Source organism: Mesorhizobium amorphae CCNWGS0123 (assembly GCF_001686985.1).
GTDB classification, from domain to species: Bacteria; Pseudomonadota; Alphaproteobacteria; order Rhizobiales; family Rhizobiaceae; genus Mesorhizobium; species Mesorhizobium amorphae.
The window spans coordinates 5,930,592-6,045,934 of record NZ_CP015318.1; the positions used below are offsets into that span (position 1 = coordinate 5,930,592).

General features: G+C 63.2%; 101 protein-coding genes and 1 tRNA gene (2 of these 102 cut by a window edge). 54 read left to right on the top strand and 48 right to left on the bottom strand.

Annotated features, from left to right (window positions below; translation table 11 throughout):
* From A6B35_RS27905 to A6B35_RS27960, 12 genes are all read left to right on the top strand, one after another.
* Nucleotides 1-1,433, top strand: partial view of a M3 family oligoendopeptidase gene (locus tag A6B35_RS27905; protein WP_006199443.1) — the 3' portion only. Its footprint begins 406 nt before the window's first position; the window shows 1,433 of its 1,839 coding nt (coding positions 407-1,839); its start codon lies off the left edge, out of view; it ends in the stop codon at nucleotides 1,431-1,433.
* Nucleotides 1,434-1,805: 372 nt separating this feature from the next.
* Entirely contained in the window at nucleotides 1,806-2,543 is a 738-nt protein-coding gene (locus A6B35_RS27910) for a hypothetical protein (RefSeq protein ID WP_006199445.1), read from the top strand.
* 161 nt (nucleotides 2,544-2,704) lie between these two features.
* Complete coding sequence (locus A6B35_RS27915; protein ID WP_006199446.1) at nucleotides 2,705-3,850, top strand: aminodeoxychorismate synthase component I; 1,146 nt, start codon at nucleotides 2,705-2,707, stop codon at nucleotides 3,848-3,850.
* A complete protein-coding gene (locus A6B35_RS27920) occupies nucleotides 3,799-4,461 on the top strand; it encodes an aminotransferase class IV family protein (RefSeq protein ID WP_040581750.1) in 663 nt (220 codons plus the stop codon). Before A6B35_RS27915 ends, A6B35_RS27920 begins: the two co-directional genes overlap by 52 nt.
* Before the next feature lie 18 nt (nucleotides 4,462-4,479).
* Nucleotides 4,480-4,767 (top strand): YciI family protein, encoded by a 288-nt coding sequence (locus A6B35_RS27925; protein WP_006199448.1) that lies wholly within the window; start codon nucleotides 4,480-4,482, stop codon nucleotides 4,765-4,767.
* The gene (locus A6B35_RS27930; protein ID WP_006199449.1) at nucleotides 4,764-5,696 is read left to right on the top strand and encodes a heme-dependent oxidative N-demethylase family protein; all 933 of its coding nucleotides are present in this window, start codon (nucleotides 4,764-4,766) and stop codon (nucleotides 5,694-5,696) included. The genes A6B35_RS27925 and A6B35_RS27930 overlap by 4 nt, the downstream gene beginning before the upstream one ends.
* 134 nt (nucleotides 5,697-5,830) lie before the next feature.
* Entirely contained in the window at nucleotides 5,831-7,276 is a 1,446-nt protein-coding gene (locus A6B35_RS27935) for a homospermidine synthase (RefSeq protein WP_006199450.1), read from the top strand.
* Between the two features lie 183 nt (nucleotides 7,277-7,459).
* Nucleotides 7,460-7,837 carry an outer membrane lipoprotein Omp10 gene (gene omp10, locus A6B35_RS27940; RefSeq protein ID WP_006199451.1) on the top strand — a complete coding sequence of 126 codons (378 nt, stop codon included), beginning with the start codon at nucleotides 7,460-7,462 and terminating at the stop codon, nucleotides 7,835-7,837.
* Between the two features lie 248 nt (nucleotides 7,838-8,085).
* Entirely contained in the window at nucleotides 8,086-10,140 is a 2,055-nt protein-coding gene (locus A6B35_RS27945; RefSeq protein WP_006199452.1) for a bifunctional metallophosphatase/5'-nucleotidase, read from the top strand.
* Nucleotides 10,141-10,303: 163 nt separating this feature from the next.
* A complete protein-coding gene (gene hemH / locus A6B35_RS27950) occupies nucleotides 10,304-11,368 on the top strand; it encodes a ferrochelatase (protein WP_006199453.1) in 1,065 nt (354 codons plus the stop codon).
* A gap of 144 nt (nucleotides 11,369-11,512) precedes the next feature.
* A complete protein-coding gene (locus A6B35_RS27955; protein ID WP_006199454.1) occupies nucleotides 11,513-12,463 on the top strand; it encodes an SPFH domain-containing protein in 951 nt (316 codons plus the stop codon).
* A 37-nt stretch (nucleotides 12,464-12,500) separates the two neighbouring features.
* Nucleotides 12,501-12,965 (top strand): NfeD family protein, encoded by a 465-nt coding sequence (locus tag A6B35_RS27960; protein ID WP_006199455.1) that lies wholly within the window; start codon nucleotides 12,501-12,503, stop codon nucleotides 12,963-12,965.
* Between the two features lie 86 nt (nucleotides 12,966-13,051).
* On the opposite strand, the gene A6B35_RS27965 is transcribed toward A6B35_RS27960, so the two are convergent.
* Nucleotides 13,052-14,053: a KpsF/GutQ family sugar-phosphate isomerase gene (locus A6B35_RS27965; protein ID WP_006199456.1), complete on the bottom strand. Its 1,002-nt coding sequence runs from the start codon at nucleotides 14,051-14,053 to the stop codon at nucleotides 13,052-13,054.
* Between the two features lie 195 nt (nucleotides 14,054-14,248).
* Between A6B35_RS27965 and A6B35_RS27970 the strand changes: the two genes are divergently transcribed.
* On the top strand, nucleotides 14,249-16,030 hold the full coding sequence (locus A6B35_RS27970; protein ID WP_040581745.1) for an outer membrane beta-barrel protein: 1,782 nt from the start codon (nucleotides 14,249-14,251) through the stop codon (nucleotides 16,028-16,030).
* 61 nt (nucleotides 16,031-16,091) lie between these two features.
* On the opposite strand, the gene galU is transcribed toward A6B35_RS27970, so the two are convergent.
* On the bottom strand, nucleotides 16,092-16,997 hold the full coding sequence (gene galU, locus A6B35_RS27975; protein WP_006199459.1) for a UTP--glucose-1-phosphate uridylyltransferase GalU: 906 nt from the start codon (nucleotides 16,995-16,997) through the stop codon (nucleotides 16,092-16,094).
* A gap of 209 nt (nucleotides 16,998-17,206) precedes the next feature.
* On the opposite strand from galU, the gene A6B35_RS27980 reads away from it, so the two are divergent.
* Together A6B35_RS27980 and A6B35_RS27985 are read left to right on the top strand one after the other, a co-directional pair.
* Nucleotides 17,207-18,430 (top strand): lytic murein transglycosylase, encoded by a 1,224-nt coding sequence (locus A6B35_RS27980; RefSeq protein ID WP_040581751.1) that lies wholly within the window; start codon nucleotides 17,207-17,209, stop codon nucleotides 18,428-18,430.
* A gap of 26 nt (nucleotides 18,431-18,456) precedes the next feature.
* Entirely contained in the window at nucleotides 18,457-19,680 is a 1,224-nt protein-coding gene (locus tag A6B35_RS27985; protein WP_006199461.1) for an SGNH/GDSL hydrolase family protein, read from the top strand.
* On the opposite strand, the gene A6B35_RS27990 is transcribed toward A6B35_RS27985, so the two are convergent.
* The gene (locus tag A6B35_RS27990) at nucleotides 19,677-21,131 is read right to left on the bottom strand and encodes a glutamate synthase subunit beta (RefSeq protein ID WP_006199462.1); all 1,455 of its coding nucleotides are present in this window, start codon (nucleotides 21,129-21,131) and stop codon (nucleotides 19,677-19,679) included. The two genes, A6B35_RS27985 and A6B35_RS27990, sit on opposite strands and share 4 nt — an antisense overlap.
* A 142-nt stretch (nucleotides 21,132-21,273) precedes the next feature.
* Entirely contained in the window at nucleotides 21,274-26,010 is a 4,737-nt protein-coding gene (gltB, locus tag A6B35_RS27995) for a glutamate synthase large subunit (RefSeq protein ID WP_006199463.1), read from the bottom strand.
* A 480-nt stretch (nucleotides 26,011-26,490) separates the two neighbouring features.
* On the opposite strand from gltB, the gene A6B35_RS28000 reads away from it, so the two are divergent.
* Nucleotides 26,491-27,555, top strand: coding sequence for a threonine aldolase family protein (locus A6B35_RS28000; RefSeq protein WP_040581746.1), 1,065 nt, complete (start codon nucleotides 26,491-26,493; stop codon nucleotides 27,553-27,555).
* On the opposite strand, the gene A6B35_RS28005 is transcribed toward A6B35_RS28000, so the two are convergent.
* On the bottom strand, nucleotides 27,552-28,304 hold the full coding sequence (locus A6B35_RS28005) for a sulfite exporter TauE/SafE family protein (protein ID WP_006199465.1): 753 nt from the start codon (nucleotides 28,302-28,304) through the stop codon (nucleotides 27,552-27,554). The genes A6B35_RS28000 and A6B35_RS28005 overlap by 4 nt on opposite strands.
* 169 nt (nucleotides 28,305-28,473) lie before the next feature.
* Nucleotides 28,474-28,941, bottom strand: coding sequence for an Hsp20 family protein (locus A6B35_RS28010; protein WP_006199466.1), 468 nt, complete (start codon nucleotides 28,939-28,941; stop codon nucleotides 28,474-28,476).
* 458 nt (nucleotides 28,942-29,399) lie between these two features.
* Here A6B35_RS28010 and A6B35_RS28015 point away from each other — a divergent pair, with 458 nt between their 5' ends.
* Nucleotides 29,400-30,356: an alpha/beta fold hydrolase gene (locus A6B35_RS28015; protein ID WP_006199468.1), complete on the top strand. Its 957-nt coding sequence runs from the start codon at nucleotides 29,400-29,402 to the stop codon at nucleotides 30,354-30,356.
* A 34-nt stretch (nucleotides 30,357-30,390) separates the two neighbouring features.
* On the opposite strand, the gene A6B35_RS28020 is transcribed toward A6B35_RS28015, so the two are convergent.
* The 3 genes from A6B35_RS28020 to A6B35_RS28030 all read right to left on the bottom strand — a co-directional run bounded on the left by A6B35_RS28020 (nucleotide 30,391) and on the right by A6B35_RS28030 (nucleotide 33,113).
* Nucleotides 30,391-30,903, bottom strand: coding sequence for a DUF1579 domain-containing protein (locus tag A6B35_RS28020; protein ID WP_006199469.1), 513 nt, complete (start codon nucleotides 30,901-30,903; stop codon nucleotides 30,391-30,393).
* A 163-nt stretch (nucleotides 30,904-31,066) separates the two neighbouring features.
* A complete protein-coding gene (gene hisN / locus A6B35_RS28025; RefSeq protein WP_006199470.1) occupies nucleotides 31,067-31,840 on the bottom strand; it encodes a histidinol-phosphatase in 774 nt (257 codons plus the stop codon).
* A 331-nt stretch (nucleotides 31,841-32,171) separates the two neighbouring features.
* Nucleotides 32,172-33,113, bottom strand: coding sequence for an N-formylglutamate amidohydrolase (locus A6B35_RS28030; RefSeq protein WP_006199471.1), 942 nt, complete (start codon nucleotides 33,111-33,113; stop codon nucleotides 32,172-32,174).
* Nucleotides 33,114-33,277: 164 nt separating this feature from the next.
* Between A6B35_RS28030 and cpdR the strand changes: the two genes are divergently transcribed.
* Together cpdR and A6B35_RS28040 are read left to right on the top strand one after the other, a co-directional pair.
* The gene (gene cpdR / locus A6B35_RS28035; protein ID WP_006199474.1) at nucleotides 33,278-33,640 is read left to right on the top strand and encodes a cell cycle two-component system response regulator CpdR; all 363 of its coding nucleotides are present in this window, start codon (nucleotides 33,278-33,280) and stop codon (nucleotides 33,638-33,640) included.
* Nucleotides 33,641-33,755: 115 nt separating this feature from the next.
* Nucleotides 33,756-33,830, top strand: a tRNA-Val gene (locus tag A6B35_RS28040).
* 746 nt (nucleotides 33,831-34,576) lie between these two features.
* Here the strand turns inward: A6B35_RS28040 and A6B35_RS28045 are convergent.
* From A6B35_RS28045 to A6B35_RS28080, 7 genes are all read right to left on the bottom strand, one after another.
* Entirely contained in the window at nucleotides 34,577-35,383 is an 807-nt protein-coding gene (locus A6B35_RS28045) for a hypothetical protein (RefSeq protein ID WP_040581747.1), read from the bottom strand.
* Nucleotides 35,361-36,491, bottom strand: a complete 1,131-nt coding sequence (locus tag A6B35_RS28050; protein WP_139032158.1) for a hypothetical protein — start codon at nucleotides 36,489-36,491, stop codon at nucleotides 35,361-35,363. The genes A6B35_RS28045 and A6B35_RS28050 overlap by 23 nt, the downstream gene beginning before the upstream one ends.
* A gap of 23 nt (nucleotides 36,492-36,514) precedes the next feature.
* Nucleotides 36,515-36,871, bottom strand: coding sequence for a hypothetical protein (locus tag A6B35_RS28055; protein ID WP_006199475.1), 357 nt, complete (start codon nucleotides 36,869-36,871; stop codon nucleotides 36,515-36,517).
* A 655-nt stretch (nucleotides 36,872-37,526) separates the two neighbouring features.
* Entirely contained in the window at nucleotides 37,527-37,952 is a 426-nt protein-coding gene (locus tag A6B35_RS28060) for a hypothetical protein (RefSeq protein ID WP_065518296.1), read from the bottom strand.
* 619 nt (nucleotides 37,953-38,571) lie between these two features.
* A complete protein-coding gene (locus tag A6B35_RS28065) occupies nucleotides 38,572-39,027 on the bottom strand; it encodes a hypothetical protein (protein ID WP_006199477.1) in 456 nt (151 codons plus the stop codon).
* Nucleotides 39,028-39,498: 471 nt separating this feature from the next.
* The gene (locus A6B35_RS28075) at nucleotides 39,499-40,593 is read right to left on the bottom strand and encodes an integrase (protein ID WP_006199479.1); all 1,095 of its coding nucleotides are present in this window, start codon (nucleotides 40,591-40,593) and stop codon (nucleotides 39,499-39,501) included.
* Nucleotides 40,594-40,895: 302 nt separating this feature from the next.
* Nucleotides 40,896-41,102, bottom strand: coding sequence for a hypothetical protein (locus tag A6B35_RS28080; RefSeq protein WP_006199480.1), 207 nt, complete (start codon nucleotides 41,100-41,102; stop codon nucleotides 40,896-40,898).
* A gap of 271 nt (nucleotides 41,103-41,373) precedes the next feature.
* Between A6B35_RS28080 and A6B35_RS28085 the strand changes: the two genes are divergently transcribed.
* Complete coding sequence (locus A6B35_RS28085; RefSeq protein WP_006199481.1) at nucleotides 41,374-43,644, top strand: alginate lyase family protein; 2,271 nt, start codon at nucleotides 41,374-41,376, stop codon at nucleotides 43,642-43,644.
* Between the two features lie 158 nt (nucleotides 43,645-43,802).
* Here A6B35_RS28085 and fcl read toward each other — a convergent pair whose 3' ends face one another.
* The 3 genes from fcl to A6B35_RS28100 form a co-directional block, all read right to left on the bottom strand.
* Complete coding sequence (fcl, locus tag A6B35_RS28090) at nucleotides 43,803-44,765, bottom strand: GDP-L-fucose synthase (RefSeq protein ID WP_006199482.1); 963 nt, start codon at nucleotides 44,763-44,765, stop codon at nucleotides 43,803-43,805.
* A 9-nt stretch (nucleotides 44,766-44,774) separates the two neighbouring features.
* On the bottom strand, nucleotides 44,775-45,845 hold the full coding sequence (gmd, locus tag A6B35_RS28095; RefSeq protein ID WP_006199483.1) for a GDP-mannose 4,6-dehydratase: 1,071 nt from the start codon (nucleotides 45,843-45,845) through the stop codon (nucleotides 44,775-44,777).
* A gap of 97 nt (nucleotides 45,846-45,942) precedes the next feature.
* The gene (locus tag A6B35_RS28100) at nucleotides 45,943-47,097 is read right to left on the bottom strand and encodes a dihydrodipicolinate synthase family protein (protein ID WP_006199484.1); all 1,155 of its coding nucleotides are present in this window, start codon (nucleotides 47,095-47,097) and stop codon (nucleotides 45,943-45,945) included.
* A 242-nt stretch (nucleotides 47,098-47,339) separates the two neighbouring features.
* Between A6B35_RS28100 and A6B35_RS28105 the strand changes: the two genes are divergently transcribed.
* The 14 genes from A6B35_RS28105 (at nucleotide 47,340) to A6B35_RS28170 (ending at nucleotide 63,521) form a co-directional block, all read left to right on the top strand.
* Nucleotides 47,340-48,383, top strand: a complete 1,044-nt coding sequence (locus tag A6B35_RS28105) for a LacI family DNA-binding transcriptional regulator (RefSeq protein ID WP_006199485.1) — start codon at nucleotides 47,340-47,342, stop codon at nucleotides 48,381-48,383.
* Nucleotides 48,380-49,396: a Gfo/Idh/MocA family protein gene (locus A6B35_RS28110; protein ID WP_006199486.1), complete on the top strand. Its 1,017-nt coding sequence runs from the start codon at nucleotides 48,380-48,382 to the stop codon at nucleotides 49,394-49,396. The genes A6B35_RS28105 and A6B35_RS28110 overlap by 4 nt, the downstream gene beginning before the upstream one ends.
* Nucleotides 49,393-50,994, top strand: coding sequence for an acyl CoA:acetate/3-ketoacid CoA transferase (locus A6B35_RS28115; protein ID WP_006199487.1), 1,602 nt, complete (start codon nucleotides 49,393-49,395; stop codon nucleotides 50,992-50,994). Before A6B35_RS28110 ends, A6B35_RS28115 begins: the two co-directional genes overlap by 4 nt.
* Nucleotides 50,987-51,763, top strand: a complete 777-nt coding sequence (locus tag A6B35_RS28120; protein WP_006199488.1) for an enoyl-CoA hydratase/isomerase family protein — start codon at nucleotides 50,987-50,989, stop codon at nucleotides 51,761-51,763. The genes A6B35_RS28115 and A6B35_RS28120 overlap by 8 nt, the downstream gene beginning before the upstream one ends.
* A gap of 17 nt (nucleotides 51,764-51,780) precedes the next feature.
* Entirely contained in the window at nucleotides 51,781-53,292 is a 1,512-nt protein-coding gene (locus A6B35_RS28125; protein WP_006199489.1) for an aldehyde dehydrogenase family protein, read from the top strand.
* 58 nt (nucleotides 53,293-53,350) lie between these two features.
* On the top strand, nucleotides 53,351-54,604 hold the full coding sequence (locus A6B35_RS28130) for an ABC transporter substrate-binding protein (protein WP_006199490.1): 1,254 nt from the start codon (nucleotides 53,351-53,353) through the stop codon (nucleotides 54,602-54,604).
* Between the two features lie 132 nt (nucleotides 54,605-54,736).
* Complete coding sequence (locus A6B35_RS28135) at nucleotides 54,737-55,696, top strand: carbohydrate ABC transporter permease (RefSeq protein ID WP_006199491.1); 960 nt, start codon at nucleotides 54,737-54,739, stop codon at nucleotides 55,694-55,696.
* Nucleotides 55,693-56,637 (top strand): carbohydrate ABC transporter permease, encoded by a 945-nt coding sequence (locus tag A6B35_RS28140; protein ID WP_006199492.1) that lies wholly within the window; start codon nucleotides 55,693-55,695, stop codon nucleotides 56,635-56,637. The genes A6B35_RS28135 and A6B35_RS28140 overlap by 4 nt, the downstream gene beginning before the upstream one ends.
* Nucleotides 56,638-56,641: 4 nt before the next feature.
* Nucleotides 56,642-57,757 carry an ABC transporter ATP-binding protein gene (locus tag A6B35_RS28145; RefSeq protein WP_006199493.1) on the top strand — a complete coding sequence of 372 codons (1,116 nt, stop codon included), beginning with the start codon at nucleotides 56,642-56,644 and terminating at the stop codon, nucleotides 57,755-57,757.
* Between the two features lie 5 nt (nucleotides 57,758-57,762).
* Nucleotides 57,763-59,277, top strand: a complete 1,515-nt coding sequence (locus A6B35_RS28150; RefSeq protein WP_006199494.1) for a GMC oxidoreductase — start codon at nucleotides 57,763-57,765, stop codon at nucleotides 59,275-59,277.
* Between the two features lie 160 nt (nucleotides 59,278-59,437).
* Nucleotides 59,438-60,199, top strand: coding sequence for a 3-ketoacyl-ACP reductase (locus tag A6B35_RS28155; protein ID WP_006206224.1), 762 nt, complete (start codon nucleotides 59,438-59,440; stop codon nucleotides 60,197-60,199).
* A gap of 9 nt (nucleotides 60,200-60,208) precedes the next feature.
* Entirely contained in the window at nucleotides 60,209-61,840 is a 1,632-nt protein-coding gene (locus A6B35_RS28160) for a GMC family oxidoreductase (protein WP_193364580.1), read from the top strand.
* 15 nt (nucleotides 61,841-61,855) lie between these two features.
* A complete protein-coding gene (locus A6B35_RS28165; protein ID WP_006206226.1) occupies nucleotides 61,856-62,164 on the top strand; it encodes a Dabb family protein in 309 nt (102 codons plus the stop codon).
* 139 nt (nucleotides 62,165-62,303) lie between these two features.
* Nucleotides 62,304-63,521, top strand: a complete 1,218-nt coding sequence (locus A6B35_RS28170) for an MFS transporter (protein WP_006206227.1) — start codon at nucleotides 62,304-62,306, stop codon at nucleotides 63,519-63,521.
* Here the strand turns inward: A6B35_RS28170 and A6B35_RS28175 are convergent.
* From A6B35_RS28175 to A6B35_RS28185, 3 genes are all read right to left on the bottom strand, one after another.
* On the bottom strand, nucleotides 63,518-64,363 hold the full coding sequence (locus A6B35_RS28175) for an EamA family transporter (RefSeq protein WP_006206228.1): 846 nt from the start codon (nucleotides 64,361-64,363) through the stop codon (nucleotides 63,518-63,520). The genes A6B35_RS28170 and A6B35_RS28175 overlap by 4 nt on opposite strands.
* Before the next feature lie 7 nt (nucleotides 64,364-64,370).
* A complete protein-coding gene (locus tag A6B35_RS28180; RefSeq protein WP_006206229.1) occupies nucleotides 64,371-65,288 on the bottom strand; it encodes an endonuclease/exonuclease/phosphatase family protein in 918 nt (305 codons plus the stop codon).
* Between the two features lie 118 nt (nucleotides 65,289-65,406).
* Entirely contained in the window at nucleotides 65,407-66,957 is a 1,551-nt protein-coding gene (locus A6B35_RS28185) for a cation:proton antiporter (protein ID WP_006206230.1), read from the bottom strand.
* 125 nt (nucleotides 66,958-67,082) lie between these two features.
* On the opposite strand from A6B35_RS28185, the gene A6B35_RS28190 reads away from it, so the two are divergent.
* A complete protein-coding gene (locus tag A6B35_RS28190; protein ID WP_040584165.1) occupies nucleotides 67,083-67,709 on the top strand; it encodes a glutathione S-transferase family protein in 627 nt (208 codons plus the stop codon).
* A 30-nt stretch (nucleotides 67,710-67,739) separates the two neighbouring features.
* On the opposite strand, the gene A6B35_RS28195 is transcribed toward A6B35_RS28190, so the two are convergent.
* The 9 genes from A6B35_RS28195 to A6B35_RS28235 form a co-directional block, all read right to left on the bottom strand.
* Nucleotides 67,740-68,804, bottom strand: coding sequence for an ABC transporter ATP-binding protein (locus A6B35_RS28195; protein ID WP_006206232.1), 1,065 nt, complete (start codon nucleotides 68,802-68,804; stop codon nucleotides 67,740-67,742).
* Nucleotides 68,805-68,819: 15 nt separating this feature from the next.
* Nucleotides 68,820-69,611: an ABC transporter permease gene (locus A6B35_RS28200; RefSeq protein ID WP_006206233.1), complete on the bottom strand. Its 792-nt coding sequence runs from the start codon at nucleotides 69,609-69,611 to the stop codon at nucleotides 68,820-68,822.
* On the bottom strand, nucleotides 69,608-70,522 hold the full coding sequence (locus tag A6B35_RS28205) for an ABC transporter permease (RefSeq protein WP_006206234.1): 915 nt from the start codon (nucleotides 70,520-70,522) through the stop codon (nucleotides 69,608-69,610). Before A6B35_RS28205 ends, A6B35_RS28200 begins: the two co-directional genes overlap by 4 nt.
* A 64-nt stretch (nucleotides 70,523-70,586) precedes the next feature.
* The gene (locus tag A6B35_RS28210) at nucleotides 70,587-71,693 is read right to left on the bottom strand and encodes an ABC transporter substrate-binding protein (protein ID WP_006206235.1); all 1,107 of its coding nucleotides are present in this window, start codon (nucleotides 71,691-71,693) and stop codon (nucleotides 70,587-70,589) included.
* A gap of 243 nt (nucleotides 71,694-71,936) precedes the next feature.
* Nucleotides 71,937-73,109 carry an iron-containing alcohol dehydrogenase gene (locus A6B35_RS28215; RefSeq protein WP_006206236.1) on the bottom strand — a complete coding sequence of 391 codons (1,173 nt, stop codon included), beginning with the start codon at nucleotides 73,107-73,109 and terminating at the stop codon, nucleotides 71,937-71,939.
* Between the two features lie 17 nt (nucleotides 73,110-73,126).
* Nucleotides 73,127-74,515: an aldehyde dehydrogenase family protein gene (locus A6B35_RS28220; protein ID WP_006206237.1), complete on the bottom strand. Its 1,389-nt coding sequence runs from the start codon at nucleotides 74,513-74,515 to the stop codon at nucleotides 73,127-73,129.
* Nucleotides 74,516-74,692: 177 nt separating this feature from the next.
* Entirely contained in the window at nucleotides 74,693-76,063 is a 1,371-nt protein-coding gene (locus A6B35_RS28225; protein ID WP_006206238.1) for a glutamine synthetase family protein, read from the bottom strand.
* Between the two features lie 84 nt (nucleotides 76,064-76,147).
* On the bottom strand, nucleotides 76,148-77,704 hold the full coding sequence (locus tag A6B35_RS28230) for an amino acid permease (protein ID WP_040584163.1): 1,557 nt from the start codon (nucleotides 77,702-77,704) through the stop codon (nucleotides 76,148-76,150).
* Nucleotides 77,705-77,725: 21 nt separating this feature from the next.
* A complete protein-coding gene (locus A6B35_RS28235; protein WP_006206240.1) occupies nucleotides 77,726-78,544 on the bottom strand; it encodes an N-formylglutamate amidohydrolase in 819 nt (272 codons plus the stop codon).
* A 147-nt stretch (nucleotides 78,545-78,691) separates the two neighbouring features.
* Here A6B35_RS28235 and A6B35_RS28240 point away from each other — a divergent pair, with 147 nt between their 5' ends.
* The 3 genes from A6B35_RS28240 (at nucleotide 78,692) to A6B35_RS28250 (ending at nucleotide 83,979) form a co-directional block, all read left to right on the top strand.
* The gene (locus tag A6B35_RS28240; RefSeq protein WP_040584164.1) at nucleotides 78,692-79,519 is read left to right on the top strand and encodes a MurR/RpiR family transcriptional regulator; all 828 of its coding nucleotides are present in this window, start codon (nucleotides 78,692-78,694) and stop codon (nucleotides 79,517-79,519) included.
* A 168-nt stretch (nucleotides 79,520-79,687) separates the two neighbouring features.
* Nucleotides 79,688-80,851 (top strand): efflux RND transporter periplasmic adaptor subunit, encoded by a 1,164-nt coding sequence (locus A6B35_RS28245; protein ID WP_006206242.1) that lies wholly within the window; start codon nucleotides 79,688-79,690, stop codon nucleotides 80,849-80,851.
* Nucleotides 80,848-83,979 carry an efflux RND transporter permease subunit gene (locus A6B35_RS28250; RefSeq protein WP_006206243.1) on the top strand — a complete coding sequence of 1,044 codons (3,132 nt, stop codon included), beginning with the start codon at nucleotides 80,848-80,850 and terminating at the stop codon, nucleotides 83,977-83,979. The genes A6B35_RS28245 and A6B35_RS28250 overlap by 4 nt, the downstream gene beginning before the upstream one ends.
* A 1-nt stretch (nucleotide 83,980) precedes the next feature.
* Here A6B35_RS28250 and A6B35_RS28255 read toward each other — a convergent pair whose 3' ends face one another.
* Both A6B35_RS28255 and A6B35_RS28260 read right to left on the bottom strand, forming a co-directional pair.
* On the bottom strand, nucleotides 83,981-85,018 hold the full coding sequence (locus A6B35_RS28255) for a zinc-binding dehydrogenase (protein ID WP_006206244.1): 1,038 nt from the start codon (nucleotides 85,016-85,018) through the stop codon (nucleotides 83,981-83,983).
* Between the two features lie 54 nt (nucleotides 85,019-85,072).
* On the bottom strand, nucleotides 85,073-86,314 hold the full coding sequence (locus A6B35_RS28260; RefSeq protein WP_006206246.1) for an acyl-CoA dehydrogenase family protein: 1,242 nt from the start codon (nucleotides 86,312-86,314) through the stop codon (nucleotides 85,073-85,075).
* Nucleotides 86,315-86,442: 128 nt separating this feature from the next.
* Here A6B35_RS28260 and A6B35_RS28265 point away from each other — a divergent pair, with 128 nt between their 5' ends.
* From A6B35_RS28265 to A6B35_RS28290, 6 genes are all read left to right on the top strand, one after another.
* Nucleotides 86,443-87,258 (top strand): SDR family oxidoreductase, encoded by an 816-nt coding sequence (locus tag A6B35_RS28265; RefSeq protein WP_006206247.1) that lies wholly within the window; start codon nucleotides 86,443-86,445, stop codon nucleotides 87,256-87,258.
* 1 nt (nucleotide 87,259) lies between these two features.
* Nucleotides 87,260-87,781, top strand: coding sequence for a MaoC family dehydratase (locus tag A6B35_RS28270; protein ID WP_280110151.1), 522 nt, complete (start codon nucleotides 87,260-87,262; stop codon nucleotides 87,779-87,781).
* Entirely contained in the window at nucleotides 87,778-88,857 is a 1,080-nt protein-coding gene (locus A6B35_RS28275) for a phosphotransferase family protein (protein WP_006206249.1), read from the top strand. Before A6B35_RS28270 ends, A6B35_RS28275 begins: the two co-directional genes overlap by 4 nt.
* 19 nt (nucleotides 88,858-88,876) lie before the next feature.
* A complete protein-coding gene (locus A6B35_RS28280; protein WP_006206250.1) occupies nucleotides 88,877-89,653 on the top strand; it encodes an SDR family NAD(P)-dependent oxidoreductase in 777 nt (258 codons plus the stop codon).
* Between the two features lie 90 nt (nucleotides 89,654-89,743).
* The gene (locus tag A6B35_RS28285) at nucleotides 89,744-90,388 is read left to right on the top strand and encodes a TetR/AcrR family transcriptional regulator (protein ID WP_006206251.1); all 645 of its coding nucleotides are present in this window, start codon (nucleotides 89,744-89,746) and stop codon (nucleotides 90,386-90,388) included.
* Nucleotides 90,389-90,676: 288 nt separating this feature from the next.
* Entirely contained in the window at nucleotides 90,677-90,919 is a 243-nt protein-coding gene (locus A6B35_RS28290; RefSeq protein ID WP_006206252.1) for a DUF680 domain-containing protein, read from the top strand.
* 133 nt (nucleotides 90,920-91,052) lie between these two features.
* Here the strand turns inward: A6B35_RS28290 and A6B35_RS28295 are convergent, their stop codons facing one another.
* The 6 genes from A6B35_RS28295 to A6B35_RS28320 all read right to left on the bottom strand — a co-directional run bounded on the left by A6B35_RS28295 (nucleotide 91,053) and on the right by A6B35_RS28320 (nucleotide 96,910).
* A complete protein-coding gene (locus A6B35_RS28295) occupies nucleotides 91,053-91,280 on the bottom strand; it encodes a hypothetical protein (RefSeq protein ID WP_006206253.1) in 228 nt (75 codons plus the stop codon).
* A gap of 63 nt (nucleotides 91,281-91,343) precedes the next feature.
* Nucleotides 91,344-91,928, bottom strand: a complete 585-nt coding sequence (locus tag A6B35_RS28300; protein ID WP_006206254.1) for a sarcosine oxidase subunit gamma — start codon at nucleotides 91,926-91,928, stop codon at nucleotides 91,344-91,346.
* Nucleotides 91,921-94,914 carry a sarcosine oxidase subunit alpha gene (locus tag A6B35_RS28305; RefSeq protein WP_006206255.1) on the bottom strand — a complete coding sequence of 998 codons (2,994 nt, stop codon included), beginning with the start codon at nucleotides 94,912-94,914 and terminating at the stop codon, nucleotides 91,921-91,923. Before A6B35_RS28305 ends, A6B35_RS28300 begins: the two co-directional genes overlap by 8 nt.
* Entirely contained in the window at nucleotides 94,911-95,222 is a 312-nt protein-coding gene (locus A6B35_RS28310) for a sarcosine oxidase subunit delta (protein ID WP_006206256.1), read from the bottom strand. Before A6B35_RS28310 ends, A6B35_RS28305 begins: the two co-directional genes overlap by 4 nt.
* Before the next feature lie 12 nt (nucleotides 95,223-95,234).
* Complete coding sequence (locus tag A6B35_RS28315) at nucleotides 95,235-95,657, bottom strand: hypothetical protein (protein WP_006206257.1); 423 nt, start codon at nucleotides 95,655-95,657, stop codon at nucleotides 95,235-95,237.
* Nucleotides 95,657-96,910: a sarcosine oxidase subunit beta gene (locus tag A6B35_RS28320; RefSeq protein WP_065518297.1), complete on the bottom strand. Its 1,254-nt coding sequence runs from the start codon at nucleotides 96,908-96,910 to the stop codon at nucleotides 95,657-95,659. The genes A6B35_RS28315 and A6B35_RS28320 overlap by 1 nt, the downstream gene beginning before the upstream one ends.
* Nucleotides 96,911-97,173: 263 nt before the next feature.
* Between A6B35_RS28320 and A6B35_RS28325 the strand changes: the two genes are divergently transcribed.
* From A6B35_RS28325 to A6B35_RS28355, 7 genes are all read left to right on the top strand, one after another.
* On the top strand, nucleotides 97,174-97,932 hold the full coding sequence (locus A6B35_RS28325; RefSeq protein ID WP_006205798.1) for an SDR family oxidoreductase: 759 nt from the start codon (nucleotides 97,174-97,176) through the stop codon (nucleotides 97,930-97,932).
* A 111-nt stretch (nucleotides 97,933-98,043) separates the two neighbouring features.
* Entirely contained in the window at nucleotides 98,044-98,430 is a 387-nt protein-coding gene (locus A6B35_RS28330; protein WP_006205797.1) for an SET domain-containing protein, read from the top strand.
* A 179-nt stretch (nucleotides 98,431-98,609) separates the two neighbouring features.
* A complete protein-coding gene (gene rpsU / locus A6B35_RS28335) occupies nucleotides 98,610-98,873 on the top strand; it encodes a 30S ribosomal protein S21 (protein ID WP_008874389.1) in 264 nt (87 codons plus the stop codon).
* Nucleotides 98,874-99,066: 193 nt separating this feature from the next.
* Nucleotides 99,067-99,921, top strand: coding sequence for a tetratricopeptide repeat protein (locus A6B35_RS28340; protein ID WP_006205795.1), 855 nt, complete (start codon nucleotides 99,067-99,069; stop codon nucleotides 99,919-99,921).
* Between the two features lie 185 nt (nucleotides 99,922-100,106).
* The gene (locus A6B35_RS28345) at nucleotides 100,107-100,580 is read left to right on the top strand and encodes a DUF992 domain-containing protein (protein WP_040583054.1); all 474 of its coding nucleotides are present in this window, start codon (nucleotides 100,107-100,109) and stop codon (nucleotides 100,578-100,580) included.
* A 74-nt stretch (nucleotides 100,581-100,654) separates the two neighbouring features.
* Nucleotides 100,655-101,137 (top strand): DUF992 domain-containing protein, encoded by a 483-nt coding sequence (locus tag A6B35_RS28350; RefSeq protein ID WP_006203153.1) that lies wholly within the window; start codon nucleotides 100,655-100,657, stop codon nucleotides 101,135-101,137.
* Between the two features lie 148 nt (nucleotides 101,138-101,285).
* A complete protein-coding gene (locus tag A6B35_RS28355; protein WP_006203155.1) occupies nucleotides 101,286-102,722 on the top strand; it encodes an MFS transporter in 1,437 nt (478 codons plus the stop codon).
* Between the two features lie 8 nt (nucleotides 102,723-102,730).
* On the opposite strand, the gene coaBC is transcribed toward A6B35_RS28355, so the two are convergent.
* The 3 genes from coaBC to ubiE form a co-directional block, all read right to left on the bottom strand.
* A complete protein-coding gene (gene coaBC, locus A6B35_RS28360; RefSeq protein ID WP_006203156.1) occupies nucleotides 102,731-104,194 on the bottom strand; it encodes a bifunctional phosphopantothenoylcysteine decarboxylase/phosphopantothenate--cysteine ligase CoaBC in 1,464 nt (487 codons plus the stop codon).
* Between the two features lie 65 nt (nucleotides 104,195-104,259).
* Nucleotides 104,260-105,834 (bottom strand): 2-polyprenylphenol 6-hydroxylase, encoded by a 1,575-nt coding sequence (gene ubiB, locus A6B35_RS28365; RefSeq protein ID WP_006203157.1) that lies wholly within the window; start codon nucleotides 105,832-105,834, stop codon nucleotides 104,260-104,262.
* A 13-nt stretch (nucleotides 105,835-105,847) separates the two neighbouring features.
* A complete protein-coding gene (ubiE, locus tag A6B35_RS28370) occupies nucleotides 105,848-106,624 on the bottom strand; it encodes a bifunctional demethylmenaquinone methyltransferase/2-methoxy-6-polyprenyl-1,4-benzoquinol methylase UbiE (protein WP_006203158.1) in 777 nt (258 codons plus the stop codon).
* Between the two features lie 135 nt (nucleotides 106,625-106,759).
* Between ubiE and A6B35_RS28375 the strand changes: the two genes are divergently transcribed.
* From A6B35_RS28375 to A6B35_RS28385, 3 genes are all read left to right on the top strand, one after another.
* Entirely contained in the window at nucleotides 106,760-107,734 is a 975-nt protein-coding gene (locus tag A6B35_RS28375) for an adenosine deaminase (protein WP_006203159.1), read from the top strand.
* Between the two features lie 113 nt (nucleotides 107,735-107,847).
* Complete coding sequence (gene upp, locus A6B35_RS28380) at nucleotides 107,848-108,477, top strand: uracil phosphoribosyltransferase (protein ID WP_006203161.1); 630 nt, start codon at nucleotides 107,848-107,850, stop codon at nucleotides 108,475-108,477.
* A gap of 134 nt (nucleotides 108,478-108,611) precedes the next feature.
* Entirely contained in the window at nucleotides 108,612-109,175 is a 564-nt protein-coding gene (locus A6B35_RS28385) for a TIGR02281 family clan AA aspartic protease (protein WP_006203162.1), read from the top strand.
* 12 nt (nucleotides 109,176-109,187) lie between these two features.
* On the opposite strand, the gene deoA is transcribed toward A6B35_RS28385, so the two are convergent.
* The 6 genes from deoA to A6B35_RS28415 form a co-directional block, all read right to left on the bottom strand.
* Nucleotides 109,188-110,507 carry a thymidine phosphorylase gene (gene deoA, locus A6B35_RS28390; RefSeq protein ID WP_006203164.1) on the bottom strand — a complete coding sequence of 440 codons (1,320 nt, stop codon included), beginning with the start codon at nucleotides 110,505-110,507 and terminating at the stop codon, nucleotides 109,188-109,190.
* A 5-nt stretch (nucleotides 110,508-110,512) separates the two neighbouring features.
* Nucleotides 110,513-111,328, bottom strand: coding sequence for a purine-nucleoside phosphorylase (locus A6B35_RS28395; RefSeq protein ID WP_006203165.1), 816 nt, complete (start codon nucleotides 111,326-111,328; stop codon nucleotides 110,513-110,515).
* Nucleotides 111,329-111,358: 30 nt separating this feature from the next.
* A complete protein-coding gene (cdd, locus tag A6B35_RS28400) occupies nucleotides 111,359-111,751 on the bottom strand; it encodes a cytidine deaminase (protein ID WP_006203166.1) in 393 nt (130 codons plus the stop codon).
* A 68-nt stretch (nucleotides 111,752-111,819) separates the two neighbouring features.
* A complete protein-coding gene (locus A6B35_RS28405) occupies nucleotides 111,820-112,791 on the bottom strand; it encodes an ABC transporter permease (RefSeq protein WP_065518298.1) in 972 nt (323 codons plus the stop codon).
* A 1-nt stretch (nucleotide 112,792) separates the two neighbouring features.
* A complete protein-coding gene (locus tag A6B35_RS28410; RefSeq protein WP_006203170.1) occupies nucleotides 112,793-113,932 on the bottom strand; it encodes an ABC transporter permease in 1,140 nt (379 codons plus the stop codon).
* Nucleotides 113,929-115,343, bottom strand: the 3' portion of a protein-coding gene (locus A6B35_RS28415) for an ABC transporter ATP-binding protein (protein WP_006203171.1). The gene runs 118 nt beyond the window's last position; 1,415 of the gene's 1,533 nt are visible here — the last part of the coding sequence; its start codon lies beyond the right edge, outside the window — the gene reads right to left on this strand; its stop codon occupies nucleotides 113,929-113,931. The genes A6B35_RS28410 and A6B35_RS28415 overlap by 4 nt, the downstream gene beginning before the upstream one ends.

Genomic DNA, 115,343 nt, shown 5'->3' on the forward strand with positions numbered 1-115,343 from the left:
TGATCGACGATGCCGTGATCGAGGGCGCGCTCGCAGCCGACGCTGGCTTCGCTCATTACCGGCCCTGGGTGCTCGACCTGCGCAAGGACAAGCCGTTCCAGCTCGAGGACCGGGTCGAGCAGCTCTTCCATGAAAAGTCGATCACCGGGCGCGGCGCCTGGAACCGGCTGTTCGACGAGACGATGACGGATCTGCGCTTTGACGTCGGCGGCGAGGAGCTGGCGCTGGAGCCGGCTCTGAACCGCCTGCAGGACGCCGACGGCGAGGTGCGACGCCAAGCTTCCGAAGCGCTGGCCGCCACCTTCCGCAAGAATTTGCGCACCTTCACCCTGATCACCAACACGCTGGCCAAGGACAAGGAGATCTCCGACCGCTGGCGTGGCTTCGAGGACATCGCCGATTCACGCCATCTCGCCAACCGCGTCGAGCGCAGCGTGGTCGACGCGCTGGCCTTGGCCGTACGCGAGGCCTATCCACGCCTGTCGCACCGTTACTATGCGATGAAAGCGCGCTGGCTGGGCATGGAGGTGATGAACCACTGGGACCGCAACGCGCCCTTGCCCGAGACCCCACAGGCGGTCATCCGCTGGGACGACGCCAGGGACACGGTGCTGTCGGCCTATCAGCGCTTTTCGCCCGACATGGCCGAAATCGCCCGGACCTTCTTCGACCGCAACTGGATCGACGCACCGGTCAGGCCGGGCAAGTCGCCCGGCGCCTTCGCCCATCCGACCGTGCCGTCGGCGCATCCCTACGTGCTGCTCAACTACATGGGCAAGCCGCGCGATGTCATGACGCTGGCGCACGAACTTGGCCACGGCGTCCACCAGGTGCTGGCCGGCGGCCAGGGCGCATTGATGGCCTCGACGCCGCTGACGCTTGCCGAGACGGCATCCGTCTTCGGCGAGATGCTGACCTTCCGCTCGCTGCTCGACCAGACCACCGACAGGCGCGAGCGCAAGGCCATGCTCGCCCAGAAGGTCGAAGACATGATCAACACGGTCGTGCGCCAGATCGCCTTCTACGAGTTCGAGCGCAAGGTGCATGCCGAGCGCAAGAACGGCGAACTGACCTCCGACCGGCTCGGCCAGTTCTGGCTGGAGGTGCAAGCCGAAAGCCTCGGACCGGCGATCAAGCTGCGCGATGGCTACGAAGTGTTCTGGACCTACATCCCGCACTTCATCCATTCGCCTTTCTACGTCTATGCCTATGCCTTCGGCGATTGCCTGGTGAACTCGCTCTATGCGGTCTACCAGAATGCCGAGCGCGGCTTTCAGGAGAAGTATTTCGAGATGCTGCGCGCCGGCGGCACCAAGCATCATTCCGAGCTTCTGGCGCCCTTCGGCCTCGACGCGAGCGATCCCGCCTTCTGGCAGATCGGACTCAGCGTGATCGGCGGCCTGATCGACGAACTGGAAGCGCTGGACAAATGACACGCTGTCTCGACGCTCGGCTTAATCAAAATAGATTAGCCGAAGCGCATGTTGGGACCGTTCCATTCTTGTCCTAAATATCTGTTCTTGAATAACTCTCCGTGGGATTTTTCCGTTAGCTTTCCGTAGGCCGTATGATAGCGTCCCGCCTCAAGCTCAGCCGGACGCACCGCTCAGGCCAGGGGACAATCTCGGCCGGTCGTGGCGCCTTGGCGAATGCGATGGCGGCCGTTGGCCAGGGTGCGCAAAACCCGATCGCCGACAGCTCGATTGAAGCCGGCAGTTCCGTGCACCGCGGAACCACCTTTGAATGGTCCTTGAGCCAAGGTCATCACTCCGGCCACGGCAGACGGATCGGAGTGGAGAGAGACAATGGGCACTTTTTTCTACATGCTCCTGGCGTTCGTCGTAGGTGTGTTGGTTGGCTGGTTCCTCTGGGGTCGCCTGCGCGGCGAACTCGACAGTTTGCGCGGCGATCTGGACCGCACGCGCAGCGAACGTGACAAGCTTCGTGCCGAGCTCGATGCATGTGGCCGCGCCCGCGCCGATCTCGAGCGCCAGCTGCGCGAAGCGCCCGCCGCATCCAGCGCGGCGAAGGCCGCCGCGCAGGCACCGGCGGCGCTGATCTCGACACCCGCGACGGCAAAGTCTGCTCCGGCCAAACCCGCCGCCGCCAAGCCCGCTGCCGCCAAGCCCGCCGCCGCGGCCAAGAAACCCGCGGCTGCCAAGTCGGCAGCCGCGCCAAAGCCGGCAGCGAAAGCCGCCGCCCCCAAGGCTGCCACACCGAAGCCCGCGGCGTCCAAGCCGGCCGCAGCGAAGAAAGCAGCACCTGCCTCGGCCAAGACGGCAGCCGGCAAGCCCGACAATCTGCGCCGCTTGATCGGCATCGGCCCGGTCAACGAAAAGCTGCTCAAGGGCCTGGGGGTCACCTCCTACGCCCAGATCGCCGCCTGGACGGCTGCTGATGTCAAGCGGATCGAGGACGTGCTGAATTTCGACGGCCGCATCGCGCGAGAGCAGTGGATCGACCAGGCGAAGCTTTTGGCCGCCGGCGACGAAAAGGAATTCGCCCGACGCTTCCCGACCGCGGGAACCGCCAACAACACCTGAGCGTCTTCAGCCTGCGGGCCACAATGGCGGCGCCCCGTGCCGCCATTGTTTTTGTAGCCGTGCAACCTTTGCGTCCTTGGACGCCGCTCTCTCGATTGCACGCGGGCGAGCCCCCATATAGAGCGATCGCTGGCGTCACAGACCGCAGCATCCGAGCCCCAATGTCCCTGCCCTCCGCCATCTTCCGCAATGATGCGAGCACGCGTCAGCTCGTCTTCGACCATCCGGCCGAAATCATCACGGCGCATGAAGCGCGCGATTTCCTGCCGGCGCTGGAAGTCGCGCAGGCGGCGAGTGACGCAGGCAAGTGGCTGGCCGGCTATTTCTCCTACGAGGCGGGTTACCTGCTCGAGCCGAAATTGGTGCCGCTGCTGCCCGAGGGCCGGCGCGCGCCGCTGGTCTGCCTCGGCGTCTTCGATGCCCCGCTCGAGCAGGCCGTGCCGCAAAACACTGCGCCGGCCACCAATGGTCCGATCTTCGACGCCAGAGCCGCCTGGTCCGCCGAAGATTACGCCAGACGCTTCGCACGGCTGCATGACCACATCCGCAAGGGCGACTGCTATCAGGGCAACCTGACCTTTCCGGTCCACGCGCAATGGTCTGGCGATCCGCTCGCCGCCTTCAATGCGCTGACCGAGCGCCAGCCGGTGAAGTACGGCGCGCTGGTTGCGCTCGGCGATCCGATCGTGCTGTCGCGCTCGCCCGAACTGTTCTTCGAGATCGACGCCGACGGCATGATCGAGACGCATCCGATGAAGGGCACGGCGCCGCGCGGCGCGACCAAGGCCGAGGACGCCAAGCTCAAGGCGTTCCTGCGCAACGACGAGAAGAACCAGGCCGAGAACCGGATGATCGTCGACCTCCTGCGCAACGACATTTCGCTGATCAGCGAGGTCGGCACGCTGGAGGTGCCCGAACTGTTCCGCATCGAGACCTATCCGACGGTGCACCAGATGGTGAGCCGTGTGCGGGCGAAGCTCCTGCCGGATGTCAGCATCCGCCAGATCCTGGCGGCGCTGTTTCCCTGCGGCTCGATCACCGGCGCGCCGAAAATACGCGCCATGGAGATACTGCACGAATTGGAAGGCGTGCCGCGCGACGTCTATTGCGGCGCCATCGGCTGGATCGCGCCCGGCGGCACGATGCGCTTTTCCGTGGCGATACGCACCATCTCGCTCTTTTCCAGCGGCGAGGCCGTCTACAATGTCGGCGGTGGCGTCGTCTTCGATTCCACGGCCGAGGAGGAGTATCGGGAGTGTCTGCTGAAAGCACGCTTCGCGACGGGAACGCCGCCGATTTCGAGCTGATCGAAACCATGCGCTGGGAACCCGGCGCGGGCTTCCTGCGCTTCGATCGCCATCTCGAACGGCTTTATGGCTCGGCTGCTGAGCTGGGCTTTGCATGCGATCCGCAACGGGTCGGCGAAGTGCTCATGAATACGGTTGGCCGACAGGAGACGGCATTGCGCACCCGCCTTGTCCTGGCGCGCAATGGCGAGGCGACGGCCTCGGTGCAGCCTTACGAACCGCTGGCGGCCGACAAGGTCTGGAGGCTGCAACTGGCGCGGGTGCGGCTCGATTCCAGCGATACGCTGCTGCGCCACAAAACCAGTCGGCGACAGATCTACACCCATGCCCGCGCCGAATATCTCATCACCCAGGCCGACGAGGTGCTTTTAGCCAACGAGCGCGGTGAACTCTGCGAGGGCACGATCACCAATCTCTTCGCCGACTTCGGCGACGGCGTGCTGATGACGCCCCGCCTCGATTGCGGCCTGCTGCCTGGCGTATTGCGCGGCGAGTTCCTGGACGAAGGCCGCGCCGCCGAAGCGATCTACAGCTTTGACGATCTGAAATCGGCCAAGGCGATCTACGTCGGCAATTCGCTGCGCGGGCTGATCCCGGCCAGATTGGCCTGACGCAGGCGGGAGATAGCGATGTTCGTCGTTTCGCTGAACTACAAGGTGCCGCTCGCCGAGATCGACCGGCTGGCGCCGGCGCATGTCGAATGGCTGAAGGTGTGCTACGTCGAAGGTATCTTTGTCGCGTCTGGACCGAAGAACCCAAGGACTGGCGGCGTCATCATCGCGCGCGGTCCGCGCGATGTGCTGGATGCCAGGCTGGCAGCCGACCCGTTCGCCAAGGCGGGTGCCGCCGACTACGACGTCACTGAATTCACCGCGAGGATGACCGCCGCCGGCTTGGACGCCTTCAACGAAGTATGACCTCTCGCCAGCCCACCCATACGCCCTATGACGGCTCGTCGAAACTCTTCACCATCGGGCTGAAGCCGCTCGATCCTGACCGGTGGATCGAGGTCGACGAGCATCTGCTGCCGCATCTCGCCGAGAAACGCCGGCTCTATGCGGAAATCCCCGAAAGGGTCTTTGTCGAGGAAGACGGTACTCGCGACGCGCAGCGCGAAGTGTTCGACCTGCTCGGCGAGCATCTGCTGACGAAGCATCCTGACATCTATCGGCGCTCCGGCGACGGGATCGAGGTGGTTGGTGCCGGGAAATTTGACGGGCCTGATGCAGGCTTTCGACACGCGCCGCTCATCGCGGCGTCCCTGCTCGTCCAGGAAGACCTGATCCTGATGCGGCGGGGCGAAAGCGGCTGGCGCCTCGTCGCCGGCTCGCTCTGCTTTCCCTCGTCATGGTCGCTCTGCGAAAAATTCGGCAAGCCGCTGCAGCAGATCCACGCGCCGGTGCCGGGTTTCGGACCGGGCACGCGTCCGGCCGATCTCATCAACCGCATGTTTGACGGCCTCCAGGGTCAGGCGGTCGAGCGCTACAACTGGTCGATCCAGGCAGGCGACGCTCTCTACCATCCACTCTCCAACGTCGAGCGCATCGACCGCGCCACCAGCCGCCCGACGCGCTTCCCCGACGGCGACGTCAACGCCCACGCCTTCATTCGCGTCGAGCGGCAGACGCTGCGCAAGCTGCCTGCGTCACGCGACATCCTGTTCACCATCCGCATCCATCTCGATCCGCTGAAAGTGCTGGCCAGCCACCCCGACAGGCAGGCGCTGGCTGTGTCTTTCGCCGCGCAGCTTGAGGAGCTTGACCAGGCCCAGCTCGACTACAAGGGGCTGACCGCCGACCGCGACCGGTTGGTCGCCTTCCTCAACGACATGGCCAAGGCGGCTTAACCAAATGCGCAAGCCGGCCTGGCCGGCGGTTGGCGCTTTTCACTGGTTTATGACAATGATCTGTGGTGTAGCGCTTGGCCGTCCGGCGCAAATGCCCGGCTTTGCCCCCGTGTACTGAAGGAGTGTTCGATAAAATGGCGAATGAAAACTGGCCCGTTTACGGTGAAATCACCGGCCCGGTCGTTATGGTCGGCTTCGGCTCGATCGGACGGGGAACGCTGCCGCTGATCGAGCGCCATTTCAAGTTCGACAAGTCGCGCATGACGGTCATCGACCCGCGCGACACCGACCGCAAGCTGCTCGACGAGCGCGGCATCGCGTTCGTCCAGGAGGCGGTGACCGAGAAGAATTACAAGAAGCTGCTGACGCCGCTTCTGACCAATGGCGGCGGCCAGGGTTTTTGCGTCAACCTGTCGGTCGACACCGGCTCGGTGGACCTGATGCGGCTCTGCCGCAAGCTCGGCGTGCTCTACATCGACACGGTCGTGGAACCGTGGCTCGGTTTCTATTTCGATGCCAAGGCCGACAATGCCAGCCGCACCAACTACGCGCTGCGCGAAGCGATGATCAAGGAAAAGCACGACAAGCCCGGCGGTGCGACCGCAATCTCGACCTGCGGCGCCAATCCCGGCATGGTCTCCTGGTTCGTCAAGCAGGCACTGCTGAACCTCGCCACCGATCTCGGTCTCGAATTTTCCGAGCCGGCGCAGGACGACCGCGAAGGCTGGGCCAGGCTGATGAAGAAGGCCGGTGTCAAGGGCATCCACGTCGCCGAGCGCGACACCCAGCGCACCAAGAAGCCGAAGCCGATGAACGTGTTCTGGAACACCTGGTCGGTCGAGGGCTTCATCTCGGAAGGCTTGCAGCCCGCCGAGCTTGGCTGGGGCACGCATGAGAAATGGATGCCGAAGAACGGCAAGAAGCACAAGCACGGCTCCAAGGCCGCCATCTATCTGGAACAACCCGGCGCCAACACGCGCGTGCGCTCGTGGTGCCCGACGCCCGGCCCGCAATATGGCTTCCTGGTGACGCATAACGAGGCGATCTCGATCGCCGATTTCTTCACTGTGCGCGGCAAAAAGGGCAAGGTGCAGTACCGCCCGACCTGCCACTATGCCTATCATCCCTGCAATGACGCCGTGCTGTCGCTGCACGAGATGTTCGGCGCCGCCGGCAAGTCGCAACCCGTGCATCACGTGCTTGACGAGAACGAGCTGGTCGACGGCGTCGACGAGCTTGGCGTCCTGCTCTACGGCCACGACAAGAACGCTTACTGGTATGGCTCGCAGCTGTCTCTGGCCGAGGCGCGCAAGCTGGCGCCCTATCAGAACGCCACCGGCATGCAGGTCACGTCGGCGGTGCTCGGCGGCATGGTCTGGGCGCTGGAAAACCCTGAAGCCGGCATCGTCGAGGCCGATGAGATGGACTACAAGCGCTGCCTGGAAGTGCAGTCGCCCTATCTCGGGCCGGTCAAGGGCTACTACACCGACTGGACGCCGCTCGATAACCGCCCGGGGCTTTTCCCCGAGGATCTCGACCACAACGACCCGTGGCAATTCCGCAACATCCTGGTGCGATAGCGGTTCCACCAGCATGTCCGACTGCCTTGCAATCGCCCGGAAATCGGGCGATTGAAGGGATGCGGCTTGGAGCGATGTGCCTCCATTTGGAAAGTACGCTCTAGCACTTTGGATGCACGCATCGTGCTTTCCGAAAATCGCATCGATTTTCGGGCCGATGCTTGAGGAGAGGGTTTTTTGGAAATGACGATTGCGCGCAAAGTTCTTTCTATGGGCGCCGCGGGCGCCCTGGCGACGATGCTTGCCGGCTGCATGACGGGCGGCTCCGAGGCGCCGCCGATGGCGTCTGAACCGAAAGGCGTCGAAGGCTCCTGGATCGATGCCAAAGGCACCGGCTTGTCGACCTTCGCGGCCGGCAGCTTCGCCACCGTCGCGACCGATACCGGCCAGAAGCTCGCCGAAGGCAGCTACACCATGACCGGCGCCACCTCGGTCGAGATCCACGGCACCTCGCTCATCCGCCAGACGCCGGTCAGCTTCAACTGCCTGATGGTCTCCACCAGCCAGCTCAACTGCACCAGCGCGGCCGGGCAGAATTTCGTGCTGACGCGCCGGGCCTAAAGCATTTTTGCAGCCAGGTGAATTCACTTGGCGTCGTATGAAATGCGGCTGAAATGCCGTGGTACGACATCGATACATCCAAAAGACGGCGGCGCGAGCCGCCGTCTTTTTTATGCCGGCAAACATCGTCCTGATTTCCGCTTGCATCGATGAAAACGCGATGTGAACATGATGCAAAAGCTGGCTGTTATGCCCCAGTCAAGCAAGGGCGTTAAATGCCTCTGGTCAGGTTCATCCGGGAGACGAATATGAAGAAGTTTGCCGCCATTGCCGCCCTGTCGGCATCCACGCTTGGCCTGTCGGCCGGCGCATCCTTTGCCGACTACACACTGAACATCCTGCATATCAACGACTGGCACAGCCGCATCGAGGGCAACAACAAATACGAGTCGACCTGTTCGGCCGAAGAGGAGACCAAGGGCGAATGCATCGGCGGTGCCGGCCGCCTGATCACCGCGATCGCGCAGGAGCGCAAGAAGCTGGAAGGCCAGAATGTGCTGCTGCTCAGCGCCGGCGACAATTTCCAGGGCTCGCTGTTCTACACCACCTACAAGGGCAAGGTCGAAGGCGAGTTCCTCAACGAGATGAAATTCGACGCCATGGCGCTCGGCAATCACGAGTTCGACGATGGCGAGGCCGCACTGGCGCCGTTCCTCGACATGATCAAGTTCCCGGTGCTGGGCGCCAATGTGAAGGCCAACGCGCAATCCAAGCTCGGCGACCGCGTCAAGCCATCGATCGTGGTCGAAGTCGGCGGCCAGAAGATCGGCATCATCGGCGCCGTCACCAACGACACGCCGGAACTGGCTACGCCTGGCCCCAACATCACCATCGAGGACGACGTCAAGTCGATCACGGCAGAGGTCGAGAAGCTGAAGGGCGAAGGCGTCAACAAGATCATCGCGGTGACCCATATCGGCTACAACCGCGAGCGCGACGTCATCGCCAAGATCCCCGGCATCGACGTGGTGGTCGGCGGCCACAGCCATACGCTTTTGTCGAACACCGATCCGAAGGCGGCAGGCCCCTATCCGACGATGGTCGACAACCCCGACGGCTATAAGGTGCCGGTCGTGCAGGCAGCGTCCTATTCGAAATATCTCGGCGAGTTCAAGGTCGTGTTCGACGACAATGGCGTCGTCAAGGAAGCCAGCGGCGATCCGATCTTTCTCGACAAGTCGATCACGCCCGATCCCGCCGTGCTCGCCCGCATCAAGGAGCTCGGCGCGCCGATCGAGGAACTGAAGAACAAGGAGGTGGCCGAGACCACCAAGCCGATCGACGGCAGCCGCGAGAACTGCCGCACCCGCGAGTGCGAGATGGGCAATCTCGTCTCCGACGCCATCCTCGACCGCGTCAAGAGCCAGGGCGTCGAGATCGTCATCTCGAACGGCGGCGGCCTGCGCGCCTCGATCGACCAGGGCACCGTGACCATGGGCGAAGTGCTGACCGTGCTGCCGTTCCAGAACACGCTGGCGACATTCAAGATCTCGGGCAAGGATCTCGTGGCCGGGCTGGAAAGCGGTCTCAGCCAGATCGAGGACGGCGCCGGGCGCTTCCCGCAGGTCGCCGGTCTGAAATATTCCTTCGACAAGTCGGTCGCGCCCAATGCCGGACGCGTCAAGTCGGTCGAGGTGATGGAAGGTGGCGCCTGGACGCCGCTCAATCCCGACAAGGACTATCTGGTCGCCACCAACAACTATGTCCGCCAGGGCGGTGACGGTTACAAGGTGTTCGCCGAAAAGGCCCAGAACGCCTATGACTACGGTCCGGGCCTGGAGCAGGTGGTGGCCGACTATCTTGGCGCGCACCGGCCCTATACGCCCAAGCTCGACGGCCGCATCACCGAGATCGCCGCGACCGTTGCGGCGGCTCCCGCGGCAGAGCCTGCCAAGCCAGCCGCACCGGCTCCGGCAGCGGAACCGGCAAAGCCCGCAGAAGCAGCTCCCGCCGAGCCGGCGATGCCAGCCTTGCCGGACAACTCTGGCGACATCGCCACGACCCCGCCGACGGTTCCGGCCGAAACTGCTCCTGCGGCGCCCGCACCGGCGGAGCCTGCCAAACCCGCCGAAGCCGCACCCGCGACACCGGCCCCGGGCACGGAACCTGCCAAACCGGCAGAGGCAGCCGCGCCAGCCGAAGCCGGCCATGTCATCGTTGCCGGCGACACCTACTGGGACCTGGCCAAGAAAGCCTATGGCGACGGCACCAAGTGGAAGGCGATTTCCGAAGCCAACAAGGGCTACGAGCCACGCCGGCTGCCGCTCGGTGCGACCCTGACCATTCCGCCTGCGGCGAAGTAGTCCTTTCGCAGAAACGCACAACACCCGCCTGGGACACCAGGCGGGTGTTCTGCTTTCAGGCGGGAACAAGCTAAGGTGCGGCCAGACGCAGCATTGAAAACCGGCGCGGCATCGTTAGTTTCGCCGCGACACCGCCGGTCTGGCACAGTGTCCGGAGACATCTATGACGCTTTCCAGCCCCGCCGATCCTAAAGCCGCGAAGGCGCTTGGCCCGCCGCCGGCGGATCATGCGCCGCTCAAGGCGGGAAAGATCGGGGTCATGCTGATCAATCTCGGCACGCCCGACGGCACCGACTTCAAGCCGATGTGGCGCTATTTGAGGGAATTCCTCTCCGATCCGCGGGTGATCGAGTTGAATAAGGCGATCTGGTACCCGATCCTCTATGGTCTGGTCCTCACCACCAGGCCGAAGAAATCGGGCGCCAATTACGCCAGGATCTGGAACCGGGAGAAGAACGAGTCGCCGCTGCGCACCTACACCCGCGCCCAGGCTGAGAAGCTTGGCCAAGCGCTCGGTGACCTGCCCGAAATCGTCGTCGACTGGGCGATGCGCTACGGCAATCCCTCGACGGCGAGCGTCGCCCAAAGGTTAGTCGAGCAAGGCTGCGACCGCATCCTGTCCTTCCCGCTCTATCCGCAATATTCGGCAACGACGACGGCGACCGCCAACGACCAGCTGTTTCGCGCCCTGATGAAGATGCGCGCGGCACCCGCGATCCGCAGCGTGCCGCCCTACTATGCCGAACCTGTCTATATCGACGCGCTCGCCCGTTCGATCGAACGGCATCTGGCGACCCTCGACTTCGAGCCGGAGGTGGTCATCACCTCCTATCACGGCATCCCGAAGCCCTATTCAGACAAGGGCGATCCCTATCAGGCCCATTGCCTGGAGACGACACGGCTGCTGCGCCAAAAGCTCGGCTGGAGCGACGACAGACTGATCACCACCTTCCAGTCGCGCTTCGGCGCGCAGGAATGGCTGCAGCCCTACACCGACAAGACGGTGGAGAAACTCGGGCATGACGGCGTGAAGTCGATCGCCATCGTCAATCCGGGCTTTTCCGTCGACTGCATCGAGACGCTGGACGAGATCGGCCGCGAGGCCGCCGAAACCTTCCATCACGCCGGTGGCGAGAAATTCGCCCACATCCCCTGTCTCAACGACAGCGCTGAGGGCATGGCCGTGATCGAGGCGATGGTGCGGCGCGAGCTGGCGGGTTGGGTCTGAAGTGGCCCGTCGGCCGCTATGAAAAAGTCTATGCACTAATAATCCGCGATCACCTGATTGTAACGTTATTGAAACATACATAAGTCTTTGGTGAAGTCGGTTGCATGGAATCAACGCCATGGCCGGCATCTGAGGGAGATTTAAATGGACTTCAGTGGTTTCGGTATTGCGATTGGTGCGCTTGCCTTTCTGGTGTTGGTGCTTCTTATCAAAGGCATCAGGACAATCCCGCAAGGCTACAATTATACGGTGGAGCGTTTTGGCCGTTACACCAAGACACTGAGCCCCGGCCTTAACCTGATCGTCCCGTTCGTCGACCGCATCGGCGCCAAGATGAACATGATGGAGCAGGTGCTCGACGTTCCGAGCCAGGAAATCATCACCCGCGACAACGCCATCGTTGGCGTCGACGGCATCGCCTTCTACCAAATCCTCAATGCGGCGCAGGCCGCCTACCAAGTCTCTGGACTTGAAAATGCCATCCTGAACCTGACGATGACCAACATCCGTACCGTCATGGGTTCGATGGACCTCGACGAATTGCTGTCGAACCGCGACGCCATCAACGAGCGCCTGCTGCGCGTCGTCGACGAGGCGGCGCATCCGTGGGGCATCAAGATCACCCGCGTCGAGATCAAGGACATCAATCCGCCGGCCAACCTCATCGAATCGATGGGTCGGCAGATGACCGCCGAGCGCAACAAGCGCGCTCAGATTCTGGCCGCCGAAGGCCTCAAGCAGTCGCAAATCCTCGAAGCCGAAGGCCGCAAGGAAGCCGCCTTCCGCGACGCCGAGGCGCGCGAACGCTCGGCCGAGGCCGAAGCGCGCGCTACGCAGGTCGTCTCCGAGGCCATCTCCAAGGGTGACGTACAGGCGCTCAACTACTTCGTAGCGCTGAAATACACCGAGGCGATGGGCAAGATCGGCACCGCCACCAACAGCAAGGTCGTGCTGATGCCGATGGAAGCCTCGTCGCTGATCGGCTCGCTGGGCGGCATTGGCGAAATCGCCAAAGAGGTGTTTCGCAGCGAAGGCACTGCCGGCGCTGCGCGGCAGGCTGCCCGGCCTCCGGTGGTTCGCCCAAGCGATAACTGAGATCAGGCGACAACTGAGATCATAGGAGCATACTCCCATGTTCGAACGCATCATTTCTGAACTTGGTCCGTGGAACTGGATGGTTCTGGGCTTCGTCCTCCTGGTGATGGAGGTCATCGCGCCAGGCATCTTCATGCTGTGGATCGGCATCGCCGCGCTGCTGATCGGCCTGGTTTCCCTGCTCATCTGGGATGCAAGCTTCTGGACCTGGGAAGTCCAGGTCCTCGCCTTCCTGGCGCTGTCGCTGGTCTCGGCCTTCGTCGGCAAGAAGCTGGTTGGCGGGCGTCATGACTCGACCGACCAGCCACTGCTCAACCGCCGCGGCGCGCAGATGGTCGGCAAGATGGCTACCCTTGCCGAACCGATCAAGGACGGGCGCGGCCGCATCAAGCTCGGCGACACGCTGTGGCGCGTCTCGGGTCCCGACCTGCCGGCCGGCACACAGGTGCGCGTCGTCAGTTCGGCCGACACCGATCTGGAACTGACGGTCGAGGCTGTCTGATCGCCCGAAAGCGCGCAGCGCTTTCGGAACAGAAAATCAGGGCGCGTCGCGTAGGGCTTCCCGAACGTGACGCTCCTTGAATTCTTTCAGGCTGCGCCGATGCGCAGCAGATCGTGGAGATGGACCAGTCCCACCGGACGCCCGCCCTCGACCACCATCAGGCTGGTGATGGCCGAAGTGTTGATGGTCTGCAGCGCCGTCGCCACCAGCGTGTCCGGGCTCGCCGTTTTTGGCTGCCTGGTCATCACCTGGTCGACGCTCATCGCCAAAAGGTCGTTGGCGATATGGCGGCGGATATCGCCGTCGGTGATGATGCCTATCAGCGCGCCATCCACGGCCGTAATCGCCACGCAGCCAAACCCCTTGCGCGACAATTCGAGGATCGCATCCTGCATTCCGGTCCCCGTCGGCACCAGAGGCAGCCTGTCGCCGACATGCATGATCTCGCGGATCTGCGTCAGGTTGGCGCCGAGCTGGCCGCCGGGATGGAAGGTGCGGAAATGATCCGGCGTGAAGCCGCGCGCCTCGAGCAGCGCGATGGCCAGCGCATCGCCCATGATCAGCTGAAGCAGCGTAGACGTCGTCGGCGCAAGACCGTGCGGACAGGCTTCCGGCGCCGGCGGCAAAATCAGCACCACATCGGCCGCGCGCGCCAGCGCTGAGGTGGCGCCGGAGGTGATGGCGATCAGCGGGATCGAAAAGCGCCGGGAATAGGCGACGATCCCCATCAATTCCTTACTCTCGCCGGACCATGACATGGCGATGATGGCATCGTCCTTGGCGATCATGCCGAGATCGCCATGATTGGCCTCGGCCGGATGGACGAAGAAGGCGGGCGTGCCGGTCGAGGCAAGCGTCGCGGCGATCTTCGAACCGATATGACCGCTCTTGCCGACGCCGGTGACGATGACGCGGCCATCGATCCGCGAGACGATGGCGACGGCCCGCGCGAACGGCTCGGCCAGTCCGTCTTCGAGCGCCGCGGCAAGTGCCGCGACACCGGCCTGCTCGGTCGCCACCGTTCTCAGCGCCGAATCGATCGCGGCCTGCCTGTCCGGCTGCTTCTTTTCTGGGGACCCCGCATGCATGCCGATGCGATTAGCGCTTTGCCGCACGCCTGTCCAACAGAAATGGCTGTTAGCGTCCGGGTATCGGACCGCGCGGACTTCGAAATCGTGCCACCAGACCGTGCTGGACGCCACCGCCTCAACCCTCCGTTAACCATCCCCATTTACGGTTCGGTAAGTATGGCGCGCGCATGCGCCGCGCAAGCAGTGGTGACGATGTCGCGGGCCCAGCCTGAAACGAAACGAGGTCTCAGGGACAAAACCGTCAGCACCTTGCTGCTGGCGGCCAGTGTCCTGGCTTTGCTGCGTCCGATACCGCTTTACGCTCAGGAAACCGAGCTGCGCGGCGAGGTTTCGGAATCGGCGATCCTGGCCGACCAGCAGCGCAGGGCCAGGCAGTTGGGTATGGCCAGCTCCCAGGACCAGCAGGCACCGACGAACGCAGCCGCAACGGACGACGCGCCGGCGGACACCTACCAGCCGGCCAGCCCCGGCGCGGTGCCCGACGACACCGACGCGACAGGCGCAACCAGCATTTTCGATCAGCCCGCTGCCACCGACGACACATCGGCCGACGAGGCGGCTCCGGTCAGGCCCCGCCGGCTCTCGACCGCAAGACAGCGTGCCGCCGACCAGGACAAGGCCAAGGACGCCAAGGCCAAGGCCGCCGACAAGAAGAAGGCGAAAAAGACCACCGACGCGACTGCAAGCGCAGCCGGCACGGACGACACCGAGACCACCGACGCCGACCAGGACACGGCCAACCGCCGCGCCGTCACCGTCGACAGCGCCGACAGGCAGAAGCTCGATCCCGGCGCCGAACGCACCGGTTCCATCGAAGGACAGGACAAGAAACCCGAGGACGACCCCTTCGCCGCGACCGGCATCAAGGTCGGTTCCTTCCTCTTCAGGCCAACGCTGGAGCAGGGCCTGACGTCGTCGTCCAACGCCGATTCCAGCAGCGGCGGCACGCCGGCGCTGCTTTCGGAAACTGCGCTGCGTTTTTCCGCCGCCTCCGACTGGCGCGAGAATTCGGCCTTCATCAACGGCTATGGCATCTTTCGCAAGACCGTGTCCGGCGACGAGATCTCCGACGCGCAAGGGCGGATCGAGGGAACGCTAAACGTCGATCTCGACAACGAGCTGCGCGCCATCGCCAAGCTCGGTTACGAAGCCGTGCCGGAATCGGCCTCCTCGCCGGACGCCATTGCCGGGGTCTCCTCGCAGCCGCTGCGCCAGACCGTCAACGGCAGCCTCGGTATCGAGAAGGATGTCGGCAAGATGCGCTACACGCTGACCGGCGCGGTGACGCACGACTTCTACGGCGACGCCGATCTTTCAGACGGCACATCGCTGTCGCAGAAGGACCGCGACTCCACCCTCTACACCGCGACCTTGCGCACCGGTTACGAAATCTCTCCGGCGCTCATCCCGTTCACTGAGGTCGAGGTCGGGCGCAGGGACTATGATCTGCGCTCAGACAGCAATGGGTTCGAACGCTCCTCGACGCGGCTTGGCGCGCGCGCCGGCCTTGAGATCGACATGGGAGACAAGCTTGCCGGCGAATTCTCGGCGGGCTGGCTGCGGGAGGCGATCGACGACAATAGCCTGGAAGCGATTTCAGGCCCGACAGTGAATGCCGATCTCAAATGGTCGCCCGAGCGCGGCACCACGATCGGACTGACCGGCCAGACCACCATCGAGGACACCACGACCGCCGCCCAAAGCGGCGACATCCTCTATTCCGGCCGGCTCACCGGCGAGCGGCAGATCCGAGCCAATCTGACGGCGAACGCGGCACTCGGCGTCGACTGGCGCGACTATGTCGGCATCGATGGTCATGACCTGGTGCTGAGCGCCGAGAGCAGCCTGACATGGTGGCTGAACCGCTATGCCGGCCTCACCACCCGGGTCAGGACTGAGAAACTGACCAGCAACCTGCCCGGCCGCGACTACACCGCCAACAGCATCTTCCTTGGCGTGAAGGTGCAGCGGTAGCGCCAGAAATGGCTGGGAAGCCGGCCGTTCGCAGGCGGCATCACTTGAACACCTGCATGCGCTAGAGGGCGGCGCCGCGGCGCTCGGAGGGCTTCATCTCATCGAGCAGCGTGCGTATGACACCGCGCATGTTTTCGTTCATGTCGTTACGCCACAGGGCGAACGCGACATTGGCTTCGACGAAGCCTTCCGGCGAACCGCAATCGAAGGTGCGGCCCTGATAGTGGTAGCCGTAGAAGGGTTGCTGCTTTTCAAGCTTCAGCATCCCGTCGGTAAGCTGGATCTCGTTGCCGGCGCCGCGCTCCTGGCTTTCGAGGATTCCGAATATCTCCGGCTGCAGGATATAGCGGCCGTTGATGAACAGGTTGGACGGCGCGGTGCCCGTCTTCGGCTTCTCGACCATGCCGGTGATGCGGAAGCCGTGATGCGTATCCTCGCCGCGGCCGACGATGCCGTATTTGTGCGCCTCGGCCGGATCGCATTCCTGCACCGCGATGATGTTGTTGCCGGTCTCGGCATAGAGTTCGACCATGTCCTTCATGCAGCTCTTTTCCGACTGCATGATCATGTCGGGCAAAAGCAGCGCGAAGGGCTCGTCGCCGACCAGCTCACGCGCGCACCAGACGGCATGGCCAAGCCCCATCGGCACCTGCTGGCGGGTGAAGCTGGTCTGGCCGGGCGCCGGCTGCAGCCGCTGCAGGCGGGCGAGCTGGTCGTCCTTGCCGCGCTGCGCAAGCGTGTCGTAGAGCTCGAACTGGACGTCGAAATGATCCTCGATGACCGCCTTGTTGCGGCCGGTGACGAAGATGAAGTGCTCGATCCCCGCATCGCGCGCCTCGTCCACGACATACTGGATGACCGGCCTGTCGACGACCGTCAGCATTTCCTTCGGGATGGCCTTGGTGGCCGGGAGGAACCGCGTGCCGAGGCCGGCGACCGGGAAGACTGCCTTGCGAACTCTCTTCATGCTGTCAATTATCCGTTTGAGGGCCCGCTCCGCAATCCCGTTCTGAGACATTTTCGCGCCGGAATCGAGACGCATACAAGAGCAGGACCAAACATTGCAGTGCGTAAAGCATCGAGGCGTCTTTTCGTTCCCGACCCCACCTATGGTAAACTAAATGCTAACCGGGTTCGGCGATGAATGATCTTCCTGATATGACGAAGGAGGAAAAGATGTCCGTTCGCAGCACCGCAAAGCGCCTGGCAAGCGCCGTGACGGCGGCCAGCCTCTCGCTTGCCCTGCTGATGCCCGCTGGGCCCGCTTTCGCCGATGCCGGGTTTCGGCAATGGGTTGCCAGCTTCCGCGCCACGGCGGTGCAGAGCGGCGTTTCCGGGGCGCTTTACGACCAGGCCTTCAAGAACATCAACGATATCGACTCGGTGGTGCTGGAGAAGGCCCGCACCCAGCCCGAATTCACCGCTCCCGCCTGGGACTATTTCGACAACCGCGTCCATGACCAGTCGGTCGCCGTCGGCCAGCAGATGGCCAGGAAATGGAAGCCTTGGCTGGACAGGATCGAGGCCAGATTTGGCGTCGACCGCAACATTTTGCTCGCCATCTGGTCGATGGAATCGAATTATGGCGAGATCCTCAAGCGCGACGACATCATGCGCAATGTCATCCGGTCGCTGGCGACGCTCGGCTATGCCGACCCGAGGCGATCGAAGTTCGCCCGCACCCAGCTGATCGCGGCACTGAAGATCCTGCAGAGGGGCGATATCGACGAAAGCCATCTCAGCGGCTCCTGGGCCGGCGCGATGGGCCACACCCAGTTCATCCCGACCAGCTATCAGGCCTATGCGGTCGACATGGACGGCAATGGCAAGCGCGACATCTGGAATTCGATTCCAGACGCTCTGGCGACCGCCGCCAACCTGCTCAGGAAGAACGGCTGGCAGGCCGGCAAAACCTGGGGCTATGAGGTCACCTTGCCGGCCGGCAAACTTCCCGGCGGCTCCAAGACGCTGGCGCAATGGCAGGCGCTCGGCGTTGTCAGGGCCAGCGGCAAGCCTTTCAAGAACGGCTCCGACAAGGCGACTTTGAAGGTGCCGGATGGCCGTGGCGGGCCAGCCTTCCTGATGGTCAAGAATTTCTCGGTCATCAAGGCCTACAACAACGCCGACAAGTACGCGCTCGCCGTCGGCCTTCTTGCCGACGAAATCGCCGGCTATGGCGGTTTGGTGCAGGATTGGAAACGGCCTTTCACCAAGCTCACCTTCGAGGAAAGGCAGGAGCTTCAGCAACGGCTTTCCGAGCATGGCTACTATAACGGTAAGTTCGACGGCAAGATCGGTGACGGATCGAAAGCTGCCATCCTGGCCTTCCAGGCAAAGACCGGCTTGACCCAGGACGGCTATCCAAGCATGGAAGTGCTCAAATCGCTCCGGCAAAAGTAGAGCTGACTTAGAAACGGGGGGAATACTTGGTTTCGGTTGCGCGTATCCGGGTGATCCTTCGCCGCATGCCGATCCTGATTCTGGCGATCGCCGTCCTGGCTGTCGCGGCGGCCAGTGCCTTTCACACGCCGGCCCTGGCGCAGGAACAGCAAAATCGCGGCTGGTCTCTGCGCGATCTCCTGTTTCCGCGCCGCAGCGAGCGGGTCGAACCACCGCTCGACATCCAGAAGGCAAGGCCGAAGTCCAAGGCGAAAAAATCCCGGCCCCGCCTTCCGGCCGAACCGGCGACGCCGATCGTGGAAAAGACGCCGGATGCCCGCGTCGTCCTGGTGGTCGGCGATTTCATGGCGGCGGGTCTCGCCGAAGGTCTGGATACCGCCTTTGCCGAGAATCCCGGCGTCAGGATTGTCGCGCGCAGCAACGGCTCATCCGGTTTCGTGCGCGACGATTTCTACAATTGGCCGGAACAGATCAAATCGCTGATCGAGACCGAAAGGCCCGTGGCCGTGGTCGTCATGCTCGGCTCCAACGATCGCCAGCAGATGAAGGTCGCCGACGTGCGCGAGCAGCCGCGATCGGAGAACTGGACCAAGGAATATGAACGCCGGACCGATGCATTCGGCAGCGCCATCGCCGCCGCCAAGGTGCCGTTCCTGTGGGTCGGCATGCCGGCGTTCCGGGTCTCGAAAATGACCTCCGACATGCTGGCCTTCAACGACATCTACCACTCGGCGGCGCAAAAGCATGGCGGCGAATTCGTCGATGTCTGGGACGGCTTCGTCGACGAGAACGGCGCCTTCGTCACCAGCGGCCCCGACATCAACGGCCAGCCGGTGCGCCTGCGCTCCGACGACGGCATCAACGTGTCGAAGGCCGGCAAGCGCAAGCTCGCCTTCTATACGGAAAAGCCGCTGATGAAGATCCTTGGCATCACCACGCCGGGAGGCGCGGTGACAGCCTCCGCCCCCGCTGGCGCACCGGTGGAAGCACCGGCGCCGGCTGCCGCTCCGATCGTGGTCGACCGCACCCCGCCAATGCTGCTTGGCGATCCGGCGCTCGACGGCGGCTCCGAACTTCTCGGCGCCGCGCCGCCTGTAAAGGGCAACCCGAATTTGCCCGGCGAAAAACTCGTCATCGAAGGCAAGGCGCACGATGCTTCGCCTGGCCGCGCCGATGATTTCTCCTCGCCGCCGAAAACCCAGCCCGCCACTGCCGCCGTGACCGACAAGACGACGGCAATCACTCCTTAGCGGGGCAGAACGCTCGATCCCATGAGCGCCTCGTCGATCGAACGCGCCGCCTGGCGGCCTTCGCGAATAGCCCAGACCACCAGTGACTGGCCACGGCGCACATCGCCCGCTGCGTAGAGCCTGTCGACGCTGGTCCTGTAATCGAGGTCATTGGCCTCGACATTCCTGGAACGCCTGCTGTCGGTGGCGATCTTCATCTGCCCGTCGAGTTCCGTGACCACGCCAGCGGCTGCAGGCCCGGCAAAGCCGATGGCGATGAAGGCGAGGTCGGCACGGATGACGAATTCGGTGCCGGCGATCGGCTTGCGCTTGTCGTCGACCTCGCAGCACCTGACGCCGGTCAGCTGACCCTCTTCGCCGATGAATTCGAGTGTCGCCACCTGGAATTCGCGCTCCGCACCCTCGGCCTGGGACGACGAGGTCCGCATCTTGGTCGCCCAATAGGGCCAGACCGCGAGCTTGTCTTCCTTCTCCGGCGGCTGCGGCCGGATGTCGAGCTGGGTGACGCGGACCGCGCCCTGCCGAAAAGCGGTGCCGACGCAGTCGGAGGCGGTGTCGCCGCCGCCGACGACCACGACATGCTGGCCGCTGGCGATGATCGGATGCGAAGGCCAGGCCACCGACTGGATCGGCTCGCCGCCGACGCGCTTGTTCTGCTGCACCAGGTAAGGCATCGCATCGTAGACGCCGCCGAGATCGTCGCCGGGGATGCTGGCGGCGCGCGGCGTTTCCGAACCGCCGCAATAGAGTACCGCATCGTACTCGGCGAGCAGTTCGGCCACGGGCTTGTCGACGCCGACATTGACGCCGCAATGGAAGGTCACGCCCTCCCCCTGCATCTGCTCGATGCGCCGGTCGATATAGTGCTTCTCGATCTTGAAGTCGGGAATGCCGTAGCGCATCAGCCCGCCCGGGCGGCTTTCGCGCTCATAGACATGCACGTCGTGACCGGCGCGGCCGAGCTGCTGCGCGGCCGCCATGCCGGCCGGCCCCGAGCCGATGACGGCGACGTGCTTGCCGGTCTTCTTCTCCGGCGGATAGGGCCGGATGTGACCGGTCTCGTAGGCCTTGTCGGCGATCGCCTGCTCGACGGTCTTGATGGCGACCGGAATGTCCTCGAGGTTCAGCGTGCAGGCTTCCTCGCAGGGTGCCGGACAGATGCGGCCGGTGAACTCCGGGAAATTGTTGGTCGAATGCAGGTTGCGGATCGCATTGTCCCAGTCGCCATTGTAGACGAGGTCGTTCCAGTCCGGGATCTGGTTGTGGATCGGACAGCCGGTCGGCCCGTGGCAGAACGGAATGCCGCAATCCATACAGCGCGCAGCCTGTTTCTCGACCTCCTTGTCCGACATCGGCAGCGTGAATTCGCGGAAATGCCGGATGCGGTCGGAGGCCGGCTGGTACTTGTGCACCTGCCGGTCGATCTCGAGAAAGCCTGTTACCTTGCCCATAGTCCAGTCCCTGCTGTCCGAAGGCACGCTCGTTGGCGCACCCGTTAACCTCATAAGGCAGCCATGGCAACCTTCAGTCCGAGGTCAGGATTGTTGATGAGGTGTCGGCCGGGAAGCCTTGCTCCCCGGCAACGCCCAAAGCCTATTCCGCCGCCACGCTCATGCGCATGCGCTCCATCTCTATCAGCGCGCGGCGATACTCGACCGGCATGATTTTCCGGAATTTCGGCCGGAAAGCCGTCCAGTTGTCGAGGATTTCGCGACCGCGCACCGAACCCGTAAAGTGGACGTGGTTCGAGATCAGCTGATAGAGCCGCTCCTCGTCGTGGCTGGTCATGTCGCCGGAGACGTCGACGCGGCCCTTGTGGTCGAGGTCGCCGCCATGATGGAGCAGCTTCTCCATAAGATCGTCTTCCTCCGGCACTGGCTCAAGCTCGACCATCGCCATGTTGCAGCGCTCGGCGAAGTCGCCTTCCTCGTCCAGAACATAGGCGACGCCGCCCGACATGCCGGCGGCGAAGTTGCGGCCGGTCTTGCCGATGACGACGACGATGCCGCCGGTCATATATTCGCAGCCATGGTCGCCGACGCCCTCGACGACGGCGGCAACGCCCGAATTGCGCACCGCGAACCGCTCGCCGGCGACGCCGGCGAAATAGGCCTCGCCCTCGGTCGCACCGTAGAGCACTGTGTTGCCGACGATGATGGACTCGGCCGCGACAATCTTGGCCTCATCCGGCGGACGGATGACGATGCGGCCACCCGACAGGCCCTTGCCGACATAGTCGTTGCCGGCGCCGACCAGCTCGAACGAGATGCCGCGCGCCAGGAAGGCGCCGAAGGACTGGCCGGCGGTGCCGGTGAGCTTGACCGAGATCGTGTCCTCGCGCAGGCCCTTGTGCTTGAAGCGCTTGGCTACTTCGCCCGACAGCATCGCGCCCGCCGAACGGTCGACATTGCGGATCGGCAGCTCGATCGTCACCGGCAGCTTCGCCTCCAACGCCGGCTTCGCCAGTTCGATCAGCTTGCGGTCGAGCACGTCGTCGATCGGATGCTTCTGCCGCTCGGTCCAGTGCACGGCCTCATGCGGGGCGTCCGGCTTGAAGAACATCCTGCCGAAATCGAGCCCGCGCGCCTTCCAGTGCTGGATCACGTCGCGCTTCTCCAGAAGGTCGGTATCGCCGATGATCTGGTCGAGATGGGTGAAGCCCATTTCGGCGAGCAGCCCGCGCACTTCCTCGGCAACATAGAAGAAGAAGTTGATGACGTGCTCGGGCGTGCCCTTGAAGCGCTTGCGCAGCACCGGGTCCTGCGTCGCGACGCCGACCGGGCAGGTGTTGAGGTGGCACTTGCGCATCATGATGCAGCCGGCCGCGATCAGCGGCGCGGTCGAGAAGCCGAACTCGTCGGCGCCGAGCAGCGCGCCGATGATGACGTCGCGGCCGGTGCGCAGGCCGCCATCGACCTGCAGTGCCACGCGCGACCGCAGACCGTTCAGCACCAGCGTCTGGTGCGTTTCGGCAAGACCCATTTCCCACGGGCTGCCGGCGTGCTTCAGCGAGGTCAGCGGCGATGCACCGGTGCCGCCGTCATAGCCGGAGATGGTGATGTGGTCGGCGCGCGCCTTGGCAACGCCGGCTGCAACCGTGCCGACACCAACCTCGGAGACCAGCTTGACCGAAACGTCTGCCGCCGGATTGACGTTCTTCAGATCGTAGATCAGCTGCGCCAGATCCTCGATCGAATAGATGTCGTGATGCGGCGGCGGCGAGATCAGGCCGACGCCCGGCGTCGAATGCCGGACCTTGGCGATGGTCGCGTCGACCTTGTGGCCGGGCAGTTGGCCGCCCTCGCCGGGCTTGGCGCCCTGCGCGACCTTGATCTGCATCATGTCGGAGTTGACAAGGTACTCCGCCGTGACGCCGAACCGCCCGGAGGCGACCTGCTTGATCGCCGAGCGTTCGGGGTTCTTGCCGCCGCCGGGCAGCGGCAGATAGCGGTCGGACTCTTCGCCACCCTCGCCGGTGTTCGACTTACCGCCGATGGCGTTCATGGCGCGCGCCAGCGTGGTGTGCGCTTCGCGAGAGATCGAGCCGAACGACATCGCCCCGGTCGAGAAGCGCTTGACGATGTCGGCCGCCGGCATGACGTCTTCCAGCGCGACCTTCTTGCGACCGCTCTCTTCCGCCAGCTTGATCTTGAACAGGCCGCGGATGGCTTGCGCCCGCGCGGTCTCGCTGTCGATCTGCGCCGAATAGTCCTTGAACGTCTCCCACGAGCCCTGGCGCACGGCATGCTGCAAGGTGGCGACCGCGTCGGGTGACCACATGTGGGCCTCGCCGCGCATGCGGAAGAGATATTCGCCGCCAACCTCGAGGCTGTTGCGCAGCACCGGATCGTTGCCGAACCCGTCAGTGTGACGGCTGACAGTCTCGCCGGCAACCTCATCCAGCCCGACGCCTTCGATCAGCGTCGCCGTGCCGGTGAAATACTTCTCGACGAAGTCAGACTTCAGCCCGATGGCGTCAAAGATCTGCGCGCCGCAATAGGACTGGTAGGTCGAGATGCCCATCTTGGACATCACCTTGAGGATGCCCTTGCCGATCGACTTGATGTAGCGGGAGACGACTTCATAGGCGTCGACCTCGGCCGGCAGTTCGCCGCGCTTGTGCATGTCGAGCAGCGTGTCGAAGGCGAGATAGGGATTGATCGCTTCGGCACCGTAGCCGGCGAGACAGCAGAAATGATGCACCTCGCGCGGCTCCCCGGATTCCACGACGAGACCGACCGACGTGCGCAATCCCTTGCGGATCAGGTGATGATGCACCGCGGCCGTTGCGAGAAGCGCGGGGATGGCTATACGGTCCGGTCCGACCTGGCGATCGGACAGGATGATGATGTTGTAGCCGCCGGCGACTGCGGCTTCCGAGCGCTCGCACAGGCGTTCGACTGCGCCCTGCATGCCGGCCGCGCCCTCGTTCGACCCGTAGGTGATGTCGATCGTCTTGGTGTCGAAGCGGTCCTCGGTGTGGCCGATGGAGCGGATCTTTTCCAGATCGCCATTGGTCAGGATCGGCTGGCGCACCTCGAGCCGCTTGCGGCGCGAATTGCCGACCAGGTCGAAGATGTTCGGCCGCGGACCGATGAACGAGACCAGGCTCATCACCAGCTCCTCGCGGATCGGATCGATCGGTGGATTGGTGACCTGGGCGAAGTTCTGCTTGAAATAGGTGTAGAGCAGCTTCGACTTGTCCGACATCGCCGAGATCGGCGTGTCGGTGCCCATCGAACCTACCGCTTCCTGGCCGGTGGTGGCCATTGGCGACATCAAAAGCTTGGTGTCTTCCTGGCTGTAGCCAAACGCCTGCTGGCGATCGAGCAGGCTGACATCCTTGCGCAGCGCACGCGGCTCGACCGGCTTCAGATCTTCCAGGATGAGCTGCGTGTTGGCGAGCCAGCTCTTGTAGGGGTGCTTGGTCGCGATCTCCGACTTGATCTCCTCGTCGGAGATGATGCGGCCCTTTTCCAGGTCGATCAAAAGCATGCGACCGGGCTGCAGCCGCCACTTCTTGACGATCCGCTCCTCCGGCACCGGCAGCACGCCGGCTTCGGAAGCCATGATGACACGGTCATCATCGGTGACGATGTAGCGCGCCGGGCGCAAGCCATTGCGGTCCAGCGTGGCGCCGATCTGACGGCCATCGGTGAACACGACCGCCGCCGGCCCGTCCCACGGTTCCATCAGCGCGGCGTGGTATTCATAGAAGGCCTTGCGGTCTTGATCCATCAGCTTGTTGCCGGCCCAGGCTTCCGGGATCAGCATCATCATGGCGTGGCTGAGGCTGTAGCCGCCCTGGAACAGGAATTCGAGCGCATTGTCGAAGCATGCGGTGTCGGACTGGCCTTCGTAGGAGATCGGCCAAAGCTTCGAGATGTTGTTGCCGAACAGCTCGGAATCGACCGACGCCTGGCGCGCCGCCATCCAGTTGTTGTTGCCGCGCACGGTGTTGATCTCGCCATTGTGCGCGACCATGCGGTAGGGATGCGCCAGCTTCCACGACGGAAAGGTGTTGGTCGAGAAGCGCTGGTGGACGAGGATCAGCGCGGTCTCAAAACGCGGATCGATGAGATCCTTGTAATAGGCCCCGACCTGATAGGCCAGGAACATGCCCTTGTAGACGATGGTGCGCGCCGACAGCGACACGCAATAGGAACCGATGTCCTTGTTGTCGTTCTCGGCGTAGATGCGGCCCGATATGACCTTGCGCAGCAGATAGAGCCTGGCCTCGTACTCCTCGTCGTCGGTAATGTCGGCTGTGCGGCCGATGAAGACCTGCCGATGGAACGGCTCGGATGCCACGATGTTGGGAGCCTTCGACAGGGACGAGTTGTGGACAGGCACGTCACGGAACCCGATCAGCGGCAGGCCCTCGGACTGCGCCGATTCGGCGATGATGTCCTCGATATGGGCGCGCAATGCTGCGTCCTGCGGCATGAACCAGTGCCCGACGCCGTACTGACCCGTCGGCGGCAGGTCGATGCCCTGCGCGGCCATCTCCTCGCGGAAGAAACGATCTGGAATCTGCACCAGAACGCCGGCGCCGTCGCCCACCAGCGGATCGGCGCCGACCGCGCCGCGATGCGTCAGGTTCTCGAGCATCGCAAGGCCGTCCTTGACGATCCCGTGCGACTTCACGCCCTTCATGTTGACGATGAAGCCGACGCCGCAGGCATCGTGCTCGTTGCGCGGATCGTAGAGGCCCTGCGCGGCGAAACCGTTGGCGGTGTGCCCTACGTTGGTCAGGGACGTATTTTTGACGGTAGCCGCTTTCGTCTGCGCGGCCTGGCCGTTGATCGCAGATAGCGTCAATTCCGTCATCGTCCTGTCCTCCGTTCCCAGCCCTTCAGGCGCTGGTTTGCCTCGGGAAGCGCATAGCTTCCCCTTCATCATTGCTGCACGTCTTGCGAAATCCTTGCCGAACCATGCGGCTTACCGCCCGGTTCGTATCCGGTATCGTACAGGCCAGAGCCGAGCCGTCTACCCGTCGCTCGCGGCAACGGCCGGAGTGGCCCAAATGATACGCCAATCCAGCCTGATTTGTGCGACAAAATAAGACAGCACTACTGTCCTAAATTTTTATGACAGAAATCCCAGACCCACACAAGACCGATTCACAAAAATGTTGGTCAATTCGCGACATAAAATTTCGCGCGGGTTGGGTAGAAACGTAACCTTCAGTCGCCACCCCCACCGCCTGGCTTGGCTGGCTTTACCGCTTTTCCAGCGCTTGGCCCTTGCGCGTCAAACCCCAAAGCAGCCATGGTCCGCCCGTTTTTCAAACCAGATACGGACCTCTCAATGTTCTTTGCATCCGACAACTGGGCGGGCGTCCATCCCGACATCTCGGCCAATCTGTCCCGGCACGCCACGGGCATCGCGACCGCCTATGGCGACGGCGAACTCGACCGCGCCGTCTACCGGCGCTTCAGCGAGATCTTCGAACGGGAGGTCGCGGTGTTCTTCGTCGCCACCGGCACGGCGGCCAACGCGCTCTCCATGGCGACATGCAATCGTATCGGCGGCGTCGCCTTCTGCCATTCCGAGGCGCATATGAACGTCGATGAATTCGGCGCCGCGGGTTTTTACACCGGTGGAGCGCGCATGTCGCCGGTCCCCGGACCGTTGGGGCGCATCAATCCGCAGGCTCTTGACCGCGCCATCACACGCTACTCGCAAGACCTCGCCCCCGCCGGCCAGCCGATGGCGGTGACGATCACCCAGGCGACCGAGGTCGGCACGGTCTACACCGTAGAGGATGTCAAAGCCGTGTCTGAGGTCGCTCGCCGCCACAAGCTGCCTCTGCACATGGACGGCGCGCGCTTCGCCAACGCCGTTGCTGCGACCGACATTTCGCCTGCGGAAATGACCTGGAAGAGCGGCGTCGATATCATCTCCTTCGGCGGCACCAAGAACGGCTGCTGGATGGCCGACGCGATCGTGGTCCTGAACCCCGACATCGGGCATGATCTGCGCCTGCTGCGCCAGCGCGCCGGACAGACCTTCTCGAAGGCGCGCTTCATCTCGGCCCAGTTCGAAGCCTATTTCACCGACGATCTCTGGCTGAGGATGGCGCGCCACGCCAACGCCATGGCCGCGCGGCTGGCCGAGACGATCGAAGACGCGCCGGCCGGCCGACTGGCCTGGCTGCCGCAGGCCAACGAGGTTTTCGCCATCCTTGACCGCGCCAGTGCCGAAAAGCTGCAGGCGGCCGGCGCCAAATTCTACGAATGGGGCGTACCCCAGGGCTTCGACGGCCACCTCGGCGACAATGAAGCGATCTACCGTTTCGTCGCCAGCTTCGCGACCACAACCGAAGAGGTCGACCACATCGGTCATTTGCTTATCGGGCCAGGAAACGGCTAGGCCAGAAAGGGCCGCACCAGCAGTTCCAGTCCAAGCAGGGTCAGGAAGATGAGGAACCAGCGCCGGAAGGTCGCCGGGCTGATCCGCTGCCTGAGCAGCTGGCCGAGCCACATGCCGAGCAAGGCCGGCGCCACGGCCAGCGCCGACGTCGCGATATGCTTGATCTCGAATGCGCCATGCGAGGCGAGGCCGACTGCCAGCGCAATGGTCGACACTGTGAAGGAAAGACCCAGCGCCTGGATCAGGTCGTCCCGGCTCAGCCCCAGCGCCTGGATGTAAGGCACCGCCGGCACCACGAACACGCCTGTGCCGCCGGTGACAAGGCCGGTTAGGAAGCCGATGGCCGGCGACCACCAGCGCTCCGCCTTGCTGGGAATGCTGAGCTGCCGCGCCAGCAGCGTGTAGGCGGCGTAGAGCACCAGAGCGGCACCAAGGCCGGCGGTCGTCCATTTGACGTTGTCGCTGGCCAGCAGCCTTGCCCCGACAACGGTGCCAATAAGGATGCCGGCCATCATCAGCCACAGCCGGCGCAGGATCGATACAAAGCTCGGGCCCGCGAACAGCTGCCATACATTGGTGACGAAGGACGGGACGATCAGCAGCGACGCCGCCGTGACCGGCAGCATGACGGTGCCGAGAAGCCCCATCGCCAGCGTCGGCAAGCCCATGCCGGTGACACCCTTGACGATGCCGGCCAGCAGGAAGGTGATGGCGATTGTGCCCGTCAGTGCCAGGGAAAAATCAGACATGCCGTCGATCCATTCGCAGGACGAAAACCTCGTTCAGCGGGGCTTGCCGCGAAAGGGCCAGTATCCTTGGTTGGGGATGGCACGGACATCAGGGCAAACAAAAAGCGGCGCCTTTCGGCGCCGCTTTCGTCTCGGGAGGAGACGGACTTGTCGTTCGAGATATCCGCGATTACGCGGCGGTCTTGGCCTCGATCTGCCTGGCCTTGGCCGAAGACGCGGTGATCGCGATCTTGCGCGGCTTCAGCTCCTCGGGGATGTTGCGCTTGAGGTCGACGAAGAGCAGGCCGTTCTTCAGCGTGGCGCCGATGACATCGACATGGTCGGCAAGCTGGAAGCGGCGCTCGAAGGCCCTCGAGGCGATACCGCGATAGAGCAGCTCGGAACCTTCGCCATTGCCCTCTTCCTTGCGCTCACCCTTCACGGTCAGCACATTGCGGTGGGCCTCGATGGAGATCTCGTCCTCCGAGAAGCCGGCAACCGCCATCGAGATGCGATAGGCGTCCTCGCCGGTGCGTTCGATGTTGTAGGGCGGGTAGGTCTGCGCGCTCTCAGGCTGGGCAAGCGAATCCAGTATGGTGAAGAGACGGTCGAAGCCGACGGTCGAGCGATAAAGCGGGGAAAAATCAACGTGACGCATGAGGTGTTCTCCTGTTGAGCAACATGGTTTGCGTTTGGCCGGTGCGAAACCCTTGAGCGGCGTTCCGGATGGGCCAGCGGTCCCGACATTGGCGACCGCATCCAACATTTGGGGAGCGCAAAAGCCCATTTCAAGATTTTTGCCGGACGGCGAATTCGCGCTTCGATGAACGGCAGATGAACCGCCGCTTCGGCGACCGTTCAGCCAGGCGGCGCTAGAGTGCGGCCAGGATCAAGAACAGGCGGCACCGATAAAGCGCCGCGACGAGGCCGAACCGGGTGTAACGTCCCTTCCTCCCGGATCGACAGAGGCCGGAAGCACGCCGCAGGCTGCTTCCGGCCTCATTCGTTGCCGGAAGGTCCTGCCTTCCCTCCAAGCGGAGGCCCTTTGCTTTTGCCACATTGGCGTCTATCACCGTGCCACGCCTCGCTGGCGCGACACGAAAAACGAAACGCCGAATGACGGACCTCTTCCACGAATTTCCTGGCAATCCGTCACCGGTAAACGCGGCAGGCGGTTACTTCACCACCCGCGACCGCAAGCGGATCCGCTATGGCCTCTTTGGCGCTGTAACCCGCCCGATCAAGGGAACGGTGGTGGTGCTGACCGGTCGCAACGAGTGCACCGAGAAATATTTCGAGACCATTCGCAACCTTACCGAAAGAGGCTTTGGCGTTGCCACCTTCGACTGGCGCGGCCAGGGTGGCTCCGACCGGCTGATCCGCGACCGGCAGCGCGGCTATGTCCGCAGCTTTCGAGAATACGCCAGCGACCTGGAACAGTTCTTCGAAGAGATCGTGCTGCCCGATTGCCGCGGGCCTTATTATATCCTGGCCCATTCAGCCGGTGCGGTGGTCGCCCTGCTTGCCTCGCCCTCGATGGTCAACCGGGTGCGGCGCATGGTGCTGATCGCCCCTTTTCTGACCTTGCCGGACCTCCCGGTGTCGATAACGACGGTTCGCCGCGTCTGCACACTGTTTTGCCTTCTGGGCCTCGGCCGGCTTTATGCCGCATGGGGACCGCGGCCGAAGCAGACCACCCCCTTCTCTGTCAACAAGGTGACATCGGATCCGGAACGCTACCGCCGCAACACGGGGATCTACGAAGCCCATCCGCAATTGTCGCTTGGCGGCCCGACGATCCGCTGGCTGAAAGCCGCCGCCGAAGCTTCCGAAGCCGTAAGCGATCCGGATTTTGTCGCCGCGATCCAGGTCCCCATGCTGGTGATCGCCGCCGGCGCCGACAAAGTCGTTTCGACCAAGGCGGTGGAGGCCTACGCCAGGCGTCTGCGCCTCGGCTCGCTGCTGATGATCGACGGCGCGCAGCATGAAATCCTGCAGGAGGCAGACATGTACCGCGAGCAATTCCTCGCCGCCTTCGATGCCTTCATCCCAGGCACCGGCGACGACGTCTGAGCGCTAGCAATCTGCAGGCGCGGTCCGTTGGAGATCAGGCCTGGCGCGCGAATTCCATGATCCAGTTGGTTTCCCAGGTCTTGCCGCCATCCGGCGAAAAGGCCTGCTCCCAGCGCGCAGACTTTTCGGTGATCCCCGACCAGAGGAAGCGGACTCGGATCGGACGCCCTTCGAAGACGTCGTCGCACAGGAACGTGCCGACGCCGTCCTCGAACGACCCGCGCATCGGCACGTCGATGGTCAGTGGATTGCGGCCGTCGATCCACCAGATCGACCACTGCTTCGTCGCCGGATCGAAGGTCCGTACCGTGGCGGCACGGTAGGCGCCGCCGGGCAATTCAATTACATTGTCGTCGACATTGCCGAGCCCGCCGAGGATCGGGCGCACGTCACACGTTCCGCCAAACATGTCCCAGTTGGTATCATCAGCCAGCCGCGTGCGCAGCCGTCGATGGCTGACCGCCCAGCGTCCGTGGAAGAAATCGAAATCGGTTCGGCCGTCCGCCGGCTTCTTGTCTGGACGGCTGGCTGTTGACTGCGTCTGCATGTGCGATCCTCCCTCAAGTGAGACCCTTCTATAGCGGAAGGATACTGACACCTGCCTGTCAGGAGGATTGCGCAATTGGATTTGGCGGCTGCCTGTTTGGTCGCCGCGCCAAGGGTTCGTCGAGATTCAGGTCAGGCCGGCATCACCTGAATATCGACGGACCCTAGCCGCGCAGTGCTGCCATCGCCGCGGCATGCAGTTCCGGCGTCGCCGCTGCCAGTATGTCGCCGCCCTTTTCCGCCGGTCCGCCGTCGAAGGTGGTGACTATGCCGCCGGCCTTTTCGATGATCGGGATCAGCGCCACGATGTCGTAGGGCTTCAGCCCGGGATCGGCGACGATGTCGACGCTTCCCGCCGCGACCATGGCGAAGGCATAGCAATCGGTGCCGTAGCGGGCGAGTTGGACCTGCTTTTCGAACTGGTCGTAGCGGGTGCGCGCCTCGCCCTTGAACAGTGCCGGCGTGGTGGTGAACAGCGTCGCTTTGCTGAGCTCCGTCGTCCTGCGCGTCGCAAGCTTGCGCGGCCCGCCCGGCCCCTCATAGTGGGAGCCGGAGGCGTTGGCGTAGAACAGCTCGCCGGTGAAGGGCTGCGACATCAGGCCGGCGACGGCATCGCCGTCGACCGTGAACCCGACCAGCGTTCCCCAGACCGGCAGGCCGGAGATGAAGGCGCGCGTGCCATCGATCGGATCGATCACCCAGACATGCCTGCTGGAGATGTTCTCGCTGCCATGCTCCTCGCCCAAAATGCCATGATCGGGATATTCCGCCGATATCAGCGCCCGGATCACCCGCTCGGCCTCGCGGTCGGCCTCGGTGACCGGGTCGAAGCCGCCCGCCTCCTTGTTGGCGACGGCGCCTCGGCTACGAAAGCGCGGCAACGTCTCGGCGGCGGCGGCATCCGCGACGCGCCGCATGAAATCGATGCTGATGTCCAACTGATTCTCCCGCGTTGCAGCATGTCGTCATTGCCGGTGATTTCGCGCCGGAGCAAGGGCTTGGGAGCCCTCCGGCGTCACGAACACTGTTGCCCGAATGTCACGCAAGCGTCATCGAAACGCAATTTCCACTTCATAGTGAATTAAAAAAGCCGTAAGTCGGTTGACATTTGTGCAGCGCACAATAGATTTGTTCTCGGACAGGTCTTCCTGTCCATGCCCTCCTTGGGCGTTTCCTCCCTAGACTTCGACCGTGTCGTGCAAACGATGCGGTCTTTTTTTGGCCGCGACACCGGCGCGCGGCGTTGACCTGTGCTGCCTGGCGCCAAACCTATTCGGCGGCCAGCGGCAGGTCGATGAAATGGTGATCTGGCATCGCCATCAGGTCGGCCGAGAACCGCGCCAGATCGTCGGCAAGCGCATCGAAGCCGGCGGATTTCTGGAACGTCCGCTCATTCATGTAAAGCCCGCGATTGACCTCGATCTGCAGCGCGTGGAGATGGCGCGCAGGCCGGCCGTAATGCTCGGTGATGAAGCCGCCAGCATAGGGCTTGTTGTGGGCGACGGTATAGCCCATGCCGGTGAGCAGGCCGATCGCCGTCTCGGTCAAGGCGGCCGTGGCGGAGATGCCGAACCGGTCGCCTACGATAAAGTCCGGCCGCACCCCATTGTCGCCGACCCTGATGCTGGCGGGCATTGAGTGGCAGTCGATCAGCACGGCATAGCCGAACCGCGCATGGGTCTTGGTCAGAAGCCGCTTCAGCGTCTCGTGATAGGGTTTGTACACGGTCTCGATACGCGCCACGGCCTCGGCCAGCGGCAGGCGGCCGGAATAGATGTCGAGCCCCTCCCCCACCAGCTTCGGCACGGTGCCAAGTCCGCCCGCCACCCGCGCCGAGCGGATGTTGCAGAAGGACGGCACCGGTTCGGCGAACATGCGCGGGTCAAGTTCCCAGGGCTCTCGATTGACGTCGAGATAGGCGCGCGGGAAATTCGCCGCCAGCATCGGCGCGCCAAGCGCTACGGCGCCGCCGAACAGTTCCTCGACATAGCAATCCTCGGACCGGCGGATGGCGTTGCGGTCGAGCCGCGCCATGGCCAGGAAGCGGTCGGGATAGTAGCGGCCGCTATGCGGCGAGTTGAAGAGGAAGGGAACGCGCTGCTCGGCGCCCGATCGGATTTCGAAGGGTGGAACGACCGAAAAATCCTCGGCTGCCGTCTTCAATTTGTGCGAACCCGGAAACAGCACTGCATCATGATTTGAAAGTGCCATCTCGCCGGCCGCATGTCCAGCATTTCAGCACCCTGACGGCTCAGCCAAAGTCGGGATAATGCTGCCATCGTTCACTTGATGTTTACCGTCACCTCCTCATATACAGGATGGTTAACGGGCTTGCCCGGCGCCAATGTCGGGGCGGGTGATTCGGACGGGATATGATGGCACGCATTCTGCTGGCGGAAGACGACGACGATATGCGCCGGTTCCTCGTCAAGGCGCTGGAGCGAGCCGGCTACCAGGTGAGCGATTTCGACAATGGCGCCAGTGCCTATGAGCGGCTGCGCGAGGAGCCTTTCTCGCTACTGCTGACCGATATCGTCATGCCCGAGATGGACGGCATCGAGCTTGCCCGCCGCGCAACGGAGATCGATCCCGACCTCAAGGTCATGTTCATCACCGGTTTCGCCGCCGTTGCGCTCAATCCGGATTCAAAGGCCCCGAAGGACGCCAAGGTCCTGTCGAAGCCGTTCCACCTGCGCGACCTCGTCAATGAGGTCGAAAAGATGCTGCAGGCCGCCTGAAGCACTTCCGGCTCGATCCCGGCGCCTCCTCGGCGGCGCGACAAAACGAGCCTTTCTTTCCCTTTTCGACCTATTGACGCGCTGGATCAAAAGTGGTGTATGCGCGGCTTCGGATGGGCGTGTAGCTCAGCGGGAGAGCACTGCATTGACATTGCAGGGGTCACAGGTTCAATCCCTGTCACGCCCACCATCCAGACAAGCCTACGTGCTTCCCTTGTCGTGCTTCACTGCGCTCCGCACTCCCGAAAAGACTGAATAAATTCAGCTGCTTACGCAGTCTATGATCTTTTCTAGAGCTACACAAGCCATCCGAAGCCGCGCATAGACAGTCAGACACGACACCAAAGGAGACGACAGGCAGGGGCAATGAACTGTGCCAGCAGTGTGCCAACCGCCTTCGAACGCTCCCACAGGCACCCCCACCTAGGGGTACAGGGGGGACGCACCCGGTCCCGAGCATTAGGTATGGCCATCTGAAATTTTCTCACAGAAATTCTGGGAGTTTCACCGGGGGGAATTCTCTGGGCTATCGACAAACAAAAAAGCCAAGGGCGGTCCCTACTATTGGAATCCGGAATATCGGTTTGGCTTTCGGACTTGTCTAATTGCTTTGGTCGATAGCTCTTGCCCAATGCGTCTGGGCTATTGATTCACTTGTCGGACTCCGCCAGTCGGTTCGATCAAGCGTAGCCCGCCGGTGGCGGGTGACAACAGTTTGATAAGGTGAGTCCAATGTCCAGAGTTATTGAGCAGGAGTCATTGGAGAGACCATAAGGGATATGACCAATATATTATGTCGAATTCCAATAGCTTTGGTTCCAATAGTAGGGAATTTAATTGTATGAAGAACCTATAAAGGAACCCTATATGAGTTGATCATACATTTAATTGTTATTTTGTCTGGCCTCGAAGGAACCAAGGGAATTACCGCTGCGGTCATACATTTATCGGTAGGCGTCTTATGAACCGGCTGCCACCGCCACGACCTCGCGTCGATACGTACTCCCAACCGATATGCTTCAGCGCAATCTGGAAGCCCTTGTGGCCGACGATGTCTTTCAGGAAATTAGGCCGACTGACCCCGATCTCCTCCATGACCTCTGAAGCGTCAATCTCGGTTCTCCCGTCTTGCTCGGCTCTTTTCAGTAGCTCAATCGTCTGGCCGACCTTGCCGCCTAACTGTTTCTCGGCATGGGAAGGCACCCAATCGATAACCTCCGAATCGGGGAAGATCACCGAAAGCTGTTCCCTCGGGAATCCGTTCCCCCGGTCTGTCGAGAAGACGACATAAAGCTTGCACCCTTCGGGACATCCACCGTTGACCGTCTTGCGTATCGATCCACGACAAGCGGCCTGAAAGATATGGTGTGAAATCTCCCCGATCCGAGTTGCCCTGAAATCATCGTCCGAGAAATCATCCTCGACAGAAGCCTTCTTCGCTCCCCTGCCGGTCGCTTCATATTGAGCCACGTTGTATTGGAGTATCCCGGCCAGGATGACGTGCTTGCAATCCTTGAACTCGTTCGTCGCCGTATGCCGTCCCCAATTGACGAACTGGACCCCTCTATCCGGCCCGACACGCTCCGACACTTCAGCAATCATGTCGGACTCACCACGGCAAAGCTTCTCGGCTCCACGATGGGTGTATGTCTTCGGCTTGTGATAGACGACTAGGACGCCTTCATCATCCGGCAGCGACTTGATGACCTCCGCTATCCCGTCAGCAAGGGAATGGACGCTCACGGTTGCGATATGCCGTCTTCCCTGCACCTTGGTCCCAATGGTGGATCGTCAGCCCCTGATATGATTTGGGAGGCGAGTAGAGCTTCTGCAATCCGCCCCTGTGTTCCTCCCAAAATCCATACGTCTTTCGAAGTCCTCCGGACGCATCGAGGATGAGCAGCGGAGTCATGTCAGGCGGCAGAATGTCTTCGTAATCGAGACCAACCGCCCCGTTCAGATTGTCCTTTCTAACCCGGACGACACGTCCTGAGAGAGAATGGAGCGCTTCAGCGGTATCCTTGTCCCGACCGGTGAAATAGCCCCTGAAGTCGTCATGGCTGAGATTCTCACGGTCGATATCCGGCATAGTGATCCGGTCACCGTCATGTTTGCCAAGCGAGATAGCGAACTCTTCAATCGAGGCTGCCAACTCAGGCTTCTTGGGTCGAAGGTCCCTCAAAATTCCAAGGAGCGAATCTTTGTCGAGCGTCAGCGCTGTCGACGGGAGAATGGCTTCGTCCCAGACTTTGACCTTCCGGACCTTGCCCTTGTAATGGAGCTGCTTCATTCCGGCAAAGAGCGTCCCGTTCTTCGAATAGCCCTCAAGGCGGTTCTGTGTCGTGAATAGGACTCGGGCATCTTCCGGTGTTGGATTGCCGAGTGCGTTTATTCCTTCGTCCGACGTCAGGACCCCGACGTCTTTCTTATCAAGCCCCATCGCCTCAATCAGCGCCTTGATCTCCTCCAGCCGAGACAAGAAGTAGATCACGCCATCGCCTTTGAACCTTTCATCAGCGAGAAATGCCTTCGTCGCTTCAATGGCAATTGTGGTCTTGCCCATCCCCGGAGAAAGTGACGACATAAACCGTTTGGGGATATCTGCCTCCTCGGCCATCGCTTCAAAGAGGTCCGCAATTTCTTTCAGCCCCAGCCAATGTTCGTCAGACGGCGAATGGTCGAATTCGGGGGAGGAGAATTTCTCCCGTGCCGTCTTGATTGCACGGCTCGCCAGCGGCCCAGAGGTCCCATCCTCCAGCAACGCCGCAAGGGCATTGAACGAGCCTTCCTCGGAGGTCCCATCAGGGACAGAGCCCTTGGGCTCTCCAGGCACCCCCAACATGTCAGCCACGCTGCTGAATGAAGTCGTTAGAGTTATAGCCAATGCGGTATTCCCTTCAGTTCTTCCAAGCTTCGCTTGTCGAAGCGATCATACGGCTCAGCTAGTTCATCCGGCTGTCGATCCCTGATGAGGGAAACCACTCGAAGCGCCACCTTGTCCCAGTTCTTGCCAGCCAGGAATCTAGCACCCTCGACAAGCTCCTTGAACGTCTCGTAAGACCTGAAGTCCCGCCCCCTCTTGCGAAGGACATACCGGTAACTTCTAGGCTCAACGACAGGCACCCTCATGTCGGCTGATCCTCTCTGAGATGCACCCTCAAGCCAGACGATCCTCCGCAGCACGACAGACCAGACTTCATCAATCTTCACTTCGACAGAGGACTGGCTCATGCTGCCACCTCTGCGTTAATTACTTTCCGAAGGAGCTTCGTATCGAACGGCTGACGCTGTCCTGACGGACGAAAGCGACCTCCCATAAGATCAACCGGAAAATCTGTCTTTTTAAGGAGGCTAGACCCCGTTTTTACCTCGGGTAATGTATTGTTTTCATTAGATAATTTTTGATGCTTGCACGGCTTCCCGGCACTACCCCCCTCTGTGGCCTCTGGGACGCTAAAATCAGCCACGTTTACACGGCTTCTCTGACGCTCCAGACGCTTATAACGGGCAAGATGTCGGGGATCATCTGAGGTACGTCCCGCACGCTTCGCTCTAGCCTTTGAGTTGACCCCTTCTGAAATGAAGGATCAAAGTCTGCGGTCAGACAATGAAGGCCACGGGGTCAGATGGCAAAATGAGGTCGAATAAAAATACCCTATCCTCAACTATATCTTCTCACGAATCATGGTAAAAGTCAAGAGCAAGATCAAGCATATTTTACATATCTACTATAAGTTATTGCAATCATTACTTAATTTATTTTCAGTACAGTTAAAAATCATAGGATGTATGCCACAATAATAAAGTATAATCTCCAGAATAAACCACGACCTCGGATAAGCTATTGGAATTTATGCGGAATGTTTGTCACGCCCATTGAAATTGTTCACTTTTGCTTTGTCAGTTCATACTCCCGATCAAGCTTTATAACGGCTTCGCTGGCACGCTCGATCCTCTTAGACAAGTCGGAAATATCTTTTGGGGTCACGGCTTTTGTGATCGACAAAATCAATTGCTTTTGTCTCGACTGCACATTCACAATCTTGGGAGTTATTTGCATCCGGCGGACTGACCCGTCTTGAGGTAAATCAGTCCAAAAATCGTGGATCATACGATTCCGTTCGGGGCGAATACCTTCATCGATCTCACGTAGAGTCTGTTGAAGGCGGTCATACCAGTCGTCGCTCGGCTTGTGTTTGAACCCTATCGCCAGCAATGCCCGAACCTTCTCCCTGAATTCCATCAGGCCCAGCAAAGTGTTTTTGGTCGTGGGATCAGCGATGCCAGTCAACGTGTTGAGCAGCAACGTCACGTCCAAATTCCAGGCTGCTCCAAAGGACGCAGAGTTTCCCTAGACGGTTTGCGTGGACCCGGAATTTCTTGGATCGGTTTTGAACGTACGATCGAGTGACATCGTGAACCATGTCAGCCCCCAAAGACGAAGATCAAGATAGGCGTTTTGAATACGACGCCAAAGGGCAGAAGCCTAGTGTCAGGCGGGACCTCTGTGCCTTAGGCTCGACAACAAAAATGATAGGTCCGGAGGACTACGAAGGGCGCAGCCCGAGCAAGGTCTCTCGCGCGTGCGCGTAAGAGATTCTCTTAGCTAAGAGGTTCTCTTGGTACCTAGAGGTTTTTCTAATTGCTTTGGTACCAAGAGGTTCTCTTAGCAACTGAATCTCTTAGAGCCCTGTTCCGTAGGACCTGAATCTCCCAGTTCCCCTCGATAGCCTTCTTTCCAGTACGGGAGGGGGTCTACAGCGTGACGGAGGGGTCGGGAGGTAGAATGTGGCACGGAACAAAGAAAACCCCTGTAAGGTGCCAAGGAGACCTAAGCAGGGGCTATCGTCTGAAAAGCCTTAAAGGACCGCAAGGTCCGAATCGCGTCGGAGATTCTAAGGGGTGTGTCCGAGAGGGCGGGTTATGGCCATTCATTCCGGTCGACATGTGACGGCGAGGTAATGACCTGTAGATTTGTCAAAACCGCAGGTGTGACACTTCCAGTAAGTCAGGCCCTCGGATTCGCCGAGGTTGTGCAGCAGAGATTTAGTGCCCTTCTGATAGCAGTCTGCGCATATCTCGTGGGGCGGTTCGCCATTCTCCATGCCGGGCTTCAGGCGATATATGAGGATGCCAGGGGGAAATTTCCGAAGCTCGTAGCGCTTCTTCTCTGCCTCCCAAGTCTCGAAGCTTTTAACCTGTGCTTCTAACTCGCTTATGCGATGAGTCAGCGTCGAATACGCCGCTTGAGCCGCCAAGATTCTATCTTGCAAATCCATGACAGCCATATTTCGTGTGTTCGCGGCGTCCATCTCCTTGAGCGCCTTCGCCATGTCGAACATTGTTTTGAAAGCGCCAACGCCAGCAATCGTCTCTGCGACAACCATAAAATAGCCTCCTAATCTAAGGGAGACCCTACTTGTTCATTCAGAGATTGAGGAGTCTTTTCGGCTCTTTGTGGTAGTGCCTCGTTTCTGTATATTTTGGCGTTGGAAAAACAAGGGAGATTTGGATGGCTGCCAGTTCGATTCTGCCAAAGTACGTGCGAAGCCTGTCATACGATGCAAAGACCCGGACGGGCATCCTAATGATGGAGCCCTATACGAATTGCGATTTTGAGGAATGCACGTCGTTGTTCGAACGGATAGACCGGAAGGTAGCGGCGATACACACGTTCTCTGGGGCAGAGCGTGACACGTCATACATCCGGGTCGGTCGGTCCGCAGGCTGGTCGGCGAAGCGAGGTGACGTATAGCATCTATGGTGCAAGGTGAAGAAGCGGCCGAAGACTGGTGCAAGGGTCTGGCGAAGTCGAGTGTTACTTCGAATGGCCTTGCAGAGTAAGAAACGTATAAATTTCAATCAGTTAGCTCTCTTCTGGGTGGCGCGTCAATCCGTGTGATCTCTTGACCTCCCGTCAGCTTCGTCCGCGACCCACCAGAAAGCTTCGCTCTGACGGTATCCTGATTGGCATGGGAGTACCGCATTAGCTGAGCAAGCGTCCTGTGGCCTGAGATCGACGCGACTTCGGGGACCGTAAGACCGAGTTCAAACAGCCTCGAAACAGCTTCGTGACGGAGGTCATGGAAATGGAGGTCCTGAAGCTTTGCCCTCTCGGTAAGCCTGTCCCAACTCTGCCTTAGAGCGACTGGCGTGATAGGAAAGGCGAGATCGATTGGCTTGGCATCGTCTGGTCGGATTGTTGTGAGGATTGACATCGCATCGTCAGTCAGGGGGATCACCCGTTTGTAGCCGTTCTTCGTCTCTAGGATCGTCGCTGAGCCCCTTTCAAGATCGATGTCACGCCAACGAAGGGAAAGGATTTCTCCCCGTCTCATGGCCGTCTCTATGGCGAACAGGATGATAGGTAGGACGTATCGATTTCTGGTCTTCTTGGCCGCTGTGACCAACCTCGCTCCTTCACCATCCCTAAGCCGTCGCTCCCGCCTTTGGTCGACGACACGGAGCTTCAAACCATCCATAGGGTTCCCACGAAGCGGAATCTCCCATTCGACAGCCGCATGACGGAACATGTTGTTTACCGGAGCGAGTTGCCGCTTCAGAGATTTCGCTGTGATCTTGGGTGATCCGTCAGCCTTTCGATCCTTCAGCCTTTCGTCGCGATAGGCCGCGAAGTCACTTGGTCGAAGCTCGGACAGCACTTTTCGACAAATCGAATGACGGAGGAAACTGTTCAGGACGATTGTCTCGACATCTCCTCCCCTCTTTGTCGGTACGACTTCGTCACGGTATCGGGTGACAAGATCAGCCAGAGTGATGTCTTTCAGCGTCTTCCGGCAGGGAGCAAGCTCTTGCCTGTCTATCTGTCCCTCGATCAGCCTTGCCCATTCCGTCGCGTCTGAGCGCTTGGTGAATGACTTCGTCCTAGTCGCGAAACCAATCCTTCTGACTTGGACGTGATATCTCTGTCCCCGTTTGCGTATGCTAGCCATTTTAGACCCTTCCTGTGCCAAGAGTGTGCCAGCAGCAGAATCGAGGTCTCTTCGGGGAAGTCAGACGAGAGCTAAGTACCTATAACTCTTACGTCTTTCGTCGTCGTCAGTTCGCCATGAAGGCGGGAGAGCACTGCATTGACATTGCAGGGGTCACAGGTTCAATCCCTGTCACGCCCACCATCCAGACAAGCCGTATCGCATCTCGCCACACCTGAGGCCCGTCCCGGTGGGGAGTAAGGCAATAGGGCCCGTAGGCAATTGGTGCCGCTCGTCCTCCCTTACTCCCGGATCGCCCTACTTCACTGCGGTCGCGGATCGGGCCTGTTGTCGTGCTTGTCGCCGTTCTTGCCTTCCCGGCACGGCGCGTCGCCGATGCCGCAGCATTTGGCATTGTGGGTGACACCAGGCTTTGTCTTGTCGCAATCTCTTGGCGCCGTCGTCTGACAGCCCGCCAGCACCGAGACGGCAATGGCGGCAAGCACGACGTTTCTTGATCGAATAAACATGGATGTTCTCCTTGATGAACCACGTTGTTACGCAGCGCTTGGTCGCGTCGCGCGATGGATTGGTTCAAAGGAACCGAAAAATAACTCGAGAAACTTTCCCGAAGTGCGAACCACAAACGCACCGATGCCACCCGGGCCGCATTGAGCCGTGACGCACGACGTGCAAAAGGCTAGGAGACGACCAAGGGGTCGGGGGAAGACGCGGAGATGCGACAATCGGATGGTCCGTGATGACATGTGACCGCCCCCGCGTGCTCCCTGGCGGACAGCCATGACCCCAGTTCCGGCCGAGCGGCGGTCCACCTGGCAACGAATACTCCTCGAGCTCGAGCGGTCGAAAAAGCATCTCAAGTCGCCGCTCACGAGCCTTGGCGGGGTGCTGGTTTCAGCGAAACGCAAGCTCGAACACCGGCATACGGTGAGGCTGCGTATAAAGGCGGCGCGTGACGGCTACGCGGCGTCGCCGATTTCGCGCCTGAAGGACAGCTTCATGCTTGTCCGCATCATCGGCAATGACCTCGAGCCGCGACACCGCAAGGGCCAATCATACGACAACGCCCGGTTCATCCTGGACAACGAACCCGCCTTCCCGGACTGCGAGAAATTCTGGATCGTCAACCGGATAACGGACCCCGAGGAAGAGGCCCGCATCATCGGCCTGCTGGAAAGCCGGAACCAGGACTTCCACAGGATCCCTTTCGACCTCGATGCCTATCGCCAAATTCCCTGGAACATGGACGAACTGGCCACGGGCCTGTTCAGGTCTTCGGACAGCGTCCGAATGGCCGAGCCGAATGCCGCGCGTTATGAAACGCACATCCGGCGCGGCAAGAACCTCTATGTGATGAACAACAACGGCGCGCGCAACACGGCTCTTGAGATCGCCCGCGGGCGGGCGAAGTGGCTGATGCCGTGGGACGGCAACAGCTACCTGACGCTGTCGGCCTACCAGCAGATCCGGGCGGCAATCGGAGAAAACCCGCATTTCCACTATGTCGTGGTACCGATGGCGCGCATCGTCGACAACGCACTTCTGCTCGACGCGGCCTTCAAGCCGCAGGCAAGCGAAGAGCCGCAAATCATATTTCGAACCGATACGACCGAACTGTTCGACGAAAACTATCCCTATGGACGCCGGCCGAAGGTCGAAATGCTGTGGCGGCTTGGCGTTCCCGGGCAGTGGGACCGGTTCCGCGACGACCGGTGGGATTTCCCGCGTCGGCCCCTCTCGCCCACCGCTGGACTTTTCCAGAATGCCGGCTGGGTCGCGCGCCTGGATTCAGGGCGCTCGCATCTTGAAATCGGCAAGGCGGGCTTCCTCGCCCGCTGGAGCAGCCGCGACGAGGCGATCATCGACATGCTCGACCGCTGTGACGCGAGGGCGGTCTCTGCCAGGCTCGATCCGTCGCGCCTGGCCTTCTACGACGAAGACGCGCTCACCGCCGCCTCCAGAAAGGACGCCGATCTTCAGCGGCATTTGCGGATCTGCGCCGACCAGGCGCTGACCCGCGGTCCGTTCAGCGTGACGGACAAGACCGGCACCGCACCAAGCGGCGATCCGCACGACTATTTCCAGCCGGCGCCCTATTGGTGGCCTGATCCACACAAGCCTGGCGGACTTCCCTTTGTCTGGCGCGACGGCCAACGCGCACCCGGCACCACAATGTATGAAGCGGGCAGCGAAGCCTACGATCGTACGCGCCTGCAGCGATTGCTGGACGATACCACCGTGCTTGCCCTGGCGGCGACCGTGCTTGGCGAACGGCACTATGCCGGCCACGCCGCCGGGCTCGTCCGCACATGGTTCATCGATCCCGCGACAAGAATGAACCCGCATATGCGCTACGCGCAGGTGCGGTTCGGTCACGACGACAACGAAGGGAACGGGCAAGGTATCATCGAGCTCAAGGATCTCTATTTCTTCCTCGACGCGGTTCGTCTGATCGAACGCGCCGGCGTATTGGACGCAAGTGAAGGGGAAGCATTCAGATCCTGGCTTGGTTCATACCGCCAATGGCTGGACACGGCGCCGGCCGCGGTGGCGGCGTCCAAGCGCCTCAACAACCACGGTGTGTTCTTTGACCTGCAGCGGGCGTCGATCGCCGCATTCCTGGGGGAAAGCGCAACGCTGGCCGGCATCGGCCGTCGCGCCAGGGAGAGACTGACGGATCAGATCGCGCCCGACGGATCGCTGCCGAGGGAATTGTCGCGCACCCGCCCCAGACACTACACGCTGTTTACCTTGCAGGGCTGGACGACGCTGGCGCGCGTCCAGTCCTCGGTCGGCGACGATATTTGGCAGCATCGTGCCGGCGGAGGACCGGGGCTGGTCCGTGCCTTGCGCTGGCTGGCGGCGAATATCGACAGCCATCACACCACGCCGATGGATGCGATCGATCCGCACCGGCTTTGGCCGCTATTGCTCGATCTTGCGCACCACGATCCCGAAGCAGCGATCCCCAACGCCGAGGCGCAGACCGTCACGCCCGTCTTCCACCCGGACGAAGGCATCGCTCCGTTCTGGATGTGGAGAAGGGCCTAAGCAATTCCAGGAAAAGTGCGTAGCTGTTCCGTCCGGAATTGCGCAAAACAAACAGTCAGATTCTCAGATCTGCTTTCCAGAGCCGTGACCGCAGCTTCGAGAGGAGACGGCCGCCCAGACCGTCATCTCTCGTGGCTGCAATCAGCGTCGATCGGGGTTCAGACCGCGCCGAGGCGGACATCACCCTTCTCAACATGCTGGAGAAACCACGCATAGGTCTGTTCCAATCCACTGCGAAGCGAGTAGCCCGGACGCCATCCCGTGGCAAACAGGCGCGACACATCCAACAGCTTGCGCGGCGTGCCATCCGGCTTCGTCGGATCGAATGCGATCGCTGCTTCCGCGCCGACGACGGATACGATGGTGCGGGCCAGATCCGCAATGCTGATGTCCTCTCCCGAGCCGACATTGACATGGCTGTCTCCGGCATAATTTTTCAGAAGCCAGACCAGGGCGTCGGCGGCGTCGTCGACATGCAGGAACTCGCGCATCGGCGTGCCCGATCCCCAGACCTCCAGGGTCTTGCCGCCTGTGCGCCTGGCCTCATGCGCCTTGCGCATCAGCGCCGGCACGACGTGGCTGGTCGAGAGGTCGAAATTGTCGCCCGGACCATAAAGATTGGCCGGCATCGCCGAAATGTAATCGACGCCATACTGGCGACGGTAGGCCTGGGCGAGTTTCAGCCCGGCGATCTTGGCGACCGCATACCATTCATTGGTCGGCTCGAGCGGGCCGGTCAGCAGCGCGTCTTCGGGGATCGGCTGCGGCGCGAGCTTCGGATAGATGCAGGACGAGCCAAGAAACAGGAGTTTCTCCACTCCATTGCGAAAGGCGGCCTCGATGACGTTGGTCTGCAGGACGAGATTTTCATGCAGGAAATCGACCGGGAACCTGTCATTGGCCAGGATGCCGCCGACCTTGGCCGCCGCCATCACCACCGCGTCCGGCCTGCACTCGGCCATCCAGCGCCGCACGCCGGCCTGGTCGAGAAGATCAAGCTGCTCACGCGGCGCGGTCAGGATCTCGCAATCCTCGCCCACCAGCCGGCGCACGATTGCCGAGCCGACCATGCCGCGATGCCCGGCAACAAAAACCCGCTTGCCCCGAAGCTGGAAAGTCATCGCTGCGTCCTATGACTGCTGACCGTTGCGTCGGATGTCGTCGACGGCGCGCACCAGGTCGGCCTGCACCATTTCCGCGACCAACTCCTTGAAGCCAATCGTGTGCGACCAGCCAAGCCTGGCTCGCGCCTTGGATGCGTCGCCGACAAGCATCTCGACCTCCGTCGGCCTGAAATAGCGCGGGTCGATGCGTATCAGCACGGCGCCCGAACCGGCATCCATACCGACTTCATCGACGCCTTGGCCTTGCCAGCGAATGGTGCGTCCGGTCTCGGAAAAAGCCAGTTCGACGAACTCGCGCACGGAGTGCATCTCGCCCGTCGCCAGCACGAAATCATCGGCCTCGCTATGCTGCAGGATGCGCCACATGCCTTCGACATAGTCGCGCGCATGGCCCCAGTCGCGCCTGGCGTCGATATTGCCGAGATAGAGCGTGTCCTGCAGCCCGCGATGGATCGCCGCGACGGCGCGCGTGATCTTGCGGGTGACGAAGGTTTCGCCGCGTGTCGGGCTCTCATGGTTGAACAGGATGCCGTTGGCGGCAAACATGCCGTAGGCTTCGCGGTAGTTGACCGTGATCCAGTAGGCGTAGAGCTTGGCCGCCGCATAGGGCGAGCGCGGATAGAAGGGCGTGGTCTCGCTTTGCGGGGTTTCAGCAACCTTTCCGTAAAGCTCCGATGTCGACGCCTGATAGAAACGCACCGACTTTTCGAGGCCAAGGATGCGGATTGCCTCCAGCAGCCTGAGCGTGCCGAGCGCATCGGCATTGCCGGTGTATTCAGGTGTCTCGAAGCTCACCTGGACATGGCTCTGGGCGCCGAGATTGTAGATTTCGCTCGGCTTCGTCTCCTGCACCAGGCGGATCAAATTGGTCGAGTCGGTCAGATCGCCATAGTGCAGAAAGAAACGGGCGCCGCGCTCATGCGGATCGACATAGATGTCGTCGACGCGCTCGGTGTTGAAGGAAGAAGAACGGCGTTTGACGCCATGCACGACATAGCCCTTCTGCAGCAGCAACTGTGCCAGATAGGCGCCGTCCTGGCCGGTCACGCCGGTGATCAAAGCTACCTTGTCGGTCATGCCCTGCTCGTCCCTCCCATAGGCCATACCGAATACAGATTTGCCCAGGCAAGGCAAATCCGAACATCGGCCCGAGGTGGAGACAAAGCCTCCTTGCTCAGGCGCCGGCGACCGCGCAGAGGTGTTTCATCCTGGCGACGGCAAGTTCCGGGTCGGCCAGCAACCCGGCTTGATCGGCGAGCCGAAAGACATCGGCATAGTGGCGGATACCGCGCGCCGATTGCATGCCGCCGACCATCGAGAAATGGCCCTGGTGGCCGTTCAGCCAGGCCATGAAGACGATGCCGGCCTTGTAATATTCGGTCGGTGCTTCGAAGATTTTTCGCGACAGCGGCACGGTCGGCGCCATCAGCGCGTCGTAGCCGGTATGATCGCCTTTGGCGAGCTTCGCCAGCGCGGCATTGGCGACCGGCGCGATGGCGTCGAAGATGCCGAGCAGCGCGTGTGAATGTCTCCTGCCGTCGCCGGCGATCAGCTCTGGATAGTTGAAATCGTCGCCGGTGAACATCACGACGCCTTCCGGCAGCCGGTCGCGGAGCAACACCTCCTTGCTGGCATCGAGCAGCGATATTTTTATGCCCTCGACCTTGCCGGCATGCCGCTCGATGATGGCGACGACCGTGTTGAGCGCCGCCTCGAAATCGTTGCTGCCCCAATAGCCTTTCAGTGCCGGATCGAACATATCGCCCAGCCAGTGCAGGATGACCTTGCCGGAGGCCTGTGAGAGGATGCGGTCGTAGACGCGGGCATAGTCGTCCGGTCCGTTGGCGACGGCCGCCAGCGCGCGGCTGGCCATCATGATGGCCTTGCCGCCCTCGCCTTCGATGAAGGCGAACTGCTCCTCATAGGCGCGAATTACATCGTCGAGCGTCTTTGCGGCTGCAGGTGCCAGATGGTCGGTGCCGGCGCCCGAAGCGAGGTCGGCACCCGGCACCGTGCGCGCCTCGGCGATCGAACGCCGGATCAATTCCTTCGCGCTCGCCCAGTCGAAACCCATGCCGCGCTGCGAAGTATCCATCGCCTCGGCGATGCGGAAGCCAAGCGCCCACAGATGATGGCGAAACGCCATCGTTCTGTCCCAGTCGACGACGGGTTGCGACCACGGATCGGTCATCGCCAGAGGATCTGCAACGACATGGGCGGCGGCATAGGCGATGCGCGAAAACCGCGCGCCGGCCACCGGTTGCACCGGCTGGCCGACCAGCCGGTAGGTGGCGCGACGACCGCCCTCTATGGGCAAGGTGATGTCCATGAAGCTCTCCCTTTGTCGCGCCTATAAATGGAACGTTCCAATAAATCAAGAACCTTTATGATTCTCTTGCGCGGCGCAACTGGATGCTGCATCGCAACACAGGAACCCTTGCCGGGGATGAATTTTAGACGCGGATCGATCAATTTTTCGCAAGCGAGAAAAATCCGGATTGACTCCCATTCTTGATGGTGATTAGAACGTTCCAATAAATTCGACCAGAAATATCGGGAGGACGCATCTGGATGGCCAGCCGGGCCAAGGCGACGATACTCGACATTGCCCGGGAGGCGGGCGTGTCCAAATCGACGGTATCGCTCGTGCTCCAGGGCAGCGGGCTGATCCGGCCTGAAACCGCGGTCAAGGTGCGCAAGGCGATCGAGGATGTCGGCTATGTCTACAACCGCGGCGCCGCCAATCTGCGCAAGGCCCACTCCAATGTCATCGGCATGGTCATCAACGATCTCACCAACCCCTTCTTCGCCGAACTGGCGGTCGGCATGGAACGTGTCTTCCAGTCGGCCGGAATCGTGCCCTTCATCGCCAACACGGCGGAGAACCCGGTGCGCCAGGAGGAGGTGCTGAAGTCGCTGATGGAACAGGGCGTCGCCGGGCTGATCGTGTCGCCGGCGCGCGGCACCACGCCGGGCGCTTTCCGCCGCCTGGAGACGGCAGGCCTGCCGGTCGTCTTCGCCATGCGCCGCTTGCCCGAAAGCCGCATCCCGGTGATCGCGCCCGACAATCATCGCGGTGCCTGGCTCGCCACCGCCCATCTGATCGGCAAGGGCCATCGCCGGCTGGCCTTCTTCGGCGGCTCCTCCGATCTGGTGGTCTATCACGAACGATTGGGCGGTTTCCGCGAGGCCTGTGAAACGCTGGGCATCGCCGCTGGTGACAGGCTGATCTTCGAAGGCGAGACCAGTCGCAAGGGCGGCATCGCCTGCATGGAGACAGCGCTCGCCATGGCCGCGCCGCCGACGGCGGCGCTGTGCTTCAACGACGCAGTCGCCTTCGGCGCCATGCTGGCGCTGCGCAAGCGCGGTCTTGAGCCGGGTGCGGATTTTGCCGTCGTCGGCTTCGACGACGTGGCCGAGGCCGAGCATTACATGCCGGCGCTGACCAGCGTCGCGGTGGACTCGGCAGGCCTCGGCGAGCGCGCCGCCCATGTCATGCTGAAGATGATCCAGTCGCGCACCACGCGCGCCGAGGATCATATCGGCGCGGTCAATCTCGTCGTCAGGGACAGCTGCGGTCCCGATCGCCGCGCAGGAATGGGAGATGCGGCATGAGCGTCAGATGGGGTCTGATCGGCGCCAGCACGATCGCCAGGCAATTCATGATCGATGCCATCCGTGCACAGGTCGATGGCGAGATCGTTGCGGTGATGAGCTCCAGCCAGGAGCGCGCCGCGGCCTATGCTGGCGAAAATGGAATTCCGGTCGCGGTGTCGACACTCGACGCACTGCTCAATGCCGACATCGACGCCGTCTACATCTCGACCACCAATGAATTGCACCTCGAACAGGCGCTGGCAGCGATCAAGGCGGGCAAGCATGTGCTGTGCGAGAAGCCGCTGGCGCTGAGCAGCGCCGATGCGCGCAAGATGGTCGACGCCGCCAAGGCGGCTGGCGTCGTGCTCGGCACCAACCATCATCTGCGCAATGCCGGCTCGCACCGCGCCATGCGCGAAGCGATCGCCTCTGGCCGCATCGGCAAGCCGGTCGCCGCGCGCGTTTTTCACTCGGTCTATCTGCCCGAGAACCTGCAGGGATGGCGCATCACCAGGCCCGAGGCGGGCGGCGGCGTGGTGCTCGATATCACCGTACACGACGCCGACACGCTGCGCTTCGTGCTCGGCGACGATCCGGTCGAGATTTCCGCCTTCACGCAATCGGCGGGCATGGCCAATGGCGGTCTGGAGGACGGAGCCATGTGCATCTGGCGCTTCAAGTCCGGCGTCATTGCCCAGTCGCATGAAGGCTTCACGACCAAGTTCGCCGGCACCGGCTTCGAGGTGCACGGTTCGGAAGGCTCGCTCTTCGCCAGCAACGTCATGACCCAGAAGCCGGTCGGCTCGGTGCTGCTGCGCACCGCAAAGGGCGAAGAAGAATTGAGCTTCGACCGCGAGGATCTCTACACGAGGTCGCTGCGCCAGTTCCATGCCGCCATCCACGGCGACGGCCAGCCATCCGCGACGGGTGAAGACGGCGTCTGGTCGCTGGCATCGGCCGAGGCAGCCTTGCAGTCCGCGAAATCAGGCAAGGCGGTCGCAATCGACCCGAAACTTGGGAGCGCCGCGTGAGCAAGGTCGTTTCCGCCGCGCAGGCCGCCAGCCTGATCAAGGACGGCATGGTCGTCTCTGTCTCGTCATCGAGCGGCCTTGGCTGCCCGGACGCGGTGCTTGCCGCGATCGGCGAGCGCTTCGAAACTGAGGGCCATCCGCAGAACATCACCACGCTGCATCCGATCGCCGCCGGCGACATGTACGGCATCAAGGGCATCGACCATCTCGCCAAGCCCGGCCTGTTGAAGCGCACCTTGTGCGGCTCCTACCCGTCAGGACCGTCGTCCTCCGAGCCGCCGCAGATCTGGAAGATGATCGGCGACAATTCGGTCGCTGCCTACAATGTGCCCTCCGGCATCCTCTTCGACATGCACCGCGAGGCCGCGGCCAAGCGCCCGGGCGTGCTGACCAAGGTCGGTCTCGACACCTTCACCGACCCGCGCCACCAGGGCTGCGCCATGAACGCCGCCGCCAGCGAGCCGATCGTTTCGGTCGAGCAATTCGACGGCGAGGAATGGCTCTATTTCCGCGCGATCGTTCCGCATGTTTCGATCATCCGGGCCACGACCGCCGACGAGCGCGGCAACCTCACCTATGAGCATGAGGGCGCCTATCTCGGCGGCCTCGAGCAGGCTTTGGCCGCCCGCAACAATGGCGGCATCGTCATCGCGCAGGTCAAGCGCGTCGTCGAGAACGGCACGCTGAAGCCGCATGATGTGCGCGTGCCCGGCGTGCTGGTCGACCACATCGTCGTTGCGCCCGACCAGTTGCAGACGACGCTGACGCCTTACGACCCGGCAATCTCGGGTGAGATCTTCCGACCGCTGTCGACCTTCCGCAATGCCGAGATGAACGTCCAGAAGGTGATCGCGCGGCGCGTCGCCATGGAATTGCGTGACGGCATGGCCGTCAACATCGGCTTCGGCATCTCGGCCAATGTGCCGCGCATCCTTCTGGAGGAAGGCCAGCACGGCAAGGTCACCTGGGTGATCGAACAGGGTGCGGTCGGCGGCGTGCCGCTGCTGGACTTCAAGTTCGGCTGCGCATCCAATGCCGAAGCGATCATGCCCTCGCCGCATCAGTTCATCTATTTCCAGGCCGGTGGTTTCGATGCCTCGCTGCTGTCCTTCCTGCAGATCGACCGCCATGGCTCGGTCAACGTCTCGAAGCTTTCGGCAAGGCCGCATGTCACCGCCGGCGCCGGCGGTTTTGTGGACATTACTGCCCGCGCGAAAAAGATCGTCTTCTCCGGCTTTTTCAATGCCGGGGCCAAACTCTCGCTGGCCGATGGCGGCATCCGCATCGACCAGGAGGGCAAGGTCAAGAAGGTGGTCGACGAGGTCGAGCACATCTCGTTCTCGGGAAAGCGCGCGGTCGCGCAGGGACAGGACATCACCTATGTCACCGAACGCTGCGTGATGAAGCTGACACCGGACGGGTTGATGGTGACGGAACTTGCACCCGGCATCGACCTGGAACGCGATGTGCTGGCGCAGGCCGAGATCCCGCTCGGCATCGCCAACGACCTCAAGGTGATACCGTCCGCACTCTATCAGGATCGGCCGATCGGCCTGTCGCTTAATGGCGGCGCCTCGCTCGGAGGCACGCATGGCTGAGCATCTTGTCACCTTCGAGCAGGACGGCGCCATCGGCATCGTCACGCTGCGCCGGCCGGAGAAATTCAACGCGCTCGATATCCCGATGCTGCGGGCGCTGGAAACGGCGCTCGACGAGGCTGAGATAGCCGAGGGTGTGCGTGTCGTACTCGTCCGTGGCGAAGGCAAGGGCTTTTGTGCCGGCGGCGATGTCGAGGCCTGGGCGCAAATGAGCGCCGCCGATTTCCAGGTGCAATGGGTCCGCTACGGCCACCGCGTCTTCGACCGGCTGGCGCGGCTGCGGCAGCCGACCATCGCGGTGCTGTCCGGCCATGCGCTGGGCGGTGGGCTGGAACTGGCGGTCGCCTGCGACTTCCGCGTCGCGGAAACGCAGGTGAAGCTTGGCTTCCCTGAGACTTCGATCGGCGTCGTTCCCGGCTGGTCCGGCACGCAGCGCGCCGTGCGCCGCTTCGGCGCGCAGACGGTGCGGCGCATGGCGCTCGGCGGCGAGGTTTTTCTCGCCTCTGACGCACTCGCTTTGGGCATTGTCGATAGAGTTGTCGAGACTGGCAAGGCGTTCGATGAGGCCAAGGCCTGGGCGGAAAAGATCGCCGAGCGCGGGCCGTTGGCGACTGAGGCCGCCAAGCTGATGATCGCGGTAGCCGAGGGCGAGGAAAGCGCTGCCGCGACAGAAGCGCTGGCCAGCGGCTTCATCGCCTTGACGGGCGACCTCAAGGCCGGCGTCGGCGCCTTCAAGACCAAGCAGAAGCCAGCCTTTTCGCGATCCTAGACAAGAGTGGAAATCCTATGAACGCGCCCCTCAACATCGCCATGCCCGTCGAGGCTTCCGCAGCGCCAAAAACCTACCAGCTGCTGATCGACGGCAAGCATGTCGAATCCCGCGACGGGCGCACGCTTGAGCGCAGCAGCCCCGGCCACGGCTTCACCGTTTCGCGCTATGCGCAGGCCGGCGAGGCGGAAGTCGAGGCGGCGGTCCAGGCCGCGCACAACGCCTTCGAGACCGGCCCATGGCCGCGCATGAAGGCAACCGAGCGCGCCGCGATCCTGCTCAAGGCCGCCGACCTGATCGAGGCACAGCTGGAGGACATCGCCCGGCTCGATGCGCTGGAATCCGGCAAGCCGATCGCCCAGGCGCGCGGCGAGATCGGCGGCGCCGTCGACATCTGGCGCTATGCCGCCGCGCTTGCCCGCACGCTGCACGGCGAGAGCTACGCCAATCTCGGTGACGCCATGCTGGGTGTGGTGCTGCGCGAGCCGATTGGCGTCGTCTCGATCATCACGCCATGGAATTTCCCCTTCCTCATCGTCAGCCAGAAACTGCCCTTCGCGCTCGCCGCCGGCTGTACGGCGGTGGTCAAGCCGAGCGAGATGACCTCGGCCTCGACCTTCGTTCTCGGCGATATCCTGATGCAGGCGGGCCTGCCAAATGGTGTCGTCAACATCCTTGCCGGTCTCGGCGGCGATGTCGGCGCGCCGATGGTCAGCCATCCATTGGTCGAGATGGTCTCCTTCACCGGCTCCACCCGCGTCGGCAAGATGACCATGGCCTCGGCCGCCAGTTCGCTGAAGAAAGTGTCGATGGAACTAGGCGGCAAGAACGGCCAGATCGTCTTCCCCGATGCCGACCTCACAGCTGCCGCCGACGCAGCCGTATTCGGCGGCTTCTTCAACGCTGGCGAATGCTGCAACGCGGGTAGCCGGTTGATCGTCCATAAAGCGATCGCCGACGACTTCCTCTTGGCGGTCAAGGCGCTCACCGCCAAGGTGACCGTTGGCGATCCGCTCGATGACCGCACCAAGGTCGGCGCCATGATCTCGTCCGACCATCTCACCAAGGTAGCCGGCTATGTAACGGCGGCGGCAAGCGACGGCAGCAGCGTCTACAGCGGCGGCAAGCAGCTGGCGTCCAATGCCGGCCAATACCTTGACCCAACCATCATTCGCGACGTGACCGAGGACATGGCGATCGCGCGCGAGGAAGTGTTCGGCCCGGTGCTTTCCGTGCTGACTTTTGAATCGATTGAAAAGGCGTTGCACATCGCCAACAACACGCCCTATGGTTTGTCGGCAGGCGTGTGGAGTGCCAGCATCGACACCTGCATGTTGGTGGCGCGGAATGTGCGTTCGGGGACCGTTTGGGTGAACACGTTCATGGAAGGTTATCCCGAACTGCCTTTCGGCGGCTACAAGCAGTCCGGTCTCGGACGCGAACTCGGCAAACGTGCCGTCGAGGACTATACCGAGGAAAAGACAATCCAGTTTCATCGCGGCCAGCGCACCGGATGGTGGGTCGGCTGAGTTGGGAGACCCCGGCGGACATCCGCCGGTTATGTGCATGCAACAAGGGAGGAAGTACATGTTGCGCAAACTGCTTATCGGAACGGCTCTAGCGTCGAGCTTTGTGTTCTCGGCGCATGCCGAGGACGTCAAGGAAGTGCAGATGCTGCATTGGTGGACGTCGGGCGGCGAAGCGGCTGCTCTGAACGTCCTCAAGGAGGATCTATCCAAGGAAGGCTTTGCCTGGAAGGACGTGCCGGTGGCCGGTGGTGGCGGCGACGCTGCCATGACCGCGCTGAAGGCCATGGTCGCGGCCGGCAATTACCCGACCGCCTCGCAGATGCTCGGCTACACCGTGCTCGACTATGCTGCCGCCGGCGTCATGGGCGACCTGACCGAGACCGCGAAGAAGGAAGGCTGGGACAAGTCCGTTCCGGCGGCCCTGCAGAAATTCTCGGTCTATGACGGCAAATGGGTCGCGGCTCCGGTCAATGTCCATTCGGTCAACTGGTTGTGGATCAACAAGGCGGTGATGGACAAGATCGGCGGCACCGAGCCGAAGACCTTCGACGACTTCGTGGCCCTGCTCGACAAGGCCAAGGCAGGCGGCGTCATCCCGCTCGCGCTCGGCGGCCAGAACTGGCAGGAAGCCACCATGTTCGACTCGGTCGTACTGTCGACCGGCGGACCGGAGTTCTACAAGAAGGCCTTCAACGACCTCGATGAGGAATCGCTGAAGTCCGACACGATGAAGAAGTCGTTCGACAACCTCGCCAAGCTGGTCACCTATGTCGACCCGAACTTCTCGGGCCGTGACTGGAACCTCGCCACCGCCATGGTCATCAAGGGCGATGCGCTGGTTCAGGTCATGGGCGACTGGGCCAAGGGCGAGTTCAACGCCGCCAAGAAGACCCCGGGCACCGACTTCCTGTGCTATCGCTTCCCGGGCACCGACGGCAGCGTGATCTACAACTCCGACATGTTCGGCATGTTCAACGTTCCGGATGACCGCAAGGCCGCCCAGGTCGCGTTGGCCACCGCCACGCTGTCGAAGAGCTTCCAGTCGGCCTTCAACGTCGTCAAGGGTTCGGTTCCGGCCCGCACCGACGTGCCTGACACCGACTTCGACGCTTGCGGCAAGAAGGGCATCGCCGACCTGAAGGCCGCCAACGAGGGCGGCACGCTGTTCGGCTCGCTGGCCCAGGGCTATGGCGCCCCGCCTGCAGTCGCCAATGCCTACAAGGACGTCGTCTCGAAATTCGTCCACGGTCAGATCAAGACCTCGGACGAGGCCGTGACCGAGCTGGTCAAGGCGATCGACGACGCGAAGTAAGGCGTTCGTCACCTGAAAGCACCTTCCCCGCGCAAGCGGGGAAGGTCCACCTTGATGCAGGGTTTGAGGCTGCTTTGATCGGTGCATTCGGGCGCCGGCGAGCCTCCGCACGAACCGGTACTGGATGAGCCAATGAGCACGGTCGCCGAAACCAAGATCAAGCTGACACCGGAGCACAACGCACGTCCGAGCGCCTCGGTGCGCTCGCGGCTGCAGGACGCTTTGCCGAAGATCGTGCTGGCGCCGAGCTTCGCCGCAACCGTCATCTTCGTCTACGGCTTCATCCTGTGGACGATCTATCTGTCCTTCACCAATTCCAAGACCTTCCCGTCCTACGCCATCACCGGACCGCGCGCCTATCAGCGGCTGTGGCGCTGGACCTTCGAGAGCGACCCGCCGTCGAGCTGGTACACCTCGATCACCAATATGGGCATTTTCGGTTTCCTCTACATCTTCATCTGCCTGGCGCTCGGCCTGTTCCTTGCCATCCTGCTCGACCAGAAGATCCGCGGCGAAGGCGTACTGAGGCCGATCTATCTTTACCCAATGGCGCTGTCCTTCATCGTCACCGGAGTCGCCTGGAAATGGTTCCTCGATCCCGGCCTCGGCCTCGAGCAGACGCTGCATCAATGGGGCTGGACGAGCTTCCATTTCGACTGGATCAAGAACAAGGATTTCGTCATCTACACGGTGGTCATCGCCGGCGTCTGGCAGGCTTCCGGCTTCATCATGGCGATGTTCCTGGCCGGCCTGCGCGGCATCGACGGCGAGATCATGAAGGCGGCGCAGATCGACGGCGCCACCACCTTCCAGCTCTATCGCCGCATCGTCATTCCGCTGCTCAGGCCGGTGTTCCTGTCGGCCTTCATCGTGCTCGCGCACCTCGCCATCAAGTCCTACGATCTTGTGGTGGCGCTGACCAGCGGCGGGCCGGGCGGCTCGGCCTGGCTACCGTCGAACTTCATGTATGAGTTCACCTTCAAACGCAACGAGATGGCGGTCGGTTCGGCCAGCGCCGTGATCATGCTGATGACCATCACCGCGATCATCGTGCCCTATCTCTATTCCGAACTCAGGGAGAGACCGCGATGAGCGCCGTCACCTCACCTGCCCGCGAGGCCAGCACCGGCATCAGCGCCAGGACCGTCAACCGCATCGTCATCTACGGCCTGCTGGCGCTGTTCGCGCTGTTCTACCTGATGCCGCTGTTCGTCATGCTGGTCACCTCGTTCAAGACCATGGACGAGATCCAGAACGGCAACATGCTGGCGCTGCCGCAATCGCCGACCCTCGAACCATGGTTCAAGGCCTGGGGCGAGACCTGCGTCGGCCTGACCTGCGCCGGCATCAAAGGTTACTTCTGGAACTCCATCAAGATGGTGGTCCCGGCGGTGCTGATCTCGACCCTGCTCGGCGCGCTCAACGGCTATGTGCTGACCAAGTGGCGCTTTCGCGGCCACACGCTGGTTTTCGGGCTGATGCTGTTCGCCTGCTTCATCCCGTTCCAGTCGGTGCTGCTGCCGATGGCGACCATTCTTGGCAGCCTAGGTCGTTTCGGCGTGACGTTGCAGAATTCGACCGGTTTCTCCTTCGGCCTGGGCAATCCGACCGTCAACCTCGTCTTCGTCCACGTCGTCTATGGCCTCGGTTTCACCACGCTGTTCTTCCGCAACTATTACGAGGCTTTTCCGACCGAACTGATCAAGGCGGCGCAGGTCGACGGCGCCTCCTTCTTCCAGATCTTCCGGCGCATCATGCTGCCGAACTCGATGCCGATCTTTGTCGTCACCGTCATCTACCAGTTCACCAACATCTGGAACGACTTCCTGTTCGCCTCCGCCTATGCCGGCACCGGCGACGCGATGCCGATGACGGTGGCGCTGAACAACGTCGTCAACACCTCGACCGGCGTCGTCGAATACAATGTCAACATGGCGGCGGCGATGATCGCCGCACTGCCCACCCTTCTCGTCTACGTCGTCGCCGGCCGCTACTTCGTGCGCGGGCTGATGGCCGGCGCGGTCAAAGGATAATCTGATGGCTTTTCTGGAAATTGATGGGCTGAGGAAGCGCTTCGGGACGGTCGAAATCCTGAAGGGCATCGATGTCGAGCTCGAAAAAGGCGGCTTCCTGGTGCTGGTCGGCCCGTCGGGCTGCGGCAAGTCCACGCTGCTCAACACGATCGCCGGGCTGGAAAACATCACCGAGGGCGAGATCCGCGTCGACGGCCGGGCGATCAACGATCTCCACCCGTCCAAGCGCGACATCGCCATGGTGTTCCAGAGCTATGCGCTCTATCCGAACATGACCGTGGCCGGAAACATCTCCTTCGGCATGGAGATGCGCGGTGTGCCAGCCGAAGAGCGCCAGAAGGCGATCGACAAGGTGGCGAAGGTCTTGCAGATCGGCCACCTGCTGCAGCGCAAGCCGAGCCAGCTTTCCGGCGGCCAGCGCCAGCGCGTCGCCATGGGCCGGGCGCTGGTGCGCGACCCGAAACTGTTCCTGTTCGACGAGCCGCTCTCCAACCTCGACGCCAAGCTGCGCGTCGACATGCGCATCGAGATCAAGCGCCTGCACGCCACGACCGGCACGACGATCGTCTACGTCACCCACGACCAGATCGAGGCGATGACGCTGGCGACCAAGATCGCTGTCATGCGCGACGGCGAGGTGCAGCAATTCGGCACGCCCGCCGAGATCTACAACAACCCGACCAACATCTTCGTCGCCGACTTCATGGGCTCGCCGGCCATGAACCTGGTCCCGGCGACGATTGGCGGCAATGGCAGCGGGCTTTCTGTGGTGCTGCAGCGCGACGGACGTGAGCCGATCTCGCTGCCGCTGGCCGGTGCACCAACTGGCCTGTCGGCGTTCAAGGACAAGCAGATCATCTTCGGCGTCCGCCCTGAAGCTCTGACCGATCCGGAAGGCGCCGAGCGCAACGCGTCGAACATAGCCACCGCCGATTGCCACATCGAAGTGATCGAGCCGGCCGGCTCAGACACGTTCGCGGTCACCAATCTTGGCGGCAAGGCCGTGGTGGCGCGGCTGCGCGCCGATGCCAAGATCCAGCCGGGCACCATCACGCCGCTCGCCTTCAACCTGACCAAGGCAGTGTTCTTCGACCCGGCGACCGAGAAGCGCATTCTCTGACGGCGATGGCAAACCCCGATATCGTCATCATCGGCTCCGGCATCGGCGGCGCCACGCTCGCCTCCGGCCTTGCCGGCAGCGGTGCTTCGATCCTGATGCTGGAGCGCGGCGAGGCGCTGCCGGCGACGCCCGAGACGCGCGACACCCGCGCCATCTTCGTCGACGGCCATTACCGGCCGAAAGAGATGTGGCGCGAGGCCGGCGGTGCAGCCTTCAATCCGGGCAACTACTACTATGTCGGCGGTAATTCGAAATTCTATGGCGCGGTGCTGATCCGCTACCGCAAGGAAGACTTTTCGACCATGGAGCATTTCGGCGGCGTGTCGCCGGCCTGGCCGTTCTCCTATGACGAGTTCGAGCCCTGGTATTCGAAAGCCGAACAGCTGTTTCGCGTGCGCGGCACGCTCGGCGAGGATCCGACCGAGCCGTTCCATTCGATCCCTTACGCTTTCAAGCCGGTACCCGACGAGGCACCGATCGCGCGAGCCCGCGACGAACTGAAAGGCCTCGGCCTTCATCCCGCTTCGCTGCCGCTCGGCGTCGACATCGACGCCTGGCTGAAGGACGGCAAGACAGGCTGGGATGCTTTCCCCAACACCGGTCAGGGCAAGATCGACGCGCAATCGGGACCGCTGGTGGCGGCGCTGACGGACGAGAACATCCGGCTCGAGACCGGCGCTTACGTCGAGCATCTCGAAGCCTCGGCCGACGGCAAAATCATCGCCGCTGTCCACTTCCGCCAGAACGGGACGCTGAAGAAAGTCTCGCCGAAGCTGGTCATTCTGTCGGCGGGCGCTGTCAATTCCGCCGTCATCCTGCTGCGGTCGCCTTCTCCCAATAGCAAGGGAGGCGGCAAGGGTCTCGCCAACCGTTCCGACCAGGTCGGCCGCAATTTCATGAACCACAATTCGAGCGCCATGCTGGCGATCGATCCGCGCCGCAGGAACGACGCCGTCTACCAGAAGACGCTGATGCTGAACGACTACTATCTGTCCGACGGCAAGGGCGGCAAGCCGCTCGGCAACGTTCAGCTTCTCGGCAAGATCGACGGCAACATGCTCAGGGCGAACGTGAAACTGGCGCCGAAATTCGCGCTCGATTTCATGGCCGCCCACGCTGTCGACTGGTACCTGATGTGCGAGGACCTGCCTGATCCCGAAAGCCGCATCATGGTCGACGGCAAGGACATCGTCATGCAGTGGCGGCGCTCCAACATGCAGTCGCTGGAAGGCCTGACCAAGGTTATGCGCGAAAACTTCCGCGCCTGCGGCTATCCGATCGTGCTGTCGCGCCCTTTCGACAAGCGCACGCCGTCGCACCAGTGCGGCACGGTGAAGATGGGTGATAACCCGGCGACGTCGCCGCTCGACCCGTTCTGCCGCGCCTTCGACCACCGGAATCTGTTCGTCGTCGACGGCAGTTTTTTGCCGACATCCGCCGCAGTCAATCCGGCGCTGTCGATCGCGGCGCAGGCGCTGCGCGTCGCCGACCACATCCGCAAGGTGGAGCTTGCGGCATGATCGGTCGGCGCTGCCCCTCACCCTTACCCTCTCCCCGTGAAGAACGGGGAGAGGGGGTCGCCGGCGTTGCGGCCATCCCCCTTCTCCCCGTCACTATACGGGGAGAAGGTGCCGGCAGGCGGATGAGGGGCGGCGCTGACGCCCAAAGGGACATACTGACATGACCCGCCCGGCGGCCATCGTCACCGGCGGTGCGCGCGGCATTGGCCTCGCCTGCGCCGAGGCGCTGGCCAACGCCGGCTTCGACATCCTGGTCGCCGACCTTGCCGAAAACCCCGCAAAGCCGCTTATAAAGAACATCACATCGCGTGGGCCAGCGTTCGCCTACGTCCACTGCGACATCGCCGACCTTTCTGCTCACGCCACGGTCGTCGATGCGGCGAAGCGCGCCTTCGGCCGCATCGACTGCCTGGTCAACAATGCCGGTATCGGCGCCGTCGTGCGCGGCGACCTGCTGGAGCTGAAGCCGGAGAATTTCGACCGCGCGCTCGGCATAAATCTGCGCGGCACCGTCTTCCTCAGCCAGGCCGTCGCCAAGGCAATGCTGGCAGCACCTGGCGGCCATCCCAAATCGATCATCACCATCACCTCGGTCAGCGCCGAGATGGCCTCGCCGGAACGTTCCGACTACTGCATTTCCAAGGCAGGGCTGTCGATGTGGGTGAAGAATCTGGCGCTAAGGCTCGCCGCCGAGAACATCGGCGTGTTCGAGCTGCGTCCGGGCATTATCCGCACCGACATGACAGCAGGCGTGACCGCCAAATACGACGCGCTGATCGACGGCGGTCTGGTGCCGGCAAAACGCTGGGGCGAAGCCGCCGATATCGGCGCCATGGTGGCCGCCCTTGCCGGTGGCAAGCTCGGCTTTTCGACCGGCTCGATCATCAATGTCGACGGCGCGCTCTCGGTGCCGAGGCTCTGAACGGATGAGATCATGACCGACTACATAATCGTTGGCGCCGGCCCGGCCGGCTGCGTTCTCGCCAACCGGCTGAGCGAGGATGCCTCGAATTCGGTTCTGCTGCTCGAAGCCGGCGGCAAGGACTGGCACCCACTGATCCACATGCCGGCGGGCTTCGCCAAGATGACCAAGGGCATCGCCTCCTGGGGCTGGTCGACCGTGCCGCAGAAAAACATGAAGGACCGCGTCTTCTGGTACACGCAGGCCAAGGTGGTCGGCGGCGGCTCCTCCATCAACGCCCAGATCTACACGCGCGGCAATGCCCGCGACTACGACGCCTGGGAGAAGGAGGAAGGCCTTGCGGGCTGGGGCTATCGCGACGTGCTGCCCTATTTCAAGCGGGCCGAGAACAACCAGCGCTACGCCAACGACTTTCATGGCGACCAGGGCCCGCTCGGCGTCTCCAACCCGATTTCGCCGCTACCGATCTGCGAGGCCTATTTCCGCGCCGGCCAGGAGATGGGCATTCCCTTCAATCCCGACTTCAACGGAGCCAGCCAGGAAGGCGTCGGCTACTACCAGCTCACCCAGAAGGACGCGCGACGCTCATCCGCCTCGGTCGCCTATCTCAAGCCGATCCGCACCCGCAAGAACCTGGCCGTCAGGACCGACGTGCTGGTCACCCGCATCGTCGTCGAAAATGGCCGCGCCATCGGCGTCGAGATCGTCGACAAACCCGGCCGCGAGACAAACATCCTGCGCGCCGAGCGCGAGGTGATCGTCTCATCCGGCGCCATCGGCTCGCCGAAGCTCTTGATGCAGTCGGGCATCGGCCCTGCCGATCACCTGAAATCGGTCGGCGTCACGCCGGTCCACGACCTGCCTGGTGTCGGCTCCAATATGCAGGACCATCTCGACCTGTTCGTCATCGCCGAATGCACCGGCGACCACACCTATGACAACTACGCCAAGCTGCACCGCACGGCCTGGGCCGGCCTGCAATATCTGCTGCTGAAGAAGGGACCGGTGGCTTCCAGCCTGTTCGAGACCGGCGGCTTCTGGTACGCCGACCCGACCGCCGCCTCGCCCGACATCCAGTTCCATCTCGGGCTCGGCTCCGGCATCGAGGCCGGCGTCGAGAAACTCAGGAATCCTGGCGTGACGCTGAACTCGGCCTTCCTGCGCCCACGCTCGCGCGGCACGGTGCGGCTGAAAAGCGCCGACCCGGCCGACCATCCGCTGATCGACCCGAACTACTGGTCCGATCCCTATGACCGCGACATGTCGATCAAGGGGCTGCGACTGGCGCGCGAGATCATGCGCCAGAAGGCGCTTCAACCCTACGTGCTGCGCGAGGTGCTGCCCGGCCCTGCCCTGCAGAGCGACGACGAACTGTTCGACTATGCCTGCCGCAGTTCCAAGACGGATCATCATCCGGTCGGCACCTGCCGCATGGGCCATGACGACATGGCCGTGGTGACACCGGACCTCAGGCTGCGCGGCATCCACGGCCTGCGCGTCTGCGATGCTTCGGTGATGCCGCGCGTTCCCTCCTCCAACACCAACGCGCCGACCATCATGGTTGGCGAAAAAGGCGCCGACCTGATCCTCGGCCGCGAGCCCTTGGCGCCGGCTGTTTTCTCTGGAAACCGCGCGGCGTAGTCGGAGGCAAAAGAGATGATCAGGCACTGTGTCTTCGTCCGCTTCCGCAGCGATGTTGCCGACGCGGAGCGTGCGGCGATCCACGCCGATCTCGAAGCGCTGCGCTGGGCGATCGATGGCATGGACGTGGTAAAATTCGGTGCCAATGTCAGCCCCGAACCTTTTGCACGCGGCTTCACGCATGGCTTCACCATCGACTTCCGTGACGCCGCCTGCCGCGACGCCTATCTGGTGCACGAAGCGCATCAGCGCGCCGGCGCTCGCCTGGTCGCGGCGCTTGAGGGCGGCACGGATGGCCTGATGGTCTTCGATCTGGAGATCTAGAACCAACCCTCGAGCTGCGTCCCGGAACTGTCATTCCGGGCGGCGTTCGATCACGTGAGCCGCGCGAAAAAGTGACCACCGGCCCTACGCAAACTGGCCGATAGTTCCTCGCATCCGTGAAGATGGAAGGAGGAACAATTTGCCCCTTAATTCGCAGCAGAAGAAAACCGTACTGGCGTCATTTCTGGGCTGGACCCTGGACGCCTTTGATTTCTTCCTTCTGACATTCCTGCTCACGGATATTGCAACTGAATTCCACGCTGATGTGCCGGCCGTCTCCAAGGCGCTGTTCCTGACACTGGCGACGCGCTTCATCGGCGCATTCTTCTTCGGCATGCTCGCCGACAAATACGGCCGCAAGCCGATCCTGATGCTCAACATCGTCAGCTATTCGGTGATCGGCGCACTGGCTGCCTTCTCCCCCAATCTCGGCATCTTCCTGGCGTTGCGTGCCTTGTTCGGCATCGCCATGGGTGGCGAATGGGGGCTGGGCAGTTCGCTTGCCATGGAGTCCATCCCGCCCAGCGCACGCGGCATGGTCTCGGGCATCCTGCAGTGCGGCTATCCGGCCGGCTACCTGCTGGCGGCGGTGGTCTATGGCTTGCTCTATCAGCAGACGATCGGCGGCTATACGATCGGCTGGCGGGCCATGTTCCTGCTCAGCTTCCTGCCGGCACTAATCGTCCTGTTCATCCGCTCCCACGTGCCGGAATCACCTGCTTTCGTCGATGCACAGAAAACGGCCAGGCCGGGGCTCCTGGAAACGCTGCAAAAGCACTGGGGCGTTGCTCTCTATGCGGTCGTGCTGATGATGTTCTTCAACTTCTTCAGCCATGGCACCCAGGACCTCTACCCAACCTTCCTGAAGAAGCAGCACGGCTTCGACCCGCATACGGTGAGCTGGATCACCATCGTCGCCAATATCGGCGCCATCGTCGGCGGCCTGGCGTTCGGCGCGCTTTCCGAGAAGATCGGCCGCATCAATGCGATCACCATAGCCTGCTTGATCGCCTTGCCGTCGATTCCGCTGTGGGCCTACTCGACCACGCCCTTCATGCTGGCCATTGGCGCCTTCATCATGCAGGTCGCGGTCCAGGGCGCCTGGGGCGTCATTCCGGTGCACCTCAACGAGCTTTCGCCCGGCGCCGTGCGCGCGACCTTGCCCGGCTTCATCTACCAGGCCGGCAATCTCGCGGCCTCCTATGGCGGTCCTTACCAGGCAGGCATCGCAGAGGCTCCGGGCGGCAGCTACGGCTACGCGCTGGCGCTTTTCGCGGGCGTGGTCGCGGTCTGCATCATCGTCGTCATCCGCTTCAGTCCGGAACGGCGCGGCCAGGTGATGACGGTGCTTGGCTAACCCAGCCTGAGCGCCACGACGCCGGCGACGATGCTGAGCGCGGCGGCACCACGCCAGCCCGTCATCTTTTCGCCCAGTGCGAAGACCGAGATCAGCATGGCGAACAGGATGGAGGTCTCGCGCAGCGAGGCGACCGAGGCGATCGGCGCCTTGGTCATCGCCCACATCACGATCCAGTAGGCGGCACCGCTGAGCACGCCGGTGAACAGACCAGCCTTCCAGTCGCGCGCCAGCACCGGCAGCGCTTGGCGTCCGCGCAAGATGAGGCACAGCACCAGCGCTCCGACGGCATCGCAGATGAAGAGCCAGGCGGCATAGCTCTGCGCGGTGGCGGCGAGCCGCGCGCCGCTGCCGTCGGACAGCGTATAGCTGGCGATGAAGATCGAGGTGCCGAGCGCAAAACCGACCGCGCGCAGATTGAGGCGCTCCAGATGCGCGCCGCCGCGAAACGACATCACCACAGTGCCGGCCGACAACAGCAGAATGCCGAGGATGGCAAGCGGTGCCGGCACCTCCTTGACCACCACCATGCCGCCGAGTGCGGCGAGCAGCGGCGCGGTGCCGCGCGCCAGCGGATAGGTCTGGGCGAAATCGCCGGCCCTGTAGGCGCCGATGAGGAAGGTTCGATAGCCCATGTGGAAGATTACCGAGGCGATGATGTAGGGCCACACTTCGGCCCTGGGCACCTCGACGAAAGGCAGCACCACCAGTCCTGCCACGCCCATGCCGAGCGTCATCAGCGTGATCGACAGGAAGCGGTCGAGATGCACCTTGACCAGCGCATTCCAGATCGCGTGCATGGCTGCGGCGGCAAGCACCGCGAAGAAGACGAACAAGGTCATCGCTGCCTCATCCGCCTCCGGCTGTCGCAGCGGCGAGCGGCGTCTCCAGGTCGATGTCGACACGCAGCGGAAAATGGTCCGAGGCGACCTCCCCGATGTCGGACCTGACCGAGCGCACGCGATCCGCAAAAATGCCGCCGACAAAGCAATGGTCGAGCCGGCGCTTGGTCACTTTGCCGTCGATCGTCTTCACATGCGTATGGAAATCCGCCACCGGCTCGGCGGCAATGGCGGTGGCATCGACAAAGCCGTCGAGATACGCGGCACCCCGATGATACGGCGTGCTGCCGACGATGCGCCGGTATTCGGCGCTCCCGGGCTCCATGTTGAAGTCGCCCAGCCAGATCGCCGCCAGCGGGTTTTCCGGCTCCGGCTCGCCGTTGCTCCAGTTGCGCTCGGGCTCATCGTCGGCGCCGCTCCATGGCCCGCCTTCGGAAGGCGCCCGGCGATGTTCGTTGAGCAAATGGTCGATCTGCTCCAGCCGCTCCTCGGCAGCGATATGGGCAAGATGCAGCGACAGCACCCGCACCGGACCTGCGGGGGTGCGGATCATGCATTCGAGCGCCGCATTGCGCGTGTTGAGCGGCCGCAGCGTGCGGCGCAACGGCAGCGTGTGCAGGCGCGACCAGACGATCGGCAGCCTGGACAGCAGCATGGTGCCGAACTGCCGGCGACGGATGACCATGCGGCCATCGCGTTCCTGGCTCGCATCCATGTCGAAGGCCGGGCCATAGACCCAGTGATAGTCGGGCAGCAACCGGGAAAGAAGTTCCGGCTGATCGTCCTCGTTTGTGCGCTGCCAGTGCCGCTCCACCTCCTGCAGGGCAATGATGTCGGCGCCGGCAACGACCTTGGCACAGCGCGCGAGGTCGTAGCGGCCATCGCCGCCGAAGCCGTACTGGATGTTGTAGCTGACGAGCTTCATTGCTTATCCGGCTCAATTTCGTGATGGCAGTAGCGGTTCGGCGAAGGCCTGGCAATGGACCGCACCGACGCCGGGGCTGGGCCAGATGTGACTAGTGTTCCGCTTTCTCTTTCCCGATCTAGGTTGTCAGCGGCTGGAACCGTCCGGCCGGAGAGGCCGCCAGTTCGGACCAGTCGATCTCCTCCTCCAGACGGTGATAGGCCTCGTCGCCTATCGTACCATTGCGGCGCAGTTCCTCCAGCGCATTGCGCTGGCTGTGGATGGCGTAGAGGCGCAGCCGGTCATACTCCGTCGCCGCCTGTGCATCGTCGGGGTTTTCGGCGATCGTGCGCTGGGCCGTATATTGCTCGCGCACCGCGGCAGCGGCAGTCGAGGTCTTGCCGCTCAACACGTTGAGCGCGGCCTGCATGATGGCGACACGCGCCTGCGCCACCTCGTTGTCGACCGTTCTGTCGGGGTCGAAGTTGAGTATCCGCAGCAGCGGCTTCAAACTCATGCCTTGCAGCACCAGCGTGCCCAGAACCACCGCGAAGGCGGCAAGCACGATCGGGTCGCGGCCGGGGAAGCCGGCCGGCAGGGCAATGGCCACCACCAGCGTCACCAGCCCCCGCATGCCGCACCAACCGACGAGCACTGCGCCGCGAAACGTCGGCGCATCTTGCCTTTTGTCTTCGCTGTCGAAGCGGGCAAGCCATCGCATGATCGCGACGTAACTCACCACCCAGACGAGGCGTGCCACGATGACGACGGCCAGCACCGCTGCGGCGAAGAGAAAGGCATCGCCTTGCCCTTCGCCGGAGAGCCGGCCGACGATCGATCGTGCCTGCAGACCCATCAACACGAAGGCCAGCACGTTGAGCACGAACACCGCCGACTCCCAAACCGAATAGGTGCTGACTCGCCTTCTGGCCGACATTCGACGTGGCGCCCTGCGCGCAATGGTGATGGCGTAGACGACGATGGTGATGATGGCGGAAAGCCCCAGCCTGTCGGCCAGGATCCAGACGCCAAATGTCCCAGCAAACTGCACCACTGTGCTGCTTGCCGCGTCCTCGATGCGGGTGAGCGTCAGCAGCGAGAAGCGGCCGAACAGATAGCCGGCGACAACGCTGCCAACCGTTGACAGCAGGATGACAGGTACAGCGTCCTTCAGCATGACCGAGCCGATGGCAGCGGAAACCGCGATCCGGTAGATCAGCAGTGCTGTGGCATCGTTGAGCAGGCTCTCACCCTGCAGGATGGCGGTGATGCGGTGCGGCACCTTGAACTGGCCGAGCACGGCGCTCGCCGCCACCGCATCCGGCGGCGCGACGATGGCGCCGAGCGCGATCGCTGCCGCGATCGGCAGACCGGCCATTTTCCAACCGACGAAAGCAACCACCACAGTGGTGAAGACAACGGCGCCAAGCGCCAGAGCCACCAGCGACAACCGGTAGCGCTTCAGGTCGCGCAGCGAGGTGTCATAGGCGGCGTCGAGCAGCACCGGCGCGATGAATAGGGCAAGCGCCAGCTCCGGGTCGATCTCGATCGTCGGCGCGCCGGGCACGAAGGCAATCCCAACCCCGGCCAGCGCCAGCAGGGAGGGATAGGGGATCTCCAGACGTCGCGACACCGCAGTCAGCGCAACAGCGATCAGGAGCAGGACGAGGGTCAGTTCGAAAAGCGCCATATCCTACCGTAGCCACGAACCAGAGTTATCGGCACTGACAAGATGACCAGATGCTGTTGATTGTCCAGCCGGCCCGGTCTGCCTGCCGTATACGCCGGACAGGTCGCCGGGGTATGGATACAGCCATGATCCTCATCGGCCAGTATGACTCGCCCTTCGTTCGCCGCGTCGGCATCGCGCTGATGCTCTACGGCCTGGCCTTCGAGCATCGGCCATGGTCGGCCTTCGGCGATGCCGACAAGATCCGTCCCTATAACCCGCTGACACGCGTCCCGACGCTGGTGCTGGACGATGGCGAAGTGCTGACGGAAAGCCATCTGATGCTCGATTATCTCGACAGCCTGGTAGCGGCCGATCGAAGGATGTTTCCGACAGGCGAGCCCGCCCGCCATCAGGCGCTCAGGATTGCGGCCCTGGCCACCGGGCTTGGCGACAAAAGCGTCAGCCTGTTTTACGAAAAGCGCCTGCACGAGAACGCCTCCGACCTCTGGGTCGGCCGCTGCCGAACGCAGATCGAGAGCGTCCTTGCCGCATTGGACGCGGACCGCGCCGCGAGACCCGGTGCCTACTGGTTCGGTGATCGTATCGGCCATGCCGATGTGGCGGTTGCCGCCGTGCTGCGTTTCCTCGGCGAAGCGCATCCGGGCCTGGTTCCGCTGGCCGGCTTCCCGGCGCTCGAGGCTCACGCCGCGCGGTTGGAGGCATTGCCCGTCTTTCAGGCGATCTTCCAGCCCTTCATCCCGCCGGCTTGAACGCTTCGGCCCTGCCGGCTTCTCACCGGATCAGTGCAGCACCAGCATGTCGCTTGAGGCGAACGAAATCTCGGCCTTTTCGCCAACCGCTGGCGGGGGTGTCGCCGGGCTGTTGAACGTGTCGAGAGAGACGGTGCTGCCGCCGATGCCGACGCGAACCCGGATGACCGAGCCTAGGAAATGCACTTCGGCGATCTCACCCGAAAGGCTGGAATCGCGACCGGGCTGGCGGCCGAGCGAAATCGCCTCGGGCCGCAACGCCAGCGACAGCGTGTCGCCGGACTTGGAACCGTTGAGCTTGCCCTTGAGCGCGACCTCTTGCGAATTGACGCGCACCGTGCCCGAAGCGGCGTCGGTCACCGTGCCTTCGAGTACATTCAGCGTGCCGACGAAATTGGCGACGAATTTGGTTGCCGGCCGGTTGTAGATCTCGAACGGCGTGCCGACCTGCTCGGCCTTGCCGCCATACATGACGGCGATGCGGTCGGAGATCGACAGCGCCTCTTCCTGGTCATGCGTGACGAAGATGGTGGTGATGCCGAGCTTCTTCTGGATCGAGCGGATTTCCTCGCGCAGCGACACGCGCACCTTGGCGTCGAGCGCCGACAGCGGCTCGTCGAGCAGAAGCAGCTTCGGCTTCGGCGCGATCGCGCGCGCCAGCGCGATGCGCTGCTGCTGGCCGCCGGAAAGCTGGTAGGGATAGCGGTCGCCCATCTGCGGCAGCTTGATGATGTCGAGCATCTCGGCGACGCGCCTGTCCGCATCTGCCTTCGGCATGCCGGCGACCTTCAGCCCGAAGGCGATGTTCTGCGCCACCGTCAGGTTGGGGAACAGCGCATAGGCCTGGAACACCATGCCGACATTGCGCTGGTTGGGCTTCAGCCTCGTGATGTCCTTGCCGGCGACGACGATCTTGCCAGCCGAGGGCTCCTCGAAGCCGGCGACCATGCGCAGCACCGTCGTCTTGCCGCAACCCGACGGGCCGAGGAAGGAGACGAACTCGCCGGGCTCCACGTCAAGATTGAAATCCTCGACAACAGTGGTGGCACCGAAGGATTTTCGCACATGCTGGATTGAGAGGAACGGCTCGGCCATGGCTTTTTCTTTCGATCAGTTCGGACGATTGGCCGATTTCGGCGCAAAGCGTGACAGGACCTGAATAACCGACATGCAGCCCCAGGTGATGACGAAGGCGATGATGGCAAGGGCTGCCGGCTCATAGGCGCGGTTGGCGCCGATGTTCTGCAGATAGGGGCCGAAGGCCGGTCGGTTGAGCAGGCTGGCCATGGTGAATTCACCGATGACGATGGCGAAGGTGAGGAACGCACCCGACAACACTGCGATCAAAACGTTTGGCAGGATCACACGGCCGATGATCGTCCCCCAGCCGGCGCCCAGGATCTGCGCTGCCTCTGTCAGCGTGCGCACATCGATGGTGCGAAGGCCGGTGTCGACGGCACGGTACATGTAGGGCAGCGCCAGCATCGCATAGCCGATGACCAGCAAGGCATTGGTGCCCATATCGCTGGCCAGGAACGGCAGCGGCGAATTCGAGCCATACATTCTGATATAGCCGAAGACGATGACGATGGCCGGAATGACCAGCGGCAGCAGCGTGATGAACTCGACGACCGGCCTCAACTGCGGCAGGCGCAGCCGGATCCAGTAGGCGGCGGGCACCACGATCAGCACGCCGAGAATGATGGTGAAGATCGCTGCGATCACCGAATACATGAAGGTCGCCTGGAAGCGCGGGTCACCCAGCACGATCTGGTAGGCGTCGAAGGAATAGACGCCGCGCCGCATGCGCATGGAGAATTCAACGGTCGCGATCAGCGGAATGAAGAAATAGGCCGCACCGAGGATGAAGACGACCCAGGCCCAGAATCTGCCGCCCTTCATTTGAGCCACCTCTCGGAACGGGTCCGGAACCAGATGTAGAAGACGTTGGCGAGGCCGGTGATGACGATCATGCCGAAGGCGATCGCATAGCCAAGATGGGGATTGTGCAGCACGTCGCCACGGATCTGCGCATAGAGCAGTATCGGCACGATGTTGAGCGACGAGCCGGTTAGCGCATAGGCGGTGGCGATGGCGCCGAAGGCGTTGGCGAACAGCAGGATGACGGTGCCGAGAAAACTCGGCCAGATCACCGGAATGACGACCATGCGCCAGTATTGCGCCGTGGTGGCGCCGAGCGTCGCGGCAGCCTCGCCCCATTCCTTCTTCAGCCCGTCGATTGCCGGCGTGATGATGACCACCATCAGCGGGATCTGGAAATAGACATAGGTCAGCGTCAGGCCCCAGAACGACAGGATGTTGAAGCCGTGCGCGTAGATGTTGAGACCGAACACGGTGTTCAGGATCACCGTCGCGAGGCCGAGCCGGCCGAGCGTGGCGAGGAAAGCGAAGGCCAGCGGCACGCCGGCGAAATTGGAGGCAACGCCGGAAAAGGTCAGTGTCGCCGAACGTATCCAGTTCGGCAGGCCGCCGCGCACGATCGCAATGGCGATCGCCAGACCTGCAAAGGCGCCGATCAGCGCCGAGGCAAGGCTGACCTTGATCGAGATCCAGTAGGCGGCAACGATGGACGGTTGCCCCAATGCCACGATGTTCTCGAACGTGAATTCGCCGGCATCGTTCTGGAATGCGCCCAGCATCAGATAGAGCGTGGGCAGGATCAGGAACATGATGGCGAAGATGAAGAACGGCGCCACGCCGAGCCATTGCGTCGGCAGCCTGAGGCTGCGTGCTTCGGCGGGAGGCGCGGCCTTCCCCGCAATGGTCTGGTTGGAAAGCGAGAGATCGGTCATGCGCCGGCTACCGTCTTCGAGGAAAGGCCGGGCGGCCTCGCGGCCGCCCGGTGGATTTTAAGCCTTACTTGACGTTGGCGCCGACCACGGCGTCCCAGTTCTTGCTGATGGCTTCCTTGGCCTTGCCCTGCTCGTCGAGCGTCGGGAACACTGCCGCGGCATAGGATTCCGCCGGAGGCAGCTTGGCAAGAACGTCCGCCGGAATCTTGCCGTTCTTGGCGAGATCGTTGAAGCGGATCGGGTGGCAATAGCCCTTCAGCCAGCCGATCTGGCCTTCGTCGGAATAAAGGTATTCCATCCACAGCTTGGCGGCGTTCGGATGCGGTGCGTAGGCACTGATCGCCTGGACGTAGACACCGGCGACAACGCCGGTCTTCGGCACGATGACGTCGACGGGCGGATTGCCCTTCAGCGTATCGCGGCCGGCGAGCGCATTGTAGTCCCAGTTGATCAGGATCGGGGTCTGGCCTTGGGCGAGCGTCGCAGGCTTGCCGACGACCGGAACGAAATTGCCGGCGGCGTTGAGCTTCTTGAAGAAGTCGAGACCAGCGGTGCCGGCGGCTTCACCAGCGGCGGCACCCGACGAAAGACCAGCGGCGTAGACCGCCTGGATGGCCTGGTTCGAGGCACGCGGGTCGCCGGCAAGGGCGACCGAGTTGGCGAATTCCGGCTTCAGCAGGTCGGCCCAATCGGCCGGCGATTCCTTGACCAGATCCTTGTTCACCATCATCGACAGAACGCCGTAATAGTCGCCATACCAAGCGCCATCAGCATCCTTGGCACTATCCGGGATCGAGTCCCAGGTCGACACTTTGTAGGGCATCAACAGGCCATCGGCCTTGGCGGTCGGGCCGAAGGACAGGCCGACGTCGATCACGTCGGGCGCCTGCGGGCCCTTGTTGTCCTTGTTCGCCTTGATCGCCTCGATCTCGTCGCCGGAACCGGCATCGGGATTGAGTTCGTTGATCTTGATTTCCGGATACTTCGCCTTGAAGCCGTCGATGACGGCGCCATAGCCGCACCAGTCATGCGGCAGCGCGATGGTCGTGAGCTGGCCCTCGGCCTTGGCGGCCTTGACGAGATCGTCCATCGCATCCGCGGACGAAATCACCGTCGACGCGAAAAGCGCCGCGGCCGAAAGGGAAAGCACTTTCCCCGTGAATTTGAACATGTGTTCTCTCCGTTGAACTGACGCCGTTGGACGCCTGCGATGCGGTATCGTTTTCGTGTGACAGCCAGATGAAAGCTTTGTGAAACCGGCGCCCCGCAGTACGAAAAAGTAAACTCTTTTTAACCGGTTGTAGCAATCGCTCCGCGATTATTTTTCCGGCTAACTAGTTTCTGCCCTGCTTGTAGCCCTTTCCCCTTTCCTTTCCCCTCGTTTTCCAGATCACTTCCGGCACGAAAATCCGCGTCATACCGTGCCGGCGATGGCGTTTTCGAGCAGCGTCAGCGCTGCCTTTTTGGTCAGCTTGACCGGGTTGCCGCCGGCGGTCGGATCGACCACCGCCATGTCGGCAATCAGCCCCTTGCGCTTCTTGTCCATGTCGAGCCCCTTGATCAGGCCCGGCAGCGCATGCGGCACCTTGAGCTCCTTGCGCAGCTTGATGATCGCCTTGGCAAAACCATCGAAGCCGCCCTTGATGCCGCAATACGCTGCGAGCCGGGCGATGCGCTCATCGATGGCGTCGCGGTTGAAGGCCAGCACATAGGGCATGAACACGGCGTTGGTCATGCCGTGATGGGTGTCGTAGAGCGCACCGATCGGATGCGACAGCGAGTGGATGGCCCCTAACCCCTTCTGGAAGGCGGCCGCGCCCATGGCAGCCGCGCTCATCATATGGGCCCGCGCCACGAGATCCTTGCCGTTGGCATAGGCCTTCGGCAGGTTCTCGAAGACCAGCCTTATGCCTTCCACCGCGATGCCGTCGGCCATCGGGTGATAACCCGGCGCGCAATAGGCCTCGAGGCAGTGGGCCAGCGCATCCATGCCGGTGCCGGCGGTGATGAAGCCCGGCATGCCGACCGACAGTTCCGGATCGGCAATGACGATTGCCGGCAAAAGTTTCGGATGGAAGATGACCTTCTTGGTGTGCGTCGCCTCGTTGGTGATGACGCCGGCGCGGCCGACTTCCGAGCCGGTGCCGGCAGTGGTCGGCACCGCGATGATCGGCGCGATCGCATCCGAATCGGCTCTGGTCCACCAGTCGCCGACATCCTCGAAGTCCCAGACCGGGCGCGTCTGGCCGGCCTGGAAGGCGATCAGTTTGCCGAGGTCGAGTGCCGAGCCGCCGCCGAAAGCGATGACGCCATCATGCTTGCCCTTCTTGAACACGGCAATCCCGGCGGTCAGGTTGGAATCGACCGGGTTCGGCTTCACCTCGGAAAACACGCCGTAAGGCACCTTGGCATCGTCGAGGATCTTTAGCGTCGAGGCGACGACCGGCAGCTTGGCCAGCCCCGGATCGGTGACGAAGAGCGGCCGCTTGATGCCTGTGGCCGCGAGCACATCGGGCAATTCCTTGATGCGCCCGGCGCCGAAGCGGACGGTTGTCGGGTAGTTCCATTTGGAGATGAGCTTGGACATTTTTGTCTTTCGAAAATTCAGATGGCTTCGCGCAGATGATAGGATTTCGGCCGGGTCAGATTGTCGTAGCCGATCGCCGAGAGTGCGGCGCCCTTGCCGGTGTCCTTGACCCCGGTCCAGACCAGCGCCGGATCGAGATAGTCGCAGCGGTTCATGAACACCGTGCCGGTCTCGACGCGGTCGCCGATCGCCACCGCATGCTCGATGTCACCGGTCCAGATCGAGGCGGTCAGCCCATAGGGGCTGTCGTTCATGAGCGCGATCGCCTCCTCGTCGTTGCGCACCTTCATGATGCCGACGATCGGTCCAAAGCTTTCCTCGCGCATGACGCTCATCTGGTGGTCAACCCCGGTCAGCACTTCCGGCGCCAGATAGGGCGAGCCGGCTTTGTCGTCGGCCACCTTCATGTTGATGTGCGCTGTAGCACCCTTGCGCAGCGCCTCGGCCTTCTGCTCGCGGATCAGGTCGGCGAACCGCGCCTGCGCCATCGGCCCCATCGTCGTCGCCTGCTCCAGCGGATTGCCGACGACATAGTTCTTCGTCTCGGCGATGAAGCCTTCGACGAATTCGTCATAGACCTTCTCATGCACATAGACGCGTTCGATGCCGCAGCAGCACTGGCCGGAATTGTAGAAGGCGCCGTCGACCAGGTTGGCGACGGCGTGATCCATCTTGGCATCCGGCAGCACATAGGCCGGATCCTTGCCGCCGAGCTCGAGGCCGAGCGTCATGAAGGTGCCTGCCGCCGCCTTCTCGATGGCGCGGCCGCCGCCGACCGAACCAGTGAAGTTGACATGGTCGATCTTGCCCGAGCCGAGCAGTTTCTCGGTCTGGGCGTGGTTCAGCACGACGTTCTGGAACAGGCCCTTGGGCAGACCGGCCTTGTCGAACGCCTGCTGGAAGCGTTCGCCGACCAGCAGCGTCTGCGCCGCGTGCTTGAGGATGACCGCGCTGCCCGCCATCAGCGCCGGCACGATGGTGTTGACGGCGGTCAGATAGGGATAGTTCCACGGCGCGATCACCATGACGACGCCGAGCGGAACCTTCTTTACATAGCGGCGGAAGCCGTCTTTCGGGTTGGAGGCCATGACCGGCTTCAGCGCCGCCTCGGCGATCTCGACCATGTAGTTGGTGCGGTCCTTGACGCCGCCGAACTCGCCGCCGTAGCGCACAGGCCGCCCCATCTGCCAGGCGATCTCCGGCACGATCTCGTCGCTCATGGCGACCAGCGCTTCCAGCATGGCAAGCATGTACTTGCCGCGCTCGACGATCGGCGTCTCAGCCCATTTCTCCTGCGCCGCCTTGGCGCGCTCGACAGCGGCGTTGATGGCCTGGTCCGTGGCGATCGGACGCTCGGCATAGATCGAGCCGTCGACGGGTGATTTGAGTTTGACCGTTTCGGTCATTTTGTAGTCCTCGCACTTTCTAACAATCGAAAATTCTGTTGGTTGCCCCTCATCCGCCCGCCGGCACCTTATCCCCGTATGGTTACGGGGAGGGACGAAGCTCCGGCGCTGACGCCCCCTCCCCGTTCTTCACGGGAGAGGGTAAGGGTGAGGGCAGCGCCGGCGTTCCCGGCTACGTTAGTACCGCTCGAACCCTCTGTGCAGTTCCCAATCCGTAATCCGGCGGTCGTATTCGAACTGCTCCCACTTCGCGGTGTGGACATAGTGTTCGAGCACGTCCTCGCCGAGCGCCTGCTTCAGCATCTTCGACTTGGCCAGCGTCTCGGTCGCATCGCGCAGCGTCTTCGGGATCTCCGGCAGGCGCGAGGCCTGGTAGGCGTCGCCGACAAACGGCTTCTGCAGCTCCAGCTTCTCGTCGATGCCGGCAAGGCCGGCCGCGATCAGTGCTGCGAAGGCGAGATAGGGGTTGAGGTCGGCGCCACCGATGCGGCATTCCATGCGGATGCCCTTGGTGCCCTCGCCGCACAAGCGGAAGCCGGCGGTGCGGTTGTCCTCGCTCCACATGATCTTGGTCGGCGCGAAGGTGCCGGCCTGGAAGCGCTTGTAGGAATTGATGTAGGGCGCCAGGAACCAGGTGAACTCCTTGGCGTATTTAAGCTGGCCCGCGGCCCATTGCTGGCCGAGAGTCGACAGCGTCCAGTCGGCCTTCTTGTCGAAGAACAGCGGCGTCTTGCCGTCGGCGCTCCACAGCGAATTGTGGATGTGGCTGGAGTTGCCGGCGAGCCCGTAATTGTACTTGGACATGAACGAGATCGCCTTGCCTTCGGATTCGGCGATCTCCTTGGCGCCGTTCTTCAGGATGACGTGGCGGTCGGCCATCTCGAGCGCCTCGGCATAGCGCACATTGATCTCTTCCTGGCCCGGACCCCACTCGCCCTTGGAGTTCTCGATCGGGATGCCGGCCGCATCCATCTCGTTGCGAAGCCGGCGCATGACGCCTTCTTCCTTGGTGGTGATGCCGATCTGGTAGTCGCCGATATAGGGCGATGCGGTGTCGAGGCCCTGCCAGTGCTTCTTGCGGGCGGAATCGTAGGTCTCGTTGAACAGATAAAATTCGAGCTCGGAGGCGAAATAGCCGATATAGCCGCGCTCCTTCAGCCGCTTGACCTGCTTCCTCAGGATGGCGCGCGGCGAATGCGGCAGGTCGTCATGGGTGTGGTGGTCGAGCACGTCGCAGATCACCAGCGCGGTCTTCTCCAGCCATGGAATGCGCCGCAACGTCGCCAGGTCCGGCTTCATGACGAAATCGCCATAGCCCTTCGACCAGCTCGCTGCCTTATAGCCCGGCACCGGCTCCATATCGATGTCGGCGGCCAAGAGATAGTTGCAGCCATGCGTCTCGTCATGGGCGGAATCGACGAAATATTGCGCCAGGAAACGTTTCCCCGCGAGCCGGCCCTGCAGATCGACGATGCAGGCCAGCACCGTGTCGATCTCGCCGCTGGAGACCGCCTTCTTCAACTGATCGAACGAGAAATTTCCGGCCATTCTTGTGGCACTCCAGCGCTTGTCGATTGAGAGGGTAAAGGAAAGCATGGCCGGCACGATGCCGGCCATGGTCATTAGGGTTGATCAGTGGCCGGTTTCGCCGACTGCCTGTTCCGCTGCCTTGATCGCCGCCTGGCGCGCAGCGATGATGTCGCCGAGCGGCGGCCCCTGGAAGCGGTTGCGCTCGAAGGCGAACCAGACGATCGCCGTCAGGATGAAGAAGCCGACGGTGATGTAGAGCGCCCAGTCGTTCGGCGGCTGGATGCCGATGATGAAGATCAGGATCATCGACAGGATCGACAGCACGGCAAACAGCATGAAGATGCCGCGCCCCATGTTCCATGGGCCCATCTTGTCCCACTTCGGCGTTCCCCAGGCCAGCATGCCGAGCACGATCGGCACGGTGAAGGACAGGAACAGGAAGATGACGGTGCAGGACACGACGATGGTGTAGGCCGAGGTGCCGGCGACCGAAACCAGCGTCGAACCCCAGACGAACAGCACTGACAGGATGCATGCGGTCCAGATCGCCGCCACCGGCGTGCGATAGGTCGGGCTGACCTTGGCCAGCGCCGACGAACCCGGCAGGCCGCCGTCACGCGAGAAGGCGAAGATCATGCGCGATGCTGAGGTGACGGTTGCGAGGCCGCAAAGCAGCTGCGCAATGAACACGACGAGGTAGACGACCTCCTTGATGCCGGGGCTGACGCGCTGGTCGAAGGCCCAGAAGAACACGTTCCAGCCCTGCTTGGCGGCGTCGTCCATGTTCGGGATCATCAGGATGAAGGCTGCCAGGAACAGGTAGCCGAAGACCGCCGACCAGATCACCGACATGACCATCGCGCGCGGCACCGAGGAGGCTGCCTTGATGGTTTCCTCCGACGTGTGCGCCGAGGCGTCGTAGCCGGTAATCGTGTAGATCGGCAGCAGCAGGCCGAGCGCGAACACCCAGGCATTCGACACCGACGGCCAGACGCCGGCGCCGGCATCACCCGAATAGTTGTGGAAGGTGAAGAGGCGGCTGAAATCCCAGGTCTCGGCGGCAGCAAGACAGACGATCGCGATCAGGATCGAGCCGAAGAAGATCAGATAACCCGAAAAGTCGGTGAGCTTGGCCGTCAGCTTGATGCCGAGATGGTTGATCAGCGCCTGGGCGCCGGTGATGATGACCAGGAAGATCATCTGGTTGGTCAGCGTGCCCTCGATCCCGAGCGTCGGACCGAATGCGCCAAGGAAGAACGTCCAGGTGCCGACATTGATGGCGCCGAGCACGGTTATCAGGCCAAGCAGGTTGAGCCAGGCCGTTACCCAACCGGTGCCGCGGTTACCGAGGATCGAACCCCAGTGATACAGGCCACCGGCGGTCGGATAGGCCGAGCTGATCTGCGACATGGCGACCGCGAAGGTCAGCGAGACGAAGCAGCCGACCAGCCAGCCGATGCCGATGCCGATGCCACCGGAGCCCGAGGTTGCCTGCGCCAGCGAATTGATACCGCCCGACAGGATGCAGATAATCGAGAAGGAAACCGCGAAGTTCGAAAAGCGGCTGAGCCGCCGCTCCAGTTCCTGGGCGTAGCCCATGCTGTGGAGGTGTTTTACGTCCTCCGCCTTATCAACTTCGGTATAACCCGGTGCTGCCATTTGAAGTCCCCTTTTAAGTTCTTAGCTGGCCGATTGAACTGACTTTCCCACTGCACGCTGTCGGGAGCCCTTGGCCTCCTCGGGCTCCAGATTCGTAAAAATACCGGTGAGCATATCCGCCCATTTCCGCTGCCCGGCCTCGCCGGAAATTTCGTCGTTGCGGATTTCGATCATCGCGCAGGCAAGGCCGCGCGAACGCGCATGGCGTTCCAGCGTGAAATAGACGCGGTCGGCCGGCGAATAGGGTTCGTTGACGCCGACGGTGACGCCGGTCAGCCGCTGCAGCGCTGATATCAGAGGCGCCGCCAGCCGGCGGTCCTCATCATGGATGATGCCGATATGCCAGGGCCGGCTCTTGCCCTTGTAGACGGGCGTGAAGGAATGCACCGATACCAGCCGCGTCTCCTGCCCGCGCGCCAGCCTTTTGTCGACGATCTCTGCGATCGTGTCATGGAAGGGCTGCCACGACAAAGCGACACGCTCCGCGCGCTGCTTGTCCGACAGGCCGGCATTGCCGGGGATGATCGTGGTCTCGCTGACCGGCGGCACAAGGTCCGGTGCGTCGAGCGGACGGTTGCAGTCGATGACGAGGCGCGAGATGCCGGTCTCGACCAGCGTAGCGTCGAGCGCCTCGGCCATGCGGCGGGCGACCGGCAGCGCACCGGGATCCCAGGCGATGTGGCGAGAAAGGTCCTCGGCAGGCAGGCCGAGCGTGCCGAATTCGGCGGGCAGAAAATTGGAGGCGTGGTCGCAGGTGAACACGAACGGACTTGATCCGCCGGGGTTGGTCACCCTGACGGTTTCAGGCGATGCAAGGCTGGCGGGCCGTGCTGTCTCCATAGCCTACGTCCCCAAGGGGAGCGCTGTATCGTATGTTACGTATTTTGTGTCATTGCGTCCCTGTGGATGATTTCATACAGTTTGTCCGGCTTTGTCAAACGCGATTTCGAGAAAGCGGTTTCGACTGAGCCAAAGGCGGGGGAAAACATGATTTCCAGCATTGCCGAACTGATCTCGGACCGCATAGGCGCGATGCCCGCAGGCGAGCGCCGCGCCGCACAGACGCTGATCGCCAACTACCCGCTGATCGGCCTGAAGACGGTCGCCGAGTTCTCTACAGCGGCAGGCGTGTCCTCGCCGACGATCCTGCGTTTCGTCGCCCGGCTGGGTTTCCAGAACTATCCCGAATTCCAGTCGGCGCTGCAGGACGAACTGGCAGCGCAATTGCAGTCGCCGGCGACGCGGACGCTCAACCCGGCCTCATCGGGCGGCGGCGCGGTGTCGCCGATGCTGGAGGCGACCCTCGACAATATGCGCGAGACATTCAGGCATCTGTCCGAAAGACAGCTTGCCGACATTGCCGCGACACTTGCAAATCGCCGCGGCAAGACCTTCCTGATCGGCGGCCGCTTCACCGATCCGCTGGCGCGCTACATGGCCGCTCACCTCGCCATCGTCCAGCCCGACGTCCACCACCTCGCCGGCCAGGAAGGCATCTGGCGCGACCGGCTGATCGACATGGGCAAGCGTGACGTGCTGGTGATCTTCGACATCAGGCGCTACCAGGACAGCCTGGTGCGCTTCGCCGAAACCGCGCATCAGCGCGGCGTGCACATCGTGCTGTTCACCGACCAGTGGCTGTCGCCGATCGCCCGCTTTGCCCGGCATGTGATCGCCGGCCGCACCGCCGTGCCTTCGGCCTGGGATTCCTCGGCGGCGCTTTTCGTCGTCGCCGAAACGCTGATCGGCGCGGTGACGAGACAGCTCGAGACAGATGGCGCCAAGCGCATCCGCGAGTTGGAAAGCCTGCGCTGATCCCGGCATTCCTGGCGGCGAGCCCGCCAAGGTTACGCAGATTTAATGTGCATGGCAGCGGCAGAATTGCCATAAAGCCATGATATTTTCGTGGCTTCGCACAGACCGGGTGCGTTGCTGCGTTTTATGCTTGGGGAAACCGGTAGACGTTTGCCAACCGGAGTGCCGATGGCCGCCTGGAAACAGATCGTTTTTGCGCTTGTGGTCCTGGTGGCCGCGGCTGCCGCCTGGGTTCGCTTCTTTCCGGGCGCGCCGGAGGTACTGGCGCGCTGGGGGATCGACTGGGCTTACGCCGCGGCGCCCAATGTGACGACAGGCGCGGTCGACACGACAAGGCAGACAACCGGTAGCAACGGCGCCGGCCAGCGCGCCACCGTTATCGCGTTGCCGGCTGGCACAGCCACCATCAACGACCGCCTGCAGGCGATCGGCACCGGCCGCGCCAACGCTTCTGTGACGGTCAATCCCTACAGTTCCGGTCGCCTCACCGGATTTCTGGTCGAATCCGGCACCCGTGTCGAAAAGGGCCAAATCATCGCTACCCTCGATTCCGAGACCGAGGTGATCGCGCAGGATCGTGCCAAGCTCGTTTTGCAGGACTCGCAGAATAAGCTCGACCGGGTGAAATCGCTGCAGGCTTCCAACGCCGCGACACCGGTCGCCGTCGCCGATGCCGAAGTGGTGCTGGCGGTCGCCAAACTGGTACTTCGCGATGCCGAGCTCGCCCTGCAGCGCCGCTCGATCGCCGCGCCGATCGCCGGCACCGTCGGCATCCTGCCGATCGCCGCCGGCAACTATGTGACCAGCCAGTCGGCCATCGCCACGTTGGACGACCGCTCCTCGATACTGGTCGACTTCCTCGTGCCGGAGCGCTTCGCCGCCGCCGTCAAAGTCGGCGCGCATCTGTCGGCGACGCCGATCGCCAACCCGGCCCAGGCCTACACCGGAACGGTTTCGGCCATCGACAACCACATCGACGAGAACAGCCGCACGCTGCTGGTCAAGGCAACGATCGCCAATCCGGCCGACTCGCTGCGCGCCGGCATGTCCTTCCAGATCAGTATGAAATTCCCCGGCGACTCCTATCCGGCCGTCAGCCCGCTGGCCATCCTGTGGGGCTCGGACGGGGCCTATGTCTGGGCAGTGCAGAACGGCAAGGCGAAACGCGTTGCCGTGCGCATCATCCAGCGCAACACCGAGACGGTGCTGATCGACGCGCCGATCGTCAGCGGCGACATGGTGGTGACCGAGGGCACCCAGAGCGTCAGCGACGGCGGTGAGGTCCACATCGCCGGCGAGGAACAGCGCGCCGCCGACGCTGACGGCTCATGACCGGCACCGTCAACGCCGCACGCGAAACCGGCTTTACCGCACTGTTCATCCGCCGGCCTGTCATGGCCCTGGTGTTGAACACGCTGATCGCGGTCGCCGGCCTTGCCGCCTTCTACGGCGTCGAGATCCGTGAATTGCCGGATGTCGACCGCCCCGTCATCACCGTCAGCACGGTCTTCGAGGGTGCGGCCGCCGAAACCGTCGACCGCGAGCTGACCGATACGATCGAAGGCGCGGTCGCCCGCGTCTCCGGCGTCAAGTCGATCTCGTCGACCTCGTCCTTCGGCTCGAGCCGCGTCACCATCGAGTTCAACGACGGCGTCGACCTCAATGTCGCCGCCTCCGACGTACGCGACGCCGTCGGCCGTGTCGCCAACCAGATGCCGGACACCGCCGATCCGCCGCGCATCGTCAAGGCCGACGCCAATTCCGAACCGGTGATGCGGCTGGCCGTCACCTCCGACACCATGTCGGTGCAGGACATGACGGTGATCGTCCAGGACCAGATCGAGGACGAGCTTGCCGCGGTGCCGGGCGTCGCCGACGTCCAGGTCTCCGGCGACCGTGACAAGATCTTCCGCATCGACGTCGACCAGAACAAGCTGGCCAGCCACGGCTTCACCGTCGCCGATCTCAGAACAGCATTGGCCTCGGTCGCCTTCGATTCGCCGGCCGGCTCGATCACCACCACCAACCAGGATCTGATCGTGCGCACGACGGCGGACGTGACCACGCCCGACGAGTTCGAGAACATCATCATCGGCGGCAAGACGCGCATCCGCGACGTCGCCACCGTCACGCTCGGCCCCGACATCGGCCAGACCACCTTGCGCTCGGACGGCAAGACCGGCATCGGTCTCGGCATCATCCGCCAGGCGGAATCGAACACGCTGGACATCTCGACCGGCGTCAGGGCGGCGGTCGCCAAGCTGCAGGAGAACCTGCCTCAGGGCATGGCGATCAAGGTCACCAGCGACGACGCCGTCTTCGTCAACGGCGCCGTGCATGAGGTCGAGATCGCGCTGGCCCTGTCGGTCTCGATCGTGTTGGTCGTCATCTACGCCTTCCTGCTCGACTGGCGCGCGACGCTCATTCCGGGCCTGTCGATGCCGGTCGCCATGATCGGCACCATCGCCGCGATCTATCTCGCCGGCTTCTCGGTCAACATCCTGACCTTGCTCGCTCTGGTGCTGGCCACCGGCCTTGTCGTCGACGACGCCATCGTCGTGCTCGAAAACATCGTGCGACGGCGCAACGAAGGCATGGGCCCGCGTGCCGCCGCCGTGCTCGGCGCGCAGGAGGTGTTCTTCGCCGTCATCGCCACCACGCTGACGCTGGTCGCCGTCTTCGTGCCGATCTCCTTCCTGCCCGGCCAGACCGGCGGCCTGTTCCGCGAATTCGGCTTCGTGCTCGCCATGTCGGTGCTTCTGTCCTGCGTGGTGGCGCTCACGCTCTGCCCGATGCTCGCCTCGCGCATGCTGTCCAGCGCAGCGCTCCACCATGAGGGCGGCAACGGCATCGGTGCCCGCATCGGAGGCGCGCTGAACACGGCCTACCGGCGCTGCCTGCATGCCTGCCTCGGCGCGCCGTGGATCGTCGTGCTGGTGGCGCTGTTGTTCGCCGGCACCGCCTTCAGCCTGTTCGGCACCATCCGCCAGGAGCTGACGCCGAGCGAGGACCGCGCCGTCGTGCTGTTGCGCATCAGCGCGCCGCAAGGCGTCAGCCTCGATTACACGACGCAGCAGATGCAGAAGATCGAGAAACTGATCCAGCCGCTGCGCGATTCCGGCGAGATCCGCGCCACCTTCGAGAATGCCGGCCAGAACGGTGCCTACAACAACGGCTTCATGGTGATGACGCTGGCGCCGTGGAACGAGCGCACGCGCAGCCAGCGCGAGATCATGGCCGAGATCAGCCAGCTGACCCGGCAGGTGCCGAGCGTGCGCGTCTTCCCGGTGCAGCCCAACAGCCTGGGCATTCGCGGCGCCGGCAACGGCCTGCAGTTCGCGCTGGTCGGCAATGACCGCAAGGCGCTGGGCGAGGCGGCGGTCAAGGTCATCGACGAAATGCGCAAGGATCCGGGCTTCCAGTCGCCGCGGCTCTCCGTCGACCCGACACAGCCACAGCTTGCGGTCGCCATCGACCGCGAGCGCGCCTCCGACCTCGGCATCGACATCACCGGGCTGGCCAACACCTTGCAGGCGATGCTCGACGGCAATGATGTCGTCGACGTCTACATCGCCGACCGCAGCTACGGGGTGAAGCTGGTCTCGACCACTAATCCGATCAACGACCCGACCGATCTGGAGAACATCTTCCTGAAGACGGCCGACGGCCGCTTCGTGCCGATGTCGACCATCGCCACGCTGACCGAACGCGCCGTGCCGCCATCGCTGACGCGCGAGCAGCAGCAGCCGTCGGTGGCAATCACTTCAAACCTCGGCGGCAATTTCGCGCTCGGCGACGCGCTGAGCCGCGCCGAGGAGATTGCCACGCCGCTGCTGCCGCCCGGCAGCCGCATCCTGCCGCTGGCCGAAGCAGCGACGCTGGGCGAAACCAACAGCGCCATGATCACCATCTTCGGCTTCGCGCTGGTCATCATCCTTTTGGTGCTGGCCGCCCAGTTCGAAAGCTTCGTCAGCGCCATCATCATCATGGCGACGGTACCGCTTGGCCTTGCCTGCGCCATCTTCGCGCTATTGCTCTCAGGCACCAGCCTCAACGCCTACAGCCAGATCGGCTTGGTCCTGCTGGTCGGCGTCATGGCCAAGAACGGCATCCTGATCGTCGAGTTCGCCAACCAGCTGCGCGACCGCGGGTTCGGCGTGCGCGAGGCGATCGAGCAGGCTTCGATCATCCGCCTGCGCCCGGTGATGATGACGATGATCTGCACCGTGCTCGGCGGCGTGCCGCTGGTGCTGGCCGCGGGCGCCGGTGCGGAGGCGCGCATCGCGCTCGGCTGGGTGATCGTCGGCGGCCTCGGCCTCGCCACCGTCTCCACCCTGTTGCTGACCCCGGTCGCCTATCTCCTGCTCGGCCGCTTCGTCACGCCGAAGACGCATGAGGAAGCAAGGCTGAAGCGCGAGCTCGAGGAAGCCGCCTACACCAATATCGAGCCAGCGGAATAACCTACGGCTTGATAAACACCTTGCCGTTCGGCTTGGCCAGCTCCGCCGGAACCTTCGCCATCGCCTCGGCCAATGGCACCACCGCCGTCACATCGGTCGACCAGCGCCCGTCGGAAAAGCGCTTCTGTGCCTCCAGGATCGCCGGGCCGCGCTTGTCGCGGAACTGGCGCATCCATTCGCTCAGCCAGAAGCCTTCGACATGCTTGTGCTGGAAGATCAACTGGCCGGGCTCGCGAATGACCGTCGCCTCGCCATCGAGCCGCCCGTAGATGATCCAGCGCGAGCGCTTCGGCATGGCGTCGAAGATGGTCGAGGCCAGTGGCCCGGTCACCGCATCGAGGAAGATGCGCGGCTGCTCGGCCTTAATCACCTCGCGCAGCGCAGCCTTGAAATCCGCCGCCTTCTCGTTGAGCACATGAGCCGCGCCGATTTCCTTCAACAGCGGGATCTGCTCGTCGCGGCGCACGGTGGCGATCGGTCTGTATCCCTCCTCCTTGGCAAGCCCTGCGATCAGCTTGCAGAGTTGGGAGGCGCCGGCGGTCATGATGAAGGCTTTTTCGCCCGCCTCTTTGACGATATCGAACATGGCGAGCGCGGTGAGCGGGTTGACGATCATCGCCGCACCATCCTCGTCGCGAACCGTGTCGAGCAGCGGAATGCAGACGACCGCCTCGGCGACGGCATAGTCCGCCCAGGAGCCCCAATTGGTGACGCCGGTGGCGAAGGCGACGCGCTTGCCGACCAGGCTTTTGGGGTAAGGCCCGTCACCGCCGGCGACGACAGTGCCTACGCCCTCGAAGCCGGCAGGCTGTCCCTTGACGCGCGGCTGGCCGTACTGGCCCTTGATGAAAGCGATGTCGGACGGGTTGATCGAGGCGAGGCTGACCTTGATCAGCACCTGCGTCGGCCCGGGCGCCGGCACCGAGATATCGCCCGGCTCGAGATAAGGCTCCATCGCTTCCAGCGCGAAGCCGGAAGGCGTCCTGGTGTAGCCGTCGCCGACAAGCAGCAGTGCCTTCATCTCGGACGGGATGGCCATCGGGAAACTCCTTGCTTGCCGGCGGATTTCAGTGGTGGTTGGCCGAGCCGCTGCTCAGACCTTTTCCTGCGTGTACTTCTTCAATTCGGTCCGCGCCACCTGCCGGCGATGCACGGCGTCCGGCCCGTCGGCCAGCCGCAACGTCCTCAGATGCGTCCACGAGCGCGCCAGCGGCGTGTCCTGGCTGATGCCTTGCGCGCCGAACATCTGCACCGCCTCGTCGGTGACCTTGAGCGCGACACGAGGTGCTACCACCTTGATCTGGCTGATCCAGGGCGCGGCGGCGCGCGCATCGCCCTGGTCGATCATCCACGCCGCCTTGAGGCAGAGTAGCCTCGCCATCTCGATCTCCATGCGGCATTCGGCGATGATGTCGAAATTGGCGCCGAGCCTGGCCAGAGGCTGGCCGAAGGCCTCGCGCCGCACCGAACGCTGGCACAGCATCTCCAGCGCCATCTCGGCCTGGCCGATGGCACGCATGCAGTGGTGGATGCGGCCAGGCCCCAGCCGCCCCTGCGCGATTTCGAAGCCCCTGCTCTCGCCGAGGATCAGATTCGATGCCGGTACGCGCACGTTGTCGAATCTGAGATGCATGTGGCCGTGCGGCGCATCATCGTCGCCATAGACCTGCATGGGCCGCACCTTGGTCACGCCTTTCGCCCCCGACGGCACCAGGATCATCGAATGCCGGCGATGCTGCGGCTCGCCGTCGCCGCCGGTCCTGACCATGACGATATAGATGGCGCAGCGCGGATCGCCGGCGCCCGATGCCCACCACTTCTCGCCGTTCAGGACATAGTCGCCGCCCTGCCGCTCGCAGCGCATCGATATGTTGGTGGCGTCCGAGGACGCGACATCCGGCTCGGTCATCAGATATGCCGAGCGGATTTTTCCCTCGAGCAGCGGCTCCAGCCATTGCTGCTTGTGCTCGGCCGAGCCGTAACGCTCCAGCACCTCCATATTGCCGGTATCGGGCGCCGAGCAGTTGAAGGTCTCGGCGCCGAGATGCGCCTTGCCCATTTCTTCGGCGAGATAGGCATATTCGACCGTGGAAAGCCCGTAACCGCGTTCCGAACCGGTCAGCCAGAAATTCCACAGGCCGCGCTCTTTGGCGGTCCCTTTCAGCTCTTCGAGGATTTCCGTCTGGCGGTCGGTGTAGACCCAGCGGTCGCCGCCCTTGCCGATCTCGGCCAAAAACTGCTCGCCGAGCGGCATGATCTCGTCGCGCACCATCGCCGCGACGCGCGCGTGGATCGGCTTCAGCCGCTCGGTCATGCCCAGATTCATGTCCGCCATCGATCTCCGGCCCTCCAACGCGCATCCAGGCCCTTTACCCGTGGCAAGGATGACCGTACTTCGGGTAGCCTTGTCAACGCGAGCCCTTTCGCCCGGCCGCGAGACAGGGGCAAGGCGGAGGAAATGCAATGAGCTATCTGGATGAGCTGTTTTCGGTCGCCGGCAAGACCGCGCTGGTCACCGGCGCCGCGACCGGCATCGGCCGCATGGCGGCAACCGCCCTGGTCAAGGCCGGCGCCAGCGTCATGATCGCCTCGCGCAAGGGCGAGGACTGCGTCAAGGTCGCCGCCGAACTGAACGGTCTCGGCGCATCGGGCCGCGCCGAGGGCTTTGCCGGCGATGTCTCCAGCGAAGCAGGCATTGCGGCTTTGGTCGCCGAGGTGAAGGCGCGTACGGAAAAACTGCACATCCTGGTCAACAATGCCGGCGTCTCCTGGGGCGCGCCGCTGGAAAGTTTTCCTTATTCGGCCTGGGCCAAGGTGCTCGGCGTCAACGTCACCGCCGTCTTCCACCTGACGCGCGAACTGCTGCCGCTGCTCGACGCCGCGGCCAGCGACGACGATCCGGCAAGGGTGATCAATCTGGGTTCGGTGATGGGCACCCAGCCGCTGGCCGACGACGCCTATTCCTACACCGCCTCAAAAGCCGCGGTTCACCATCTTACGCGCACGCTGGCGATCGAGCTCGCCGGTCGCCGCATCACCGTCAATGCCTTTGCCCCAGGCCCGTTCCAGAGCCGGATGACCGCTTTCGCCACTGGAACCGAGGAACAGGCGAAACATGTCGGCAACCATGTTCCGATCGGTCGTATCGGCACCCCGGATGACATTGCTGGCGCAACCCTCTATTTGTGCAGCCGTGCCGGCAGCTATGTTACCGGTGCCATCCTGCCGATCGACGGCGGACAGTCGGTGCAGCATGGGCTGAAACTGTTCAAGGAATGACATGTCGGCCGGAGAAGCCGGCGGGCGAGTGGAGGACATCAGCGTGGAACCGATCAGTCTCGATGTGCTTCTGGCCAGCGTCGGCAAGGAAGTCGGCGTGTCGCCATGGCGCGTCGTCACGCAGCGCATGATCGACCAGTTCGCCGACGCCACCGACGACCATCAGTTCATCCATTGCGACCCCGAGCGTGCCAGGCTGGAGACGCCGTTCGGCGGCACCATCGCGCACGGCTTCCTGTCGCTGTCGCTGCTCTCGGCGATGACCTTCGAGACCATGCCACCGCTCGAAAACAGCAAGATGGGCGTCAACCACGGTTTCGATTCGCTGCGCTTCCTGGCGCCGGTGAAGACTGGCGCGCGCATCCGCACCCGGTTCGTGCTGGCTGACGTCAAGGTCCGGCCCTCGGGCTGGGTGCAGACGGCGCATGACGTGACCATCGAGATCGAGGGCTCGAAGAAGCCGGCGCTGACCGCCCGCTGGCTGACCCTGACGCTGATCGAGCGCCAGCCAGAGACCGCATGAGCGGCGACGCCAACGCGCACGACAAGTCGGCGCTTGCGATCGACAAGTCGGCGCTTGCGATCGACCAGGCAACGCTTGCACCTTACCTCGAAGCGCATATTCAGGGCTTCGCCGGGTTGGGTGCGATCGAAAAGTTCAAGTCCGGACAATCGAACCCGACTTATCTTTTGACGGCGGCAAGCGGCCGCTATGTGCTGCGCGCCAAGCCGCCTGGCCAATTGCTGAAATCCGCGCATCAGGTCGACCGCGAATTCCGGGTGATGCAGGCGCTTGCCGGAACAGCCGTTCCGGTGCCCGCCATGCTGCATCTGTCCGGTGAGGGCTCCCCGATCGGCCGCATGTTCTATGTCATGGAGTTCCTGGACGGCCGCATCTTCTGGGATCCGTCCTTGCCGGAAGCCTCTGGCGACGAGGAGCGCGCGGCGATCTACGACGCCATGAACGCGACACTTGCCGCACTGCACGGCGTCGATGTTGAAGCGGCCGGGCTCGGCGACTTCGGCAAACCCGGCAATTATTTCGAACGCCAGTTCGCTCGCTGGACCAGCCAGTACCGCGCCTCCGAAACCGGCACCGTGGCCGACATGGACCGGTTGATCGCCTGGCTGGAGACGCATATGCCGGCCGATGACGGCCGTGTCTCTCTGGTGCATGGCGACTATCGGCTGGACAACATGATCTTCGCAGCCGACGAGCCCAAGGTGCTGGCGGTGCTCGACTGGGAACTGTCGACGCTCGGCCACCCCTTCGCCGACCTCGCCTATCAGTGCATGCAGTGGCGGCTGCCGCACGCCTCGGGCTTTCGCGGCCTCGGCGGCATCGACCGCGCGACGCTCGGCCTGCCGTCCGAAGAAGCCTATGTCGCCGCCTATTGCCGGCGGCGTGGACTCGCCGGCATCGGCAACTGGACATTCTTCCTCGCCTTCTCCTTTTTCCGGCTGGCGGCAATCTGCCAGGGCGTCTACCGGCGCGCGCTGGACGGCAACGCCTCCAATCCGGAAAAGGCGAGAACCTATGGCGACGCGGTCAAGCTGCTCGCCGACCTGGCGGTGAAACTGGTCGACAAGAAGACTTGAAAATTGGGAGAGCTGGGCGATGGGTCGTTTTGACGGAGCGATGGTGCTGATCACCGGTGCAACCGGCGGCCTCGGCCGCGGCGCGGCCAAGGGCTTTGCCGCCGAGGGTGCGCGGCTGGTATTGTCGGATCTGGACGAGAAGACGTTGGCCGCCTTTGCCGAAACGTTGGAGGCCGAGACGGCGATCCTTGCCGGCAACATCGCCGACGAAAAACTGTCGGAAGATCTGGTGACGCTGGCGACGGAACGGTTCGGCCGGCTGGATGTCGCCGTCAACAATGCCGGCATCGTCCACAGCTTCGTGCGCCTGCCGCAGGTGGCATCCGACGAAGCGCGCCGGGTGCTCGAGGTCGACCTTTTGGGCGTCTTCTTTGCGATGAAGCATCAGATCCCGCTGATGGAGCGGCAATTCAAGGCGAGCGGCAAGGGCGGCACGATCGTCAACATTGCCTCGGTCGCCGGGCTTGGCGGCGCGCCAAAGCTGTCGGTCTATGCCGCCGCCAAGCATGGCGTCGTCGGACTGACCAGGTCTGCGGCTGCCGAATACGCCACCAAGGGCATACGCATCAACGCCATCTGCCCGGCCCATACGCGAACGGCGATGGTCGACGGTTTTGTCCGCGGCAGCGGCGCGCCGGAGGCCGAGGCGCTGGCAGAGCTGACGCGCGGCGTGCCGATGAAACGGGTCGCCGAGGTGGATGAGGTCATCACCGCCATCCTGTTCGCCGCCGACCCGACCAACTCGTTCATGACCGGCCATACGCTCGCCGTCGATGGCGGCATTGGCGCGATCTGACGTAACGCCTGGGAACCAAACCCGCCCTTGTCGGTTTCCGTACAGCGTATATAATTTAGTCAGGCAACCAACAACAAAGGCAGGCAGGAATTGCCGCTTAGCGTCCAGAACCGCCGCGAAAGACAGAAAGCCGAGTTGCGCTCCGAACTGGTCGAGGCGGCACACAAGCTTGTGCAGGAAGAAGGCTATGAAGGCCTGACCATCCGCAAGCTGGCCAAGCGCGTCGGCTATGCGCCGATGTCGGTCTATTCCTATTTTGCCGACAAGCAGGACATCCTCTTCGCGTTGGCCGAGGATGCGTTCGAGACGCTTGCCCGCCGGATCGAGGAGCATCCGTCCGACGATCCGATCGAGGCATTGCAAGCGGTCATGACCGAATACGCCGCCTTCGGGCTCGGCAATCCCAACGAATACCGCACCGTCTTCATGACCGAAAAGACCAAGCCGCCGGAAGGCAGGTCCTACGAGGAGATGGAAGAGAGCAACCCGGCGATGAAGGCGCTGATCAGCAGGGTCGAAGCCTGCGTCGCGGCCGGCAAGCTCAAGGGCGATCCGCGCGCCATCGCCACCATGCTGTGGGCGGTGGGCCACGGCACGATCTCGCTCCTGATCACCTTTCCATTCTACCCCTTCGGCGACCCGCAGGCTTTCGTGAAGCGGATGTGCGATTTCACCCTTGCCACGCTGTCGACCCAAGACGTGCCGCCGCTGACCGAGACTCCGGTCAACTGCTGATAGGCCTGCATTCCCATTCTGTTGATCCAGCCTGCATCTGGAGGATGATCCAGAAGAGTGGAATTCGGTTTTGCGGCGATAATCTTCGGCTCGGAAAAGCTCAAGCTCAAACAGAGCCCATCCCGATTTCATCCGGATGGAACAGGCTTTTGCCGCGCCATGCGGCATTTTGGCTTTTTAGGAAAATTTGATCGTACGTGTACGATTTCTGACTTGAAGTTCCGATCTCCGAGACGTATATGTACGTCGTATCGTACATGTACGAAGAAATTGAACCGGAGACAAACCATGAAAAAGACAATCCTCACCCTCGCAGCGGTGCTGGCGTTTTCAGGTGTGGCCTTCGCCGGCTCCACCCAGCCGACTAAGCAAGCGCCGGCTACGGCCTGCGTCCATACCAAGACCAATGTGAAGCTCGATTGCGGCACGACCGGCTCGGTCGAAAAGACCGGCGCGACCAAGACCGACGCAGCCAAGGGCCCGCGTCTCGGCATCGAGATCAACCCCTGGATCGTGCCCAGCACGTTCTGAGGTTTGATACCGCTGCGGCGGCGCTCTCCCCCCAAGGTCGACGACGCCGTGGCGGCTCAAATATGCGGATGAAGAAAAAGGCGGCAGGAAATCCTGACCGCCCGTTTTCATGTCAGGGCGCTGCCCTGCCGAATTACTTCTTGCGCTGTTTTCGCCCGGCCACAGTCTTGGCCTTGCCGGGCCTTGCGGGAGCGCCGGAGATGGAGGTCGAGGTGATCGATATCGGATCGCTGGCTGGGAACGTGTCCTCGAGGCCTTCCTCGAGTTCCTCTTCCGCACTCACCTCGTGATCTCGTTCGCGTTCGAGCGAACGGACGGCAGCAGTCTTCCTGGCCGGCTTCGGCGCGGATTTCGGCGGCATCGGCATTCTCCCTCGGCCTGCGGAAGCAGAACGAGCCTGCGCGACAAACGTTCCTGACTCGCGCTACGCTGCCGCGTCGCTCGCTGCTTCCGATAGCAAAGTAAAGACATAGTCCGAGAACGAACGCCAGCATTCGACCCGGAAGGCGTCTGGTCCGCTGCGGAGCAGCACGATCTCGGACTTGCCCAGGATGGTGCGCGAAGCAGCACCCACCGGAAAGACTTCAAGCGACAGATCCTGCGGGCAGCCGCCATTGATCGCCGCGGCGGCGGCCGGACCGGTGACGGAAAAGGCAACGTTGCGGTGCGAGATGCCGACCGCCGAGTGCAGCGCGGCAACCTTGGCGCAATCGGCGAGCGGATCCTTTCCGGCCTCGTCGATGATCAGCCATTCGTCCGGTCCGAGCCACAGCGCCGTGCGGCCGGCCTTTGTCGCCGAAGTCTTCGGCTTTGTCGGCAAGGTCACGCCCAGCGCCTTCGAAAGCGCAGCCAAGGAAGCCTCCGGCGCGCGCAGCGAGATGCGCTCGGCCGGCGGCGTAATTTCGAGCTTGACGCCCGTTGCCGACACGCTGCGCCCGGCGAGCGCCGGGCGGCGCTCCGCCGTGGACGGCATTGCGGATGCATTGGTTTTTGCGGCAGCCTTAGCCATTGAGGCGCTCCCCCTTCTCGTCGAAGAACACCATGCCGGTGACCTCCACTTCGATCACCCCGTTCGGCATCGGCACGTAGAGCGTCTCGCCCATGCGGTCGCGACCGCCGGCGACCAGCGCCAGGGCGATCGAGCGGCCGCAATTCTCCGACCAGTAGCTCGAGGTGACGTGGCCGATCATCTTCATCGGGATCGCCTGCTTCGGGTCGGCGACGATCTGCGCGCCTTCTTCCAGCACCACTTTCGGATCCTTGGTTTTCAGGCCGACAAGCTGCTTGCGGCCCTTGGCGACCAGATCCGGCCGCGCCAAGCCACGAATCCCGACGAAGTCGGCCTTCTTCTTGCCGACCGCCCAGTCGAGGCCGGCATCGTTCGGCGTCACCGTGCCGTCGGTGTCCTGGCCGACGATGATGTAGCCCTTTTCGGCGCGCAGCACGTGCATGGTCTCGGTGCCGTAGGCGACGGCGCCATGCTTCTGGCCCTCGGCCCACAGCACTTCCCATACGGCCTGGCCGTAATCGGCCGGCACATTGACCTCGAAGCCGCGCTCGCCGGTGAAAGACATGCGGAACAGCCTGGTCGGCACGCCGCAGATCTTGCCCTCGCGTACCGACATATGCGGCAGCGCCTCGTCCGACATGTCGATGCCCTCGACCAGCGGCGCGATGATGTCGCGCGACTTCGGCCCCTGCACGGCGATGACCGCCCATTGCTCGGTGATCGAGCTCAGCCAGACATTGAGATGCGGGAACTCGGTCTGGAGATAGTCTTCCATATGGTTCATGACGCGCGGCGCGCCGCCGGTCGTCGTCGTCACGTGGAAACGGTCCGGCGCCAGCCTGCCGACGACGCCGTCATCATAGATGAAACCGTCCTCGCGCAGCATGATGCCATAGCGGCAGCGGCCGGGTTCCAGCTTCTCCCACGGATTGGTGTAGAGCAGCTCCATGAACTTGGCCGCATCCGGCCCGACCACCTCGATCTTGCCGAGTGTCGAGGCATCGAACAGGCCGGCTGTCTTGCGCACGCCGACGCATTCGCGGTCGACGGCGGCATGCATGTCCTCGCCGCCCTTCGGGAAATACCAGGCGCGCTTCCACTGGCCGACATCCTCGAACACGGCACCTTGGGCCTCGGCCCAGGGATGGATCGCGGTCTTGCGGGTCGGATCGAAAAGCGGACCCCGCGCGTGTCCGACGATCGAGCCGAAGGTGACCGGCGTATAGGGCGCGCGGAATGTGGTGAGGCCGACCTGCGGGATCGGCTTGCCCAGCGTCTCGGCGGCAATCGCCAGCCCATGCATGTTGGAGGTCTTGCCCTGGTCGGTCGCCATGCCGTTGGTGGTGAAGCGCTTGACGTGCTCGATCGAGTGCATGCCTTCATGCACAGCCTGGCGGATGTCCTTGGCGGTGACGTCGTTCTGGAAATCGACGAAGGCCTTCACCGTCGTGTCCGGCCCGGCGCCGGGTGCTGCGCCCAACATGCCGCGCGACCAGCTTTCGCCGGCATCGACTTTCGGTTTCGTACCCTTGGCGGCTTTGGCGCCTGCGTCCCTCGCCGCCTTGGCGCCGGCCGCATAGGCCTCGTCGATCGTCGCCGACAGTCCGTCGGTGCCGTTGCAGGCGCCGACCGAAACGCAGTCCTGCGCATAGGTGCCGGGCACGAAGCGCTTGGTCTCATCGTTGAAGGCGACCTTGCCGCGCGACTGCGAAAACAAATGCACCGACGGCGTCCAGCCGGCCGACATCAGGATCGCGTCGACCGGGATGGTGCGCTCGCCGCCGCCATTCTTCGGCTGCACGGTCATCGAGGTCACCCGCAATTTACCGCCGGCGCGGACCACCGCGCGGCCGAAATTGATCTCGATGCCGAGCGCCCTCGCCTCGTCGATCACCGGCCCGGTCGGGTTGTCGCGCAGGTCGACGATGGCCGCGATATTGACGCCGGCCTTCTTGAGGTCGATCGCCGCCGCATAGGCGGAATCATTGGCCGTATAGACGCCGACATTCTTGCCGACGGCAACGCCGTAATGGTTCAGGTAGGTGCGTGCGGCGGAAGCCAGCATGATGCCGGGACGGTCATTGTCGGCAAACACCATGTGGCGCTCGATGGCGCCGGTCGCCAGCACGACGCGTTTGGCGCGGACCTGCCACAGCCGCTCGCGGGCCAGGTCGCGACCCGGGTTTTGCAGATGGTCGCTGACGCGCTCGACCAGCCCGACGAAATTCTGCGCGTAGTAGCCGAACGCCGTCGTGCGCGAGAGCACGCGGACGTTGGACATGGCCTTCAGCTTGGCGATCGCACCTTGAGCCCAGGCAAAGCCATCCTGGCCATCGATCCTGGCACCGGTCTCGAAGCGCAGGCTGCCGCCGAACTCCGCCTGCTCGTCGGCGAGCATGACGCTGGCGCCGGATTCGGCTGCCGCAAGGGCCGCGGCAATGCCGGCGGCACCGCCACCCAGCACCAGCACGTCGCAATGCGCGAAGCGCGCCGCATAGTGGTCGGGATCAGGCTGGTCCGGCGACACGCCGAGGCCGGCCGCGGCGCGGATCTTCGGTTCGTAGAGGTTTTTCCACGCGGCCTTCGGCCACATGAAGGTCTTGTAGTAGAAGCCGGCCGAAAAGAATGGCGAGGCGATGTCGTTGACCGCGCCAACGTCGAAGGCGAGCGACGGCCAGCGGTTCTGCGACTGCGCGGCGAGCCCATCATAGAGCTCCTGCACGGTTGCCCGCACATTCGGCGTCTTGCGCGCCGCGTCGCGCGTCACCTGGACCAGCGCATTGGGCTCTTCCGCGCCGGCGGACAGGAAGCCGCGCGGGCGATGGTATTTGAACGAGCGGCCGACGAGATGGACGCCGTTGGCAAGCAAGGCCGAGGCCAGCGTGTCGCCCTCGACGCCGGCGTAAGCCTGACCGTCGAAGCTGAAGCGGGCCGCCTTCGCCTGCTTGAGGCGCCCGGCACCGGGAATGCGGAACGCGCCGCTCATTTGGCAACCACTTCGTTGGAGTTTTTGGGCAGCTTCGACGGCTTCGGCTCGCCGGCCTTGTAGGTCATGATGAACTTGTCGGTCACGGTGTCACGCACGGCGTTGAAGAAGCGCGCGCAGCCATGCATGTGCCGCCAGCGCTCGTAGATGACGCCCTTGGGATTCGAGCGGATGAAGAAGAACTTCTCGAAATCGTCGTCGCTTTCGCCGGCCATATTGGTCGAGCGCGCAATATGCGCCTCGCCGGCGTTGCGGAACTCGAGTTCCGGGCGCTCTTCCTCGCAATAGGGGCAGCGGATGAGAAGCATTGTGCTTGGTTCCTACAATTCGCCGTGGCCGACATGAGCGCCGGCCGGTTGATCGCAAAGCTTCTGGCCCAGGGTCGCGAAGGGCGCGACCTGCCGGATGCGTTCCTCGATGCTCGCCGCCGGACGGAACAGCTCGCGATCGGCCATATTGCCGAAAGTGAGCAGCACCGGATCGGTCGTCACGATGACGTGGCGCGGCTGGAATGACTCACCGTCCTCGAGATCGGCCGGCCTGTTTTCCAGGAAGCTGACCACTTTCTGGCCACCGCTCCAGACGCAGGCCAGCACGCCCGCATCGACGGAAAACGGCCATCCGGTCTCGTTTTCGGCGCGGCTGATCGGCTGCAGGCGCACCTCTTCAGCCGACGGAAAATGAAACATCCCCTGCTCGCTAGCGAGCACAAGCGGCACCGCGACGGCCATCTCGGTCATCATCAGTGCGCCACCGCCGCCGCCGCCGCCTCGTCGATCAGACGGCCGGTGCGGAAGCGCTCGATGGTGAAGGGGGCGTTGATCGGGTGCGGATCGTCCTTGGCGATGGTGTGGGCAAAGACATGGCCCGAACCCGGAGTCGCCTTGAAGCCGCCCGTACCCCAACCGCAATTGACATAGAGGCCGGGCACCGGCGTCTTGGCCAGGATTGGTGAGCGATCCGGCGTCACATCGACAATGCCGCCCCACGAACGCAGCATCTTCATGCGCGTGAAGATCGGGAACATCTCGCAGATGGCATCGAGCGTGTGCTGCAATATGTGCAGGCCGCCGGTCTGCGAATAGGAGACATACTGGTCGGTGCCGGCGCCGATCACCAGTTCGCCCTTGTCGGATTGCGAGATATAGGCGTGCACCGTGTTCGACATGATTACGCACGGCACCACCGGTTTGACCGGCTCCGAGACCAGCGCCTGCAGCGGATAGCTTTCCAGCGGCATGCGCACGCCGGCCATGTTCATGATCACCGACGAATGACCCGCCGCCACCACGCCGACCTTCTTCGCGCCGATGAAGCCGCGCGTCGTGTCAACGCCGGTGACGGCGCCGTTCGGTGCGCGCTTGACGCCAGTGACTTCGCAATTCTGGATGATGTGGACGCCGCGCGCCGAAGCGCCGCGCGCATAGCCCCAGGCGACCGCATCGTGGCGCGCCGTGCCGCCGCGCCGCTGCAAGGCGGCACCCACCACCGGATAACGCGCCTGCTTGGAGATGTTGAGCGGCGGGCAGAATTCCTTCGCCTGCTCCGGCGTCAGCCATTCATTGTCGATGCCGTTCAGCCTGTTGGCATGGACATGGCGCTTCAGCACCTGGATGTCGTGCACATTGTGCGCCAGCATCATGACGCCGCGCGCCGAATACATGACGTTGTAGTTGAGCTCCTGGCTCAGCCCATCCCACAGCTTCAGCGCATGGTCGTAGATGCCGGCGCTTTCGTCATAGAGGTAGTTGGAGCGGATGATGGTGGTGTTGCGGCCGGTGTTGCCGCCGCCGAGCCAGCCCTTTTCCAGCACCGCGACATTGGTGATGCCGTGCACGGTGGCGAGATAGTAGGCGGTGGCCAGGCCATGACCGCCGGCGCCGACGATGATGACGTCGTATTCCTTCTTCGGCTCGGGCGAAGACCATTGCTCTTCCCAGCCCTTATGGCCGCGCATGGCCTCACGGGCGATGGCGAATACCGAATATTTCTTCACGTTCTAGCCTCGCGGATGGGACGGCCGGGCCAGCAATCGGCCGGACGAGCGAGGTGTATCACTAGCGAAAAGGCGTTGCCACCCTTGCACTGTTTGCGACGGCACTTGCCGTTTTGCGCCATGGCGGAAAAGACGCTTCTAATACGACCGATCAGCCCGCGTTGCGCTGAGCCCATTGCAGCTTTCGGGTGGCTCCGACCAGCCGCATTTGCGACCAAGCATCCGATTGCCGGCAAGGCCGGCGCAAAAAAAGGATGCAAAAGATGTTCGCACTCACCAACAAGGTCGCCATCGTCACCGGCGCCAGTTCCGGCATCGGCCGCGCCACGGCAAAACTGTTTGCCGAACAGGGTGCCAAAATGGTGGTCGCGGCCCGCCGTCAGGCGGAGCTCGATGCCTTGGTCGCCGAGATCGAGGATGCCGGCGGAACGGCCGTGGCGCTTGCCGGCGATGTCCGGGACGAGGCCTACGCGAAAGCGCTTGTCGAACTGGCGGTGGAAAGCTTCGGTGGTCTCGACATCGCCTTCAACAATGTCGGCGCCGTCGGCCAGATGGGGTCGATTTCCGACCTATCGCTGGAAGGATGGCGCGAGACGCTCGATACCAACCTCACCAGCGCGTTTCTCGGCGCGAAATACCAGGTGCCGGCGATGGTCGAGCGCGGCGGCGGTTCGCTGATCTTCACCTCGACCTTTGTCGGCCATACCGTCGGCATGCCCGGCATGACCAGCTATGCGGCAAGCAAGGCCGGCCTGATCGGTTTGACGCAGGTGCTTGCCGCCGAATACGGCCCGAAAGCCATTCGCGTCAATGCGCTCCTGCCGGGCGGCACCGATACGCCCGCGGCGACGTTCAAGACGCCGGAATCGCGGGCATTCGTCGAAAACCTGCATGCGTTGAAGCGCGTCGCCGAGCCTGAAGAGATCGCCCGCTCGGCGCTCTATCTGGCCTCCAACGCGTCGAGCTTCACCACCGGAACCGCACTGTTTGCCGATGGCGGCGTCTCGATCAACCGGACGTGAAGGGTTTTCCCGGCGAACAGGCATATTCGTCGCCTTGGCGCAGGCCGCCGGTCTTGCTTTTTCGGCACGATTTGGCGATTCCGTTTCCCTGTCGAAAACAGGCAGGGACCCATGCTGCTGATCAGAACCTATGTCGCCCAGAGCGCAATCGAAGGCGTCGGCGTGTTCGCCGCCGAGCCGATCCGCAGGGGCGCCTCGATATGGCGCCTCGATCCGGATTTCGACCGGCTGATCCCGGTGGAGAAATACGAGGCGGCACCCGCGCACCTCAAGGAATTGCTCGACCGCTATGCCTATCCAAGCCCCGACCGTCCGGGCTTCATGGTCTATGAAGTCGACAACGGCCGTTTCATGAACCACGCCGAAAGGCCCAACACGGATTTCTCGCGCTATGGCGGCGCGACCGCGACCCGCGACATCGCCGCCGGCGAGGAGATAACCTGCGACTACGGCGAGTTCTTCGAAGGTTTCGAGCAACTCCATCTGGCCACAGCCTAGGTTGAAAACCCAATCCGACGGCGACCGGCCGCGGTTTGGCCGCTCAGCCTCATTTCGGCTGTGGACAGCGCGGCCTGATTCTGCTATCAGCCGCCACAATTCGTGGTGTAACTCGCCGCGGAGGCTCGTGGCTATGGCCGCTTGCCTGTTGATATCAAACCCGAAAGACAGGATTGCCCGTGCAGGTACTCGTCCGCGACAACAATGTTGATCAGGCGCTTCGCGCGCTGAAGAAAAAGATGCAGCGCGAAGGCATTTTCCGCGAAATGAAGATGCGCGGACATTACGAGAAGCCTTCCGAGAAGCGCGCCCGTGAAAAGGCCGAGGCCGTGCGCCGCGCCCGCAAGCTGGCCCGCAAGCGCGCCCAGCGCGAAGGCCTGCTGCCGATGACGCCGCGCCCGGTTGCGGCCGGTGCTGCCGGTGCAGCGCGTCCGCCGCGCTGATATCGCCAATTTTTCGTCCTTTTCGAAGGATATCCAAGGTGGCGCGATGCGGAATCGCCGCCACCTTTTTGTTTAGAGTGACGTGCGTCCACCTGGACGCACAAAGTTCGCTCTAACACTTGCGACAATTTTCGACCCGGTTCGGAGAGGGAACGGACCTGACGGCGCGGCGGGCAGTGAGGACAGAGCAGACATGAACGCAATTTCCGTGGAGCGCAGAACCGCATTGCGCGGCTTTGCCCTGACGGCAGCCCTGCTTTCCGGCTTGGCGCTTGCCGGCTGCCAGACGGCCCCGACCGGCGAATTCAACAACATCGACAAGGCGCAAGGCTCGACCGAGAACATCTCCTCGCTCTCGGCCGTGATCCAGCGCAATCCCCAGGATCCGGAAGCCTACAATGTGCGCGGCTCGGCCTATGGCCGTGGCGGCCAGTATCAGGCGGCGCTGAAGGATTTCGACACCGCCATCCAGCTCAATCCGAATTTCTACCAGGCCTATTCGAACCGCGCCTTGATCCAGCGCTTCCTCGGCAACCAGGAAGCCGCGCTCGCCGACTACAACCGTTCGATCCAGATCAATTCGAACTATGACGCCGCCTATATCGGCCGCGGCAACCTCTATCGCAAGGCGGGCCGCACCACCGAGGCCTTCAACGATTTCCAGAAGGCGATCCAGCTCGATACGACCGATGCGCGCGCCTATCACAATCGCGGCCTGATCTATCAGAGCCAGGGCCAGCACAAATTCGCCATCGAGGACTTCTCGACCGCCATCTCGCTGGCCCCGGACGCCGCCGAGCCCTATAACGGCCGCGGCCTTTCCTACCTCGCCATGAATGACGAGGACAACGCCTTCTCCGACTTCAACATGGCCATCAAGCTCGACGGCAAGAACGCCGAGGCCTGGGCCAACCAGGCGCTGATCTACGAGCGGCGCGGCGACAAGGTGAGAGCCTCCAAGTCCTACCGCGAGGCGGTCCATCTCGATCCGACCTACCAGCCGGCCAAGGACGGTCTGTCCCGCACCTCAAGCGCCACCGCCAGCTAGCCGGCAACAATCAGCGTCCGACCTTGAGCTCGTACGGGCTCAAGGCAGCGTTTCGCCACGCGTCGCCATCGCCCCGATAGCGGCACATTAACTCTTGCCATGTTCGCGCCAAGTTTTCGGCGGAACGCTCCGCGCACCTCGATCGTTAATCGAGGCTTGCGAAGTTTGCGAAAGGGACCTTCCCGATGATCAAGATACTTGTTTGTGCCTCAGCGCTGGCCGCCACGGTCCTCGCCTCTCCCGTCAGCGCCGGCGCGCTCCGGCTCGGCACGCTCGATTGCACCATCGACGGCGGCGTCGGCTATGTCATCACGTCAAACAAGGGCGTGTCCTGTACCTTCCGTCCCTATGATCACGGGCCGTCCGAGCAGTACACCGGGATGATCTCGAAGCTCGGCGTCGATATCGGCCAGACGCATCAGGGCCAGTTGGCATGGGCGGTTCTGGCAGCCACCCGCAGCCATGACCAGGGCGACCTCGCCGGCAGCTATTACGGCGTCAATGCCGAGGCCAGCGTCGTGACCGGCGGCGGCGCCAATCTCCTGGTCGGCGGGCTGGACGGCGCCTTCATGCTGGAGCCGCTCAGCGTCCAGGCACAGACCGGCGTCAATCTGGCGGTAGCCGTGGCCTCGCTCCAGCTGATCCACTCGTTCAAATAAGCGCATTTGATCCCTCTACGCGCGGCGCGGAACAGGATACTGTTGCCGCGCCGCATGCTTTTTGGGGGATCGCCTTGCACAAAACCATCATCGCCGTCGCCGTGAGCGCGGCCGCGCTTGCAGGACAGGCTCACGCCCGGGACCAAGGCATCGAACTCGGCACACTGGAATGCGCTATTGGCGGCGGCACCGGCTTCATTTTCGGCTCGAGCAAGGATCTGAGCTGCACCTTCACCCCCGCCGACAAGAGCTTCGCGCCGGAAGCCTATTTCGGCGCCGTCAACAAATACGGGCTGGACATCGGCACCACCAAACAGAGCGTGATGCAGTGGCTGGTGCTGACGCCGCTGAAGAACATCTATGCGCCCGGCGCGCTGGCCGGCGATTACATCGGCGCCAGCGCCGAAGTGACAGCGACGGTCGGCGCCGGCGCCAATCTCCTCGTCGGCGGCTCCTCGCAGGCCTTCACGCTGCAGCCGCTCAGTCTGCAGACGCAGACCGGCATCAACATCGCCATCGGCGTCAGCCAGTTCCAGCTGCGCAGTACCGCGAACTGACCGTCCGCAGCTTGGCTGCGCGCAAGCGTCGCAAAAACCGCTTGAGCTCAACCGCTGTTGAGGTTCTACAAGCGCTTCCCGACGGGCGGCGCATCGTTTTCGACGCATGCTGCGACCCTTTCAATGGCCGGCAAGTCGGGAGAATGACGTGAGCAGTGAAACCAGCAACAGGGTCGATTGGCAGGCGCTGTGGGCGAGCGGCGATCTGGCGCGTTTCTGCTTCATCAACCTCGGCATCCTGCTCTACGCCACCAACGAGACGATGGTGGCGACGGTGATGCCGGCCATGGTCGGCGAACTGGACGGCGTGCAGCTGGTCGGCTGGTCGCTGGCGATCTACGAGCTTGGCGCCATCGTCGCCGGAGCCGCCGCCGGCCGGCTCGTCAGCTATGTCCCGCTGCGCACCAACATGGTGATCGCCGCCTTGCTCTACGCGACGGGCGCCCTGGTCAGCGCCATCGCCCCATCCATGCCCCAGTTTCTCGCCGGGCGGCTGATCGAAGGATTGGGCGGCGGCGCGCTCGTGTCGCTGGCCTTCGTGTCGGTCGAGCGGTTGTTCCCACGCAACATCTGGCCGCAGCTTTTTGGCATCCTGTCGGCGATCTGGGGTATCGCCGCCTTCAGCGGGCCGATGATCGGCGCGATCATGACCGAGCTTTTGTCCTGGCGCTGGGCCGTCGGCATCTTCACCCTGGGCGGGATCGCGCTCGCGCTCGCGAGCCTCATCGTACTCAACACACCAGAGGCTACCCGGCTGCAGGCATCCGGCGGCAGGGCCCCGCCCTTCCCCTATGTCGCGCTCGGTTGCCTCGCCGTCAGTGTCGTGCTGATCGCCATGGCGGGCGTCGACATTGCCCTGCTGCGCTCGTCCCTGCTGCTTGGCTTCGGCCTGATCGGCCTCGCGCTGTTCTTCCGCGTCGACGGGCTGAAGCCGCAATCGCGGCTGTTCCCGGCCAGGCTGTTCTCATGGCGCTCGCCGGTCGGCAGCGGCATGACCATGGTCGCCGCCTTTTCGGTGGCCACCATCTCCTTTGGCGTCTACGGACCGCTGCTCCTGACCAGCCTGCACGACATACCGATCCTGACCACAGGCTATATCATCGCCGCCGAGTCGATCTCCTGGTCTATCCTGTCGATCGTCGTCGCCAACGCACCGCAGGAACGCGAACGGCCGATCATCGTCGTCGGCGCGCTGATGATCGCCTGCGGCATTGCCGGCTTCGCCTATACGATCCCGGCTGGTTCCATTCCGTTGATCCTGATGTGCGCCCTGCTGCAAGGCGGCGGCTTCGGTGTCGCCTGGCCGTTCCTGACCCGCGTCATCGTCGCCTCGGCCCGCGACGACGAGCAGACCATCGCGTCGGCCGCGGTGCCGACCATGCAGCGCATCGGCTATGCGGTGGGCGCTGCCCTGGCCGGCATCATCGCCAACGCCAGCGGCTTTTCGGAAGGGTTGAACCGTGAGGCGGCGGCCAGTGTCGCCAGCTGGCTGTTCCTCGCCTTCGTGCCGCTCGGCATTGTCGGATGCGTGGCGGCCTTGCGGATTGCGGTACCGGAGACACCTCTGGAGAAGACTGCCGGCTGATCGAGACCTCAGACCACAATGGTTTTGAGGCGTTCGGCGATCAAGGCGGCGAGCCCTGCCGCCACCTCGTCCTTATCCATCTCAGGCCACTCCTCGACGCCGGTTTTGGAGACGATGCGCACCTTGTTGCGGTCGCCACCCATCACCCCCGAAGGGCCGACGCCGCTTTCATGCGAGACGTCGTTGGCGACGATGAAATCGGCGCCCTTCTTCCGGAGCTTGGCCTCGGCGTTGCTGACGAGGTCCTGCGTCTCGGCCGCGAAGCCGACGACAAGCCCCGGCCGCTGTTTGTGATGGCCGACGCCGGCAAGGATGTCAGGATTTTCGATCATCTGCAGGGCCGGCGGTCCCTCACCCGCCACCTTCTTGATCTTCTCGCCGGCGGCTGTGGCGGTGCGCCAATCGGCGACCGCGGCAACGAACACTCCAGCGTCGGCCGGCAAAAGCTGCTCGACCGCCTCCTTCATCTCGGCAGCGGTCTCGACATGCACCGTCGTGACCCCGGCCGGATCGGCGATATTGACCGGTCCGGAGACCAGGCGGACATCGGCGCCGAGCCTTGCCAACGCAGCCGCGATGGCGTGGCCTTGCTTGCCGGACGAGCGGTTGGCGATGTAGCGCACCGGATCGATCGGCTCATGCGTCGGCCCGGAGGTGACGATGATCCTGCGGCCGGCAAGTGGCTTCGGCCTGGTGTCGAGCAGCGCCTCGATGGCGGCAACGATCTCCAGCGGCTCGGCCATGCGGCCCTCGCCCGCCTCGTTGCTCTCGGCCATCTCGCCCTTCGCCGGTCCGATGAAGGCAATGCCATCCTTGCCCAGTATCGCGCGATTGCGGCGCGTCGCCGGATGCGACCACATTCTTGGGTTCATGGCTGGCGCCATCAGTACAGGTTTGTCGGTGGCGAGAAGTACGGTGGACGCCAGATCATTGGCATGGCCGTTGGCGAGTTTCGCCATCAAATCGGCGGTGGCAGGCACCACGACCAAGAGGTCGGCCTCGCGCGACAGGCGAATATGGCCGACATCGTGCTCGTCATTGCGGTCGAACAAATCGGTGAAGACATGGTCGGCAGAGAGCGCGCCGACCGAAAGCGTGGTGACGAACTCCTGCGCGGCAGATGTCATCACCACGCGCACCGCGGCCCCTCGCTCGCGCAGCCGGCGGATCAAGTCGAGCGCCTTGTAGGCGGCGATGCCGCCGCCGATGATGAGCAGGATGCGCTTGCCGGAGAGGCCGCGCGGGATCTTCCCCATCCCGGCAACTGGAGCCGCCGGGCTTCGTGCGCTCGTCAGTTCGCGGAGGGTTCTTTCGATCTGGTCGATGCGGCCGGAAGGACCAAGCTGGCCTTCGACCGCGGCGCGGATCATAACCCGCGCCTGTTCCTCCATCGAGCGGTCGTTCTCCGCCGCCAGTTTGCGCAGCAGGTCCTTGACCTCGTCATCGAGGTTGCGAATGGTGATGCTGGCCATATGATTGCACTTTGCTCGATATTGTCGAAATCAATGATAGCAATGCAATCATTCTACGGCAAGCTCTAGAAAATCCGCCACGCAATGTAGAGCAGCGTCAGCGCGATGACCCATAGTGCCAACCGGCCCGAGCGGGTGTAGCGCGCTTCGGCCTTGCCGATGGCGCGCGCCGTCGTCTCGTCGAAGCGCAAGCCGTGCTCGGCCATCAGGTCGATCTCGCGCGACAGCCGCTCGGTGCGGACGGCAAGGTCCGGCGCCTGGCGGGCCAGCGCCAGCATCGCCTTTGCGCCGTCGCGCGCATCGACCAGCAGGCCGCGCGGACCGAGATTGCCGGCGATCCAGTCACCGACCACCGGCTCGGCCGTCTTCCACATGTTGAAGGCCGGGTCGAGCGTGCGGGCGACGCCTTCGACCACCACCATGGTTTTCTGCAGCAGGATCAGTTCCGGCCGCGTCGCCATGTCGAAAAGCTCGGTGACCTCGAACAAAAGTGTCAGCAGCTTGGCCATCGATATGGTCTCGGCCGGCTGGCCATGGATCGGCTCGCCGATGGCGCGGATCGCTTGCGCGAAGGCCGAGACATTGTGCTGGCGCGGCACATAGCCGGCCTCGAAATGCACCTCGGCGACGCGCAGATAGTCGCGGGTGATGAAGCCGTAGAGGATTTCGGCAAGGAAGCGGCGCTCCTTCTTGCCAAGCCGGCCGGCAATACCGAGATCGACGGCAACAATGGTGCCATCGGCCTCCACGAACAGGTTTCCCGGATGCATGTCGGCATGGAAGAAGCCGTCGCGCAGCGTATGGCGCAGGAACGACTGGATGAGGTTGGCGGCAATCGCCTTGAGATCGTGACCGGCCTCGGCGAGACCGGCAATGTCGTTCATCTTGACGCCGTCGACCCATTCCATGGTCAGCACGTCGCGGCCGGTGCGTTCCCAGTCGACCGACGGCACGCGGAAGCCCGGATCGTCCTTGGTGTTCTCGCCGAGCTCCGAAAGCGCTGCCGCCTCGAGCCTGAGATCCATCTCGATCTTGGTAGTCTGCGCCAGCGTCTCGGTCACCTCGACCGGCCGCAGCCGGCGCGACGACGGGATGTACTTTTCCTGCAGGCGCGCGGCGAGGAAATAGCTCTCGAGGTCGTGGAAGAAACGGCGGCGCACGCCCGGCCGGATGACCTTCACCGCCACCCTGGACGCAACGCCCTCATGGACGGTCTCGGCGCTGTGCACCTGGGCGATCGACGCGGCGGCGACGGCGCCGTCGAAGCTGGCGTAGAGTTCGCCGATCTTGCGACCCAGCGAGGCCTCGATGGCTGCGATCGCCTCGGCCTGCGGGAACGTATGCATCTTGTCCTGCAGCAGGGCCAGATCGAGCGCCATGTCGTTGCCGACGACATCCGGCCGCGTCGCCAGGAACTGGCCGAGCTTGACGTAGGATGGCCCCAGCCGCACCACCGCCTTGGCCAGACGGTCGCCGCGCTTGTAGGCAAGCGCGCGGCGGCGGGTGAACAGCCTGGCCATGCGCCAGCCGAATTTCGGCAGGCCGGAAAGCTCCTCGCCCGGCAGCGCCGAGACGACGCCCTCGCGGACCAGCACCCAGCCGGCCCGTGCGAGCCTGAAAGCGGCGCCGACTGTGCTCATCGCTGCACTCGCCTCAAAGCTTCCAGCCCGAATGCAGCGCGGCAATGCCGCCGGAATAGTTGCGGAACGTGACGCGATCGAAGCCCGCGCGGGTGATCATAGCGGCAAAATTGACCTGGTTGGGGAATTTGCGGATCGACTCGACCAGGTAGGAATAGGGCTCGCCGTCGCCGGTAACCGCCTGGCCGATCTTCGGGATGGCGTTGAACGACCAGGCCTCGTAGACCTTGTCGAGCAGCGGCATCTCGACCTCGGAAAATTCCAGGCACAGCAGGCGCCCGCCGGGCTTCAGCACGCGATAGGCCTCCGTCAGCGCCACGTCGATGCGCGGCACGTTGCGGATGCCGAAGGCGATCGAATAGGCATCGAATGTGGCATCGGGGAAAGGCAGTTCCTCGGCATTGGCTTCGACGAAATCGGTATTGTCGGACAGGCCCTTTTTCTCGGCCCGGTCACGGCCGACGGCAAGCATCGAGCCGTTGATGTCGAGCACCGTCGCGTGCGCGTTGCCGTGGCTGGCCTCGACGATGCGGAAGGCGATGTCACCGGTGCCGCCGGCAACATCGAGCACCTTCCAGCCAGGCCGTTTCGGCGGATTGAGCCATGTCACCATGGCTTCCTTCCACAGCCGGTGCAGCCCGGCCGACATCAGGTCGTTCATCAGGTCGTAGCGGTTCGCCACCTTGTGGAAAACGTCGTTGACCAGCGACTGCTTGTCGTCTGCCCCTACCCGCTTGAAACCATAGGAGGTTTCCATGCCGCCCGCGGCCGTGGTTCTCTCAACTGACATTATTTTGATCCGTCATAAAACCGGCGGGACCATAGCCGATCGGTTGTGCGGGCGCTATTGTTTAAGGCGCGGTGTTCGGCCGCGCTTCCAGGTGGTGGGCCTATGCGACCTGGACCGACGTGACGGGATGATTGAATGCCTTTGAAAGCGGAACTGCACTGCCACATAGAAGGGGCAGCGGCGCCCGAACTCGTCGTCAGCCAGGCGCGCAAATACGGCAAGGACACGTCGCCCTATATCCAGAACGGCTCCTTCGTCTGGCACGATTTCACTTCCTTTCTGGCCGCCTACGATTTCTCGTCCGACCTGTTCCGCACCGAAGAGGACTATGCGCGCCTCGCCGACCATTACCTGACCAGCCTTGCCCGTGACGGCGCCATCTATTCCGAGGTCTTCACTTCACCGGATCACGCCAAAAAGGCCGGCCTGTCGGCCAAGGCATATACGGACGCGCTCGGCGAAGGCATGGCCCGCGCCAAGGCCAAGACCGGCATCGAGGGCCGCATGATCGTCACCGGCGTGCGCCATGTCGGCGTCGAATCGATCGAGCAGGCGGCACGCTTTGCCGCCCGCTGCGGGCATCCGCTGGTGACCGGCTTCGGCGTAGCCGGCGACGAGCGCATGGGAGATTTCGAGGACTATGTTCGCGCCTTCGAGATCGCCCGCGAGGCAGGGCTCGGCATCACCATCCATGCCGGCGAACTGATGGGCTGGGAGAGCGTCAAGGCAGCGCTCGACCATATCCGCCCCTCCCGCATCGGCCACGGCGTGCGCGCCATCGAGAATCCCGACCTTGTCCGCCGCATCGCCGACGAGGGCGTGGTGCTCGAGTGCTGCCCGGGCTCGAACATCGCGCTGAAAGTCTTCGACAGCTTTGCCGACCATCCCTTTCCGGCGCTCAAGGCGGCAGGCTGCAAGGTGACGCTCAACTCCGATGACCCGCCCTATTTCTGGACCTCGCTGAAGCGCGAATACGACATCGCCGCCGAGCATTTCGCCATGAACGACAAGGCGCTCACGGCTGTCACCAGGACGGCAATCGAGGCGGCATTCGTCGATAGGAAGACGAAGACAGCGCTTCTCGCCCGGCTCAACGGCGCTTCGCGCTGATCTTTCACCGGCAAATTTCCGGCAAAAACTGTGGTCGGTGGCGGCCAGGCGGTTCCTTGCCCGCCGCATTGCCGCTAGGGTCTTTCGAATTGCCGAAATTCCAGGAGAGCACCATGCAGGGCGTCACCGTCGTCGACCACCCGCTTGTCCAGCACAAGCTGACCATCATGCGCAAGAAGGAGACCTCGACAGCCGGCTTCCGGCGGCTGTTGCGCGAGATCTCGCTGCTTCTGGGCTACGAGGTGACCCGCAATCTCGAATTGACGACGACCGAGATCGAGACGCCGATCGAGACCATGGAAGCGCCGACGCTCGAGGGCAAGAAGCTGGTCTTCGCCTCGGTGCTGCGCGCCGGCAACGGCCTGCTCGAAGGCCTGCTCGATCTGGTGCCGGCGGCGCGCGTCGCCCATATCGGGCTTTACCGCGACCATGAAACGCTTGAGGCGGTGGAATATTTCTTCAAGGCGCCAAGCGATCTCGCCGACCGGCTGGTGATCGTCGTCGACCCAATGCTGGCGACCGCCAATTCGGCGATTGCGGCGATCGACAAGCTGAAGGGCCGCGGCGCCACCAACATCCGCTTCTTGTGCCTTCTGGCGGCTCCCGAAGGCATCGAGCGCTTCATCAAGGCGCATCCGGACGTCCCGGTCTTCACCGCCTCCATCGATCGCCAGCTCAACGACAAGGGCTATATCATGCCCGGCCTTGGTGACGCTGGCGACCGCATGTACGGGACGAAGTGACGGCGACCTGAGCCTTCCGCCGACAGCTGCCGGGTCGTTTACCAATCGTTTACGCAAAGGCGCGGTTCCCGCGCGCGTTAAAGCTGAAAACACCATGTCGGCGTAGCAATGGGGCCTTCACGAAGGTCCCTCCCATGCTGCGCAAGCTTCTCTTCCTTGGCGTCTTTGCCGGAACCTCGGCATCGATCCCGATCCTCTACCAGTCGAACCCTGAGATGCTGGACGGCCTGCTGAAGCCGGCGGTCGCCTCCAAGCCGGCGGAAGAGGCGCAGCCGGAGGTGAACCTTGCGTCGGTGCCGGACAAGCCGGTCGCCCCCCTGCCGCTCGGCCGCAAGGTGGTGGTCAACGCCGACGCGCGCGGCCACTTCACTTCGGCCTTCAAGTTCAACGGCCGTCAGGTCGACGGCATGATCGACACCGGCGCCACATTGGTCGCCATCAACACCTCCACGGCGCGCCGCATCGGCATCTCGCTCAATCCGTCGGATTTCATCCATCAGGTCAACACCGCCAACGGCGCCATCAAGGCGGCGGTGGTCACTCTTGACCGTCTGCAGATCGGCAGGATCTCGGTCGACAACATCCAGGCGGTCGTGCTCGACGACAAGGCGCTGCGCACCAACCTGATCGGCATGAGCTTTCTGCAGAAGCTGCAGAAATATGAGGTCGAAAACGGCGCGCTGCTGCTTGTCCAGTAGGACAACGACGCCCTATCCGCGCGGCAGGATCCGCCGCATGACGGTCTTTTCAGCCGCCGGCTTCGAGGCGCCGATCGTATAGGCCGCGAGCACGGCGGCCGCAGCCGCTTCCGCATCCGACTCTGAACGGGCATGAACCAGCGCCAGCGCCTCGCCGGCCGGCACCTCCGCCCCGACCGGCGCCAGCCTTGTGATGCCGACCGCATGGTCGATCCTGTCGTCGGGCCGGGTGCGCCCGCCACCGAGGCCGACGACGGCAAGCCCGATGTCGCGCGTCGCAATGCCGGTGACAAAACCGTTTTCTGGCGCCTTCACGGCCAGTTCCACCGGTGCCTTGGGCAGATATTTTTCCGGTCTGTCGACGAAATCGGCGGGACCGCCGAGTGCCGCCACCATGCGCTGGAAGGCGGCGGCCGCGCGGCCGCCGGCAAGCGTCTCGGCGGCGCGCCTGATGCCGTCCTGATTGGACGCAGCCAGCCCGGCCGATTGCAGCATTTCGGCGGCCAGCGCCAGCGTCACATCCTCCAGCCGCTTGTCGCGAAAACGGCCGGTAAGGAAATCGACGGCGTTGCGCACCTCGACCGCGTTGCCGGCGGCGGACGCCAGCGGCTCGTTCATGCCGGTGACCAAAGCCGAAGCCTTCAAGCCCGCACCATTGGCGACCTCGACCAGGCTGTTGGCCAGTGCGGTGGCGTCGCGCGACTTCTCCATGAAGGCGCCGTTGCCGACCTTGACGTCGAGCACCAGCGAGCCGAGGCCCGCGGCAAGCTTCTTCGACAGGATCGAGGCGGTGATCAGCGGCACCGATTCCACCGTCCCGGTGACGTCGCGGACCGCATAGAGCCGGCGGTCGGCGGGCGCCAGATCGGCGGTCTGGCCGATGATGGCGCAGCCGGTTTCGAGTACCGTCTTGCGCAAGCGCGCCACGTCGGGCTGGCTTACGTAGCCGGGGATGGCATCCATCTTGTCCAGCGTGCCGCCGGTATGACCAAGGCCGCGACCGGAGATCATCGGCACATAGGCGCCACAGGCCGCGACGATCGGCGCCAGCATCAGCGAGACATTGTCGCCGACCCCGCCCGTCGAATGCTTGTCGGTGACCGGACCGGGCAGATCCGACCAGTCGAGCACGTCGCCGGAATCGCGCATGGCAATCGTCAGCGCCACCGCCTCCTCGCGGCTCATGCCGTTGAAGAACACCGCCATGGCGAAAGCGCCGACCTGTCCTTCGGTGACGCCGCCGGCGGTGAGTCCGTCGACGAAGCTGGTGATCTCGGGCGCGGACAGTCTGTGGCCGTCGCGCTTGCGGCGAATGATTTCCTGGGGAAGCATCCGGCCTAGACCTTACTCTCCGGCAGCCCGTCCTGGAACACGCGCTTGAGGATTGTCGCCAGCCGCGCGCCGCCGAGCGGCGCCATGTCCTTGGTTTCCTGATGCGAAAGCTCAGCCCCGGTCATTCCGGCGGCGAGGTTGGTGATGACCGAGCAGGCGGCGACGCGCAAACCGAGGAAGCGGGCGAGAATGACTTCCGGCACCGTCGACATGCCGACGGCATTGGCGCCCATGATGCGCGCCATGCGGATTTCGGCCGGCGTTTCGAAACAGGGTCCGGAGAACCACATGTAGACGCCCTCATGCAGGTCTGTGCCGGTCGCCTTGGCCGCCTTCTCGATCGCCTTGCGCAGGCCCGCATCATAGGCTTCGGTGAGGCCGACGAAGCGGCGGTCGCTGGGTTCGCCGATCAGCGGATTGGAGCCCGAGAAATTGATGTGGTCGGTGATAAGCATCACCGAGCCCGGCCCCATCTCCGGATCGACCGAGCCGGCGGCGTTGGTGAGGATCAATTGCGTGATGCCGATGCCGGCCAGCACCTCCAGCGCCGGACGCATCGCAGCCGCGTTGCCGTGCTCGTAATAATGGGCGCGGCCGGACAGCATCAGCACCGGCGTACCGGCAAAATGCCCTGCCACCACCTCGCCGGCATGGCCGCTGACGCCGCTTCTCGGGAAACCCGGCAGCTCGGCATAGGAGATGCGCCGGGCGTCCTCGACCTGATCGACGAGGCCGCCAAGGCCCGAACCCAGCACCAGCGCGACTGTCGGTGCCAGCCCGTCCAGCCTTTCGACGAGATGATCCAGAGCTTTTTCAATCATTTCAGCCAGCTCTTCATTTCAACCAACTCTTCATTTCAAAATATCGCCCTTGAAGCCGTAGGGCAGCATCTCGCCCATCGTCACGGTCTCGACCACTCCGCCATTGTCGCAAAGGTAGAGTTTCGTCTCCGGCCGGCAGAATTCCGCCAGCCTCTGCCGGCAGCCGCCGCAGGGCGAGCATTTCGCCATCCGCTCGGCGATGACCGCGATTTCGGTGATCTTGCCGCCACCGCCCATGATGTAATGACCGAGCGCCGTGGTCTCGGCGCACCAGCCCTCGGGATAGGACGCCACCTCGATGTTGGCGCCGGCAAAAACCCGGCCATCCTCTGTACGCAGCGCCGCGCCCACCGGGAATTTCGAATAGGGTGCATAGGCCTTGGCCATCGCCGCTTTGGCCGCTTCGAACAGGTCATGCGACATTCAGGTGTTCTCTCCCATGATCTTGTTCAAAAGCCGGTATCCGTTGGCAGATGCCGCTTCGCGATCGCTCAGCGTTCCTTGACATAGGGCACGCCGCCGGCGCGCGGCGGGATCGCTTTGCCGATGAAGCCGGCAAGCAGGATCACGGTCAGCACATAGGGCAGCGCCTGCATGAACTGCACCGGCACCTTGCCGATGACAGGCAGCGGCGTGCCTTGCAGGCGGATCGACAGCGCGTCGAGGAAGCCGAACAAAAGGCAGGCAAACATGGCGTTGACCGGCTTCCATTTGGCGAAGATCAGCGCCGCCAGCGCGATATAGCCCTTGCCGGCGGTCATGTCCTTCACGAAGCCGCCATTCTGCACCATCGACAGATAGGCGCCGGCGACGCCCGTCAGGATGCCGGTGCAGATCAGCGCCCGGTAGCGCAGCCAGGCGACCGAGATGCCGGCCGTGTCGACGGCCGCCGGGTTTTCGCCGACGGCGCGCAGCCTGAGCCCGAAGCGGGTGCGGAACAGCACCCACCAAGTGAACGGCACCATCAGGAAGGCGATGTAGACCAGGATCGAGTGGCCGGAGATCAGCTCCGAATAGATCGGCCCGATGATCGGCACGCCCCGCACCGCGTCGACGCCGGGCCAGGTGATCGCCTCGAAGCGTTCGCCCGGCGCCAGTGCCGGCGTGCGCCCGCCCTGCTGGAACCAGTGCTGGCCGAGCATGATGGTCGAACCGGCGGCGATGAAATTGATCGCCACGCCGGAGACGATCTGGTTGCCGCGATGAGTGATCGAGGCGAAGCCGTGGATCAGCGCGAAAGCGACCGAAATCAGGATCGCCGTGCCGAGGCCGAGCAGGGCCGAGTGCAGGACCGAAGCGGCCGCGGCGCCGGCGAAGGCGCCGACCAGCATCTTGCCCTCGAGCCCGATGTCGAAGACGCCTGCCCGCTCCGAATAGAGGCCGGCGAGGCAGGCCAGCAGCAGCGGCACCGACAGGCGGATGGTCGAGTCGAGTATCTGCACGATGGCGGTGAAGATATCCATCTCAGGCGCCCTTCCCCTTGACCGCTTCGATGCCAACCGCTTTCGGGCTGATCGAAGCGAACAGCGCCTGGATGTAGGGCCGGAACATGTGTTCGAGCGCGCCGGCGAACAGGATGACCAGGCCCTGGATGATGACGATCATGTCGCGGGAAATCGCCGGCATCTCGAAGGCGAGTTCGGCGCCGCCCTGGTAGAGCATGCCGAACAGGATCGCCGCCAGCACGATGCCGACCGGGTGCAGTCGTCCCATCAGCGCCACCGCGATGCCGACGAAACCGGCGCCGGAGACGAAATCGAGCGCGACATTGTGCTGGTCGCCCATCGTCGGGTTGAGCGCCATCATGCCGGCCAGCGCACCCGAGATCATCATGGCGACAATGACGATGCGGATCTCCGAAATGCCGGCATAGCGTGCCGCCTTCGGGCTGTGGCCGTAGGTACGCATCTCGTAGCCGAGCCTGGTTCGCCAGATCAGCAGCCAGACCAGATAGGCCATGACCAGCGCCAGCAGGAAGCTGACATTGAGCGGCGCCGAGCGGATCTTGGCGCCGAACAGTTCGATGACCCAGTTGAGCTTCGGCAGTTGCGCGCCATCGAGGAAGGTGCGCGTCTGCGGCGCCATCGAAATGGCCGGCTTCAGGAAGCCGACCAGTGCATAGACCATGACGCTGGCGGCGATGAAGTTGAACATGATGGTGGTGATGACGATGTGCGAGCCGCGCTTGGCCTGCAGATAGGCCGGGATCAGCGCCCACAGCGCGCCCATCGCCGCGGATGCAATGATTGCCAGCGGGAATGTCAGCCACCACGGCAGCACGCTATCGAAGGCCAGGCAGACGACACCGATGCCGAGTCCTGCAATGTAGCCTTGGCCCTCGCCGCCGATGTTGAACAGGCCGCAATGCGCCGCGACCGCCACCGAAAGCCCGCTGAAGATGAAGGTGGTGGCGTAGAAAAGCGTAAACGCAATGCCCGTGCCCCTGCCGAAGGCACCTTCGACCAGGATGACCGCGGCGCGGAACGGATTTTCTCCGACCAGAAGCACCACGAAGCCGGCGACGACGAAGGCGACGAACAGATTGATCACCGGGATCAGGCCATAATCGGCCCAGGCTGGCAGTTTGGCGTAAGGCGTGCTCATTCCGCGGCCTCCCGCTGCTCGACACCGGCCATCAGCAGGCCGAGTTCGCCCTCGCTCGCCTCGGGGCCGCGCTCGCCGACGATGCGGCCGGCGAACATCACCAGGATGCGGTCGGAGAGCGAGCGGATTTCGTCGAGTTCGACCGACACCACCAGCACGGCCTTGCCCTGGTCGCGCATCGCGATCAGGCGCTTGTGGATGAACTCGATGGCGCCGACATCGACGCCGCGCGTCGGCTGGCCGACGATCAGCACGCCCGGATCCTGTTCCATCTCCCGCGCCAGCACGATCTTCTGCTGGTTGCCGCCGGAGAAATTGGCGGTCTTGAGCCGGCAGTCCGCCGGGCGGATGTCGTATTTGGTGATCTTGTCCTTGGCATCGTTGCGGATGGCGTCAATGTCGAGCAGCGGCCCCTTCAGGTAGCGAGGATCATCGTGATAGCCGAGGATCGAGTTCTCGTTCTCCTCGAAGGCCAGCACCAGGCCGACATGATGGCGGTCCTCCGGCACATGGGCGAGGCCGCGGTCGCGCAGCTCACCCGGATCTGCCTTGCCGGTAAGGTCGATCGGCTTGCCGTCGAGCATGACGGAGCCGGAGACGGCGTGCCTGATGCCGGATATCGCCTCCAATAGTTCGGACTGGCCGTTGCCGGCGACACCGGCGATGCCGACGATCTCGCCGGCGCGCAGGTCGAAGGAAACGTCGTCGACCATGGTGACGCCGCGAGAATCCTTCACCGTCAAATTCTTGACCGCGAGCTTGACGCCGCCGGCTTCCGCCTCGCCTTTCTCGACCCTCAGCAGCACACGCCGCCCGACCATCAGCTCGGCCAGTTCCTCGACCGTCGTCTTCTTGGTTTCCCTGGTTGCCACCATTGTACCCTGGCGCATTACCGAGACAGTGTCGGTGATGGCCATGATCTCGCGCAATTTATGGGTGATCAGCACCACCGTTTTTCCCTGTTCCTTCAATTGCTTGAGGATACGGAACAGGTGGTCGGCCTCGGCCGGCGTCAAAACGCCCGTCGGCTCGTCGAGGATCAGGATCTCGGCGCCGCGATAGAGCGCCTTGAGGATCTCGACCCGCTGCTGCAGGCCGACCGGCAATTCCTCGATGATCGCATCGGGATCGACTTCCAACCCGTATTCGCGCTCGAGCCGTTCCAACTCGGAACGCGCCTTGGCGATGCTCTTCTTCAACAGCGCGTCGCTTTCTGCACCGAGAATGACATTTTCCAGCACCGAGAAATTATCGACCAGCATGAAGTGCTGGTGCACCATGCCGATGCCCAGCGCGATCGCATCATTGGGTGTCTTGATCGATGCCGGCTGGCCACCGACGCGGATCTCGCCGCTGTCGGCCTGGTAGAAACCATAGAGGATCGACATCAGCGTCGACTTGCCGGCGCCGT

Coding starts and splice junctions, on each gene's coding strand:
- A6B35_RS27910 (WP_006199445.1), top strand. CDS start 1,806: ATGGGCACTTTTTTCTACATGCTCCTGGCGTTCGTCGTAGGTGTGTTG.
- A6B35_RS27915 (WP_006199446.1), top strand. CDS start 2,705: ATGTCCCTGCCCTCCGCCATCTTCCGCAATGATGCGAGCACGCGTCAG.
- A6B35_RS27925 (WP_006199448.1), top strand. CDS start 4,480: ATGTTCGTCGTTTCGCTGAACTACAAGGTGCCGCTCGCCGAGATCGAC.
- A6B35_RS27930 (WP_006199449.1), top strand. CDS start 4,764: ATGACCTCTCGCCAGCCCACCCATACGCCCTATGACGGCTCGTCGAAA.
- A6B35_RS27935 (WP_006199450.1), top strand. CDS start 5,831: ATGGCGAATGAAAACTGGCCCGTTTACGGTGAAATCACCGGCCCGGTC.
- omp10 (WP_006199451.1), top strand. CDS start 7,460: ATGACGATTGCGCGCAAAGTTCTTTCTATGGGCGCCGCGGGCGCCCTG.
- A6B35_RS27945 (WP_006199452.1), top strand. CDS start 8,086: ATGAAGAAGTTTGCCGCCATTGCCGCCCTGTCGGCATCCACGCTTGGC.
- hemH (WP_006199453.1), top strand. CDS start 10,304: ATGACGCTTTCCAGCCCCGCCGATCCTAAAGCCGCGAAGGCGCTTGGC.
- A6B35_RS27955 (WP_006199454.1), top strand. CDS start 11,513: ATGGACTTCAGTGGTTTCGGTATTGCGATTGGTGCGCTTGCCTTTCTG.
- A6B35_RS27960 (WP_006199455.1), top strand. CDS start 12,501: ATGTTCGAACGCATCATTTCTGAACTTGGTCCGTGGAACTGGATGGTT.
- A6B35_RS27965 (WP_006199456.1), bottom strand. CDS start 14,053: ATGCATGCGGGGTCCCCAGAAAAGAAGCAGCCGGACAGGCAGGCCGCG.
- A6B35_RS27970 (WP_040581745.1), top strand. CDS start 14,249: ATGTCGCGGGCCCAGCCTGAAACGAAACGAGGTCTCAGGGACAAAACC.
- galU (WP_006199459.1), bottom strand. CDS start 16,997: ATGAAGAGAGTTCGCAAGGCAGTCTTCCCGGTCGCCGGCCTCGGCACG.
- A6B35_RS27980 (WP_040581751.1), top strand. CDS start 17,207: ATGTCCGTTCGCAGCACCGCAAAGCGCCTGGCAAGCGCCGTGACGGCG.
- A6B35_RS27990 (WP_006199462.1), bottom strand. CDS start 21,131: ATGGGCAAGGTAACAGGCTTTCTCGAGATCGACCGGCAGGTGCACAAG.
- gltB (WP_006199463.1), bottom strand. CDS start 26,010: ATGACGGAATTGACGCTATCTGCGATCAACGGCCAGGCCGCGCAGACG.
- A6B35_RS28000 (WP_040581746.1), top strand. CDS start 26,491: ATGTTCTTTGCATCCGACAACTGGGCGGGCGTCCATCCCGACATCTCG.
- A6B35_RS28005 (WP_006199465.1), bottom strand. CDS start 28,304: ATGTCTGATTTTTCCCTGGCACTGACGGGCACAATCGCCATCACCTTC.
- A6B35_RS28010 (WP_006199466.1), bottom strand. CDS start 28,941: ATGCGTCACGTTGATTTTTCCCCGCTTTATCGCTCGACCGTCGGCTTC.
- A6B35_RS28015 (WP_006199468.1), top strand. CDS start 29,400: ATGACGGACCTCTTCCACGAATTTCCTGGCAATCCGTCACCGGTAAAC.
- A6B35_RS28020 (WP_006199469.1), bottom strand. CDS start 30,903: ATGCAGACGCAGTCAACAGCCAGCCGTCCAGACAAGAAGCCGGCGGAC.
- A6B35_RS28030 (WP_006199471.1), bottom strand. CDS start 33,113: ATGGCACTTTCAAATCATGATGCAGTGCTGTTTCCGGGTTCGCACAAA.
- cpdR (WP_006199474.1), top strand. CDS start 33,278: ATGGCACGCATTCTGCTGGCGGAAGACGACGACGATATGCGCCGGTTC.
- A6B35_RS28055 (WP_006199475.1), bottom strand. CDS start 36,871: ATGAGCCAGTCCTCTGTCGAAGTGAAGATTGATGAAGTCTGGTCTGTC.
- A6B35_RS28065 (WP_006199477.1), bottom strand. CDS start 39,027: ATGGTTGTCGCAGAGACGATTGCTGGCGTTGGCGCTTTCAAAACAATG.
- A6B35_RS28075 (WP_006199479.1), bottom strand. CDS start 40,593: ATGGCTAGCATACGCAAACGGGGACAGAGATATCACGTCCAAGTCAGA.
- A6B35_RS28080 (WP_006199480.1), bottom strand. CDS start 41,102: ATGTTTATTCGATCAAGAAACGTCGTGCTTGCCGCCATTGCCGTCTCG.
- A6B35_RS28085 (WP_006199481.1), top strand. CDS start 41,374: ATGACCCCAGTTCCGGCCGAGCGGCGGTCCACCTGGCAACGAATACTC.
- fcl (WP_006199482.1), bottom strand. CDS start 44,765: ATGACTTTCCAGCTTCGGGGCAAGCGGGTTTTTGTTGCCGGGCATCGC.
- gmd (WP_006199483.1), bottom strand. CDS start 45,845: ATGACCGACAAGGTAGCTTTGATCACCGGCGTGACCGGCCAGGACGGC.
- A6B35_RS28100 (WP_006199484.1), bottom strand. CDS start 47,097: ATGGACATCACCTTGCCCATAGAGGGCGGTCGTCGCGCCACCTACCGG.
- A6B35_RS28105 (WP_006199485.1), top strand. CDS start 47,340: ATGGCCAGCCGGGCCAAGGCGACGATACTCGACATTGCCCGGGAGGCG.
- A6B35_RS28110 (WP_006199486.1), top strand. CDS start 48,380: ATGAGCGTCAGATGGGGTCTGATCGGCGCCAGCACGATCGCCAGGCAA.
- A6B35_RS28120 (WP_006199488.1), top strand. CDS start 50,987: ATGGCTGAGCATCTTGTCACCTTCGAGCAGGACGGCGCCATCGGCATC.
- A6B35_RS28125 (WP_006199489.1), top strand. CDS start 51,781: ATGAACGCGCCCCTCAACATCGCCATGCCCGTCGAGGCTTCCGCAGCG.
- A6B35_RS28130 (WP_006199490.1), top strand. CDS start 53,351: ATGTTGCGCAAACTGCTTATCGGAACGGCTCTAGCGTCGAGCTTTGTG.
- A6B35_RS28135 (WP_006199491.1), top strand. CDS start 54,737: ATGAGCACGGTCGCCGAAACCAAGATCAAGCTGACACCGGAGCACAAC.
- A6B35_RS28140 (WP_006199492.1), top strand. CDS start 55,693: ATGAGCGCCGTCACCTCACCTGCCCGCGAGGCCAGCACCGGCATCAGC.
- A6B35_RS28145 (WP_006199493.1), top strand. CDS start 56,642: ATGGCTTTTCTGGAAATTGATGGGCTGAGGAAGCGCTTCGGGACGGTC.
- A6B35_RS28150 (WP_006199494.1), top strand. CDS start 57,763: ATGGCAAACCCCGATATCGTCATCATCGGCTCCGGCATCGGCGGCGCC.
- A6B35_RS28155 (WP_006206224.1), top strand. CDS start 59,438: ATGACCCGCCCGGCGGCCATCGTCACCGGCGGTGCGCGCGGCATTGGC.
- A6B35_RS28165 (WP_006206226.1), top strand. CDS start 61,856: ATGATCAGGCACTGTGTCTTCGTCCGCTTCCGCAGCGATGTTGCCGAC.
- A6B35_RS28175 (WP_006206228.1), bottom strand. CDS start 64,363: ATGACCTTGTTCGTCTTCTTCGCGGTGCTTGCCGCCGCAGCCATGCAC.
- A6B35_RS28180 (WP_006206229.1), bottom strand. CDS start 65,288: ATGAAGCTCGTCAGCTACAACATCCAGTACGGCTTCGGCGGCGATGGC.
- A6B35_RS28185 (WP_006206230.1), bottom strand. CDS start 66,957: ATGGCGCTTTTCGAACTGACCCTCGTCCTGCTCCTGATCGCTGTTGCG.
- A6B35_RS28190 (WP_040584165.1), top strand. CDS start 67,083: ATGATCCTCATCGGCCAGTATGACTCGCCCTTCGTTCGCCGCGTCGGC.
- A6B35_RS28195 (WP_006206232.1), bottom strand. CDS start 68,804: ATGGCCGAGCCGTTCCTCTCAATCCAGCATGTGCGAAAATCCTTCGGT.
- A6B35_RS28200 (WP_006206233.1), bottom strand. CDS start 69,611: ATGAAGGGCGGCAGATTCTGGGCCTGGGTCGTCTTCATCCTCGGTGCG.
- A6B35_RS28205 (WP_006206234.1), bottom strand. CDS start 70,522: ATGACCGATCTCTCGCTTTCCAACCAGACCATTGCGGGGAAGGCCGCG.
- A6B35_RS28210 (WP_006206235.1), bottom strand. CDS start 71,693: ATGTTCAAATTCACGGGGAAAGTGCTTTCCCTTTCGGCCGCGGCGCTT.
- A6B35_RS28215 (WP_006206236.1), bottom strand. CDS start 73,109: ATGTCCAAGCTCATCTCCAAATGGAACTACCCGACAACCGTCCGCTTC.
- A6B35_RS28220 (WP_006206237.1), bottom strand. CDS start 74,515: ATGACCGAAACGGTCAAACTCAAATCACCCGTCGACGGCTCGATCTAT.
- A6B35_RS28225 (WP_006206238.1), bottom strand. CDS start 76,063: ATGGCCGGAAATTTCTCGTTCGATCAGTTGAAGAAGGCGGTCTCCAGC.
- A6B35_RS28230 (WP_040584163.1), bottom strand. CDS start 77,704: ATGGCAGCACCGGGTTATACCGAAGTTGATAAGGCGGAGGACGTAAAA.
- A6B35_RS28235 (WP_006206240.1), bottom strand. CDS start 78,544: ATGGAGACAGCACGGCCCGCCAGCCTTGCATCGCCTGAAACCGTCAGG.
- A6B35_RS28240 (WP_040584164.1), top strand. CDS start 78,692: ATGATTTCCAGCATTGCCGAACTGATCTCGGACCGCATAGGCGCGATG.
- A6B35_RS28245 (WP_006206242.1), top strand. CDS start 79,688: ATGGCCGCCTGGAAACAGATCGTTTTTGCGCTTGTGGTCCTGGTGGCC.
- A6B35_RS28250 (WP_006206243.1), top strand. CDS start 80,848: ATGACCGGCACCGTCAACGCCGCACGCGAAACCGGCTTTACCGCACTG.
- A6B35_RS28255 (WP_006206244.1), bottom strand. CDS start 85,018: ATGGCCATCCCGTCCGAGATGAAGGCACTGCTGCTTGTCGGCGACGGC.
- A6B35_RS28260 (WP_006206246.1), bottom strand. CDS start 86,314: ATGGCGGACATGAATCTGGGCATGACCGAGCGGCTGAAGCCGATCCAC.
- A6B35_RS28265 (WP_006206247.1), top strand. CDS start 86,443: ATGAGCTATCTGGATGAGCTGTTTTCGGTCGCCGGCAAGACCGCGCTG.
- A6B35_RS28270 (WP_280110151.1), top strand. CDS start 87,260: ATGTCGGCCGGAGAAGCCGGCGGGCGAGTGGAGGACATCAGCGTGGAA.
- A6B35_RS28275 (WP_006206249.1), top strand. CDS start 87,778: ATGAGCGGCGACGCCAACGCGCACGACAAGTCGGCGCTTGCGATCGAC.
- A6B35_RS28280 (WP_006206250.1), top strand. CDS start 88,877: ATGGGTCGTTTTGACGGAGCGATGGTGCTGATCACCGGTGCAACCGGC.
- A6B35_RS28290 (WP_006206252.1), top strand. CDS start 90,677: ATGAAAAAGACAATCCTCACCCTCGCAGCGGTGCTGGCGTTTTCAGGT.
- A6B35_RS28295 (WP_006206253.1), bottom strand. CDS start 91,280: ATGCCGCCGAAATCCGCGCCGAAGCCGGCCAGGAAGACTGCTGCCGTC.
- A6B35_RS28300 (WP_006206254.1), bottom strand. CDS start 91,928: ATGGCTAAGGCTGCCGCAAAAACCAATGCATCCGCAATGCCGTCCACG.
- A6B35_RS28305 (WP_006206255.1), bottom strand. CDS start 94,914: ATGAGCGGCGCGTTCCGCATTCCCGGTGCCGGGCGCCTCAAGCAGGCG.
- A6B35_RS28310 (WP_006206256.1), bottom strand. CDS start 95,222: ATGCTTCTCATCCGCTGCCCCTATTGCGAGGAAGAGCGCCCGGAACTC.
- A6B35_RS28315 (WP_006206257.1), bottom strand. CDS start 95,657: ATGATGACCGAGATGGCCGTCGCGGTGCCGCTTGTGCTCGCTAGCGAG.
- A6B35_RS28325 (WP_006205798.1), top strand. CDS start 97,174: ATGTTCGCACTCACCAACAAGGTCGCCATCGTCACCGGCGCCAGTTCC.
- A6B35_RS28330 (WP_006205797.1), top strand. CDS start 98,044: ATGCTGCTGATCAGAACCTATGTCGCCCAGAGCGCAATCGAAGGCGTC.
- A6B35_RS28340 (WP_006205795.1), top strand. CDS start 99,067: ATGAACGCAATTTCCGTGGAGCGCAGAACCGCATTGCGCGGCTTTGCC.
- A6B35_RS28345 (WP_040583054.1), top strand. CDS start 100,107: ATGATCAAGATACTTGTTTGTGCCTCAGCGCTGGCCGCCACGGTCCTC.
- coaBC (WP_006203156.1), bottom strand. CDS start 104,194: ATGGCCAGCATCACCATTCGCAACCTCGATGACGAGGTCAAGGACCTG.
- ubiB (WP_006203157.1), bottom strand. CDS start 105,834: ATGAGCACAGTCGGCGCCGCTTTCAGGCTCGCACGGGCCGGCTGGGTG.
- ubiE (WP_006203158.1), bottom strand. CDS start 106,624: ATGTCAGTTGAGAGAACCACGGCCGCGGGCGGCATGGAAACCTCCTAT.
- A6B35_RS28375 (WP_006203159.1), top strand. CDS start 106,760: ATGCCTTTGAAAGCGGAACTGCACTGCCACATAGAAGGGGCAGCGGCG.
- upp (WP_006203161.1), top strand. CDS start 107,848: ATGCAGGGCGTCACCGTCGTCGACCACCCGCTTGTCCAGCACAAGCTG.
- A6B35_RS28385 (WP_006203162.1), top strand. CDS start 108,612: ATGCTGCGCAAGCTTCTCTTCCTTGGCGTCTTTGCCGGAACCTCGGCA.
- deoA (WP_006203164.1), bottom strand. CDS start 110,507: ATGCTTCCCCAGGAAATCATTCGCCGCAAGCGCGACGGCCACAGACTG.
- A6B35_RS28395 (WP_006203165.1), bottom strand. CDS start 111,328: ATGATTGAAAAAGCTCTGGATCATCTCGTCGAAAGGCTGGACGGGCTG.
- cdd (WP_006203166.1), bottom strand. CDS start 111,751: ATGTCGCATGACCTGTTCGAAGCGGCCAAAGCGGCGATGGCCAAGGCC.
- A6B35_RS28405 (WP_065518298.1), bottom strand. CDS start 112,791: ATGGATATCTTCACCGCCATCGTGCAGATACTCGACTCGACCATCCGC.
- A6B35_RS28410 (WP_006203170.1), bottom strand. CDS start 113,932: ATGAGCACGCCTTACGCCAAACTGCCAGCCTGGGCCGATTATGGCCTG.